Origin of the sequence: Marivita sp. GX14005 (genome assembly GCF_023370775.1) — a bacterium.
Taxonomy (GTDB): domain Bacteria; phylum Pseudomonadota; class Alphaproteobacteria; order Rhodobacterales; family Rhodobacteraceae; genus Marivita.
The window spans coordinates 561,451-674,185 of sequence record NZ_JAMCCQ010000002.1; the positions used below are offsets into that span (position 1 = coordinate 561,451).

General features: G+C 65.2%; 113 protein-coding genes, 2 tRNA genes, 1 other RNA gene and 2 pseudogenes (2 of these 118 running past the window's edge). 90 read left to right on the forward strand and 28 right to left on the reverse strand.

Annotated features, from left to right (window positions below):
• Positions 1-41, reverse strand: partial view of a J domain-containing protein gene (locus tag M3465_RS08995; RefSeq protein ID WP_249501394.1) — the 5' end (the start) only. Its footprint begins 592 nt before the window's first position; 41 of the gene's 633 nt are visible here — the first part of the coding sequence; the start codon lies at positions 39-41; the stop codon falls past the left edge of the window.
• Between the two features lie 76 nt (positions 42-117).
• Here M3465_RS08995 and M3465_RS09000 point away from each other — a divergent pair, with 76 nt between their 5' ends.
• Entirely contained in the window at positions 118-375 is a 258-nt protein-coding gene (locus M3465_RS09000; protein WP_249501395.1) for a BolA family protein, read from the forward strand.
• A gap of 9 nt (positions 376-384) precedes the next feature.
• Here the strand turns inward: M3465_RS09000 and M3465_RS09005 are convergent, their stop codons facing one another.
• From M3465_RS09005 to M3465_RS09015, 3 genes are all read right to left on the reverse strand, one after another.
• The gene (locus tag M3465_RS09005; RefSeq protein WP_283254975.1) at positions 385-705 is read right to left on the reverse strand and encodes a DUF4177 domain-containing protein; all 321 of its coding nucleotides are present in this window, start codon (positions 703-705) and stop codon (positions 385-387) included.
• Positions 706-710: 5 nt separating this feature from the next.
• Positions 711-2,225 carry an Asp-tRNA(Asn)/Glu-tRNA(Gln) amidotransferase subunit GatB gene (gene gatB / locus M3465_RS09010; protein WP_249501396.1) on the reverse strand — a complete coding sequence of 505 codons (1,515 nt, stop codon included), beginning with the start codon at positions 2,223-2,225 and terminating at the stop codon, positions 711-713.
• Between the two features lie 73 nt (positions 2,226-2,298).
• Positions 2,299-3,492 (reverse strand): hypothetical protein, encoded by a 1,194-nt coding sequence (locus tag M3465_RS09015; protein ID WP_249501397.1) that lies wholly within the window; start codon positions 3,490-3,492, stop codon positions 2,299-2,301.
• 243 nt (positions 3,493-3,735) lie between these two features.
• Here M3465_RS09015 and M3465_RS09020 point away from each other — a divergent pair, with 243 nt between their 5' ends.
• Positions 3,736-4,455, forward strand: a complete 720-nt coding sequence (locus M3465_RS09020; protein WP_249501398.1) for a lytic transglycosylase domain-containing protein — start codon at positions 3,736-3,738, stop codon at positions 4,453-4,455.
• 7 nt (positions 4,456-4,462) lie between these two features.
• Here the strand turns inward: M3465_RS09020 and M3465_RS09025 are convergent, their stop codons facing one another.
• The gene (locus M3465_RS09025) at positions 4,463-5,326 is read right to left on the reverse strand and encodes a lysophospholipid acyltransferase family protein (protein ID WP_249501399.1); all 864 of its coding nucleotides are present in this window, start codon (positions 5,324-5,326) and stop codon (positions 4,463-4,465) included.
• Between the two features lie 176 nt (positions 5,327-5,502).
• Positions 5,503-8,097, reverse strand: a pseudogene (pepN, locus tag M3465_RS09030) (aminopeptidase N).
• Positions 8,098-8,196: 99 nt separating this feature from the next.
• Between pepN and M3465_RS09035 the strand changes: the two are divergent.
• The 3 genes from M3465_RS09035 to M3465_RS09045 all read left to right on the forward strand — a co-directional run bounded on the left by M3465_RS09035 (position 8,197) and on the right by M3465_RS09045 (position 10,783).
• Positions 8,197-8,376, forward strand: a complete 180-nt coding sequence (locus M3465_RS09035; protein ID WP_249501400.1) for a DUF2256 domain-containing protein — start codon at positions 8,197-8,199, stop codon at positions 8,374-8,376.
• Between the two features lie 79 nt (positions 8,377-8,455).
• Positions 8,456-10,603, forward strand: a complete 2,148-nt coding sequence (locus tag M3465_RS09040) for a malate synthase G (RefSeq protein WP_249501401.1) — start codon at positions 8,456-8,458, stop codon at positions 10,601-10,603.
• Between the two features lie 103 nt (positions 10,604-10,706).
• Positions 10,707-10,783, forward strand: a tRNA-Arg gene (locus M3465_RS09045).
• A gap of 16 nt (positions 10,784-10,799) precedes the next feature.
• Here M3465_RS09045 and M3465_RS09050 read toward each other — a convergent pair.
• Complete coding sequence (locus M3465_RS09050; RefSeq protein ID WP_249501402.1) at positions 10,800-12,125, reverse strand: aspartate aminotransferase family protein; 1,326 nt, start codon at positions 12,123-12,125, stop codon at positions 10,800-10,802.
• A gap of 138 nt (positions 12,126-12,263) precedes the next feature.
• Here M3465_RS09050 and glnH point away from each other — a divergent pair, with 138 nt between their 5' ends.
• The 5 genes from glnH (at position 12,264) to M3465_RS09075 (ending at position 16,368) form a co-directional block, all read left to right on the forward strand.
• Positions 12,264-13,001 carry a glutamine ABC transporter substrate-binding protein GlnH gene (gene glnH / locus M3465_RS09055; protein WP_249501403.1) on the forward strand — a complete coding sequence of 246 codons (738 nt, stop codon included), beginning with the start codon at positions 12,264-12,266 and terminating at the stop codon, positions 12,999-13,001.
• A 69-nt stretch (positions 13,002-13,070) separates the two neighbouring features.
• Positions 13,071-13,727, forward strand: coding sequence for a glutamine ABC transporter permease GlnP (gene glnP / locus M3465_RS09060; RefSeq protein WP_249501404.1), 657 nt, complete (start codon positions 13,071-13,073; stop codon positions 13,725-13,727).
• Positions 13,724-14,449 (forward strand): glutamine ABC transporter ATP-binding protein GlnQ, encoded by a 726-nt coding sequence (gene glnQ, locus M3465_RS09065; protein ID WP_349305033.1) that lies wholly within the window; start codon positions 13,724-13,726, stop codon positions 14,447-14,449. The genes glnP and glnQ overlap by 4 nt, the downstream gene beginning before the upstream one ends.
• Entirely contained in the window at positions 14,442-15,470 is a 1,029-nt protein-coding gene (locus tag M3465_RS09070; RefSeq protein WP_249501405.1) for a C45 family autoproteolytic acyltransferase/hydrolase, read from the forward strand. The genes glnQ and M3465_RS09070 overlap by 8 nt, the downstream gene beginning before the upstream one ends.
• On the forward strand, positions 15,418-16,368 hold the full coding sequence (locus M3465_RS09075) for a MurR/RpiR family transcriptional regulator (protein WP_249501406.1): 951 nt from the start codon (positions 15,418-15,420) through the stop codon (positions 16,366-16,368). The genes M3465_RS09070 and M3465_RS09075 overlap by 53 nt, the downstream gene beginning before the upstream one ends.
• Before the next feature lie 13 nt (positions 16,369-16,381).
• On the opposite strand, the gene M3465_RS09080 is transcribed toward M3465_RS09075, so the two are convergent.
• Positions 16,382-16,720: a hypothetical protein gene (locus tag M3465_RS09080; RefSeq protein WP_249501407.1), complete on the reverse strand. Its 339-nt coding sequence runs from the start codon at positions 16,718-16,720 to the stop codon at positions 16,382-16,384.
• Positions 16,717-17,664 (reverse strand): DnaJ C-terminal domain-containing protein, encoded by a 948-nt coding sequence (locus M3465_RS09085; protein WP_249501408.1) that lies wholly within the window; start codon positions 17,662-17,664, stop codon positions 16,717-16,719. Before M3465_RS09085 ends, M3465_RS09080 begins: the two co-directional genes overlap by 4 nt.
• A gap of 169 nt (positions 17,665-17,833) precedes the next feature.
• Between M3465_RS09085 and M3465_RS09090 the strand changes: the two genes are divergently transcribed.
• On the forward strand, positions 17,834-19,789 hold the full coding sequence (locus M3465_RS09090; protein WP_249501409.1) for an autotransporter domain-containing protein: 1,956 nt from the start codon (positions 17,834-17,836) through the stop codon (positions 19,787-19,789).
• Positions 19,790-19,866: 77 nt separating this feature from the next.
• On the opposite strand, the gene mepK is transcribed toward M3465_RS09090, so the two are convergent.
• Positions 19,867-20,436, reverse strand: coding sequence for a peptidoglycan L,D-endopeptidase MepK (gene mepK, locus M3465_RS09095; protein ID WP_249501410.1), 570 nt, complete (start codon positions 20,434-20,436; stop codon positions 19,867-19,869).
• A 362-nt stretch (positions 20,437-20,798) separates the two neighbouring features.
• On the opposite strand from mepK, the gene M3465_RS09100 reads away from it, so the two are divergent.
• The 7 genes from M3465_RS09100 to M3465_RS09130 all read left to right on the forward strand — a co-directional run bounded on the left by M3465_RS09100 (position 20,799) and on the right by M3465_RS09130 (position 28,664).
• The gene (locus tag M3465_RS09100; RefSeq protein ID WP_249501411.1) at positions 20,799-22,409 is read left to right on the forward strand and encodes a L,D-transpeptidase family protein; all 1,611 of its coding nucleotides are present in this window, start codon (positions 20,799-20,801) and stop codon (positions 22,407-22,409) included.
• 31 nt (positions 22,410-22,440) lie between these two features.
• Positions 22,441-23,532 (forward strand): UDP-3-O-(3-hydroxymyristoyl)glucosamine N-acyltransferase, encoded by a 1,092-nt coding sequence (gene lpxD / locus M3465_RS09105; protein WP_249501412.1) that lies wholly within the window; start codon positions 22,441-22,443, stop codon positions 23,530-23,532.
• A gap of 39 nt (positions 23,533-23,571) precedes the next feature.
• The gene (locus M3465_RS09110) at positions 23,572-23,832 is read left to right on the forward strand and encodes an acyl carrier protein (protein ID WP_249501413.1); all 261 of its coding nucleotides are present in this window, start codon (positions 23,572-23,574) and stop codon (positions 23,830-23,832) included.
• A 5-nt stretch (positions 23,833-23,837) separates the two neighbouring features.
• On the forward strand, positions 23,838-25,046 hold the full coding sequence (locus M3465_RS09115; protein WP_249501414.1) for a beta-ketoacyl-[acyl-carrier-protein] synthase family protein: 1,209 nt from the start codon (positions 23,838-23,840) through the stop codon (positions 25,044-25,046).
• Positions 25,047-25,145: 99 nt separating this feature from the next.
• Entirely contained in the window at positions 25,146-27,944 is a 2,799-nt protein-coding gene (gene glnE, locus M3465_RS09120; protein ID WP_249501415.1) for a bifunctional [glutamate--ammonia ligase]-adenylyl-L-tyrosine phosphorylase/[glutamate--ammonia-ligase] adenylyltransferase, read from the forward strand.
• Complete coding sequence (locus M3465_RS09125) at positions 27,941-28,204, forward strand: hypothetical protein (protein WP_249501416.1); 264 nt, start codon at positions 27,941-27,943, stop codon at positions 28,202-28,204. Before glnE ends, M3465_RS09125 begins: the two co-directional genes overlap by 4 nt.
• Before the next feature lie 46 nt (positions 28,205-28,250).
• A complete protein-coding gene (locus M3465_RS09130; protein ID WP_249501417.1) occupies positions 28,251-28,664 on the forward strand; it encodes an ASCH domain-containing protein in 414 nt (137 codons plus the stop codon).
• Between the two features lie 62 nt (positions 28,665-28,726).
• On the opposite strand, the gene M3465_RS09135 is transcribed toward M3465_RS09130, so the two are convergent.
• The 3 genes from M3465_RS09135 to M3465_RS09145 all read right to left on the reverse strand — a co-directional run bounded on the left by M3465_RS09135 (position 28,727) and on the right by M3465_RS09145 (position 31,310).
• Positions 28,727-29,236 (reverse strand): bactofilin family protein, encoded by a 510-nt coding sequence (locus M3465_RS09135; RefSeq protein ID WP_249501418.1) that lies wholly within the window; start codon positions 29,234-29,236, stop codon positions 28,727-28,729.
• Entirely contained in the window at positions 29,226-30,539 is a 1,314-nt protein-coding gene (locus M3465_RS09140; RefSeq protein WP_249501419.1) for a DUF5930 domain-containing protein, read from the reverse strand. The genes M3465_RS09135 and M3465_RS09140 overlap by 11 nt, the downstream gene beginning before the upstream one ends.
• A gap of 303 nt (positions 30,540-30,842) precedes the next feature.
• Positions 30,843-31,310 (reverse strand): peroxiredoxin, encoded by a 468-nt coding sequence (locus tag M3465_RS09145; protein ID WP_249501420.1) that lies wholly within the window; start codon positions 31,308-31,310, stop codon positions 30,843-30,845.
• 77 nt (positions 31,311-31,387) lie between these two features.
• On the opposite strand from M3465_RS09145, the gene M3465_RS09150 reads away from it, so the two are divergent.
• The 4 genes from M3465_RS09150 to M3465_RS09165 all read left to right on the forward strand — a co-directional run bounded on the left by M3465_RS09150 (position 31,388) and on the right by M3465_RS09165 (position 37,910).
• Positions 31,388-34,684 (forward strand): YhdP family protein, encoded by a 3,297-nt coding sequence (locus M3465_RS09150; RefSeq protein WP_249501421.1) that lies wholly within the window; start codon positions 31,388-31,390, stop codon positions 34,682-34,684.
• 74 nt (positions 34,685-34,758) lie between these two features.
• Positions 34,759-35,811, forward strand: coding sequence for a tRNA preQ1(34) S-adenosylmethionine ribosyltransferase-isomerase QueA (queA, locus tag M3465_RS09155; protein ID WP_249501422.1), 1,053 nt, complete (start codon positions 34,759-34,761; stop codon positions 35,809-35,811).
• A gap of 141 nt (positions 35,812-35,952) precedes the next feature.
• Positions 35,953-37,203 carry an MFS transporter gene (locus M3465_RS09160; protein ID WP_283255011.1) on the forward strand — a complete coding sequence of 417 codons (1,251 nt, stop codon included), beginning with the start codon at positions 35,953-35,955 and terminating at the stop codon, positions 37,201-37,203.
• A gap of 113 nt (positions 37,204-37,316) precedes the next feature.
• Positions 37,317-37,910, forward strand: coding sequence for a DUF924 family protein (locus M3465_RS09165; RefSeq protein WP_249501424.1), 594 nt, complete (start codon positions 37,317-37,319; stop codon positions 37,908-37,910).
• Positions 37,911-37,941: 31 nt separating this feature from the next.
• Here M3465_RS09165 and M3465_RS09170 read toward each other — a convergent pair whose 3' ends face one another.
• The 3 genes from M3465_RS09170 to M3465_RS09180 all read right to left on the reverse strand — a co-directional run bounded on the left by M3465_RS09170 (position 37,942) and on the right by M3465_RS09180 (position 41,560).
• The gene (locus tag M3465_RS09170; RefSeq protein ID WP_249501629.1) at positions 37,942-38,829 is read right to left on the reverse strand and encodes a fructose bisphosphate aldolase; all 888 of its coding nucleotides are present in this window, start codon (positions 38,827-38,829) and stop codon (positions 37,942-37,944) included.
• Between the two features lie 107 nt (positions 38,830-38,936).
• On the reverse strand, positions 38,937-40,301 hold the full coding sequence (locus M3465_RS09175; protein WP_249501425.1) for a cytochrome P450: 1,365 nt from the start codon (positions 40,299-40,301) through the stop codon (positions 38,937-38,939).
• Positions 40,298-41,560: a hypothetical protein gene (locus M3465_RS09180; protein WP_249501426.1), complete on the reverse strand. Its 1,263-nt coding sequence runs from the start codon at positions 41,558-41,560 to the stop codon at positions 40,298-40,300. Before M3465_RS09180 ends, M3465_RS09175 begins: the two co-directional genes overlap by 4 nt.
• 119 nt (positions 41,561-41,679) lie before the next feature.
• On the opposite strand from M3465_RS09180, the gene M3465_RS09185 reads away from it, so the two are divergent.
• Positions 41,680-42,039 (forward strand): DUF4345 family protein, encoded by a 360-nt coding sequence (locus M3465_RS09185; protein ID WP_249501427.1) that lies wholly within the window; start codon positions 41,680-41,682, stop codon positions 42,037-42,039.
• On the opposite strand, the gene M3465_RS09190 is transcribed toward M3465_RS09185, so the two are convergent.
• Entirely contained in the window at positions 42,036-43,280 is a 1,245-nt protein-coding gene (locus M3465_RS09190; RefSeq protein ID WP_249501428.1) for a cytochrome P450, read from the reverse strand. The genes M3465_RS09185 and M3465_RS09190 overlap by 4 nt on opposite strands.
• Positions 43,281-43,424: 144 nt before the next feature.
• Between M3465_RS09190 and M3465_RS09195 the strand changes: the two genes are divergently transcribed.
• The 3 genes from M3465_RS09195 to ssrA all read left to right on the forward strand — a co-directional run bounded on the left by M3465_RS09195 (position 43,425) and on the right by ssrA (position 45,087).
• A complete protein-coding gene (locus tag M3465_RS09195; protein WP_249501429.1) occupies positions 43,425-44,324 on the forward strand; it encodes an MBL fold metallo-hydrolase in 900 nt (299 codons plus the stop codon).
• Between the two features lie 14 nt (positions 44,325-44,338).
• Entirely contained in the window at positions 44,339-44,722 is a 384-nt protein-coding gene (locus M3465_RS09200; RefSeq protein WP_249501430.1) for a rhodanese-like domain-containing protein, read from the forward strand.
• Between the two features lie 10 nt (positions 44,723-44,732).
• Positions 44,733-45,087, forward strand: a transfer-messenger RNA (tmRNA) gene (ssrA, locus tag M3465_RS09205).
• 38 nt (positions 45,088-45,125) lie between these two features.
• Here ssrA and M3465_RS09210 read toward each other — a convergent pair.
• Positions 45,126-46,391: a SulP family inorganic anion transporter gene (locus M3465_RS09210; protein ID WP_249501431.1), complete on the reverse strand. Its 1,266-nt coding sequence runs from the start codon at positions 46,389-46,391 to the stop codon at positions 45,126-45,128.
• Positions 46,392-46,526: 135 nt separating this feature from the next.
• On the opposite strand from M3465_RS09210, the gene M3465_RS09215 reads away from it, so the two are divergent.
• From M3465_RS09215 to M3465_RS09240, 6 genes are all read left to right on the forward strand, one after another.
• Positions 46,527-47,174: a DUF1194 domain-containing protein gene (locus M3465_RS09215; protein ID WP_249501432.1), complete on the forward strand. Its 648-nt coding sequence runs from the start codon at positions 46,527-46,529 to the stop codon at positions 47,172-47,174.
• Positions 47,175-47,269: 95 nt separating this feature from the next.
• Positions 47,270-47,758, forward strand: a complete 489-nt coding sequence (locus M3465_RS09220) for an SspB family protein (RefSeq protein ID WP_249501433.1) — start codon at positions 47,270-47,272, stop codon at positions 47,756-47,758.
• A 78-nt stretch (positions 47,759-47,836) separates the two neighbouring features.
• Entirely contained in the window at positions 47,837-49,231 is a 1,395-nt protein-coding gene (fumC, locus tag M3465_RS09225; protein ID WP_249501630.1) for a class II fumarate hydratase, read from the forward strand.
• Between the two features lie 84 nt (positions 49,232-49,315).
• Complete coding sequence (locus tag M3465_RS09230) at positions 49,316-50,152, forward strand: DUF8453 domain-containing protein (RefSeq protein WP_249501434.1); 837 nt, start codon at positions 49,316-49,318, stop codon at positions 50,150-50,152.
• Positions 50,149-50,322 carry a DUF4169 family protein gene (locus M3465_RS09235; protein ID WP_249501435.1) on the forward strand — a complete coding sequence of 58 codons (174 nt, stop codon included), beginning with the start codon at positions 50,149-50,151 and terminating at the stop codon, positions 50,320-50,322. The genes M3465_RS09230 and M3465_RS09235 overlap by 4 nt, the downstream gene beginning before the upstream one ends.
• Positions 50,319-50,561: a ribbon-helix-helix domain-containing protein gene (locus tag M3465_RS09240; protein WP_249501436.1), complete on the forward strand. Its 243-nt coding sequence runs from the start codon at positions 50,319-50,321 to the stop codon at positions 50,559-50,561. Before M3465_RS09235 ends, M3465_RS09240 begins: the two co-directional genes overlap by 4 nt.
• Here the strand turns inward: M3465_RS09240 and M3465_RS09245 are convergent.
• On the reverse strand, positions 50,545-50,994 hold the full coding sequence (locus tag M3465_RS09245; RefSeq protein ID WP_249501437.1) for an RDD family protein: 450 nt from the start codon (positions 50,992-50,994) through the stop codon (positions 50,545-50,547). The two genes, M3465_RS09240 and M3465_RS09245, sit on opposite strands and share 17 nt — an antisense overlap.
• 69 nt (positions 50,995-51,063) lie before the next feature.
• Entirely contained in the window at positions 51,064-51,486 is a 423-nt protein-coding gene (locus M3465_RS09250) for a DUF2852 domain-containing protein (protein ID WP_249501438.1), read from the reverse strand.
• Between the two features lie 552 nt (positions 51,487-52,038).
• Between M3465_RS09250 and M3465_RS09255 the strand changes: the two genes are divergently transcribed.
• On the forward strand, positions 52,039-54,813 hold the full coding sequence (locus tag M3465_RS09255) for an Rne/Rng family ribonuclease (RefSeq protein ID WP_249501439.1): 2,775 nt from the start codon (positions 52,039-52,041) through the stop codon (positions 54,811-54,813).
• 67 nt (positions 54,814-54,880) lie between these two features.
• On the opposite strand, the gene M3465_RS09260 is transcribed toward M3465_RS09255, so the two are convergent.
• On the reverse strand, positions 54,881-55,102 hold the full coding sequence (locus M3465_RS09260; RefSeq protein ID WP_249501440.1) for a sulfurtransferase TusA family protein: 222 nt from the start codon (positions 55,100-55,102) through the stop codon (positions 54,881-54,883).
• Between the two features lie 92 nt (positions 55,103-55,194).
• Here M3465_RS09260 and M3465_RS09265 point away from each other — a divergent pair, with 92 nt between their 5' ends.
• The 14 genes from M3465_RS09265 to M3465_RS09330 all read left to right on the forward strand — a co-directional run bounded on the left by M3465_RS09265 (position 55,195) and on the right by M3465_RS09330 (position 70,908).
• Positions 55,195-55,947: a cytochrome c biogenesis CcdA family protein gene (locus M3465_RS09265; protein ID WP_249501441.1), complete on the forward strand. Its 753-nt coding sequence runs from the start codon at positions 55,195-55,197 to the stop codon at positions 55,945-55,947.
• Between the two features lie 107 nt (positions 55,948-56,054).
• Complete coding sequence (gene acuI, locus M3465_RS09270; protein WP_249501442.1) at positions 56,055-57,041, forward strand: acryloyl-CoA reductase; 987 nt, start codon at positions 56,055-56,057, stop codon at positions 57,039-57,041.
• 333 nt (positions 57,042-57,374) lie between these two features.
• Complete coding sequence (locus M3465_RS09275; protein WP_249501443.1) at positions 57,375-57,788, forward strand: universal stress protein; 414 nt, start codon at positions 57,375-57,377, stop codon at positions 57,786-57,788.
• Positions 57,789-57,869: 81 nt separating this feature from the next.
• Complete coding sequence (locus M3465_RS09280; RefSeq protein ID WP_249501444.1) at positions 57,870-59,513, forward strand: BCCT family transporter; 1,644 nt, start codon at positions 57,870-57,872, stop codon at positions 59,511-59,513.
• 116 nt (positions 59,514-59,629) lie between these two features.
• Positions 59,630-60,829 carry an aminotransferase class V-fold PLP-dependent enzyme gene (locus tag M3465_RS09285; RefSeq protein ID WP_249501445.1) on the forward strand — a complete coding sequence of 400 codons (1,200 nt, stop codon included), beginning with the start codon at positions 59,630-59,632 and terminating at the stop codon, positions 60,827-60,829.
• Positions 60,830-60,964: 135 nt separating this feature from the next.
• Positions 60,965-62,380, forward strand: coding sequence for a cryptochrome/photolyase family protein (locus tag M3465_RS09290; RefSeq protein ID WP_249501446.1), 1,416 nt, complete (start codon positions 60,965-60,967; stop codon positions 62,378-62,380).
• Positions 62,381-62,484: 104 nt separating this feature from the next.
• Positions 62,485-63,693, forward strand: coding sequence for an SAM-dependent methyltransferase (locus M3465_RS09295; RefSeq protein WP_249501447.1), 1,209 nt, complete (start codon positions 62,485-62,487; stop codon positions 63,691-63,693).
• 1 nt (position 63,694) lies between these two features.
• Complete coding sequence (locus tag M3465_RS09300) at positions 63,695-64,135, forward strand: TrgA family protein (RefSeq protein ID WP_249501448.1); 441 nt, start codon at positions 63,695-63,697, stop codon at positions 64,133-64,135.
• Between the two features lie 6 nt (positions 64,136-64,141).
• Positions 64,142-65,281 carry an NUDIX domain-containing protein gene (locus M3465_RS17145; RefSeq protein WP_249501449.1) on the forward strand — a complete coding sequence of 380 codons (1,140 nt, stop codon included), beginning with the start codon at positions 64,142-64,144 and terminating at the stop codon, positions 65,279-65,281.
• 54 nt (positions 65,282-65,335) lie between these two features.
• Entirely contained in the window at positions 65,336-66,370 is a 1,035-nt protein-coding gene (locus tag M3465_RS09310; RefSeq protein WP_249501450.1) for a cysteine synthase A, read from the forward strand.
• A complete protein-coding gene (locus tag M3465_RS09315; RefSeq protein WP_249501451.1) occupies positions 66,367-68,724 on the forward strand; it encodes a DUF3772 domain-containing protein in 2,358 nt (785 codons plus the stop codon). The genes M3465_RS09310 and M3465_RS09315 overlap by 4 nt, the downstream gene beginning before the upstream one ends.
• Positions 68,721-69,458 carry an alanyl-tRNA editing protein gene (locus tag M3465_RS09320; RefSeq protein ID WP_249501452.1) on the forward strand — a complete coding sequence of 246 codons (738 nt, stop codon included), beginning with the start codon at positions 68,721-68,723 and terminating at the stop codon, positions 69,456-69,458. Before M3465_RS09315 ends, M3465_RS09320 begins: the two co-directional genes overlap by 4 nt.
• 133 nt (positions 69,459-69,591) lie before the next feature.
• A tRNA-Ser gene (locus M3465_RS09325) sits at positions 69,592-69,681 on the forward strand.
• 390 nt (positions 69,682-70,071) lie between these two features.
• Positions 70,072-70,908 (forward strand): protein NO VEIN domain-containing protein, encoded by an 837-nt coding sequence (locus M3465_RS09330; RefSeq protein WP_249501453.1) that lies wholly within the window; start codon positions 70,072-70,074, stop codon positions 70,906-70,908.
• A 3-nt stretch (positions 70,909-70,911) separates the two neighbouring features.
• Here M3465_RS09330 and M3465_RS09335 read toward each other — a convergent pair whose 3' ends face one another.
• From M3465_RS09335 to M3465_RS09345, 3 genes are read right to left on the reverse strand one after another with little or no spacing between them, the layout of a single operon-like run.
• A complete protein-coding gene (locus M3465_RS09335; RefSeq protein WP_249501454.1) occupies positions 70,912-71,295 on the reverse strand; it encodes a ParB/RepB/Spo0J family partition protein in 384 nt (127 codons plus the stop codon).
• Positions 71,292-72,617 (reverse strand): recombinase family protein, encoded by a 1,326-nt coding sequence (locus M3465_RS09340; protein ID WP_249501455.1) that lies wholly within the window; start codon positions 72,615-72,617, stop codon positions 71,292-71,294. Before M3465_RS09340 ends, M3465_RS09335 begins: the two co-directional genes overlap by 4 nt.
• Positions 72,617-73,072 carry a DUF2924 domain-containing protein gene (locus M3465_RS09345; RefSeq protein WP_249501456.1) on the reverse strand — a complete coding sequence of 152 codons (456 nt, stop codon included), beginning with the start codon at positions 73,070-73,072 and terminating at the stop codon, positions 72,617-72,619. The genes M3465_RS09340 and M3465_RS09345 overlap by 1 nt, the downstream gene beginning before the upstream one ends.
• A 593-nt stretch (positions 73,073-73,665) precedes the next feature.
• Between M3465_RS09345 and M3465_RS09350 the strand changes: the two genes are divergently transcribed.
• The 21 genes and pseudogenes from M3465_RS09350 (at position 73,666) to M3465_RS09450 (ending at position 89,494) form a co-directional block, all read left to right on the forward strand.
• Positions 73,666-75,873 (forward strand): hypothetical protein, encoded by a 2,208-nt coding sequence (locus M3465_RS09350; protein WP_249501457.1) that lies wholly within the window; start codon positions 73,666-73,668, stop codon positions 75,871-75,873.
• 93 nt (positions 75,874-75,966) lie between these two features.
• Complete coding sequence (locus M3465_RS09355) at positions 75,967-76,212, forward strand: hypothetical protein (protein WP_249501458.1); 246 nt, start codon at positions 75,967-75,969, stop codon at positions 76,210-76,212.
• 99 nt (positions 76,213-76,311) lie between these two features.
• A complete protein-coding gene (locus tag M3465_RS09360; RefSeq protein ID WP_249501459.1) occupies positions 76,312-77,022 on the forward strand; it encodes an RNA polymerase sigma factor in 711 nt (236 codons plus the stop codon).
• 96 nt (positions 77,023-77,118) lie between these two features.
• Positions 77,119-77,313: a hypothetical protein gene (locus M3465_RS09365; RefSeq protein ID WP_163464882.1), complete on the forward strand. Its 195-nt coding sequence runs from the start codon at positions 77,119-77,121 to the stop codon at positions 77,311-77,313.
• 38 nt (positions 77,314-77,351) lie between these two features.
• The gene (locus tag M3465_RS09370; protein ID WP_249501460.1) at positions 77,352-77,648 is read left to right on the forward strand and encodes a hypothetical protein; all 297 of its coding nucleotides are present in this window, start codon (positions 77,352-77,354) and stop codon (positions 77,646-77,648) included.
• Positions 77,648-78,523, forward strand: coding sequence for an ATP-binding protein (locus M3465_RS09375; RefSeq protein WP_249501461.1), 876 nt, complete (start codon positions 77,648-77,650; stop codon positions 78,521-78,523). Before M3465_RS09370 ends, M3465_RS09375 begins: the two co-directional genes overlap by 1 nt.
• 101 nt (positions 78,524-78,624) lie before the next feature.
• Entirely contained in the window at positions 78,625-79,248 is a 624-nt protein-coding gene (locus M3465_RS09380; protein ID WP_249501462.1) for a hypothetical protein, read from the forward strand.
• A 14-nt stretch (positions 79,249-79,262) separates the two neighbouring features.
• Complete coding sequence (locus M3465_RS09385) at positions 79,263-80,951, forward strand: DEAD/DEAH box helicase (RefSeq protein WP_249501463.1); 1,689 nt, start codon at positions 79,263-79,265, stop codon at positions 80,949-80,951.
• Positions 80,948-81,166: a hypothetical protein gene (locus M3465_RS09390; RefSeq protein WP_249501464.1), complete on the forward strand. Its 219-nt coding sequence runs from the start codon at positions 80,948-80,950 to the stop codon at positions 81,164-81,166. The genes M3465_RS09385 and M3465_RS09390 overlap by 4 nt, the downstream gene beginning before the upstream one ends.
• The gene (locus tag M3465_RS09395) at positions 81,159-81,365 is read left to right on the forward strand and encodes a DUF6511 domain-containing protein (protein ID WP_249501465.1); all 207 of its coding nucleotides are present in this window, start codon (positions 81,159-81,161) and stop codon (positions 81,363-81,365) included. Before M3465_RS09390 ends, M3465_RS09395 begins: the two co-directional genes overlap by 8 nt.
• Complete coding sequence (locus tag M3465_RS09400; RefSeq protein ID WP_249501466.1) at positions 81,365-81,763, forward strand: hypothetical protein; 399 nt, start codon at positions 81,365-81,367, stop codon at positions 81,761-81,763. Before M3465_RS09395 ends, M3465_RS09400 begins: the two co-directional genes overlap by 1 nt.
• On the forward strand, positions 81,750-82,244 hold the full coding sequence (locus M3465_RS09405) for a hypothetical protein (protein WP_249501467.1): 495 nt from the start codon (positions 81,750-81,752) through the stop codon (positions 82,242-82,244). Before M3465_RS09400 ends, M3465_RS09405 begins: the two co-directional genes overlap by 14 nt.
• 21 nt (positions 82,245-82,265) lie before the next feature.
• A complete protein-coding gene (locus M3465_RS09410; protein ID WP_249501468.1) occupies positions 82,266-82,517 on the forward strand; it encodes a hypothetical protein in 252 nt (83 codons plus the stop codon).
• The gene (locus M3465_RS09415; RefSeq protein WP_249501469.1) at positions 82,514-84,835 is read left to right on the forward strand and encodes an AAA family ATPase; all 2,322 of its coding nucleotides are present in this window, start codon (positions 82,514-82,516) and stop codon (positions 84,833-84,835) included. The genes M3465_RS09410 and M3465_RS09415 overlap by 4 nt, the downstream gene beginning before the upstream one ends.
• 339 nt (positions 84,836-85,174) lie before the next feature.
• Positions 85,175-85,714: a hypothetical protein gene (locus tag M3465_RS09420; protein ID WP_249501470.1), complete on the forward strand. Its 540-nt coding sequence runs from the start codon at positions 85,175-85,177 to the stop codon at positions 85,712-85,714.
• Positions 85,711-85,911, forward strand: a complete 201-nt coding sequence (locus M3465_RS09425; protein ID WP_100929098.1) for a hypothetical protein — start codon at positions 85,711-85,713, stop codon at positions 85,909-85,911. Before M3465_RS09420 ends, M3465_RS09425 begins: the two co-directional genes overlap by 4 nt.
• On the forward strand, positions 85,904-86,284 hold the full coding sequence (locus M3465_RS09430; protein WP_249501471.1) for a DUF6362 family protein: 381 nt from the start codon (positions 85,904-85,906) through the stop codon (positions 86,282-86,284). Before M3465_RS09425 ends, M3465_RS09430 begins: the two co-directional genes overlap by 8 nt.
• A gap of 416 nt (positions 86,285-86,700) precedes the next feature.
• The gene (locus tag M3465_RS09435; RefSeq protein ID WP_249501472.1) at positions 86,701-88,077 is read left to right on the forward strand and encodes a site-specific DNA-methyltransferase; all 1,377 of its coding nucleotides are present in this window, start codon (positions 86,701-86,703) and stop codon (positions 88,075-88,077) included.
• Position 88,078: 1 nt separating this feature from the next.
• Positions 88,079-88,585 (forward strand): annotated as a pseudogene (locus M3465_RS09440) (DNA cytosine methyltransferase); the annotation flags it as partial.
• Between the two features lie 205 nt (positions 88,586-88,790).
• Positions 88,791-89,273 carry a hypothetical protein gene (locus M3465_RS09445; RefSeq protein WP_249501633.1) on the forward strand — a complete coding sequence of 161 codons (483 nt, stop codon included), beginning with the start codon at positions 88,791-88,793 and terminating at the stop codon, positions 89,271-89,273.
• Complete coding sequence (locus tag M3465_RS09450) at positions 89,270-89,494, forward strand: DUF7220 family protein (RefSeq protein ID WP_249501473.1); 225 nt, start codon at positions 89,270-89,272, stop codon at positions 89,492-89,494. The genes M3465_RS09445 and M3465_RS09450 overlap by 4 nt, the downstream gene beginning before the upstream one ends.
• A 53-nt stretch (positions 89,495-89,547) precedes the next feature.
• Here M3465_RS09450 and M3465_RS09455 read toward each other — a convergent pair whose 3' ends face one another.
• Positions 89,548-90,120 carry a DUF3489 domain-containing protein gene (locus M3465_RS09455; RefSeq protein ID WP_249501474.1) on the reverse strand — a complete coding sequence of 191 codons (573 nt, stop codon included), beginning with the start codon at positions 90,118-90,120 and terminating at the stop codon, positions 89,548-89,550.
• Between the two features lie 95 nt (positions 90,121-90,215).
• Complete coding sequence (locus tag M3465_RS09460) at positions 90,216-90,488, reverse strand: hypothetical protein (RefSeq protein ID WP_036751164.1); 273 nt, start codon at positions 90,486-90,488, stop codon at positions 90,216-90,218.
• 111 nt (positions 90,489-90,599) lie between these two features.
• Here M3465_RS09460 and M3465_RS09465 point away from each other — a divergent pair, with 111 nt between their 5' ends.
• The 8 genes from M3465_RS09465 to M3465_RS09500 all read left to right on the forward strand — a co-directional run bounded on the left by M3465_RS09465 (position 90,600) and on the right by M3465_RS09500 (position 98,344).
• On the forward strand, positions 90,600-91,196 hold the full coding sequence (locus M3465_RS09465) for a hypothetical protein (protein WP_249501475.1): 597 nt from the start codon (positions 90,600-90,602) through the stop codon (positions 91,194-91,196).
• On the forward strand, positions 91,144-93,159 hold the full coding sequence (locus M3465_RS09470; protein ID WP_249501476.1) for a phage terminase large subunit family protein: 2,016 nt from the start codon (positions 91,144-91,146) through the stop codon (positions 93,157-93,159). Before M3465_RS09465 ends, M3465_RS09470 begins: the two co-directional genes overlap by 53 nt.
• A 1-nt stretch (position 93,160) precedes the next feature.
• The gene (locus M3465_RS09475; RefSeq protein WP_028030714.1) at positions 93,161-93,370 is read left to right on the forward strand and encodes a phage head-tail joining protein; all 210 of its coding nucleotides are present in this window, start codon (positions 93,161-93,163) and stop codon (positions 93,368-93,370) included.
• Positions 93,370-94,926, forward strand: coding sequence for a phage portal protein (locus tag M3465_RS09480; RefSeq protein ID WP_249501477.1), 1,557 nt, complete (start codon positions 93,370-93,372; stop codon positions 94,924-94,926). Before M3465_RS09475 ends, M3465_RS09480 begins: the two co-directional genes overlap by 1 nt.
• 4 nt (positions 94,927-94,930) lie before the next feature.
• Positions 94,931-96,994 carry a prohead protease/major capsid protein fusion protein gene (locus M3465_RS09485; protein WP_249501478.1) on the forward strand — a complete coding sequence of 688 codons (2,064 nt, stop codon included), beginning with the start codon at positions 94,931-94,933 and terminating at the stop codon, positions 96,992-96,994.
• Positions 96,995-97,068: 74 nt separating this feature from the next.
• Positions 97,069-97,404, forward strand: a complete 336-nt coding sequence (locus tag M3465_RS09490; protein WP_062563543.1) for a DUF2190 family protein — start codon at positions 97,069-97,071, stop codon at positions 97,402-97,404.
• Complete coding sequence (locus M3465_RS09495; protein ID WP_249501479.1) at positions 97,404-97,715, forward strand: head-tail joining protein; 312 nt, start codon at positions 97,404-97,406, stop codon at positions 97,713-97,715. The genes M3465_RS09490 and M3465_RS09495 overlap by 1 nt, the downstream gene beginning before the upstream one ends.
• Positions 97,712-98,344 carry a DUF6441 family protein gene (locus M3465_RS09500; protein WP_249501480.1) on the forward strand — a complete coding sequence of 211 codons (633 nt, stop codon included), beginning with the start codon at positions 97,712-97,714 and terminating at the stop codon, positions 98,342-98,344. Before M3465_RS09495 ends, M3465_RS09500 begins: the two co-directional genes overlap by 4 nt.
• A gap of 66 nt (positions 98,345-98,410) precedes the next feature.
• Here M3465_RS09500 and M3465_RS09505 read toward each other — a convergent pair whose 3' ends face one another.
• Positions 98,411-98,821, reverse strand: coding sequence for a RidA family protein (locus tag M3465_RS09505; RefSeq protein ID WP_249501481.1), 411 nt, complete (start codon positions 98,819-98,821; stop codon positions 98,411-98,413).
• 72 nt (positions 98,822-98,893) lie between these two features.
• Here M3465_RS09505 and M3465_RS09510 point away from each other — a divergent pair, with 72 nt between their 5' ends.
• From M3465_RS09510 to M3465_RS09580, 14 genes are all read left to right on the forward strand, one after another.
• Positions 98,894-99,613 carry a helix-turn-helix transcriptional regulator gene (locus M3465_RS09510; RefSeq protein ID WP_249501482.1) on the forward strand — a complete coding sequence of 240 codons (720 nt, stop codon included), beginning with the start codon at positions 98,894-98,896 and terminating at the stop codon, positions 99,611-99,613.
• 80 nt (positions 99,614-99,693) lie between these two features.
• A complete protein-coding gene (locus M3465_RS09515) occupies positions 99,694-100,113 on the forward strand; it encodes an acyl-CoA transferase (RefSeq protein ID WP_249501483.1) in 420 nt (139 codons plus the stop codon).
• A 24-nt stretch (positions 100,114-100,137) separates the two neighbouring features.
• Positions 100,138-101,079: a phage tail tube protein gene (locus M3465_RS09520; protein ID WP_249501484.1), complete on the forward strand. Its 942-nt coding sequence runs from the start codon at positions 100,138-100,140 to the stop codon at positions 101,077-101,079.
• Positions 101,079-101,516: a phage-derived protein YdaY family protein gene (locus tag M3465_RS09525; RefSeq protein WP_249501485.1), complete on the forward strand. Its 438-nt coding sequence runs from the start codon at positions 101,079-101,081 to the stop codon at positions 101,514-101,516. The genes M3465_RS09520 and M3465_RS09525 overlap by 1 nt, the downstream gene beginning before the upstream one ends.
• Before the next feature lie 98 nt (positions 101,517-101,614).
• Positions 101,615-101,755, forward strand: coding sequence for a DUF7697 family protein (locus M3465_RS09530; protein ID WP_249501486.1), 141 nt, complete (start codon positions 101,615-101,617; stop codon positions 101,753-101,755).
• The gene (locus tag M3465_RS09535; RefSeq protein WP_249501487.1) at positions 101,736-104,195 is read left to right on the forward strand and encodes a phage tail tape measure C-terminal domain-containing protein; all 2,460 of its coding nucleotides are present in this window, start codon (positions 101,736-101,738) and stop codon (positions 104,193-104,195) included. Before M3465_RS09530 ends, M3465_RS09535 begins: the two co-directional genes overlap by 20 nt.
• On the forward strand, positions 104,195-104,821 hold the full coding sequence (locus M3465_RS09540) for a DUF2460 domain-containing protein (RefSeq protein ID WP_249501488.1): 627 nt from the start codon (positions 104,195-104,197) through the stop codon (positions 104,819-104,821). Before M3465_RS09535 ends, M3465_RS09540 begins: the two co-directional genes overlap by 1 nt.
• On the forward strand, positions 104,818-105,702 hold the full coding sequence (locus M3465_RS09545; RefSeq protein ID WP_249501489.1) for a phage/gene transfer agent baseplate hub protein: 885 nt from the start codon (positions 104,818-104,820) through the stop codon (positions 105,700-105,702). Before M3465_RS09540 ends, M3465_RS09545 begins: the two co-directional genes overlap by 4 nt.
• A complete protein-coding gene (locus M3465_RS09550; protein ID WP_249501490.1) occupies positions 105,699-106,145 on the forward strand; it encodes an NlpC/P60 family protein in 447 nt (148 codons plus the stop codon). Before M3465_RS09545 ends, M3465_RS09550 begins: the two co-directional genes overlap by 4 nt.
• 9 nt (positions 106,146-106,154) lie before the next feature.
• Entirely contained in the window at positions 106,155-110,120 is a 3,966-nt protein-coding gene (locus M3465_RS09555; RefSeq protein ID WP_249501491.1) for a baseplate multidomain protein megatron, read from the forward strand.
• Positions 110,121-110,130: 10 nt separating this feature from the next.
• Positions 110,131-111,207 (forward strand): DUF2793 domain-containing protein, encoded by a 1,077-nt coding sequence (locus tag M3465_RS09560; RefSeq protein WP_249501492.1) that lies wholly within the window; start codon positions 110,131-110,133, stop codon positions 111,205-111,207.
• A 19-nt stretch (positions 111,208-111,226) separates the two neighbouring features.
• Entirely contained in the window at positions 111,227-111,514 is a 288-nt protein-coding gene (locus M3465_RS09565) for a DUF6127 family protein (RefSeq protein ID WP_249501493.1), read from the forward strand.
• A 73-nt stretch (positions 111,515-111,587) separates the two neighbouring features.
• Positions 111,588-112,262 carry a YcbK family protein gene (locus M3465_RS09570; RefSeq protein WP_249501494.1) on the forward strand — a complete coding sequence of 225 codons (675 nt, stop codon included), beginning with the start codon at positions 111,588-111,590 and terminating at the stop codon, positions 112,260-112,262.
• A gap of 162 nt (positions 112,263-112,424) precedes the next feature.
• Positions 112,425-112,676, forward strand: coding sequence for a hypothetical protein (locus tag M3465_RS09580; RefSeq protein ID WP_249501496.1), 252 nt, complete (start codon positions 112,425-112,427; stop codon positions 112,674-112,676).
• Between the two features lie 15 nt (positions 112,677-112,691).
• Here M3465_RS09580 and M3465_RS09585 read toward each other — a convergent pair whose 3' ends face one another.
• A protein-coding gene (locus M3465_RS09585) for a very short patch repair endonuclease (protein ID WP_249501497.1) crosses the window boundary here: on the reverse strand, positions 112,692-112,735 show its final stretch. It continues 421 nt past the right edge of the window; only the last 44 of its 465 coding nucleotides appear in the window; the start codon falls outside the window, past its right edge — the gene reads right to left on this strand; the stop codon is at positions 112,692-112,694.

Genomic DNA, 112,735 nt, shown 5'->3' on the forward strand with positions numbered 1-112,735 from the left:
TTGACCGACATGTCAAAACCGAAGGGATCTGATTTGCTCATAACACTGCCTTTTCGACTCGAAGAACGCACTTTAAACGATGGCCCGTCGGAGTTGGAAGGGCAGGGGAGAAAATAAATGTCGCGGACGAATGAAATCGAAACCCGGCTGCGCGAGGCCTTCGCCCCGCGCGAATTGATGGTACGGGACGACAGCGAGAGCCATCGTGGTCATGCCGGCTACCAGGAGGGCGGGGAGAGCCATTTCACGATCAGGATCCGCTCTGCGGACTTTGCGGGCAAGACCCGTATCGCACGGCACCGGATGGTTCATTCCGCGCTCGGCTCCGAGCTTGTCGGGGCCATTCACGCGCTCTCGCTCGATCTGGGGGAATAGGCGCGCCGGTCAGGCGGGCGCTGCGTCTTCCGTGTCCGTGGCCGGCGCCGTCATGGCCGGCTCGCGCCGCGCGGGATCGGTCGTGGCGGCGGGAGCCTCGGCAGGGCGCCTGAAGACCAGCAGCGTGCGCCAATGCGTGACCGTGCCGGTCAGCCCCTGCCGCTCTTCGGAGGGCAGGACGTCCGAGCGCTGATAGCACCAGCCTTCCACCGCGAGATCGTTGATGGTCTGCTCGATGCAAAGCGCGAACCGCGCCTCGGGTGTTTTCGCGGTCTTGGCTTTTACACCTCTGGTCGGTGCGGGAACGACCTTGTATTCGTACCGCTCCACCGCACTCACAGCCCCAGCCGCGCGGAGACAATCTCGTTCACCGCCTTGGGGTTGGCCTTGCCGCCGGTGGCCTTCATCACCTGGCCGACGAACCAGCCGGCGAGTTTCGGGTTCTGCTTGGCTTTTTCCACCTGCGCGGGGTTGGCGGCGATGATCTCGTCGACCGCCGTTTCGATCGCGCCGGTATCGGTGACCTGCTTCATGCCGCGCTCTTCGACAATCTGCGCCGGATCGCCGCCGTCGGTATAGACGATCTCGAAGAGGTCCTTGGCGATCTTTCCGGAAATGTCGCCCTTTTTGATCAGCGTGATGATGCCGGCGAGTTGCTCTGGCGCAACCGGGCTTTCCGCGATGGTCCTGTCGTCCTTTTTCAAACGCCCGAAAAGCTCGTTGATGACCCAGTTCGCGGCCAGCTTTCCGTCGCCGCAGGCTGCGACGACCTCTTCGAAATAGGCCGCATTGCGGGTTTCTGCGGTCAGCACGCCCGCATCGTATTCGGACAGGCCAAAATCGGTGACGAACCGCGCCTTCTTTTCGTCCGGCAATTCCGGCAGGGTCGCTGCGATCTGATCGACCCAAGCCTGCTCGATCTCCAGCGGCAGCAGGTCCGGGCAGGGGAAGTAGCGGTAATCATGCGCTTCTTCCTTGCTCCGCATGGAGCGGGTTTCGTTCCTGTCGGGATCGTAAAGCCGCGTTTCCTGATCCACCGAACCGCCGTTTTCGAGAATCGCGATCTGGCGCCGCGCCTCGACATCGATGGCCATCTGGATGAAGCGCATGGAGTTCATGTTCTTGATCTCGCACCGCGTGCCGAGATGCGAGAAATCCTGGCTTTCCTGGTATTTTTCGTACTGACCGGGCCGGCAGACCGACACGTTCACATCGGCGCGCAGGTTGCCGTTCTGCATGTTGCCGTCGCAGGTGCCGAGATAGCGCAGGATCTGGCGCAGCTTGCCGACATAGGCCGCTGCCTCCTCGGGCCCGCGAATGTCGGGGCGGGAGACGATCTCCATCAGCGCAACGCCTGTGCGGTTGAGATCGACGAAGCTCATCGCCGGGTCCATGTCGTGAATGGATTTGCCGGCATCCTGTTCGATATGGATGCGCTCGATCCGCACGCGGCGGGCGATGCCGGGCGCCATGTCGACGATCACTTCGCCCTCGCCGACAATTGGGTGGTAAAGCTGGCTGATCTGGTAGCCCTGCGGCAGGTCGGGATAAAAGTAGTTCTTGCGATCGAAGGCGCTGACCAGATTGATTTGCGCCTTCAGGCCCAGCCCCGTGCGCACAGCCTGCTCGACGCAAAATTCGTTGATGACCGGCAACATTCCCGGCATGGCCGCATCGACGAAGGCGACATTGCTGTTCGGCTCCGCGCCGAATTGCGTCGAGGCGCCGGAGAACAGCTTGGATTTGGAGGCGACCTGCGCGTGGACCTCCATCCCGATGACCAGTTCCCAGTCATGTTTGGCCCCGGCGATCACCTTGGGTTTCGGGGTCTCGAAGCTCAGGTCCAGCATGGCACATCCTCTTGGCGCGAACGGGGCGTGGAATACGCCAGAGGCGGGCAGGGGGCAAGAGGCTGAAACCCCGTCAGCCCGGCATCGTAACCGGCGGAAGACCGCGCGCGTGGCGGTCGAGCGCTGCGTAGGCGCGATGCCGGCCCTTGGCCAGCTTGTCGGCCTCTCCCAGCTGCGCGGCCCAGACGCTTTTGGCGGCATACCAGACGCGCGGATGGATCTCGCGCAGGTGATCGCGCACGATCCAGTCGAAGCATCCGGCGACGCGCGCGTGCGCCTCGCGGTTGACGCCGGCCGCCGGCAGGGCGCATCCGGTATAGGCGGCAAGCATGTTGGCCGTGTGCTGATCGCCCTGGCGGGCAAGTATGTCGCGCAGACCTTCGCAAAACAGCTCCGCATCGAGCAAAGCGAAGGCTTCGTCGTCCACGCCGAGCGCGTCGAGATAGGTCCAGCTATAGCCCCCGGCGCCCCAGATATCGGCTGTCCGGTCCATCGTTCGGCGGGCTTCGTGGTCAAGCCGCGCATAGCTGCCGAACCAGCGCGGCAGCATGTGATTGCCCAGCGCGCGCATGTATTTTCCGGCGCTCGGGGCGAGATCGATCAGGTCCTCGTAATCGTCGCTCGCCCGTGCGCGGGGCCGGGTTTCCGCGGCAAGGCGTGCGCAGCGAACCGAGGCGAGCATCGGCGAGTCGAGTTCGAACGGATCGAAGCCGTCGATCAGATCGCCGGCCCGTTTGAAGTGACGAAAGAACGCGGCGCGGTGGGATGCGGGGATGTCGCGCCGCCAGCCTTCGCCGCGCCAGACCCAGCCGATATCGATGTGCGCCATCGCCACGACATAGGCGATCCCATGATCGCCGGGCACTTCCTGCAACACCAGTTGCATCTCTTCGAGGATGGCCGCCGCGGCCAGTTCGTCCTGCGCGCCCGCCGCGCGGCTGGCGGCGGTGACGGCATCCGCGCGCGCGCCTTCGGCGAGGATCTCCGCCTCCGGCACGCCGCCCGGTGTCATGGCGCGTTCGGTATCGGCCTTGCGGATCGCATCGCCCAGCGTCGCCCAGGCATCCTGCCGGGCAAGAAAAAGACCCGATTCGAAAAGCGCGCTGCGGATGTCCTCCTCCTCGCTGACGGCGCGCACCGGAAGGTCGGGCTTCGGCCGTTTCATCGTCTTGCCGGGGAGAGACCCTCGCGCCCTGCGCGGCATCTGGAGTTCGGTCTTGCCGCGCGTTTTCTGGATCAGACTTGTCAGGTTTTGCATGACTGGCATCGGCACCGCTTTCGATTGGCCGGGCTTTGCGCCGGCATTGATCTTCGTTGCCTTCGGTATGCGCGCCAAACATGACGCAATTCGGGCGCATAAACGGATAGTTGGGGAAGTTCCGAAGGCGCGGGCGGAACCCCGCCGAGAACCTGCGCGTGGCGCGCGGGTTTTGGCCGATAGCAGCGGCCGCGACGCCGGAAACCACGCTTTTTGTTGATTTTCGGCAGGGTTTGCGCGTAACAGGCGCGCATGTTGCGCTGGGTAAAGATGGCTGCACTGGCGGCGCTGGTGGCGTTCGGGCAGCAGGCGGGTGCGACCCCTGCCACAGTGGTTGACGGAAAATCAACCATTTCGCTATCGGAATCGCTGCGCCCCATCGCCCGCACATACACCCCGCTTCCCGACATGCGCTGGTCGCACCGGCGCGATTCCGGGGCGTGGTCGCGCGCGGCGCTGATCGCATTGCGCAGCCATGCCAGCCGTCTGCCGCGCACCGTTCCGCAGGATATCGGCGATTGGTGCCCGGCTTATGCAACCAACGACATGGCGGGACGCGAAGCGTTCTGGATCGGCCTGCTTTCGGCGCTGGCCAAGCATGAGAGCACGTTCAGACCGGCCGCCGTGGGCGGGGGCGGCAAATGGTATGGGTTGTTGCAGATCCTACCCGCGACGGCACGCGGATACCGGTGCCGCGCGACCTCGCGCAACGATCTCAAGAACGGGGGCGCGAACCTGCAATGCGCGCTGCGCATCATGGCGACCACGGTGCCGCGCGACGGTGTGATCGCGCGCGGAATGCGCGGTGTCGCTGCCGATTGGGGCCCGTTCCACAGCCGTGCCAAGCGCGAGGACATGAAAGCCTGGATACGCAAGCAGCCCTATTGCGCGGGACTTGCGCGGTCTTTGCGTCCGGTGGCGCGGCCGGTGCCGGAGATCGCCAATCCGGTGGTCTCCACGAGGGGCCGTTGAGCGCCGATCAGATCCTTCGGCCGACGAAGTTCTTCGACCGTTTGATCAGCGAAACGCCTTCATTCTGCGGCTCGCCCAGAGCCAGCGTGGCCCGCCGGAGCAGCGTGATGCCGTCTTCCGAGTTTTCGGGCAGCGCCTTCGGCGAAATCGGCTCGCCGATCCGTATCTCGTAGGTCTGCCGATCCTTGTTGAGCGTTTCGTGAAAGAGTGTGATGTCGCGCAGCGTCGGATGGATCGCGTCGAAGAGATAGAAAAGTGCCGAATTGCGCGCGCGAATGTGGATCGGTATCACCGGCAGATCGAACTTGCGCGCCAGCATCGCGGCCGATGGCATCCACGCGCGCTCATGCAAGCGCGTTCCGCGCCGCTTGGCCAACCGGCCCGCCGGAAAGATCACGCCGAGCCGTCCATCGCGCAGCGCGCGCCTGGCATAGACCATCGTCTCGCGGGTCTTGGCGTGACTGCGGCGGTCCTTGCGCCATTCGACGGGGGCGATCATCGTCTCGAACTGGGGCAGGATTCGAAGAATGTCGTGGTTGGCGAAGTAATAGGCATCGCTGCGTGTGCCGCGCAGCACGGCATGCAGGATGATGCCATCAGCGATCCCGGTCGGGTGGTTCGCCACGATGAGCGCAGCGCCGTGCTTGGGCAGATGGTCGAGACCCGAAACCCGCACCTTGCGGGCGAGCCGCGCGGCGAGATCGTCCATGATCTGCGCAGCAGGTATATCGCTGTACGTTTCGGCCAGCGCGACTGTACGCCGATAGCCCAGCAGCGTGTCGAGCGCCGGACGTGCAAGCCCGGCGGCGAGTGTCGGTCGGAAGAGCCAGGGTGCGCGTTCCTCGATCAGCGGGTCGATGCGGTCTTTCACGTGGCCTCTCCCATCAGGGCGAAAAGCTGGCGGCACGGCGAGCGCACGCGAATGCCGGGCTTGAGGCAAGTCCGCAAGACAGCCCGGCGCGCGTTGCGCGAAGCCGCGCCGCTAAGGCGGTAACGCGGGCAGGTTCCCGCTGGTTCCCGGTCATTCCGCCGCGCCGCAGCCATCGCCTATCCCAAGATGCGCGTCACCATTTCCTCGGTGTCGCGGCTCAGGTTCGGCTTGCGCTTGATCCGCTCGAGCGCCTTGCGCATGAGCGCCTGCCGCGTCTTGTCATAGCGGCGCCACGTCTGGAACGCGGTGCACATGCGCGCGGTTGTCTGCGGGTTCTTGTCGTCGAGCCTGATGAGCCAATCGGCCAGCAGATCGTATCCCGCGCCATCCTTGCGGTGGAAGCCGGCGTGATGCCCCGCGAGCGCCCCCATCACTGCACGGAAGCGGTTGGGGTTGGTCCAGTCGAAAGCGGGGTGTTCGGTCAGGCGGGCAGCCACATCGGCGGTCTCCTTCGGGTTCGAGGCCATAACCTGAAGCCCGAACCACTTGTCCATCACCAGTCTGTCGCCCTTCCACTGCTCGTGGAACGCGTGAATAGCCGGCGCTCCTGTGCCGGACCGGATCAGCTGGGTCAGCGCCGAAAGCTGCAGGGTCATGTTGTCCGCCCTGTCGAACTGCACCTGCGCGGCAACGCCGTGATCGAGCCGGGTCTTCAAAGCCAGAAGCGCCGCGGCGAGCGCGCGTTTGCCCGACTGATCGGCACTCGGTTCGTAAGGCGCATGCACCCGCATGTCCTGCATGAGATCGGTCAGCCAGAGCTTCCACTTGTCGGCCATATGATCGCGCAGCCGTTCGTTGGCGGCGTAGATTGCATCGGGATCGGGGGTGGTGCCCTGCTCGGACAAAAGCTGCGCGATTTCCGACTGCGTCGGCCCGGCGAGCATCAGCGCGCGGAACGCCGGATCGAGCGTGTCGTCGCGCACAACCTGTTCCAGCCCGTCGAGCCAGAGATCGTCCGGGTTCGCCGCATCGCGGACCATGCCGACGAGGCAGTCCCGCGCCAGATCGCGGCCTGCCTCCCAGCGGTTGAATTCGTCGGTGTCATGCGCGAGCAGAAACGCGCGTTCCTCGCGGCTCGCCTCGCGCTCCAGCACCACGGGGGCCGAAAAGCCGCGCAGGATCGATGGGGTGGGGCGGCTCGCCAGCCCCTCGAAGCTGAAGCTCTGCTCGCCCTCCGTCATCTCCAGAACGGTCGTCGGCATGACCTCGTCACCATTGGGATTGAGCAGCCCGACCGCGATCGGGATCACCTGCGGCTGCTTGTCCTCCTGTCCCGGGGTGGGGGGCGTGTGCTGGCGGAAGGTCAGCGTATATTGCCCATCGCTTTCGTCCCAAGCTTCGCTGACCTGCACGCGCGGCGTGCCGGATTGCGAATACCAGCATTTGAACTGGCTCAGATCGCGGCCTGTCACATCCTCGAACACCTTGAGCCAATCCTCGATGGTGCAGGCTTGCCCGTCATGGCGTTCGAAATAGAGATCGAGCGCCTTGTAATACGCTTCGTCCCCGACAAGACGCTTGAGCATCCCGATCACCTCGGCGCCTTTTTCATAGACGGTGGCGGTATAGAAATTATTGATTTCCCGGAAGCTCTCGGGCCGGACGGGATGGCTCAGCGGCCCCTGATCTTCCGGAAACTGTCGCGCGCGCAGGCCGATCACGTCGCTGATCCGCTTTACCGGTGCAGAGCGCATGTCGGAAGTGAACTGGCTGTCCCGGTAAACGGTCAGCCCTTCCTTGAGACACAGCTGGAACCAGTCGCGGCAGGTGATGCGGTTGCCGGTCCAGTTGTGGAAATACTCATGCGCGATGATGGCCTCGATCCGTTCGAAATTGGCATCGGTGCTGGTTTCAGGGCTGGCCAGCACGGCGGAGGAGTTGAAGATGTTCAGCCCTTTGTTCTCCATCGCGCCCATGTTGAAATCGTCGACGGCCACGATGTTGAACACATCGAGATCGTATTCGCGCCCTTAAACCTCCTCGTCCCATTTCATCGATTTCTTGAGCGCCTCCATCCCGAAGGCGCATTTATGCTCGTCGCCGGGGCGCACCCAGAGATTCAGATCGACTTCCTTGCCCGACATGGTGGTGAACGTGTCGGTGTAGTTCCACAGATCGCCCGCCACCAAAGCGAAAAGATAGGCCGGCTTCGGCCAGGGATCGTGCCATTCGGCCCAGGTTTCGCCATGTCCGACAGGATTGCCGTTGGACAGCTTGACGGGCTCATCGCCCTCGATGCGGACGGTGAAGACGCTCATCACGTCGGGGCGGTCGGGATAATATGTGATCTTGCGAAACCCCTCGGCTTCGCATTGCGTGCAATAGATCGCGCCGGATTTGTCTTCGCTCTTTGCCCCCTCGAGATCGAGCGGCGACATGTAAAGCCCTTCCAGCGCGCTGTTGGTGGCCGGGCTGATCTCGACCTCGGCCTCCCAGATGAATGGCCCCTCCGGCACGTCGCAGGTCAGGCCGCGCTCGGTGATCTGCGGCGAGACGTCCTCGCCGTCGATCCGCGCCCAGATCAGCGTCATGTCTTCGCCATGCAGGAAAAACGTCCGGTCAGTCGCCGCCGGGTTCGGGCTGAACCGGATCCGACTGACGACGCGTGTGGCCTTCGGCGCAAGGCGGAAGGTCAGGTGCACATCCTCGACCGTAAAGCCGAACGGGGTGTAGTCGCGCAGGTAGATCGTCTGGGGGGCGGCGTCTTTCATGTCGGGCTCCGGGGATGTTGAAGGGGGCAATCGCTGGCCTAGAGTTATGCTGGCGCGCGCGAGCCTTCAACCAAGCTTGCCGCGCAGAAGGAAAAGCACATGCCACGACAACGCCGCAAAGCCGATCTGCCGGTCAAGATATGCGCGACCTGCGCGCGGCCCTTCGCGTGGCGCCGCAAATGGTCGAAGGTCTGGGACGAGGTTCGGTATTGCTCGGACAGATGCCGTCGCGAACGCAAGCAGGGATTTTCAAACGAAACCGAACAGCCTTTAGAATAATTCGGAAAGATCGCGCTTATTGCGTTTCTGGGGCGAATTTCCTAATGGAACACCATCGTATACAGTGAGGACTGCGCAGATGGCCACCCGCATCGACCGCCACGGATTGCAAATCGACAAGACCCTGTTCGACTTCGTGGAGTCGCAGGCATTGCCCGGCACCGATGTCGATCCGGATGCCTTCTGGGCCGCGCTGTCCGAACTGGCCCATGATTTCGGCCCGAAGAACGCCGAACTGCTGGCAATCCGCGAGGACATGCAGCGCAAGATCGACGATTGGCATATTCAACACCGTGACAGGCCGCACGACCACGAAGCCTACAAGGCGTTCCTGTCGGAGATCGGCTACCTGCTGCCCGAGGGTGATGATTTCGAGATTGAGACGGCGAATACCGATCCCGAGATCGCAACCGTGCCCGGCCCGCAGCTTGTCGTGCCGATCACCAATGCCCGCTACGCGCTCAACGCCGCCAATGCCCGCTGGGGCAGCCTTTACGATGGGTTCTACGGCACCGATGCGATGGGCTCTCCCGCGCCCAAGGGTGGCTATGAGAAGGGCCGGGGTGCGCGTGTCGTGGCGCGTGCGCGTGTGTTCCTCGACGAGGCGTTCCCGATCGACGGTGGCAGCCATGCCGATGCACGGCGCTACCACGTCAAGGACGGGGCGCTCCTGATCGACGACATGCCGCTTGCGGAGCCGGCAAAATTCGTCGGCTACAAGGGCCATCCGAAAGCGCCGGACGCGGTGCTGCTGCGCAATCACGGCCTGCATGTCGAGCTTGTCTTCGATCGCACCCATTTCATCGGTGCGCGCGATCAGGCGGGCCTTGCCGATGTGCGGCTTGAAAGCGCGATGTCGGCGATCATGGATTGCGAGGATTCGGTCGCCTGCGTCGATGCGGAGGACAAGACGCTCGCCTATGGCAACTGGCTCGGCCTGATGAAGGGCGATCTGAGCGACAGCTTCGAGAAGGGCGGCAAGACCGTCACGCGCGCGCTGAACCCCGACCGTGCCTATACCGGCCCGGATGGCAAGGATGTGAGCGTCAAGGGCCGCGCCCTGATGCTGGTGCGCAATGTCGGCCATCTGATGACGAACCCGGCGATCCTGCTGAAGGACGGCTCCGAGATTTACGAGGGGTTGATGGATGCGATGATCACCACGCTCATCGCCAAGCACGATCTGACAAAAACCGAAGGCCCGCGCAATTCCACGCGAGGTTCGGTCTATGTCGTCAAACCCAAGATGCACGGGCCGGACGAGGTGGCCTTTGCCGATGACACCTTCACCTTCGTCGAAAAGGCATTGGGCCTGCCGCAATACACGGTCAAACTCGGCATCATGGACGAAGAGCGCCGCACGTCGGTGAACCTCAAGCAATGCATCCGCGCCGCGAAGAACCGCGTCGCCTTCATCAACACGGGCTTTCTCGACCGCACGGGCGACGAGATCCACACCTCGATGGAAGCGGGCGCGTTCAGCCGCAAGGATTTCATCAAGCGTAAGGCATGGATTCGCGGCTACGAGGATCGCAACGTCGATATCGGTCTCGAATGTGGCCTCAGCGGCAAGGCGCAGATCGGCAAGGGCATGTGGGCGATGCCCGACCAAATGGCCGCGATGCTGGAGCAGAAGATCGAACATCCCAAGGCCGGCGCGAACTGCGCATGGGTTCCGTCGCCCACGGCGGCCACGCTGCACGCGCTGCATTACCACAAGATCGACGTCTTCGCCGTGCAGGACAAGCTGCGCAAGGGCGGCCGCCGCGCCCATGTCGACACGATCCTAGATATCCCGCTGGCGGCCTTTCAGAAATGGACCTCCGAGCAGATCACCCGCGAGGTCGAGAACAATGCGCAGGGCATCCTCGGCTATGTCGTGCGGTGGATTCAGCAGGGGGTCGGCTGTTCCAAGGTGCCCGATATCAACAATGTCGGCCTGATGGAGGACCGCGCGACCTGCCGGATTTCCGCCCAGCACATCGCCAACTGGCTGCATCACGGTATCGTCTCGAAAGACGACACGATGGAGATCATGAAGCGCATGGCCGAGGTGGTGGACGAGCAGAACGCCGGCGATCCGGCCTACAAACCGATGGCGCCGGGCTTCGACAACATCGCTTTCAAAGCGGCGTGCGATCTGGTCTTCGAGGGGCGGGAGCAGCCCTCGGGCTATACCGAACCGGTCCTGCACAAGCGCCGTCTGGAGCTGAAGGCCGCCGGCTAGGGCGTGTTTCCGTTGACGGAAACAGGACGATGCGTCAACGCATCGTCCCCCGCGCCAAAATTGCGTTTGCGCCCCCCATGCGGCTTGTGTAGAGAAGCGTCAGGCACCTGTAGCTCAGCTGGATAGAGCGCTGCCCTCCGAAGGCAGAGGCCAGAGGTTCGAATCCTCTCAGGTGCGCCACATCTCTCGTCCCGTTCTACTCCGATAGCGCTCCGTCGATCGCGTGGCCGAGTTTGTCGACAAGCTCGTCGAGCTGCGGCTCCTTGATGATGAAGGGCGGGGCGAGAAGGACGTGATCGCCGGTCTTGCCGTCGATGGTGCCGCCCATCGGGTAGCACATCAGCCCGGCCTCCATCGCGCGGCGCTTGATCGCCTTGTTGAGTTTGCGCGCCGGATCGAACGGCGCCTTGGTCTCGCGATCCTTCACAAGTTCGATGCCCCGGAACAAGCCGCGGCCGCGAATGTCCCCTATGTTGGGATGCTGGCCAAACCGCGCTTCCAGCCGGTCCTGCAGCGCAGCGCCCCGGTCCTGAACGGTCTGCATCATGCCGTCTTCCGTCAGCCGGTCGAGCACGGCATTCGCCGCCGCCATCGCCATCGGGTGGCCGATATAGGTATGCCCATGCTGGAAAAACCCTGATCCCGCGGCGATCGTGTCATGAATTTCGGCGGTGCAGAGCATGGCGCCGACCGGCTGATAGCCCGCGCCAAGCCCCTTTGCGACGGTCAGGATATCGGGCGCGATCCCGTCCGCCTCGCAGGCGAAAAGATGTCCGGTCCGGCCCATGCCGCACATCACCTCGTCGAGGATGAGCAGGATGCCATGCGCGTCGCAAATCTCGCGGATGCGCTTGAAATAGCCCTCCACAGCCGGAACCGCGCCGAGCGTGGCGCCCACGACGGGTTCGGCGATGAAGGCCATGACGGTTTCCGGCCCGACGCGCTGCAATTCGACCTCCAGCTCATTCGCGACGCGCTGGCCGTAATCGAACGCGGACTCGCCATCGCTTCGCCCGCGATATTCGTAGCAGGGCGCGATATGGCTCGTTTCGACCATCAGGGGCGCGAACGGCGTGCGGCGCCACATGTTGCCGCCCGCCGCAAGGGCGCCGAGCGTGTTGCCGTGATAGCTTTGCTTGCGGGCGATCACGCGGCTGCGCTGCGGCTCGCCGCGTTCGAGGAAATACTGGCGCGCCAGCTTGATCGCCGCCTCGACCGCTTCGGAGCCGCCCGAAACGGGGTAGACCCGTGCCAGATCGCCGGGCGCGTAGCGCACGAGCCGTTCGGCCAGCGATTCGGCGGCGTCCGTTGTGAAGAAGGACGTATGCGCATAGGCCAGATCATCCAGCTGCGCGCGCACCGCGTCCTTCACATGCGCGTCGGAATGGCCGAGGCAGGACACCGCCGCGCCGCCGCTTGCGTCGAGATAGCGTTTGCCTGTCGTATCAAGGATGTAGCACCCGTCGCCCGTGGCCGCGAGAGGCAGGGACGTGTTGCAGGTTCGGTGGAATAATGCGGACATCGGGTTCGCCTCGATTGAAAAAGCCCAGGGTCGATGAACGGAAAGTTTGCATTTGGATTTTTCATTTGCAATAAAATTTGCATCGAGCCTTGCAAATGTGAAGATATTTTGCAGGCCGGAAACAAACAGGGAGCTGACATGAAAACCATTCTGAACATCGCCGCCGCAGCGGCTTTCGCCCTCGGTGCCACCGCAGCGCAGGCCGACGATCTTGTCGTCGCCACCGACACCGCCTTCGTTCCGTTCGAATTCAAGAAGGACGGTGAATATACCGGCTTCGATATCGATCTGTGGAACGCGATCGCCGAAGAGATCGGGCAGGAGTACGAGCTGCGTCCGATGGATTTTTCGGGCATCATCCCGGCCTTGCAGACCGGGCAGGTCGACGTGGCGCTCGCCGGGATCACCATCAAGCCCGAGCGCGAGGAGGTGATCGACTTCTCGAACGGATATTACGATAGCGGCTTCCGCCTGATGGTCGGCTCGGACAGCGATATCGAGGATTGGGACGATCTGGCAGGCAAGACGCTGGCGGTCAAGACCGGCACATCCGCCTCCGATTGGGCCGAGGAGAACCTGCCCGATACCGAGCTGCGCAAGTTCCCGAATATCGACAACGCCTATCTTGAGCTGCGCACCGGCCGCGTCGATGCCGCGATGCACGATACGCCGAACGTGCTTTACTACATCCAGACCGCCGGCAACGGACAGGTCAAGGCGGTCGGCTCGCAGCAGATGGCGCATCAATATGGCATCGCCTTTCCCAAGGGCAGCGAACTGGTCGGCCCGGTGAACGACGCGCTGGCCAAGCTGCAGGAAAGCGGGCGCTACGACGAGATTTATGCCAAGTGGTTCGGTGAGAAATCCTCCGACTGATCCTGTGCGCCGGCCGGTCCTCCGGTCGGCGCTGCCGCGTGACATTTCAAACCACATCGGAGGCGTTTCATGGAGACGGACTGGTCCGTTATCTTCACCTTCCTGCCCCAGTTGATCGAGGGCGCGAAGACCACCGTTTACATCACGATCACCGGGATCGTCGGCGGGCTTCTCCTGGGCACACTGGCCGGGATGATGCGCGCCTATGGCGGTCCGATCCTCAATTCCATCGCCTTCATCTATATCGAGATCATCCGAGGCACGCCGATCGTCGTGCAGGTGATGTTTCTCTATTTCGCGCTGCCGGTTCTGGCCGATCTGCGCATCGATCCGATGAGCGCCGCGATCCTTGCCATTGTCATCAATGCCGGCGCCTATATCGCGGAGATCGTGCGCGGCGCCTTCCTGTCCATCGGAAAAGGGCTGAGCGAGGCCGGGCTGGCGCTCGGTCTGCCGCATTGGAAGGTGCTGGCCTATATCGTCGGCCCGCTGGCGTTCCGTCGCCTGATCCCGCCGCTCGGCAACCAGTTCATCGTCAGTCTCAAGGATACGTCGCTCTTCATCGTGATCGGGGTGGGAGAGCTGACCCGCACAGGGCAGGAGATCATGGCGTCGAACTTCCGCGCGGTGGAAATCTGGACCGCGGTGGCGATCATCTATCTCGTCATGACCGGAACGCTGAGCCTCATCCTTCGGACCATCGAGAAACGCATGAGGATCCTGTGAGCATTATCGAATTCAAGAAAACGTCCAAGCATTTCGGCGATCTGAAGGTGCTCGAAGAGGTCGATCTGTCGATCGACGCGGGTGAGGTCGTGGTGCTGGTCGGCCCGTCCGGTTCGGGCAAATCCACGCTCTTACGCTGCATCAACGGGCTGGAGACCATCACTTCGGGCGATCTGATCGTCGACGGGCTGAGCGTGACGGGATCGAAGAAACAGCTGCGCGAGATCCGGCAGGAAGCCGGAATGGTGTTCCAGCAGTTCAACCTATTCCCGCAGCTGACCGCGCTGGAAAATGTCGCCTTCGGACCGCGCAAGGTCCGGGGCATGGGGCGCGAGGCCGCCCGCGAGACCGCGCGCGAGCTTCTGGCGAAGGTGGGGCTTGCAGAGAAGGAAAACCACTACCCGGCAGAGCTTTCGGGCGGACAGCAACAGCGCGTCGCTATCGCGCGCGCGCTTGCGGTCAAGCCGAAGGTCATGCTGTTCGACGAGCCGACCTCCGCGCTTGACCCCGAGCTCAAGCAGGAAGTGCTGAACGTGATGCAGGCGCTGGCCGAGGAAGGCATGACGATGGTGGTCGTCACCCACGAAATGAATTTCGCCAAGCAGGTCGGCAGTCGGCTGATCTTCATGGAACACGGCAAGATCGCCGTCGACGGAAACCCGCGCGACGTGATCGAAAGGCCGCCGAACGAACGGATGAAGGATTTTCTGCAGCATGTATGACGACGCGAAACCGGAACTGGGATGGCACCGCGCCGCCGGGGATCCGCATCGGATCGGTCTGATACTCGGCCGTGCAGGGCGGGACGCGGTGCGCGAGGTCTTGCTGGGCTCGGATTACTGGGCCGACGTGATGGCCCATGCGCAAAGCGCCGTGATCACGGAAATGGCGCAGAACGTGCAATCGCTCTTTCCGGCGATCTGGCAGGAATTGACCGGGCTGGCCGAAGGGCTCGAGCTGCCGCTGGTGCAGGTGCTCACATGGAATTGCCGGGGCGACCTGATGACCAATGTGCCGGATGGATGCACCACGGTTCAGATCCCCGGCGACGCGCCGGTGATCGCGCATAACGAGGATGGCCTGCCCGGTTTTCACGGTCACGCCTTTCTGGCCGAGGTGGCACCGCAGGGCGCTCCGGGCTTCACCTCCTTCTGCTATCCCGGATCGCTGCCCGGACACACCTTCGCCGTGACCGGGGCCGGGATCGTGCAGGCGGTCAACAACCTGCGCCTGCGCGGCGTCGTGCCAAAGGTGCCGCGCATGGTTCTGGGCCGCGCCTTGCTGGATTGCGCGACGCTGGATGCGGCGATTTCGCTGCTGGAAACGCATAACGAAAGCGGCGGCTTTCACATGACGCTCGCACAGGCGGGCGATCCGCGCGTGATGAGCGTGGAATACGGCGGCGGGCATTGCGCTGCGGTTCCGATCGAAACGCCCTCGATGCACACCAACCATGCGCTTCGGATGAAGACCGGGCCGGAGGGGCAGTTGGTGACGCGCTCATCGGCGGACCGGCAGGCGCATGGCACCACGCTGGTGGAAGCCGGCACCGCGCCCCTCGATATCCTGCGCGATACCTCGGGCGAGGGTCTGCCCATTCACCGAACCGAAGGCGACGATCCGGACAACGAAAACACGCTCGCGACGGCGGTTTTCCATCTGGAGGGAACGGGTGTCGACTGGGCGGTCCATGACCAGAGCTCGCGCGATCCCGTCTATTCCGGCCGTGTCGAACGAGCCTGACTCAGCCATCGCGCCGCCCCGGACGCTGGACGCGCTGCGTGCGCTCAGCCTTCGGTTGGGGCGGGAGGATGCACCGGTCCGGCTCGGCCCGAAGGCGCGCCACGCGCTGGCCGGGATGATCGAGCTGCAGGGCGATCCGGCGCTCCTGTCAATCACCGCGCTGGCAGACAAGCTGGCCGTGAACCCGTCCACGCTCTCGCGGCTTGCGCGCAATCTGGGCTATGCCAATTTCGGTGCGCTGCAAACGGTGCTGCTCAGCGCGTCACTGGCGGGGCCGGGGCAGTTCTACACCAATCAGGCGCGCGCTGCGCTGGAAGGCGAGGATGTGTCGGGGCTTGGCGGCATCGCGCGGCTTTGCCGCGAAAGCCAGGCGAATATCGACCGTTTCCTGAACCGCAGCGACGCCGAAACGTTCCGGGGCGTTGCCGCCAAACTCTCGGCAGCGCGGCGCGTCAGGGTGCATGGAATCCGCCAGTTTCACGCGGTCGCCAGCTTTCTCGTCTACGGGCTGGGGATGATCCGCTCGGATGTCGCGCTGCTCGATGCGCAGGCGGGCGGAACGGCGGAAGGCCTTGCGGCGATGGGCGAGAGGGACGTGCTTGTCTCGACCAGTTGCAACCCCTATTCGGCAGAGGTCGTGGAGACCGCCAAGGCGGCAGCGGAGCAGGGGATCGAGGTGATCGCCCTGACAGATCACGCGAATTCGCCCCTCTTGGCCAGCGCGCGGCTGGCCATTCTGGCACCGCACGAGACAAGCTTCCTGTCCAATTCGCTCAGCACGTTCATCGTGGCGGCCGAATGCATCATCAACGGCTGCGCCGCCATCGATCCCGAACGTTCCAAGCGGGCGCTGCAGGAACGCGACCGCATGATCAAGCGCCTGCTGATCGAGCTTTGAGCGCCCGGCGGCGTCAGACGTCCTCCGCCTCGGCCAGCCTTCGCGACAGGCGCAGCTTGATCTCGGCCGGCTCCGCGCCGATGGCCTGAACCAGCCGTTCGATCCGCCCATGCGCGCCGTGCAACTGATCGAGCAGCGACATGATGATGACCAGCGCATCCTCGTTGACCTCGAAATCGTCGGTCAACTCGCACAGAAGCGTGATCCGCCGCAGATCGAGCCGCCGGTAGCGCGGGCCGTCAGGTGTCATCACCGGGCGCACGATGCGCAGACGTTCGAACTGCAGCAGCCGATCCTCGGTCAGTGGAGCGATGCGGGCGATTACCTCTTCGGGGGCGTAAATCTCGGTCATGCCGTTTCCTTTCCGCCGCGCGGATCATAGGCGTGATCCTTGCGCCAGTCTTCCATGAAGCGTTTGAGATCGGCATCCACCTTCGGCGGTGCGACGATGCTCAGCGTGACGCGATGATCGCCGGCGCCCTTGCGCGTCTTGACCCCGCGCCCCTTGAGCCGCAGCGTCTGGCCGGAACTCGCGCCCGGCGGCACCGTCACGCTTACCGCGCCATGCACAGTTTGAAGCCGCACCTTCCCGCCGAGGATCGCCTCGTCGATGGAGATGGGCAGGGTCGAGAGGATATCATTGCCCTCGCGTTCGAAATCCGGGTGCGGCGCGACGTCGAGCGTGATGTAGGCGTCGCCCGGCAGCCCGGCGCCGAAGCCTGGCTCGCCCTTGCCGCGCAGGCGCAGCGTCTGACCGTCGCGCGCGCCTTCGGGGATCGTCACTTCGAGCGCCGAGCCGTCCGGCAGGGTGATCCGCGTTTTTGCCCCGCGCACCGCATCGAGAAACGGCACGGCGAGCCGATACTGCACATCCTGCCCCGGCAAATCGCCGAACGCGCTGCTATAGCCGCCGCCCGCGCCGCCGCCGCGTCCGCGTGCGAACTGGGCAAAGAAATCATCCGCATCGAAGCCTTCGCCGAACGGGTTGCCACCGGGCGCCGTGCCCTGCCGCGCATAGGGGTTTTCGGGTCGCCGGGCCTCTTCGCGGTAATATCCGCGCGGCGCGGTCTCTGCGCCGGTGGCGTCGATTTCGCCCGCGTCGAAACGGCGGCGCTGTTCGGGATCCTTGAGCAGATCATAGGCGCGCCCGGCGGCCTTGAACCGCGCCTCGGCGGCGGGATCGTCAGGGTTGAGATCCGGATGATCGGTGCGTGCGATCTTGCGATAGGCCTTCTTGATCTCCTCGGCCGTCGCGTTCTTTGACAGGCCGAGGGCGGCATATGGGTCTTGTGTCATGGCTCACTCCACGTTCCTGCATCAATTTATGGGCAAGCGGCGCGATTGCAACGCATTGGCCCGGCGCGGCTTTTCCCGCGCCACCGGCGACGTTTCGCGTTGACTCCGCGTGGCGGGCGCAGCTTTCCTGAAAATTGGGCCGGACACGCGGCCCGAGGGAGGACAACGCATGACATTCAAGAGACTTGCCTTGGCGAGCACGATTCTCGGCGGGATGGCGACCATCGCGGCGGCCGAGGACTTACGGTTCGACAAGCTTTACATCCTCGGAGATTCGCTGAGCGACGCGGGCACCTATTCGCAATCGGTCATCGCGGGCGGCATGGGCGCGTTGCCGGCGATCGACTACAAGTTCCTGACCAATGCGCCGGACGGCTCCGCGCTGACCTATGGTGAGGTGTTGGGCCGCGAGCTTGGCCTCAGCCTGGGGCCGAACATCTATTCGGCGGTGCCGGTTGCGGGACTGCCGCAGCAAGAGCTTGGCGGGACGATCTATGCCGAGGGCGGCGCGCGCGTCAGCGATCCCGATGGCAATGCCTTCGATCCCGCGCTCGGGATCACGACGCGGCCGCTGACCGAGCAGGTTGACCGGCTGCTGGAGGATCGGGCGCGGTTCGATGAAAACGACCTACTGATCCTCTGGGGCGGCGCGAATGATGTGTTCGCGCAGGCGCGCGCCGTTGGCGGGGGTGCGCTCACGCCCGGTCAGGCGGCGGCGAATATGGGGCAGGCGGCCGGTGACCTGCTCGGGCTGGTCGACCGCGTCAGGGCTGCAGGGGCCGAAACCGTTATCGTCGTCACAGTTCCCGATACCGGCACGACGCCGCTCGGCCAGAGCCTTGGCCCCCAGGGCGCTGCGCTGCAAACCGCGCTTGCAGGCGCGTTCAATGACACGCTTCTGGCTGGAATCGGCGGGCGGGCCGTGGTCGTGGATTCGGCCAAGCTGCTGAGCACGGTGCAAGCCGATCCGGTCCGATACGGGTTCACCGCGCCGAACGCTGCCAGCGTGCCTGCGTGCCCGGGCAACGCGCTTATCTGCGTCCAGGGGCTGAACGCCAGCGCCGATAGCGAAGAGCGCATCTTCGCAGATGGCGTCCACCCCACCGCTGCCGCCCACAAGCTGTTCGGTCAGGCAGCGTTCGCCGGGCTGCAAGCGGCGACCCGGACAGGGATCATCCCGGTCGCCACGATGACCGCCCTGCGCCAGCACGGGCTGTCCATCGAGAACCGGATGAACCCGACCGTCCTGCGGGTGACGGGCGCGGATGGAGCCCCGCGCAGGCGCGAAGTTGGTGAGGTCGATGTCTTCGCGAGTCTCGATATCGGTTCGTTCGAGGCCGACGCGCAGCAGATTACGCCGGGGCTGGAGGGGGATACTCGTGTGCTCAAGGCGGGCGCGGATATTGCCGTGGCACCCAACGCGACCCTTGGTGCGGGTATTAGCCTCGACTACGGCGAGGTCGATTTCGACAACGATACCGGAGGGTTCGAAAGCGATGTTCTGGTCGGCGTCGTGTTCGGCCAAGTCGCCTTGTCGCCGAACTACTACGTCAGTGCGGCCTTCGGCGGCGGCCATATCGAGGTTGACGAGATCACCCGCAGCTTCCGCCTTGGCGCCGCGACGGAACGCTACACGGCGGACACGGATGGCAGCTATCGCTTTGCGCGTATCGGCGGCGGCGGGCTGTATAGCCTGAACCCGAGCGTGCGGCTCAATCCGTTCGCCCATTACACATGGGAAAAGGTGTCCATCGACGGCTTCACGGAATCGGACGGCGCGGCCAGCCTGTCTTTCGGCGATGCCGAATACGAATCGAAACGCGTGACCGCAGGTCTTTCGGCGATCTTCACGCCGCAGGATATGGATGGCTGGGTGTTTGGTCTGCGCGGATCGGTGGAGCACGATCTGAACGACGATCCGCTGAAGGTCTCGCTTGGGCCCAGCGAGGATGTGCTCGGCACCGTCTCCGCGCCGCGCCCGGATCGGACATGGGGCTATCTGTCCGGCTCGGTTGTCAAGGATTTCGGCTCTGGTCGATATCTGAGTCTGACCGGTGCAAGCTCCGTCGGGCTGGACGGGGCGCGCGGGTTTACAGGCGCGGTGAGCTACAAGATGACGTTCTGATCCGCCCTGATGCCGAACCCCGGACACTGAAAAGGGCCGCCCGCGGGCGACCCTTTTTCATTGGCAGGGATAGTCGTTTACCGACCCCAGGACCGGACCGGACCGCAATCCATGTGAACGAAATTCGAACTGGAATAACGTCCGACGCCGCCGGCCTTGCACGCGGAAGCCGCGCGGGCCATCTGATTGACAGAGCGTGCACTGAGCCGCAGATCGGCCGCCTGGCCCTTCAGGTGCAAGGAGTTCTTCGCCACACCCGACCCGCGCCGCCGAAGCATCGCATTGGTTTTCGGGCTGCGATAGCCGCTGAGCAGCATGTAAGGCTCGCTCACATCCATCAGGTTGTGCGCCGCCGCCATGATATCGATGGTGCGCAGGTCGATCGCCTTGACGTCATGCGTGCGCCAATCGCGCATGAAATGGTGAATTTCGTTGACCGCGTCCGAGATGTAATCGCCTTCGATCCAGTAGATCATGTCAATCCGTTCGCCGGTGCGGCCCGAGTACATCTTGATCCGCCGGATATCGCCCCCGCCGCGCAAGAAGCCCGCAGCCTTGGAATATGTCGGTGCCGCGGTGAGGGCCGTGGCCGCAAATGCGCCAAGCAGTCCGCGGCGCGTCATTACGCCCGATGCTGTATCAGTCATTGAGAAGTGCCTGTCCCGTAGTTCACTTTGCTGGATTTCGACCCACGACGTTGCGCGGGCGCTGCCGATTGCCTTGTGATGTGAAGACTATGACACACGCAGAATCTCAAAAAAACCTAAACTTTGGGAACATTTTTTTATTCAAGGCGTTTCGGCGAATTTCTGCTTAAATCGGCACGCTGTGTTACACTTGCGCTACCCTGCGAAAGCTTTTGCCGCAAAGCCGCAAAGCGCTGGCAAAAGGTGCTGAAAACCTCTTTGTGATTGGACAGTGTTCCGGCGCGCGCGGAGCATGATGAACAATCGTCAGCCTATCGCGTTGGAATGGCAACCATAATCGAAGCCCGAGGAGAGCCGTGCAGATGATCCCCCCGATGTTCCAGCGTGGAGCCACCGTTCTTGCGTTTTTCGCGCTGGGGTTTTCATCGCCATCCGAAGCGGGCGCGGTCCAGATCACCGCTTTCCAGCAAGCGGTGGCGGAATCGGTGTCGCGCGACGGCGAGATCGCTGAATTTTACAGAGATCGCGGGTTTGCGCCGATCTGGACGGGAGAATCGCCCGCGGATTTGCAACGGCGCACAGTGTTGATCGAGGCGCTTTCGCTGGCGCGGCATCATGGCCTCCCGGTCGAGAAATACCGGATCGAGCCGCTTCTCGCGCGCATGGCCTCGGTGCGGTCGGGCTACGCACGGGGCCGGATGGAGGTCGCGCTGACAGAGCTCTACCTCGATTTCGCACGCGATATGAACACCGGGGTGATTGACACGCCGCGCAACGTGCGCCGCGAGATCGTGCGTGACATCCCGAAACGTGGCGCTGGCTACTATCTCGAAGGACTGCTTTCGGATACCCCCGGCACATTCATTGCCACGCTTGCCCCCCGTTCACAGGAATACGCGCGATTGATGAAAGCCCGGATGCGGCTGGAGCGGACGGTTGCGCGTGGTGGATGGGGCGCAACCGTGCCGGAGGGCAAGTTCGAACCGGGCGATGCCGGGTCCGGCGTCATCATTCTACGGGAGAGATTGATTGCCATGGGCTATCTGGAGCGCAGCGTCTCCGCGCGCTACGATGCGGAGATGACCGATGCGGTCAAAGCGTTCCAGGAAAGTCATGGCCTTGCCGTCGACGGTGTTGTCGGGCCGAGCACGCGTTCCGCACTTAACGTCTCCGCGCTCGACCGGCTCAAATCCGTAATGGTCGCGATGGAGCGGGAGCGCTGGCTCAACAAGCCAGACGGTCTTGGCGAAAGGCACGTTCTGGTCAACATCACGGATTTCAGCGCGCGACTATACGACGAGGGCAAGCTGACCTTCGAGACACGTTCGGTTGTCGGGCATCAGGATCAGGACCGCCAGACACCGGAGTTTTCGGACGAAATGACTCACATGGTCATCAACCCGAGCTGGTATGTGCCGCGCTCCATCGTGGTGGGTGAATACCTGCCGAAATTGCGTCGCAACCCCCGCGCCGTCGGCCATATCGAAATCACCGACCGGCGAGGCCGCGTCGTCAGCCGAAATCGCAGCTTTGCCGGCTATACTGCCAAGACGTTCCCGTTTTCGATGCGGCAGAAACCCGGCCCGCGCAACGCGCTGGGCACGGTGAAGTTCATGTTCCCGAACAAGTATAACATCTATCTACATGACACGCCGTCCAAAAGCCTCTTCGACCGGACCGTCCGCGCCTTCAGTCACGGCTGCGTCCGGCTGAGCGATCCGCATGACTTCGCCTACACGCTACTGGCGCGGCAAACCGCCGATCCGGCTGGAGAATTCAACCGCATCCTGCGCACCGGCAGGGAAACCCGCGTCAATCTCGATACGCCCGTTCCGGTGCATCTGATTTACCGCACCGCCTTTACCACGCCCAAGGGCGAGGTCCGCTTTCGCCCCGATATCTACGGGCGGGATGCCGCGATCTGGAACGCGCTCGAAGGTGAAGGGGTGGAGATCGGCGGTATTCGCAGCTAAACCTGCCGCCGAACCGGCCGAAGGAGCAGGGATGCCGCACACCATCGCAGAGATCGCAGCCGCGCTCGGCATACGCGCCGAAGGCGATACCGCGCTGGCCGTGAGTGCCGTGGCCGAACCGGCGCGGGCCAGACCCGGAGATCTCGCTCTGGCGATGAAACCCGCGTTCGCCGAGCAGATTGCGCAAGGGCGCGCGCAGGCGGCGATGCTCTGGGACGGAGCGGATTGGCAATCCTACGGTCTCAGGGCCGCGCTCCTCGCACCGCGGCCGCGCTACGCGATGGCCGGGCTGTCCGCCCTCATGGATGAAGGGCCGGGCTACCGTCCCGGCGTCCATCAGACCGCCATCATCGACCCCGAAGCAAAGATCGAGGGTGATGTTTCGATTGGGCCTTACAGCGTGGTCGGAGCAGGGGCCGTGGTCGGTGCGGGTTCCGTACTCGGGGCGCAGGTTTTCGTCGGTAATGGCTCGCAAATCGGGCCGAGCGCACTCATTCATTCGGGTGTGCGCATCGGCCACGGCGTGCGCATCGGCCGCCGGTTTATCGCGCATTTCGGGGCTTCCATCGGCGCGGACGGGTTCTCCTTTGTCACGCCCGAGCCGTCGAGCGCCGAAAAGGCGCGCGAGACCTTGGGCGATCAAACCGGCGCCAAGGCACAGAGCTATGCACGGATCCACTCTCTCGGGAGCGTTGCCATCGGTGACGATGTGGAGATCGGCGCCAATGCCTGCATTGATCGCGGCACCGTGCGGGACACGGTAATCGGGGCCGGCTGCAAGCTCGATAACCTCGCGCAGATCGGCCATAACGTGACCATCGGCTCCGATTGCCTGATCTGCGCGCTTGTCGGCATCGGCGGCTCGACGCGCATCGGGAGCAATGTCGTGCTGGGCGGGCAAACCGGCGTGAGCGACAATATCTTCATCGGCGACAATGTCGTGACGGGCGGCGCGACCAAGGTGCTTTCGAACGTGCCTGCGGGACGTGTCATGCTGGGCTATCCGGCGATGAAGATGGAGGCGCAGCTCGATCTCTACAAGCAACTCCGCCGCCTGCCGCGCCTGATCGCGGATGTCGCGATGCTCAAGAAATCGGTTTCAAACCGGGATGCGAATGACTAGATCACGCGCAATATCGGGGCCAATCGCGGGATCACAGCCATGAATGTCGAACAGAAAGTCGTCCGTATCATTGCCGAACAGGCGATGATCGCGCCGCCCGATGTCGCGCTGACCGATACCATGGACGATCTGGGGATCGACAGCATGGGCCTTGTCGAATGTATCTTCGCACTGGAGGAAGAGTTCGACATCGACGTGCCGTTCAACGCCAACGAGCCCGAAAAAAGCGATTTCGACATCTCGACGGTGGCCGGCGTCGTGACGGGTGTCGAACGCCTGATCGCGCAGCAAAAGGGCTGAGGCCCATGCCGCGCGTTGTCATCACCGGGGCGGGCACGATCAACGCGCTGGGCGGCAACGTGCCCGGCACGCTCGCCGCGATGCGCGATGGACACTGCGGCATCGGCCCGCTGGAGTTCCGCGACGTGGAGCGCCTGTCGATCCGGATCGGCGCGCAGGTTCGCGGTTTCGAGCCTTCGGCGCATTTCACGCCGCAGCAGCTCGCCCTTTACGATCGCTTCACACAGTTCGCCCTGATCGCCGCGCGTGAGGCGATGGCGCAATCCGGGCTGGAACTGACCGACGATCTGTCTCGCCGCGCCGGCGTCGTTCTAGGCAGTTCCGGCGGCGGTATGACGACGACGGATGACAATTACCGCGCCGTCTACCAGGAAGGCAAAAACCGGGTGCATCCCTTCGTCGTGCCCAAGTTGATGAACAACGCGGCCGCCTCTCACATCTCGATGACATTCAACCTTCAGGGGCCGAGCTTTACCGTTTCGACCGCCTGCGCCTCATCGAACCACGCCATGAGCCAGGCCTTCCAGATGGTGCATGGCGGGCTGTCGCCGGTCATGCTGACGGGCGGCTCCGAAGCCATGCTGTGTTTCGGCGGGGTGAAGGCCTGGGAAGGGCTGCGCGTCATGTCGCGCGATGGCTGCCGCCCTTTCAGCGCGGACCGCAACGGCATGGTGCAGGGCGAGGGCGCGGGGGTGTTCGTCTTCGAGGAGTATGAACACGCGCGCGCCCGCGGGGCCGAGATGCTGGCGGAGGTGATCGGCTTCGCGATGACCTCCGATGCGTCCGACATCGTCACGCCGTCGCAGGACGGTGCCGCGCGCGCGATGGCCGGAGCGCTGGCCGATGCCCGTCTGGCACCCGAGGATGTGGGCTATATCAACGCGCATGGCACCGGCACGGCCGTCAACGACCGGACCGAATGCGCCGCCATCGCGAATGTGTTCGGTGCGCATGCCGACCGGCTTATGGTCTCCTCCACGAAATCCATGCACGGCCATTGCATCGGCGCGACCGGTGCGGTCGAGTTGCTGGCGTGTATCATGGCGCTGCGCGACGGGATCATCGCGCCGACGGTGGGCTATACCGAACCCGATCCCGATTGCCCGCTCGACGTGGTGCCCAACGTGGCGCGCGAGCGGCCCGTCGAGGTCGCGCTTTCCAACTCCTTTGCCTTCGGCGGGCTGAACGCGGTTCTCGCGCTGCGCAGGATCTGAAGCGGCAAGAGCCTTCGAAGGCTCTTTCAAGGCTTTTCGAAAAGCCTTGCTCCCGCGCGCCCCATTGCACTTCGCGTCCGGGCATGGCCATCTACCCGGATGGAATTCGCCAAACGCATCACCCGCCTGCCGCGCCCGTTCGATCCCGAGCAGGGGCGCGACGCGCGCGCTGCCGCGCCTTGGGCCAGCGGCGATCTGGCCGCACTGATCGAAGGTGCGGCGGGTTGCAGCCCCTATCTCAAGACGTTGATCGACAAGGAAACCCGCTGGCTGGAAGGCGCCATGGATGCCCCGGACAGCGCCATACCTGAGGCGATGGACGGCTTGCGCGGCACCGCGCCCGGCGATCTCGCAACCGCGTTGCGACAGGCGAAACGCCGGATCGCGCTGCTGACGGGGCTTGCCGATCTGGGCGGCGTCTGGCCGCTGGAAAGCGTCACGCGAACGCTCAGCGATTTCGCCGATCTTTCAGTGCATCTTGCGCTGAAGGCAACCGTGGGCGCCGAAATCCGGCGCGGCAAGCTGCCGGGCCAGACCGAGGACGATATCGAGACCGCCGGTGGCATGGTTGTGCTGGCGATGGGCAAGATGGGTGCCGGAGAGTTGAATTACAGCTCGGATATCGACCTCATTTGCCTCTTCGACGAGACTCGCTTCGATCCGGTTGATTTTCACGACGCGCGCGCCAGCTTCGTGCGCGCGACGCGCAAGATGTGCGCAATGCTGAGCGACATGACCTGCGAGGGCTATGTCTTTCGCACCGATCTGCGCCTGCGCCCCGATCCGTCTGCCACGCCGGTCTGCATCGCGATGGAGGCCGCAGAGCGTTATTACGAGAGCCTTGGCCGCACATGGGAGCGCGCCGCCTATATCAAGGCGCGGGCCTGCGCGGGCGATATTGCTGCCGGCGAGGACTTTCTCAAGACATTGACGCCCTTTGTTTGGCGCAGGCATCTGGATTTCGCGGCCATCGAGGATGCGCATGACATGGTGCGGCGTATCCGCGACCATAAGGGCCTTGGCGGTCCGATCACGCTGCCGGGGCATGACATGAAGCTCGGTCGCGGCGGCATTCGCGAAATCGAGTTCTTCACCCAAACCCGCCAGATCATCGCCGGCGGCCGCGATCCCGAGTTGCGACTGCGCGACACGGTGCCGGCGCTCCGGGCGCTGGTGGAAAAGGGATGGGTGCCGGGCGATATCGCCGAGCGGCTGGGAGAGCATTACCGCGCGCATCGCGAGGTGGAGCACCGTCTGCAAATGCTGCGCGATGCGCAGACCCATGATCTGCCGCAATCGCCCGAAGGTTTCGAGCGGCTCGCGGCTTTCATGGGAACGGACCGCGAAAGCCTGCAGACCGACCTGACCGAGCGGCTCGAGGAAGTGCATGCCCTCACCGAGAGCTTTTTTGGCGGAGAGGACCAGGGCGCCGCTGCCGGGGACATTCCACAAGAGCTTGCCGATTCCGAGATCGTGGCGCGCTGGCGCACCTATCCGGCGCTGCGCTCGGCGCGGGGCAGCGGAATTTTCAAGCGGTTGCAGCCCGAGATCCTGAGCCGCCTGGCCCAAACCTCCGATCCGCAGGAGGCGCTTGCCGCGTTTGACGGGTTCCTGCAGGGGCTGCCCGCCGGGGTGCAGGTTTTTTCGCTCTTCGAGGCCAATCCGCAGCTGATCGACATGCTTGTCGATATCGTCGGCGTGTCGGGCGATCTGGGGCGATATCTGTCGCGCAACGCGGCGGTGTTCGACGCGGTGATCGGCGGGGATTTCTTTGCGCTCTGGCCGGGCGCCGACGCGCTGCAGAGGAAGCTGGAAGGCACGCTCGCGCGCGAGGCCGATTACGAAAGCAAGCTCGACACCGCCCGGCGCTGGGGCAAGGAATGGCATTTCCGCATCGGCGTTCATCTGCTGCGCGGGTTGATCGGCGCAGAGGATGCGGGGCGGCACTATGCCGATCTGGCCGACGCCACGCTGCGCGCTCTGACGCCCGTGGTGATCGGGGAATTCGCGCGCAAACACGGCGCGCCTCCGGGGCAGGGCGCGGTTGTCCTCGGGATGGGAAGCCTCGGCGCGCGGCAGATCCATGCGCGCTCCGATCTCGATCTGATCGTGATCTACGATCCAGCTGGGGCGGAAAGCTCGGAAGGCCGAAAGCCCTTGGCGACGCGGCCCTATTACGCGCGGCTGACGCAAGCGCTGATTACCGCGATTTCCGCGCCGATGGCCGAGGGGCGGTTATACGAGATCGACATGCGGCTGCGCCCGTCCGGCCATCAGGGTCCGGTCGCCACCAGCCTTGCTGCGTTTCGCCAATATCACACGGAGGAGGCCTGGCTCTGGGAGCATCTGGCGCTGACCCGATCGCGGGTCATTGCCGGATCGGACGATGTGGCGGATGCCGTGCGCACGATCCGCGCGGAGGTTCTGTCTGCTCCGCGCGGGCGGGCGCAAGTATTGCACCGGGTTTCGCAGATGCGCGAACGGATCGCCGAGGCAAAGGGCAGCGGCGATCCTTGGGATCCCAAGCTTGGCCGGGGCCGTCTGCAGGATATCGAGTTGATCGCGCAGGCTGCCGCAGTGCTGAATGGCCGCCCGGCCCGGTCCGTTTCGGAGGCTTTGCAATGCGAGGCGGCGCTGGAATGGCTCGGCAGGGAGCGGGCTGCCGGGCTTTGGGAAGCATATCGCCTCTGCTGGTCGCTGCAGATCGGCGCCCGGTTGATCTCCGACAAGACCGTGAGACCCAACCGCGACAGTTCGGCCGCATCGCAATTCCTGTGCCGCGTTACCGAAACGGAAAGCATCGATGCGCTCAAGGAGGCGCTGACCGCCGCGACGGCCCGTGCCGCAGACATCATCGAAGCGGCAGTGCCCGCGCTGGCGGAAGGAGAGGCACCGTGAAAAAGGGCGATGCGATCGATCCCAAAGGCCTTATTTCCGAGGCGTTCAGGATCGAAGGGATCGGCTACGAGGAATGCCGCTCGATCTATCTCGACTGGGCGCTGTCGCTGCCGCTCGATGCGGATGCGCGGGAGCATTCGGAAACGCTGTTGAACCGCCATTCCATCCCGGACCACCCCATGACGCAGGTTTTGAAGGAAGGGCTTGGAGCGGCGCGGCGCGCCCGGCGGCGGGGCGGCTGGAAGGGGCGGCGATGTTAAGGTTCTCGGCAATTTGGAGCCAGCTTGATACGGGGTGGGGCACGGGATGACACCGACTTTGAACGCACTTCGCGCGAAATATCCGAACGCAGAGACCTTCACCTTCGGGGATAGCGCCGAACTCTGCGCGGAACTGATAGAATTGGTGCGCAGCGGTGTGAAAACTGCAACGACCGGAGCTTGTCGCGACTTTGTCGCAGGCGAGCCGATGCCGAAAGTCGGTCGCCGGGATATCTGCCTCGATTGGAGCGGCGCACCGGCTCTGGTCATAGAGACCATCGAAGTCCGGCACTGTGCATTTGACGAGGTGACCGAGGAAATGGCGCTGGCCGAAGGAGAGAACGCGAGTTTGCTGGGCTGGCGCAACGACCATCGAGAGTTTTTCGAACGCAACGGGGGCTTCAGCCCTGATATGCCGGTTGTCTGGGAACGGTTTGCGCTTGTCGAAGACCTTGGGTGACGACGGGGCAAACAACAAGGCCGCCCCTTCGGGCGGCCCTGTTCCGAAACACTATGGCGCGTTCAGCCGTTGGACGCTGCCGGCGCGGGAGCGCCTTGTGCCGCAGGCTTGGCCTTGCCGCCGTTGAGCGGATCGTCCTGCCGCTGCACCGAACCTTCGAAATGCGCGCCGCTTTCGATGGCAATGGTCTTGTGGATGATATCGCCCTCGACGCGTGCTGTCGCGGTGAGGCGCACTTTGAGGCCGCGCACCCGGCCCACGACGCGGCCGTTCACCACGACGTCATCCGCGACCACTTCGCCCTTGATCGTCGCGCTTTCGCCGACGGTCAGAAGATGCGCGCGGATATCGCCCTCGACAGTGCCTTCGACATTGATATCGCCGGTCGTCTTGATGTTGCCGGTGATGTGCAGATCGCTCGACAGGGTCGAGGCAGCCGGCTTTGCCTTGGGGGCAGAGGACATGAAATCGGATTTGCCCGCCGGGCGGGACGACTCGGACGCGGCCGGTTTGTGCGCGCCGCCCTCTTCGGCCTTGGGGCCGGGCTCGTTGATTTTGCTTTTAGAAAACATCGTTTGCAGCCTTGATGTAGATCATGGGGTTGACGGGCTTGCCGCCGACACGAACCTCGTAATGTAGATGGGTGCCGGTCGAGCGTCCAGTGTTGCCCATAGCAGAGATCTTGTCCCCGCGCGAGACCCTTTGACCCTTCTTGACATAGAGTTGCGAATTATGTGCGTAGCGTGTTTCGATCCCGAATTCATGCTGGATCTTAATGAGCTTGCCGTAACCCGACTGCCAACCGGCATGCGTGACGATGCCGTCCGCCGTCGCATAGATCGGCGTGCCATGCGCGCCGGCGAAATCGGTGCCCGCGTGCAAACGGCCCCATCGGCGCCCGAACCCCGAGGTAAAGCGGAACGAATCCTTGATCGGCATTGCGAAGGGCGCTTTCTGCGCGGCGATGCGATAGAGGTTCAGCGTGTCCATCTGGTTGAGCAGGCGGTTGGCCCGAAGCACGTCCTCCGACGGATCCTCGCCGCGCGTGGAGAAAACGAGCGGCGTCAGCGGCCCGCCCCGGCCGGAATAGCCGCTGCGCACCTTGTTCAGAATCGTATCGGGGTCCATCCCCGCCGCTTCGAACATCTTGTCGAGCGGTTTGACCGAAACCGTCATCGCTTCTTCGAGCTGGCGGAAGATGGTGTCGTTCTTCTCTTCCATGAGCTTGATCTCGGTGGCCATTTCATCGGCCCGGATCAACGCGTCCTGCGCATCGGCGACGACCTGATCGCGCTCCTCGGCGGTGCGCGCCAGCGCGGCGGACAGAAAGTCCAGCGTCGCGGCATCGGCTTGGCCGCCGGAGGCGAGAGCGGTATCGCCATTCTCGATCTGCTCGCGCAGGCTCGCCAGTTCGGTGCGCACATCCTCGCGGGTGCGGATCGCGTCGCGCAGCTTGAGCTGAATCGCCTCAAGCCCGGTTTCAAGCTCGACACGCCGCGTTTCGGCATCGAGCAGCTTGGACTGCATGACCGAAACCTGCTCGAGCGCGCTGTTGAACCGCTCCTGCGCGGCAATGGCTTCCGCGGCGCGCGTGTTACGTTCCTGCGACAGGATGTTGAGCCGCAATTGGTAGGTTTCGAGATCGCGCCGCGCCTGTTCGCGGAAATTGCCCGAGCCGATGGAATCCATAAGCAGGATCGCGGTGGCAACGATGCTCCAGGCCAGCACGAGCGACGCACCACCGAAGGCGAGAGCCTGGGTGCCGGATTTCAGGCGGATGAATCTGGTGTCGGAGTCGGAGCGCAAGAACAGGCGTCGTTCCGGGAAAAAGCGTTCAAGCATGCCATGCAGTTCGATCGCAAGTCGTGTGCGCACCTGAAAGTTCCTCTGTCCCGTCCCCTCGAACCGCCTCTCGAAAGGCCTGAGCCTCGGGGCGATCCCGAAACGGCTTTAGCGAGACATTCATAAATTGGCAATAAATTTGGACCGCCGTCCTCCCTCGGCACGCGGTCTGTTGCCGATACGGCAGTATTTCGCCGAGAAATCAAGGCCTAGCCTGCGACAATATGACGAGGCAGTGTCCTCCCTGAGGCCATAGCCCACAATCAGCCAACTTTGCGCCATTTTCTGTCAACGGAAAATGTCCGATGCGGGGGCGCACCGGACGCCCTCGCCGGATCACAGCGCCTTGGCGGCCTCCAGCACTTCCTCGGCGTGGCCGGGCACCTTGACCTTGCGCCAGGCTCGCGCGATCCGGCCTTCGGCATCGATCAGAAAGGTGGAGCGTTCGATCCCCATGAAAGTCTTGCCGTACATCTTCTTTTCCTTCCAGACACCGTAATCCTCGCTCGTGGTGCCATGTTCGTCCGACAGGAGCGGGACGGTCAGCCCCTTCTTGGCCATGAATTTCTCGTGGCTCGCGAGGCTGTCCTTCGAGATGCCGAAGACCTGCACCCCGATCTGGTGGAAGGCGTCCTCAAGCGCCGTGAAGGCTTCGTTCTCCTTGGTACAGCCGGACGTATCGTCGCGCGGATAGAAGAACAGCACGACCGGCTTGCCGCGCAGTTTCGACAGGGTGACATCGCCGTCTTGGCCGCCCTGCGCGGGCAGGGTGAAATCGGGGGCGAATTCCTGTGTGTCGCTCATCGCTTTATCCTTTAGAAGAGGTCAGGCAGGTCAATTTACGCCCCCCGGCCCAAAGATCAAACCGCAAGGAGACGCGCTTGCGCGACGCCGATACAACAGAGCCGCAGACGCCACCACGCCGCAGGCGCCGCTGGCGCTGGGCGCTCGGCGTGCTGCTCGCGCTCTCGCTCGCCCTGACGGCGGCGGGCTGGTCGGTTCTGGGGCGCAGCCTGTCGGCGCCGGACTGGCTGCGCGACCGCATCGAAACGCGCCTTGCGGGTGCACTGCCGGGCGTCAAGGTTCTGTTCGGCGACCTGCAGTTGCGGATCGATGCCGATGGCCGCACGCAGATCACGCTGCTCGATGTCGATGTCCAGACAGCCACGGGCGGGCCGGTCGCCGAATTGTCGGATATCGAGATCGGGCTGGCGGCCCGCGATCTTCTCCAGCGCCGGTTGGTGCTGCGCGATTTGAGCGTGAACGGCGCGCTCCTGACGCTCAAGCGCGACCGCTCGGGCGCGTTCGGGCTGGCCTTCGGCGATGCGTTCGCCGCGGATGGCCCAGCGCCCGATCTGCCGAGCATCGTGGCCGGGATCGATGCGCTGCTGCAGGATGGCCGGCTCGCCGGGCTGACCCATGTCGAGGCGAATGCGCTGACGCTGCGCTATGAGGATGCGCGGGCGCGGCGCGGCTGGACGGTCGATGGCGGGCGGCTGCGGCTCGACCGGATCGATGACGTTTTGCGCCTGTCGGGGGATTTCGCCTTGCTCGGTGGCGGCGCGACGGCGACGCGCTTGCAACTGAACGCCTCCTCGCCCATCGGGCAGACCCAGGTGGCCTTCGGCTTCTCCCTCGACGGGATGCCGTCGCAGGATATTGCCACGCAAGGCCCTGCGCTGGCCTGGCTCGGGGCGCTGCGGGCGCCGATCTCCGGCGCGCTGAGGGCGCGGATGCGCGCCGATGGCACGCTTGGCCCCCTCAACGCGAGCCTGTCGATCGGCTCCGGCGTGCTTCAGCCGGGCCGAGACACGCCGCCGATCCCCTTCGACTCCGCGCGCAGCTATTTCACCTACCGGCCGGATCGTGGACAGATCGAATTCACCGAACTTTCGGTCGACAGCGAGATGGGCCGCGCCGTCGCCGAAGGCCGCGCGACGCTGGGCGCGCTGGAAAACGGGATCCCGTCCGAGATGCTCGGTCAGGTGCGCCTTACCACGCTGGAGACCGCGCCGGAGACGCTTTTCGTAGCGCCCATGTCGCTCGACCGGGCCGAGCTCGATTTCCGGCTGCGGCTCAGGCCGTTCGAATTCGAGCTTGGGCGCCTCTGGATCGACGATCCGCAGGCGCCCCTGCGCGTGAGCGGCCGGGTCTCGGCCACGGACGACGCGTGGACATATGCGCTCGACGGAACGGTCGGCGTGCTCACGCCCGAAGCGCTGCTGCGTGTCTGGCCAGTGTCGCTCGCGGCGCGCACGCGCAAATGGGTGGTCGAGAATATCGAGGGTGGGCGAATAACAACCGGCCAATTCGCCCTGCGGTCGGCGGACGGGCCGCGCCCCGCCATCTATCTGAACGCTGCTTTCGAGGATGCAAGGGTGCGCTATGCGCGCACGCTTCCGGTCGTACAACGCGGAGAAGGCACGCTGACGCTGAACGCGGACCGGTTCGCCGTGCGCGTGACGGGGGGCCAGATCGTGCCGCCTCAAGGCGGGGCGATAGACATCACCGGAAGCACGTTCGTTATTCCGGACACGAAGCAGCGCCCGGCACAAGGCCAGATCGCGCTGTCCGGCACCAGCGAGATCGAAGCGCTCCTGTCCTTTCTCGACAGCCCGAAGCTGGAACTGATGCGCAAGGCGGGTCGTCCCGTCGATCTTCTGTCGGGGCAGGTGCGTTTCGACGGAACGCTCGATCTACCGCTCAAACGCGGCAACAAGCTGCCCGATATCGCGCTTGATTTCGACGGGCGCGCAATGGGCGTGACAAGCGCTCTGATCGTGCCGGGGCGCGAATTGACGGCGCAGTCGCTCGATGTGTCGGTGACCAATGAACAGCTGCGCGTCTCGGGACGGGCCGAACTTTCGGGCGTGCCGTTCGACGGGGCCTGGACCCTGCCGATCCCCGAGCCGGGGGCTCCTGCGCCCGGCAGCACGCTGGAGGGGATCGCTACGCTATCAGACAGCGCGGCGCAGGCGTTCGGGATCGCCCTGCCCGAGCGCATGGTTTCGGGGCGCGGCCCTGCGCGGCTAAAAGTCGATCTCGCACGCGGCGCACCGCCTGAATTCGAGCTGACCTCCTCGCTCGATGGCCTCGGTCTTTCGTTGCCGCAGATCGGCTGGTCGCTTCCGGCCGCGGCCACGGGGCGGCTGACGGTCGCGGGCCGGCTTACCGATCCGGCGCAGGTGCCGACGCTTGAACTGGACGCACCCGGCCTTTCGGCCAGCGGCGCGGTGCGGCTTGCCGCAGGCGGCGGGCTGGATGCAATCGAGTTGTCCCGCGTGCAGGCGGGCGGATGGCTCGATGCGCCCGTCACGTTGCGCGGGCGCGGCGCCGGTGTGCCGCCGGCCGTGTCCATCGGCAGTGGACGGATCGATCTGCGAAACGCGCCTTTCGGGCGCGGTGGGGGCCGGGCAGGCGGCGGGCGCGGCGCATCAGTGCCGCTTTCGCTCGCGCTCGATGAATTGCAGATCACCGACAAGATCCTGCTCACCGGCTTTCGCGGCGATCTGCGTGCCGGTGCCGGGCTGATCGGGGATTTCACCGCGAATGTCGGCGGTTCGGCCCAGATCGTCGGGGAAGCCGTGCCGCAGGGGGGCGGAACGGCGTTCCGCATCCGGTCGATCGACGCGGGCAAGGTGCTTCGTGCGGCGGGGCTCTTCAAGACAGTCGCTGGCGGAGAGATGACGCTTGCGCTGGTGCCGGTTTCCGGGCGGCCGGGCAGCTATGACGGCGCGCTCGACATATCGAATGCGCGGCTGCGCAATGCGCCCGCAATCGCTTCGCTGCTCGACGCGATCAGCATCGTCGGCCTGATCGATCAACTCGACGGGCCGGGTATTCTCTTCACCGAGGTCGAGGCCAGGTTCCGTCTCACGCCAGACCGGCTCATCCTCACCCGGTCGAGCGCGACCGGCCCTTCGATGGGCATCTCGATGGACGGCGTCTACAACCTCGCCAGCGCGACGCTCGATCTGCAGGGCGTGCTGTCGCCGATCTTCTTTCTCAACGGTATCGGCAGTTTCCTGACGCGCAAAGGCGAAGGGCTGATCGGGTTCAACTTCACCCTCCGCGGCCCCGCACAAGCCCCCCAAGTCGGCGTCAATCCCCTCTCGGCACTGACACCGGGCCTTTTCCGCGAGATCTTCCGAAAGCCGCCGCCCGTTCCGGGGGAGTGACGGCGCGTGAAACGCTTTTGCCTGCCCATCAAACTCTGTATGCGCAGGGCGAATGGCCAAAGCGGATGGACAGGATGCAGCTGAGCGATTTCGATTTCGACCTTCCCGAGCGGCTGATTGCGACGCGCCCGGCGGTGCCGCGCTCTTCGGCGCGGCTTTTGCATGTCGAGGGCGGCGCGATGACCGACCGGATCGTGCGCGATCTGCCCGGCATCCTGCGCCCCGGCGACCGGCTGATCCTGAACGATACAAAGGTGATCCCGGCGCGGCTTTTCGGGGTTCGGCGGCGCATCGGTGCGGCGGGGCCATCCGAGGCGCGGATCGAGGCGACGCTGCTGGAGCCGAGGGCGGACGGAACCTGGAGCGCGCTCGTCAAGCCGCTAAAAAAGCTGCGCGAGGGGGAGACGGTGATCTTCTCCGCCGATCTGTCGGCGACGCTTGAGGCGCGCGAGGACGGGCAGGGCAGGTTGCGGTTCAATCTGTCGGGGGAGGATTTCGACGCCGCCCTCGCCGAAGCCGGCGCGATGCCGCTGCCGCCCTATATCGCCGCCAAACGGCCCGCCGATGCGCGCGACAAGCACGATTACCAGACCGTCTGGGCCCGCCGATCCGGCGCGGTCGCCGCGCCGACCGCCTCGCTTCACTTTGATGCGCCGCTTCTGGAGGCGCTGGCCGCAAAGGGCATCGCCATGACCCATGTGACGCTGCATGTTGGCGCGGGCACCTTCCTGCCCGTCAAGGTCGAGGATGTGACCACGCACAAGATGCATGCTGAGTGGGGGCAGGTTTCCAAGCGCGCAGCGCGGGAGATCGCGGCGACGAAGGAGGCAGGAGGGCGGATCATCCCGGTCGGCACTACGGCGCTGCGCCTGATCGAAAGCGCCGCGCGCGGCGGCGCGATTGCGCCTTGGGAGGGCGAGACGGATATCTTCATCTATCCCGGCTTCGAATTTCAGGTGACGGACGCGCTGATGACGAATTTTCACCTGCCGAAATCGACGCTGATGATGCTCGTTTCCGCGCTGATGGGACAGCGAAGGGTCCAGGAAATCTACGCCCATGCCATCGCGCGGGAGTATCGTTTCTTCTCCTATGGAGACAGCTCGCTTCTCGTCCCTGAAACGTGAAATAAAGTCGCGAAATGGATTGCGGCGGTCGCATGGCTGTTCTAGCGGGGGGCAAATCTGCGCCGAAGGCGCGTGCGTGTCGTCCAAGGAGGCTGGCCTGTGGGATATGTGATCAAGACGTCGTGGCCCCTGCTGCTGGGCATGCTGCTGCTCATGCTGGGCAATGGTCTGCAAGGCTCGCTTTTGGGTGTGCGCGGCACGACACAGGGGTTTTCCTCGGTCGAGATGTCAGTCGTCATGTCGGCCTATTTCGCCGGCTTTCTCGTTGCCTCCCGCGTGACGCCCGAGATGATCCGGCGCGTGGGCCATGTGCGGGTTTTCGCGGCGCTCGGCTCGCTCGTCTCGGCGGCGCTGCTGCTGTTTCCGACGTTTCAAAACCCCATCGTCTGGATTGCGGGGCGCGCGCTGATCGGCTTTTGCTTTTGCGGTGTCTATGTCACGGCGGAAAGCTGGCTCAACAATTCCTCCACGAACGAAACGCGGGGACAGGCCTTGTCCGCCTACATGATCGTTCAGATGCTCGGCATCATCATCGCGCAGGGTTTGCTCGTCGTGCCCGATCCGTCCGGCTATCTGCTTTTCGTGATCCCGTCGGTGCTGGTCTCGATCTCCTTCGCGCCGATCCTGCTGTCGATCTCACCGACGCCGGCCTTCGACAGCACCAAGCGGATGACGCTGGTCGAGCTTTACAAGGTCTCTCCTCTGGGCTGTATCGGCATGTTCTTTATGGGCAACGTCATCGCTGCGCAATTCGGCATGGCTGCGGTTTACGCGACCGAGGCGGGCTTACGGCTGTCGCAAATTCCGCTCTTTACCGCCGCGTTCTATGTCGGCGCGCTTCTCTTTCAGTACCCGCTGGGCTGGATGTCGGATCGTTCCGACAGGCGCATGTTGATTGCCATTGCCGCCGCGATCGCGGCCCTGGCCTCCATCGCGGCGATGCTGTTTAGCGAGAGTTTCATCACGTTGCTTGGGGCGGCCTTCGTGATCGGAGGACTGTCCAACCCGCTTTATTCTCTGCTTATCGCCTATACCAACGACTTTCTCGAATACGAGGATATGGCCTCTGCATCCGCCGGTCTGCTTTTCGTAAACGGCGTGGGCGCGATCTTCGGACCGCTCGTTATAGGTGTCGCGATCTCGGTGTTCGGCCCGCCGGGGTATTTCCTGCAACTGGCAATCTTCTTGCTGCTGATGTCGGGCTATGCCGTCTACCGGATGACCCAGCGTGCCGCACCTTCCGTCGATGAGACGAACCCCTATCACGCGGTCCTTCCAACGGCCTCGCCGGTTTCGGTCGAGGTTGCGTCCGAATGGGCCATCGAAACCGCCGAAGCCGAAGCCGAAGCGCAGGAGGCCCAAGAGGATCCGGCGCTGGAAAAAACGCGGTAGCCTTGCGGTCGCTGAATATGTCGTGATGACATGAATTGTGACTGTCTGAACGGTCCAGTCTTGGTTAACCTTGTCCTGTCCGGGGGAGGAGACGCGCAGGATCGGAGGACACAATGGTCACGCCTGAGAAAATTATCGAATTCTGGTTGGACGACGTCGGACCGAAGGGATGGTACGAACAATCTGCCAAGCTGGACCGCACCATCAAGGACAGGTTCGAGGAGGATTGGAACGACGCGGTGAAGGGGCGGCACGATTGCTGGCTCGCCGACTACACCGGATCGCTTGCCTATATCATCCTGCTCGACCAATTTCCCCGCAACATGTTTCGAGGTAGCGCAAAGGCGTTCTCATCCGATCGGCTGGCGCTTGCAGCGGCGAAGGCGGCGATTTCCAAGGATTGGGATCTCAAAGTCGAGGAACCGGGGCGGCAGTTTTTCTACATGCCGCTCATGCATTCGGAAAACCTTTGCGATCAGGACCGATGCGTGCGCCTCATGTTGCAGCGCATGCCAAAGGCCGGCGCGAACAACCTGCTGCATGCCCGTGCGCATCGCGAGATCATCCGCCGGTTCGGGCGGTTTCCCTATCGAAACGAGGCGCTGTCGCGGAACTTCACATCAGCCGAGCGGCGCTATGTCGACGAAGAAGGCTATGGTGAAACGGTCCGGCAAATGCAGGGTGAGCCGCTGAGAAAAGCCGGGTAGCACCCGCCACCCGGCCGCTCGGGATCGCGCGTTATGCTTTCGACGCGTCGAAGATCTTGTCGATATTGCTCTTCAGCGCGGCGTTGAACTCTTCGTCGCTCATCTGCGCGGTGAGGCCTTCGGTCAGCGCGCGCGAGAAGCTGGCGATCATCAGGTCGTTCCGGCTGAGCCGCATGCAAGCATCGTCAGTGGTATACCCTCCCGACAGCGCCACCACGCGCAGCACGTTGGGATGCTCCGCAAGCTCGACATAGAGACAATCGTTGCTCGGGATGGTCAGCTTGAGCATCACATAGTCTTCGGGTTTCAGCGAATTCAATTCCTTGAGGATTTCCTCCTTCAAAATGTCCTCCGCCTCGGCTTTCGTCGCGCTGTTGATATCGACCTCCGGCTCGATGATCGGAACCAGCCCGGCGGCGCAGACGGTGCGGGCCACTTCGAATTGCTGCGCCACCACATTGCGGATGCCGGTCGCATCGGCCTCATGAATGACGGAGCGTTCCTTGGTTCCGAAAACCCCAAGCCCCTTGGCTTCCTGAAGCAGCGCATCCAGACCCGGCATCGGTTTCATCACCTGAACGCCGTCGGCCTTGTCTTCAAGCCCCTTGTCGATCTTGAGGAACGGCACGATTCCGCGCTTCTGCCAGAGATAGCTTGGCACAGACTCGCCTTCGACGGTATCGCGCATTGTGCGCTCGAAAAGGATCGCGCCGAGGATTTTTTCCGACGTGAAATCGGGTGCCGTCATGATGCGGCAGCGCATTTCGTGGATGCGCGCGAACATCTCGTCCTCGCTCGAATAGGCGCTCTCGTCTATGCCATAGAGCCGCAATGCCTTCGGTGTCGAGCCGCCGCTTTGATCGAGCGCTGCGATAAAACCGTCGCCATTTGCGACGCGGTCTGCCTTTGCGGTGTCCATCATGTCAAATCCCCGTGCTGAAATGAAGCATCTGGCCGGTGGTAGAACAGGCACCTGAAAAAAGATAGAGGTGCCGCAAGCGGTTAGCGCTAACCATCTTCGCATTTTTACGAAATGTGCGGCGTCCGGGGACGTGCGATCAGGTGGATGCCGTCGCGCGCCCTGACGGTCAGATGCGCAACGGGCAGCGGCGTTCGACCCGGCGCGGGGCGCAGGTGAACGGCGCGCAGCAGCATCGCCAGCAAGAGCGGCCCCTCGGCCATTGCAAACCCCGCGCCGGGGCAGACGCGCGGCCCTGCGCTGAACGGAATATAGGCCTCCCGCGCGGACTTCCGCGCCGAATCGGTCTGCCAGCGCGCGGGGTCGAAGCGGTCGGGGTCGTCCCAAAGCCGGCTGTGGCGGTGCAGATGCCATGGGCTCAGCACCAGCTGCGCGCCCTTTGGGATGTTTCGATTACGGAAAGTTTCGGGTTGCGACGCCTGACGCACCATCATCGGGACGGGGGGATAGAGCCGCAACGCCTCCCGGAACACATCGCGGCTCAGCGTCAGGCGCTTTACGCCATCGGAGTTGGACAGATCGGCAGCCTCGGCCGCGATACGATCCTGCCATTCAGGCGCGGCTGCGCAAAGGTAAAGCGCCCAGGCCAAGGCGCTTGCACTGGTTTCGTGCCCGGCCAAAAAGAAGATGGCAACCTGATCGACCATCTCCGGCAAGCCGAATGTCTCGCCGGTCTGCGGATCGGGCGTTGTCATGATCCGCGTGGCAAGATCGTCAGGCGCGGTGCCGGCGCGGATCTCGTCCAGCCTGTGCTGAACCAGATCGGTGATGAGCGCGCGGATGCGCCGGGCCGCCCGCCGCGTTCCGCGCCGGTGAAAGCGCGGGGCCCAGCCGGGCAGGGGTAGGAAGGCTGCGAGGTTCAGGATCGGTTGGTCGCGCTGGTAGGCGCGGAACTCGGCAAAGACCTCTGCGGCGGTCGCATCTTCGATGGGAATGGAAAAGAGCGTGCGGAAAATTACGTCGGCTGCCGCATGGCTCGCGATTTCCTCGACCTCGATCTCGCCGCCTGCACCGATTCGGCGCAGAACCCGCGCGACCATCGCTTCCCCGGCCTCCCACATCGCCGGCAGCGCATGCGCCAGTCGCCCGCGTTCGAAGGCCGGATCGATGATGCGGCGCTGACGCTGCCATTCCGCGCCGTTGGTCAGGAAAACCGAACGGCCCAGAAGCGGGCGCAGCCCTTCGCCGATGCGGTCCGATTTGGGGAAATCGCTTGGGCGCTCCCGCAGGATGCAGCGCAGGAGGGCCGGATCGTTCGTCAGATACGAGCGAAAGAACGGCGTGCGGAACTCGGCCATCCAGGCTGAATAGAGCCGCGCGGGCTGTGCAGACAGGATATCGCGGCGAAAGAGCCTCAGATAGTGCCAGAGCGGCACGCGATCAGGCCGCGCCTCGGGTTTGGGCGGGATCACGGCGCGACAGAGGTGTATTTCGACACCGCGACATCGATCCGGCTGCGCGATGGCGGCCGGTTCGCGTAGCGCTGGCCGAGCGTCATCGGGCCGGCGGTGATCTGGAAATAATCGTAGTCAAGTGGCCGGTCGAAGGCGCAAAGGTATTGAAAATGTAGCCGGAAAAACTTGCGGCGCAGCGCGCTCCAGCGCTCCGGCGACAGGCTGCGCGAGAATTGTGCGGAAAAGACGAGCGGCCATTGTTTGTCACGCGTGGCCACGCCCGATACGCCGACCGGATCGCAAAGCGCAAAAGCGCAGCCATCGCCCGGCGCGGTGACATCGATCCAGACGATCTCGTCGCGTTCAGACAGAAATCGAAGATCGGCGCGCAGCTGATGCGCCTCGGGCAGGAAAGAGACCATCGGAATCACTTGTCCGAGGCTGAGGAACGAGAGCGCCGGGCGCGCCGGGAGGTCGGGCTGCGCGCGCAGAAGATCGGCGAGGATCGACACGGCCAGATGCGCGCCGGAGGAATGGCCGACGATCAAAACCTCATCGACATCCTCCTGCAGCGCGGCGGCGATGCTGGCGCGAAAGTCGTCCATGCGATCCTGCAATTCGGACGGCGTCGCGCCGTTACGGCTGGCCGAGAAGGCATAATCATGCATCAGGTAATAGGCGTAGATCCGGTTGTCCTGCCTCTTGAACCAGCGCAACACAAGCAGCGCGACAACGAAGAATGGTCCCCAGTATAGCAGCGCCGCACCGCCATTCAGGATCGCGCCTTTCCCGAACGCCCAGAGCACCGCTGCGCGCCATGCCGTGGAAAGAGCCCAGCCAAGCAAGTGCGCGGCCAGAAGCGCAAGGCACAGTTGCAGGATCAGCACCCCGATCGGATAAAGCGCCGCGATCAATGGCCCCTTGGGCAGCACCGCGAGTCGCCGGAGCGCGCCCGAGCCGATATAGCGCCAAGCGGTGCGCAAGAGCTGAGCATAGGTGGCCGGGATGCTGCTCGACATGCTGCCCCTGACGATATCGGACCAGATAAGCACCTCGAACTCGGCCTCGATGCGCATATCCTCGATCAGCGCGGAGGCATGCCAGCCGAACCGCCCGCCGCCTTCGCCTGCCGTCACGTTGAGCGCATAGCCCGAGATTTCCGCCTGCTGCGCGCCCTCGCGGCGATAGAGTTCCCTGTAGCGCCGGGGCGGGAAGGGATCGTAGCCGGGAATATAGAACACCTTGCGGCGGCGCACTGTGGCGGGTCGGGCGGGCATGGGCGGTCTGCTTTGCTGTTGCGGCCTGGGTAAGCTTGCCATGAAATTGCGCCATTTGTTTGATGGCTTTTCTTATGGGTGCACTAGATCCCAATGAACCAAAACACGGGAGGCGATACATGATCGACACGATCAACATCATCGCGGCGCTGGTCACGCTGGCGCTGGGCGGTTTCGGGTTCCTTGCGCCGCGCTACACTGCAGGCGTGCTTGACCTGACAACGGACGGCTCGAATATGGGTCTGTCCGAGCTGCGCGCATCCGCCGGCGGGCTTTTTGTCGGACTATCCGTGGCCTGCCTTGTGCTCGGGGCGCCACTTGCCTACGCAATGCTCGGTTTCGCCTACCTCGGAGCCGCTGCCGGGCGGACCATCTCCTTGGCGATGGACAGCCCGCCAATGCGCAAGGCCGCGCTTTACCTGCTGTTCGAGATCGTGTTCGCCGGCTGGCTCATCTTCGCCAACATGCCGCTTGTCTAGAACCGATGCACGAGGTCCGTCAGGCGCAGGGGTTTTTCCGGGCGGGCAGGCAGGGCGGAATAGTCCAGCGCGCTGTTCGGATCGGAAAGCCGCCAGCCCAAATCGCGCGTCAGGAAGGCCGCGAAGCGCTCCATCAGAAGAATGGTCAGCCATTCGCCGGGGCAGCGATGCGTCTTCGCATGCGCGCCGCCGCCCTGGGGAATAAGGCTGTAGCGGCCGGGCTCTCCTGAAAGGAACCGCTCCGGCTCGAACCTGTCGGGGTCGTCCCAAACCTCGGCCTCGCGATTGGTGCCGTAGATATCGAGAACGACGCGCGTTCCCGCCTCGATCGTCGTGCCATGCCAATCGATATCGTTGCGCGCGATGGCGGCAGTAGCCGGAAAGAAGGGGTAGGTGCGGCGGATTTCCTGCACGAAAGCGTGGCGCCACTCCGCATCGTCCGGCAGGCGGCGCGCAGAAGCGGGATGGCGCGAGATGGCGTGTGCAACGAAGGTCAGATAGACCGCGATCGCCACGGTCGGGCGCAGCACGTTCAAAAGCTCGACCGCCGCGATCTCGCCGGGCAAAAGATCGTCGCTGCCGTCGCGCCATCCGGCGATGATGGCGAGCGCGCCGGAGGGCTTTGCATCAAGGTCGCCGCTCCGATGCCGCTCGATCATTTTCTGCATATCACGTTCGAGCGAATGGCGCGACTTGCGGCCTTCGATCTGCCCGATGGGGTGGGGGCCGGCATGGAGGAAGAGGTCCGACAGATCGTCGGCATAGGCTTTCAGATCGGCCTCATGGAACGGCACATCCGCCCAGCGAAACGCAACCCGCGTTAAAATCAGCTTCGCCTCATCGAAAAGGTCTACATCGTCGCCCCATTTGCGCGCGGCATTGCGGCATTCCTCCTCGAACAGATCGGCCACCGCATCGAGATCGGCGTCCGGCCCCATGATCTTGAGAAACATCGCCTTGCGGCGATGATGTCGCGCCCCGTCAAGCCCCTGCACGCCGCCCTTGCCGAAAAGAACGTCCCGCGCAATGGCGGGCACAGCGCCCTCCCGGGTGAATTTTGATTGGTCATAGATAAGTTCGGCCGCCTCCGCGCCGGTGAGAAAGACAGCCTTTTGCGCGATGAACCGGCTGCAAAAGCCCTTGGTGCCGAGCGCTCGCGTGCGCGTCAGGATATATCGATACGGATCGGCCAGAAGCGCGGCAGTCGCGTCGGGCAGGGTGTCGTTCGGCAGGGCGGTCATGGCGGTGTTCCTTCGGTCCGGCGTGTTGCGTCATCGTCCGAAGGAAAACCAGCGGCACGACACGCGGGTTCCGACACATACGCGCATAACCGGATTGCGGAACCATTCGGAATTTGGAATGTTTCTGGCGAAAGGAGAGTTTGTATGACCTTGACGAAAACCAGCCCCTCGACGGGCGCAGGATCGCCCGACGTGACGGGTTTTTATGACGAAGACACAGGAAGCATACAGTATCTCGTGGCCGATCCCGAAACGCGCAAGGCGGCGGTGATCGACGTCGTGATGGGCTTCGACCCCCGAAGCGCCGCGACCGACAGCAGCGGTGCGGACGAGATCCTCGAATACGCGGCGGGGCATGATCTGGAGATCGACTGGATTCTCGACACGCATCCTCATGCCGATCACCTGATGGCGTCATCCTATCTCAAGGAGAAACTCGGCAAGGCCAATGCGATCGGCGAGAAGGTCGCCGAGATCGCGACGCTCTGGCGCGAGTTCTACAATATGCCGGACGCGTTCGATACGGCGCGCGATTTCGACCGGCTCTTCGCCGATGGCGACAGGTTCGAGATCGGCAATCTGCCGGTGCGGGTGATGCTTTCGCCGGGTCATACGCTGGGCTCGATCTCCTATATCGTCGGTGAGGATGCCGCTTTCGTGCATGACACGTTCATGCAGCCCGATGTCGGCACCTCGCGCGCTGATTTTCCAGGCGGCACCACTTCGGAGCTCTACGATTCGCTCCAGGAGATCCTGCGCCTGCCGGATGACACGCGGCTTTTCATCGGCCATGATTACGGCACCGATGAACGCGAGGCGCCAGAATGGGAATCCACCGTGGCCGAGCAGCGGCGCGACAACAAGCATATCGGCGGCGGGGTCGCCAAGGAGGAGTACGTCAAGCTGCGCGACGCCCGCGACAAGACGCTCCCCTTGCCCGACCGGATGCTGCACGTCCTGCAGATGAACCTTCAGGCCGGACGTCTGCCGGAACCTGAGGGGGATGGGCACCGTTATCTGAAGATTCCCCTGAACCGATTCTGAACCGGGAGAGATACATGGAGACCGAAAAGACCGATAACGGCGTGCTGGAGCATTGGACGCCGCAGGAAGTGGCCGACGCTTTCGAGAAAGACGAGATCATCGTGATCGATGTGCGCACGCCGCAGGAATTCAGTTTCGAACGGATCGGCGGCGCGCTTCTTGCGCCTATGCAGGCCTTCGATCCCGGCCATATGCCGGGACAGTCCGACAAGCGCATCGTGTTCCACTGCGGCTCCGGCGTGCGTTCGGCCAAGGTAGCGCACAAGTGCCTCGAGCACGGCATGGACCGGATCGCCCATATGAAGGGCGGTTTCGGTGCATGGAAAGAGGCGGGCCTGACCTATACCGGCACAGATATGGCCTCCGGTGCGCCCAAGGAGATGAAAAAGGGAGGCTAGGCCGTTGCGCCCCCTTGAAATCGCGGGGGCATGGGCCGATATTCAACGTGTTCCCGCAAGGGGACTATGGACATAAACGCGCTCGTAATAAGCGGATCGGACCCGGGGGCGGTACCCGGCGGCTCCACCAACACACCGTTCATTTGGCGGTCATGGGGCCGAAACAGGATCGACGAACGTCTAAAGGGGTTTGCTTTGTCCCGGTGAGATACCACCGTTATCGGTTCACACAGTATAGTTGCAAATGACAACCATGCTCCGGTCGCAATGGCTGCGTAAGCAGTCGGAGTAACCGAAAACTTAAGCCCTTACGCCTAGCCGCGTAAGGCGGGGTTCGCAGGCACCTGGCAACAGAAGCCTGCACTTTCCCTCTCCAACGGTATGACAGTCGCACCCCACAGGATCAGCGATCCCGGGGTTCCCACCCCTTTTCCATTTCCGCATCGCGGCGTCGCAGACGCAGGGCAAGCCCCACGGTCACGCCGACACCGATCGCGACGGTCAGGTCGGTGAACACCGTCAGAACCAGCGTCAGCACGAGCAGAACCCTGTCGGAGTTGCGCGCCTGCGTGTAGCTGCGCCATTTATGCGGCTCGGTCATGTTCCAGGCGGTCAGCAGGAGCAGCCCCGCCAGCGCCGGCATCGCCAGATAGCCGGCAAGCGGCGCGGCCAGGAGCATGACAAGAAGAATCGTCAACGCGTGCACGAGCCCGGCCACGGGCGTCTTGCCGCCTGCGCGCACATTCGTTGCCGTGCGTGCGATGGCTCCGGTTGCAGGCAAGCCGCCGAAAAGCGCCGATCCGATATTGGCCCAACCCTGCGCGAGCACCTCGGCGTTGGGCCTGTGAGCCCCGCCGATCATCTTGTCCGCAACCATGGCCGACAAGAGCGATTCGATGCTCGCAAGGAACGCGATGACAAGCGCGGAAGGCAGCAGTTCGATCATCCGCGCCAGCCCCAGCTCGGGCAGGGCGGGCATCGGCAGGCTACCGGGAAGGTTGCCGAAGCGCGAGAAGATCGTATCGACCGGCAGCGGGATCAGCGCGACCAGCGCCGAGGTCGCGCCCACCGCGACGATCAATCCCGGCATCTTCGGCGCGAGCCGGCGCAGCGCGAAGATCGCGGCGATCGTGACGATTCCGATCCCCAGCGCGTAGACATTCACGCTGTCCCGCGCGGACCAGAGCGCGGCGATCTTGGGAATGAACTCTGCCGGCACATCTGCGAGCGCGAGACCGAACAAATCCTTGATCTGGCTCGCCCCGATGATGATCCCGATCCCGATCGTGAAGCCGTTGATTACCGGCTCCGGCACGAAGGCCACCAGGTTGCCTGCACGCAGCGCGCCTGCCGCCAGCATGATCAGCCCGGCCATGAAGGTCGCAAGCACCAGCCCGTCATAGCCATGCTCCGCAATCACGCCGTAGACCACTACGATGAACGCGCCCGTCGGCCCGCCGATCTGCACCCGGCTGCCGCCCAGAAGCGAAATCAGGAAACCGGCGACGATGGCCGTCACCAGCCCTTTCTCCGGCCCGGCGCCCGAGGCGATGGCAATCGCAAGGCTCAGCGGAAGCGCCACCATCGCAACGGTCACGCCAGCGATCAGATCGCTGGTGAATTGCGCCCGGTCATATGTGCGCAGGGTGGTCAGGATTTTCGGTGTCATGCGATGAGTTACGCCCTCCGTTGCGCATGTTGCAACGGACGGACGGCACAAACCCGCCATGCGCCCGATGCGGAGCGGCGCATCGCGCCTGCACGGTTAACTTGACGCAGCGCGCTTGGCTTGCGTCAATGGAGCATGCTGTGCCGCGCCGTTTTCGCCTTTGCCCTTCTCACGCAGCCCGCCGAAGCGTGCCGTACGGCGCTTTTGCTTGCGATGGATGTCTCGAATTCCGTCGATCCCAGCGAATATCGCCTGCAGGTGGATGGCCTGGCCAGCGCGCTGCGCGATCCCGAGATCGCGGAAATTCTCGTGCGGGACCGGATCGCGCTCAGTGTCATGCAGTGGTCCGGGACAGAGGCGCAGCAGATAAGCCTCGGCTGGACGCAGATGGCCGGCTCGCGCCATGTGCAGCTCTTTGCAAGCGCGGTCGAGCGGATGCCGCGCGCCTTCGTGATGTCCAACACCGCCCCCGGCGCGGCGCTGCACGTGGCATTGGATCATCTCGAAGCAAGCCCCGATTGCGCAAGGCGCGTGATCGACATGTCCGGCGACGGCACGCTCAACGCCGGGCCGAACGTGGCAGAGATGCGCCTGCGCGCGGAAAGGATGGGCGTAACCGTGAACGGGCTCGCGATTGAAAGCCTTGGCCGCGCGATCAGCAATTTCTACGCACGACACGTCATTACCCGGGGCGGGTTCGTCGAGACGGCGCGCGGCTATAGCGACTATGCCCGCGCCATCCGCCGCAAGATCCTGCGCGAGATCAGCGCGGTTTTCGGATAAACCCGGCAGCGATTCTTTTGGAGCCGCAAGGTCTGCCCGGTCTTTTTGTTTCGGATTTAATCGAATATGCTGATGAGGGACGCGAGGAGTTTCGAATGACGACAGGCATCAATTACGGCAGCCTGATGCATCAGGCGATGCGCGGTTTGATCCGCACGGTGCTCGAAGGCGTCGTCGAGAATGGGTTGCCCGGCGATCATCACTTCTTCATCACGTTCGATACCGGGAATCCCGATGTGGAGATCGCCGATTGGCTTTCGGATCGGTATCCGGGCGAAATGACGGTGGTCATGCAACACTGGTATGACGATCTCGAGGTGAGCGAGGACGGCTTCGCGGTGACGCTCAATTTCGGTGACGCGCCGGAGCGACTTTACATCCCGTTCGATGCAATTCTCACCTTCGTCGACCCGTCCGTCGAATTCGGCCTCCGCTTCGAAACGACGGAAGTGGACGAGAGCGACGATGCCGAGCTTTTGCCGGCGCCGCGCCCCGTGGAGCCGGAGCCCGATAGCGCCGAGGAAAAGGCGGAGACGCCACGCAAGGAAGCCGAGGTGGTCAGCCTCGATACCTTTCGCAAATAGCGCCTGCGCCAGATTGCCATTTGCCCCGCCCGCCGCTTGGCGCTAAACGGCATGCAACCGCATACCGAGGAGGCGATCATGGTGCAGACCCGCACAGAATCCGACAGTTTTGGCCCGCTTGAGGTTCCCGCAGACAAATACTGGGGCGCTCAAACGCAGCGATCGATCATGAATTTCCCCATCGGCTGGGAAAAGCAGCCTGTCGCCATCGTGCGCGCGCTCGGCGTGATCAAGAAGGCTTGCGCGCAGGCAAACCGCGACAGTGGCGCACTGGATACCAAGCTGGCCGATGCGATCATAGAAGCCGCCGGCGAGGTGATCGAGGGCAAGTTCGACGACAATTTCCCGCTGGTCGTCTGGCAAACTGGGTCGGGCACGCAATCGAACATGAACGCCAACGAGGTCATCGCCAATCGCGCCATCGAGATCCTCGGCGGCGAGATCGGCAGCAAGGATCCGGTGCATCCGAACGATCACTGCAATATGGGGCAAAGCTCGAACGACACGTTCCCGACGGCGATGCATATCGCCACCGCGATGAGCGTGCGCGACGTGCTGATGCCGGGGCTCGAAAAGCTGGCCGCGGAACTTGAGCGCAAATCGGAGGCGTTCAAGGATATTATCAAGATCGGCCGCACCCACACGCAGGACGCAACCCCGCTCACGCTGGGGCAGGAGTTTTCAGGTTACGCGCATCAGATCCGTCAGGGCATCGGCCGCGTCGAGGCCGCGATGCCCGGTATCTATGAGTTGGCGCAAGGTGGCACAGCGGTCGGCACCGGGCTCAACACGCGCAAGGGTTGGGGTGAAACCGTCGCCGCCAACATGGCCGAGATCACCGGCCTTCCGTTCGTGACCGCCCCCAACAAGTTCGAGGCGCTGGCCGCCCATGACGCGATGGTGTTCCTGTCGGGCGCGCTCGCGACCGTGGCGGGCTCCTGCTACAAGATCGCAAACGACATCCGCTTCCTCGGCTCCGGTCCCCGCTCGGGACTGGGCGAGTTGATCCTGCCGGAAAACGAGCCGGGAAGCTCGATCATGCCGGGCAAGGTCAACCCGACGCAGGCCGAGGCGCTGACACAGGTGGCCGCGCATGTCATGGGCAACGACGCCGCGATCAAGTTCGCCGGCAGCCAGGGGCATTTCGAGCTGAACGTCTACAACCCGATGATGAGCTATAACCTGCTGCAATCCATCCAGCTTTTGGGCGATGCCTCGGACAGCTTCACCGAACGGATGCTGTCGGGGATCGAGGCCAACGCGCCGCGCATCGACAAGCTGATGAAGGAATCGCTCATGCTGGTTACGGCGCTGGCGCCGACCATCGGGTATGACAACGCCACCAAGGTCGCCAAGACCGCGCACAAGAACGGCACCACGTTGAAAGAGGAAGCGATTGCTTTGGGATTCGTCGATGAGGAAACCTTCGACAAGGTGGTGCGCCCCGAAAAGATGATCGGCCCGAAAAGCTGATGCTTTTTGAGAAGGCTTTTAGCGGGAAGCGGGTTCATTTGTGTCCAATTCTGCAATGATCGAGTTATAGTAAAAAAAGCGAGTATGTCCGGGAATAGTTGGCGCAATGGTGTAGCAGTTGGTCTCACCTTCGGTATTTCAACAACCATAGTTGTGTTGTTGTTCGGAGATCGCTTATTCAATGTTGCTGCTTGCGTAATGGGCGGTGATCAGTGCACGGATCAACGTGATGATGCAGCGTTTTCTCCGAACACATGGCTTTATTGGACAAAAAGGCTGATCGCGGCAGAGGATTCACTTGCTCAGTGGGTCATCGCGTTTCTAAGTTTTTTGGCAGTGATGTTGCTTTGGCTGACTCTTCGTCAGGCAATCAGAACGAATGACGCAGCAGTTGCTGCTGCAAACGCTGCTAACGTCGCAAACGAGCTTATGCGTTCGGAGCAAAGACCCTGGCTTACTTTAAGATGGCAAGTTTCATGTGAATATCTTCAAAGAAGCTCAACCAAATACAGCCTCAAGTGGTTCTATAACGTTGAAAATCTCGGCAAGTCACCGGCTTTTAACGTAAGAGTATCTTACAACGTGTATCGTTATGATTGGAGTTTCATCGGGGCTGGGCGACAAGCTGCGCCCATAGAAATGGATCGCGCCAAAAGATCCACTAATTTTACAAGCAAAGTTCTGTTTCCGAATCAAAGCACCGAGTTCATCCATCACCCGGAATGGAGTATTCTTGGAACAATTGACGGTCACGATGAAGGAACCTTGTTCTTATGCGTATCTATCGCCTATGATCTTGATCATTTGGGCACTAAGGTTGGTCACGAGACACGTGTGCTCGTTTTGGAAAGACAAGAAGAACAATTTGGACCAATGGCACATAGGATTTTAAATGTGTCTGGATATCAGGTAGTCGAATGAGCACTGTCACGAACTTCAAATTTTTCCGGAAAGCTAAGGCGCGGGCCGAGAAGCGCGCGAAGGCGGATGAGAACGCCGCGAAGTTCGGGCGGACGAAGGCGCAGCGTGCGCTCGATCTGGCGCGTTCCGAAAAGGCGCGGCGCGATCTCGACGGCAAGGCGCGGGAATGACCGGCCGTCCGGTCAAGCGATCGCTGACCTTGCGCGGGCACCGCACCAGCGTATCGCTCGAAGACAGTTTCTGGCAGGCTTTCCGGGAGATCGCCGCCGAAAGCGGTCAACCGATCAACGCGCTTGCGGCCCGCATTGATGCGGGCCGATCGCTTGACGTGGGGTTGGCTTCCGCGATCCGGGTGTTCGTGCTCGAGCACTATCGAAGCCGGTGCGCGGCGGTCACGCCCGCCGATTGATCATCGCCGTCCCGAGAAGCATGTCGGTCAGACCCTGCCGGCGCTCGGTCAGGAGCATCATCGCAATGGAGACGAGCTGCAGCGGAAACACCGAGATCGACAGCAGATAGCCCGAGACGTGCAGCAGCGCCTGCACCGTATCGAGACGTTGACCCTGCGCATCGCGCAGCTCGATCGCCATCAGCCGCATTCCCCAGGTCGCCGATCCGTTCGCCAGCGTCGCGGTGCGGTAGAGGAACCCGACCACCAGGTAGAGGAAGGGCAGGAAAAACAGCCCGATGAAGGCGGTAAGCACCACGACCGGAACGAGCAGTATCACGATCACCGCCACGTCCACCACCCAGGCAAGCGCGCGTTTGAACAGGACGCTGTCATAAAATTCCGGCTGCAGGACCGGGTCGGGCAAAAAGCCGGGGCTTTGGGCGGCATACATGCGGATCACCATCTTCTTGGTTTGCGGGCGCGGCCCCGATATGGGGCCGCATTGGGTGTTTGGAAAGGCTCAGGCGTCTTCGCTTTCGGGAGCGTTTTTCGCGGCCCGGGCGCGTTCGTCCATGAACTGGTCGAATTCCGCCTTGTCCTTGGCTTCGCGCAGCCGCTTTAGGAACGCTTCGAAATTCTGCTGTTCCTCTTCGAGGCGGCGCAGCGTTTCTTCCTTATAGGCGTCGAACGCCATATTGCCCGAGGAACGCATTGTCGTGAAGGCGGGCGAAATATGGCGGCTGCGTCGGCAGGACTTGTTGAACATGCGCTTGCTCCAGATCATGTAGGCGAGAAGGGCGAGGCCGATCGGCCAGAAGAAGACAAAGCCGAGGATCGTCAACGCGATCCATGCGCCTTTGCCCTTGTCATCGAGCCACGCCTCAGCGCGGCGGAGCCAGCCGGCGCGGGCTGGGTATGTAGCGGGAGAGGCTGTGCTGTGCATGAGGAACTCCGTTTCTGCGTGATGTGAATGTCTTTCACATTGAATAGATCGGAGGGATCGGTCTCGATTGCAAGGGGAGATGTGAAGGTTGTTTACATTTTTTGATAATTATTAAACTTATCAGTTGCTTGACTGCTCGTTTAATTTTCCCCTTTAGCCTTCGTGCATGCAAAAGATGACTTTTCCATTGTGCTGCGCCCGGTTCTGCACTTATGTTGGCAAATAGCCTGCGACGCTTCGCGTCCTGCGGGTACAAGAGTTTCGCTGTTTCGAACGCCGGCGATCGGTCCGGGTTCAAAACAGGCTGATATGGCCGCAAGGCCTTCTACAAATGCCTGGTGTTACCATAATGTCAGGCGCGCAACGGATACGGCCGGACAATCCGCCGTGTCGGAGAACAAACGCGATGATACGCGCGCAGGATACAAGGCAAGGGTATCGGGGCAAATCGTCCCGGCCAGCCGCTGCGCCCGCTCTCGCCATCAAACGACATACCCGATCTCGCCCGTTCCCGTCAGATCACGGGCGCTTTCGCGTATGCATACGGAATTTATGCCAAAGAAAATGCTTATCGATGCCACCCACGCGGAAGAAACCCGCGTCGTGGTGGTTGACGGAAACAAGGTCGAGGAGTTCGACTTCGAGTCCGAAAACAAACGCCAGCTTGCCGGCAATATCTATCTTGCCAAGGTAACGCGGGTCGAGCCGTCGCTTCAGGCGGCCTTCGTGGATTATGGCGGCAACCGCCACGGGTTTCTCGCCTTCTCGGAAATCCACCCCGACTATTACCAGATCCCCGTCGCTGACCGCGAAGCGCTGATGGAAGAGGAACGGCTGCTGGCCGAATCCCAGGCCAAGCGCGAGGAGGAGGACGAGAAGCCCAAATCGCGCCGGAGCCGCGGGCGGAGCAAGACTAAGGCTGCGAAGGCCGATAGCGACGACGCCGTCGCCACGAAGGATGTATCGGGCGAGATTTCCGGCATGGAAACCATCGATCTGACGGAAAACGCCGGTGAGGAGGAAGGCCTGTCGCCGATGGAAACCGTGGCCGACACGCCGGTCGAGACGCCTGGCGCGTCTGACGATAACGATACGGATCAGGACGGCCCGGAAGAAGACGATGAAGACGGTGCGGGCGCCGGTGAGCCGGCGGATCGCGATTCCAGCATCGAAGCCGTGGCCGATGACGACACGCAGGAGGATATCCGCCCGCGTCGCAAGGCGCGCCCGAAGCGCTACAAGATTCAGGAAGTCATCAAGGTGCGCCAGATCCTTCTGGTGCAGGTCGTCAAGGAAGAGCGCGGCAACAAGGGTGCGGCTCTGACCACCTATCTGAGCCTTGCGGGCCGCTATTGCGTGCTCATGCCGAACACCGCGCGCGGCGGCGGGATCAGCCGCAAGATCACCAATGCGCCGGATCGCAAGAAGCTCAAGGAGATCGCCAATTCCATCGACGTGCCGCAGGGCGCGGGGCTCATCATCCGCACCGCCGGAGCGAAGCGCACCAAGACCGAGATCAAACGCGATTACGAGTATCTCCAGCGCCTTTGGGAGCAGATCCGCGAACTGACACTGAAATCTATCGCCCCGACGAAGATCTACGAGGAAGGCAACCTCATCAAGCGTTCGATCCGCGATTTGTATAACCGTGAGATCGACGAGGTTCTGGTGGAGGGCGAGCGCGGCTATCGCATCGCCAAGGACTTCATGAAGATGATCATGCCGTCCCACGCCAAGAACGTGAAGCATTACGTCGACCCGATGCCGCTTTTCGCCCGGCATCAGGTGGAAAGCTACCTTTCGGGCATGTTCAATCCGACAGTGCAGCTGAAATCCGGCGGCTATATCGTGATCGGCGTGACCGAGGCGCTGGTCGCCATCGATGTCAACTCCGGCCGCGCCACGAAAGAAGGTTCGATCGAGGAAACCGCGCTCAAGACGAATCTCGAAGCTGCCGAGGAAGTGGCACGCCAGTTGCGCCTGCGTGACCTTGCGGGCCTGATCGTGATCGATTTCATCGACATGGACGAGCGCAAGAACAACGCCGCCGTCGAAAAGCGCATCAAGGACAAGCTCAAGAACGACCGCGCGCGCATCCAGGTGGGCAAGATCAGCGGCTTCGGCCTGATGGAAATGTCGCGCCAGCGCTTGCGCCCCGGCATGATCGAAGCGACGACGCAGCCTTGCCCGTCCTGCCACGGCACCGGACTCATCCGCTCCGACGACAATATGGCTTTGCAGGTCTTGCGCCAGATCGAGGAGGAGGGCGTGCGCCGCCGCTCGCGCGAGGTGCTGGTGCGCTGCCCTGTGTCCATCGCGAATTTCCTGATGAACCAGAAACGCGAGCATATCGCGCAGATCGAAGCGCGCTACGGTCTTTCCGTGCGGATCGAAGGGGATGTCCATATGGTCAGCCCCGATTTCACCCTCGAGAAGTTCAAGACCGCCAGCCGCACGGTCCCCGACGCCGCCTCCGACGTGGTTTCGGTCGATACATCGATCATGGATCAGGTCGATGAGGACGCCGCGCAGCAAAGTGACACATCCGAGGATCAGGCGGGCACAAACGGCGAAGGATCGGATGACGACGATCAAAAGCCCAAGAAACGCCGCCGCCGGTCGCGCCGCGGCGGCCGGGGGCGCAGCCGGAACAAGGGCGATCGGTCCGACAACGGCGATAGCTCCGACGATTCCGGCGACGATACCAGCGAAAGGTCCGATAGCGGCGAAGGAGCCGATAGCGGCGATGGCAAGGCGGAGGAACCCCAGCAGTCCCAGGCTCCCGTCGCGGCCGAAGCGGCCGGTGAAGCGAGTGTAACCGAGCCGCCCGCGGATCCCGCAGAAGAGCCGGTCAAGCCCAAACGCACGCGTCAACGCACCCGAAAGCCCAAGGCGGAGGCGGACGAAAAGGCCGAAGGCACAGAGCCGCAAGAGGATGCGCCGAAAAAGAAGCCGTCACCGCGCAAGACCGCTGCGAAGAAGAAATCCGAGGAGGGCGACGCCGAAACGGCAGGTGCCTCTGCGCCGTCCGAAAGCGACAAGGTGGCGGATGCGGCGGGCGAGTTACAGACCGAGCCCGCCAAGAAGAAACCCGCGACGCGAAGCCGCGCCAAGCCGAAACCCAAGACGGTCGCGGATCCCGTTTCCGCAGAAGCAGCGCAATCCGCCGATGCCCCGCCGGAAACGGTTGCACCGGCTCCCGAACCCGAACCTGCCGCCGCTTCGAACGCGCCGACGGAAACCCCGCCGACACCGGAGCCGGCAAATTCGGATGACGCGGATGATGATAAGCCCAAGCGCCGTGGCTGGTGGTCTCTGGGCCGCTAGGCCATCGTGATACCGATCTCACGCGCCCCCGTCTCCGCATGGGGGCGCTTGCCGTTCAAACCCTGTGTCAGGCCTTGCGGATCACCCAGAGCATCGCATCGCCCTCCTGCACGCTTTCGACGAGCACATGACCGGCCTCGTTGCAGAAATGCGGCATGTCCACGACAGCCGCCGGATCGTCGGTGCGCACACGCAACTCGGCACCGGAGGAAACGGATTTCAGTCGCTTGCGCGTCTTGAGAACGGGCAGGGGGCAAAGCAGCCCGGTGGCGTCGATTTCTTCACTCATGAGAGAGATTTAGGCGAGCGCCGAAAGCCTGTCCACAAGGATGTGACTGCCTGTCGCGTGACAGCGGCGCGGGCTTGGCATATGTCGGGCGCATGTTGGATATCCAGATCATCGACGCGGCGCTCCTGCCCGCCATGAGCATCGCGCTGCTGGCCGGTGCACTGTCCTTCCTGAGCCCCTGCGTGCTGCCCATCGTGCCGCCATACCTGGCTTATATGTCCGGCGTCAGCGTGTCGGACATGGAACATGGCGGTGCAGGCCGCCGCCGGGCTGTTCTGGCCGCGCTCTTCTTCGTGCTGGGCCTGTCGACGATCTTCATCCTGCTCGGCTTCACCGCCTCCGCCTTCGGTGCGTTCTTTCTGCAATACCAGACGCAGCTGGCGCAGGTCTCCGGCGTGGTGGTGATCGTCTTCGGGCTTCATTTCCTCGGGCTCTTCCGAATTCCCTTTCTGGATCACGAGGCGCGTGTCGATGCGGGCAACCAGGGCGGATCGGCCTTCGGTGCCTATGTTCTGGGCCTCGCCTTCGCCTTCGGCTGGACCCCCTGCATCGGACCGCAACTCGGCGCGATCCTTTCCATGGCGGCCTCGGAGGCATCGGTCACGAGAGGCACCGTGCTGCTTGCCGTCTATGCCGCCGGGCTCGGTATCCCGTTCCTGCTGGCCGCGATGTTCATGACCCGCGCGATTGGGCTGATGAACCGGATCAAGAAACATATGCGCAAGATCGAACTGGCGATGGGCGCGCTGCTCGTCATCGTCGGCACCGCGCTCGTGACAGGCGCGTTCACCTCCTTCGCCTTCTGGCTGCTCGAGACGTTTCCGGGGCTGGCCCTGCTGGGATAGCGCGGGCCGGTTTTCGGTTTGTCAGCATCGCGCCGCTCTGTCACCCTTGCCTCAGCCGGGGAACCGAAACCGCCCGCGCGGCTTTTTCCAGCAAGGAGGCACGAGATATGTTCAACGCTTTGGTGGTCGAAAAGGATGAGAGCAGCGGCAAAACGCATGCCGAGGTCAAGGAACTGTCTTCCGAGGATCTCCCTCCGGGCGAGGTCACCGTCGCCGTTGAATACTCGACTTTGAACTACAAGGACGGGCTCTGCATCGGGCCCGGCGGCGGCCTTGTGCGGTCCTATCCGCATGTTCCGGGGATCGATTTCGCCGGAACCGTCGAAACCTCCGAAGATGACCGCTATGCCCCCGGCGACAAGGTCGTGCTGACCGGCTGGCGCGTCGGAGAGACGCATTGGGGCGGATATGCGCAAAAGGCGCGGGTGAAGGCCGATTGGCTGGTGCCGCTCCCGAACGGGCTGGACACGCGTCAAGCCATGGCCGTCGGCACCGCCGGCCTGACGGCGATGCTCGCGGTGATGGCGCTCGAGGATCAGGGCATAAAGGACGGCCCGCTGCTGGTCACCGGCGCCTCGGGCGGCGTCGGCTCGGTCGCCACCGCCATCCTGGCCAAACTCGGCTATTCGGTCGCGGCCGTCACCGGGCGACCCGACAATGCCGAATACCTCGCCGGACTGGGCGCCACAACCATCGTTCCGCGTGAAGATTTGGCCGAAACCATCAAGAAACCGCTGGAGCCGGAAACCTGGGGCGCCTGCGTCGATGCGGTCGGCGGCCCGATGCTCGCGCGTGTCCTGGGACAGATGGCCTACGGTGCATCGGTCGCTGCGGTTGGCCTCGCAGGGGGCGCGCAATTGCCCGCAACCGTGGTTCCCTTCCTTTTGCGGGGCGTGAACCTGCTGGGCATAGACAGCGTGATGCAACCCTATGACAACCGTCTTCGTGCGTGGAACCGGATCGCAACGGATCTGCCGATGGACAAGCTGGAGGCGATGGTCGAACCGGCCGCGCTGCAGGACTTGCCGCGCCTCGGAGCGGATATTCTGAACGGCCGCGTCACGGGTCGGGTGGTGGTCGACGTCAACGCTTGATGGCTTCTTTGGGCCTCAAATACCTCGGGGTCCGGGGCAGCGCCCCGGCGTTTCCGTCGACGGAAACGGCTTGATGCGTCGACGCATCAATCGCCCCCGCCGGCCCGGGGCATGCAAGACGAAATTAAGCGCCGGTCTTCGGCAGTCCCGCGCAATATACGAGTAAGAAAGCTGCCTCTATAAGAAATGATATGTCGCGATCGCCATGCAATGGGTCTTTGTCGTTTGCAGGCTGCGCTCGGATGCTGTTAGGCTCGCACCTGCCCGCGCGGCCTGCACCATGTGAGCGAGGATGTCCGCACATGGCGGGGGCGGAACCAAAGGAGGAACGCTGTGTTCAAACGGATCATGGTGCCGGTCGATCTGGCACATTCGGACAAACTGGATCGGGCGCTGACCTGCGCGGCCGATCTGGCGCTGCGCTACGATGCGACGGTGGTCTACACGGCCGTCACCGCCGCAACGCCCGGCAAGGTCGCGCACAGCCCTAAGGAGTTTGCCGCGAAGCTTGATGCCTTCGCCGCGGAGCAGGCAGGCCGGTTCGGCATTCAGGCCGAAAGCAAGATGCTCGTCAGCCATGATCCGAGCGTCGATCTGGATCCGACGCTTCTGGAGGCGATCGAGGACGAAGGGGCGGATCTCGTCGTCATGGCGAGCCATGTTCCGAACGTGACCGATTACATCTGGGCGTCGAACGGTGCGACCATAGCCAGGAAGGCCAAGATCACGGTGATGCTGGTGCGCTGAGGCCGCAGACCGCAAATTGAAACAGAACCGGAGCGGCCACATGCGCCTTTGATCCGGCAGATTGCAACAAGGGGGGCCATCATGGCCGATTCAACGACCAATCAGGGGATACCCGAACCCGAAGGGGTATCCCAGGTGATCGAGACCGATTACGAGATCGGTCAGGACAATATCGAAACCCAGATCGGCCCGTTCGGGCTCGACATTCACAACCCGGTATTCCTTATTTCCGGCATCGGGATCGTTGCCTTCGTGTTCTACACGCTGGCGCTGCCGGAACAGGCCGGCGCGATGTTCTCCTGGAGCTTCGACGTCGTCACCAAGACATTCGACTGGTTCTTCATCGCATCGGCCAATATCTTCGTTCTCTTCTGCCTGCTGCTGATCGTGCTGCCCGTCGGCAATGTCCGCATCGGCGGGGCGGATGCGACGCCCGATTACACCTATCTCGGTTGGTTCGCGATGCTCTTCGCCGCCGGCATGGGGATCGGGCTGATGTTCTACGGCGTCTCCGAGCCGATGAGCCATTTCTCCTCGGCCCTCGGCGGGACCGCGAGCGAAGGCGGCGTACGCACCGATTGGGCGCCGCTCGGCGCGGCGGGAGGCAACGAGGCCGAAGCGATCCGTCTCGGTTTCGCGGCCACGATCTTTCACTGGGGTCTGCACCCCTGGGCGATCTATGCCGTCGTCGCGCTCGCGCTGGCGCTCTTCTCCTATAACAAGGGGCTGCCGCTGACGATCCGGTCGGCCTTCTATCCGCTTCTGGGCGATCGCGTCTGGGGATGGCCGGGCCATATCATCGACACGCTGGCGGTTCTGGCCACGCTCTTCGGGCTGGCGACCTCGCTGGGTTTCGGCGCGACGCAGGCCAATGCCGGCCTCAACGAACTCTTCGGCATTCCCGTGGGTCCGACGACCGAGGTGATCCTGATCTCCGCGATCACCGCCGTGGCGCTGGTCTCGGTGCTGCGCGGTCTCGATGGCGGGGTGAAACTCCTGTCGGAAATCAACATGGGGCTGGCTGCGCTGCTTTTGCTCTTTGTGCTTTTCGTTGGTCCGACGCTCGCGATCCTCACCGGCTTCGTCGATTATCTCGTGGCCTATCTGCAGTATCTGCCGGCACTGTCCAATCCGATCGGGCGGGAAGACGTAAACTACAGCCAGGGCTGGACCGCGTTCTATTGGGCCTGGTGGATCAGTTGGTCGCCCTTTGTCGGCATGTTCATCGCGCGGGTCAGCCGGGGGCGGTCGGTGCGCGAATTCGTGATCTGCGTGCTGCTTATCCCGTCGCTCGTATGCGTGCTCTGGATGTCGGTCTTCGGCGGCGTCGCGGTGCAGCAGGTCGTTCAGGACGGCTACACCGCCGCGCAGGACGCGCCGCTTGAGCTCAAGCTCTTCAAGATGCTCGACCAGCTTCCGCTCGCCGGTATCACCAGCTTCATCGGGATCGTCCTCGTGATCGTTTTCTTCATCACTTCGTCGGATTCCGGCAGCCTCGTGATCGACACGATCACGGCGGGCGGAAAGGTCGATGCGCCGGTGCCGCAGCGCGTGTTCTGGTGCATCTTCGAAGGCGCTGTGGCCATCGTGCTATTGCTGTCGGCGGGCGGGCTGGCATCGCTGCAATCGATGGTGATCTCGACCGGGCTACCGTTCACGGTCGTGCTGCTCGTCATGTGCTTCGCGATCTGGAAAGGGCTCCTTGCCGAACGCCGCGCGCGCTGAGCGCGGGCGGAGCCGACACGCCCCGTTCCGGCTCCGGTCCGGGGCGGGGTTTTTCTTTGCCGGTGGCTTGCATCCCGAACGCCCGCGCGGTCAGGTGCGCGCAAAGGAGAGACGACATGCTAGACACCGAATATATCCGCGCGCAGTTCCCCGCCTTTTCCGAGCCGTCCTTGCAGGGGCAGGCATTTTTCGAAAATGCGGGCGGGTCTTTCACCTGCGCGCCGGTGATCGAACGGCTGACGCGGTTCTACCGGGAGCGCAAGGTTCAGCCCTACGGGCCTTACGAGGCCTCGCGCCTGGCTGGCGAGGAGATGGACGAGGCGCGCGCCGGTCTGGCCCGGCTTCTGGGTGTGGAGGTGGACGAGGTCAGTTTCGGGCCGTCCACGACGCAAAACACCTATGTGCTCGCGCAGGCTTTTCGGCAGTTTATGTCGCCCGGCGAGGCGATCATCGTGACCGATCAGGACCATGAAGCCAATTCCGGTCCGTGGCGCCGTCTGGCTGACGAGGGGATCGAGATCCGCGAATGGCGGATCGATCCTGAGAGCGGCCATCTCGATGTCGCGGCGCTGGAAGAGCTGCTCGACGAGAAGGTGCGGCTGGTCTGTTTTCCGCATTGCTCCAACGTGGTCGGCGAAATCAACCCGGTGGCCGAGATCACCGCGCTGTGCCACGCAGCGGGGGCCTTCGTTTGCGTGGATGGGGTCAGCTACGCGCCGCACGGGTTCGCCGATATCGGACAGATGGGGCCGGATATCTACCTGTTCTCCAGCTACAAGACCTACGGGCCGCATCAGGGAATCATGGTCCTTCGCCGCGCCTTGGGTGAGATGCTGCCGAACCAGGCGCATTTCTTCAATGCGGATGTGCTCTACAAGCGGTTCACGCCGGCGGGCCCCGATCACGCGCAGGTCGCGGCCTGTGCCGGGATGGTCGATTACATGGATGCCCTGGCGGCGCATCACGGCGTCGATGCCACAAGGCTGCACGATCGGATGAGACAGCATGAAGAGACATTGCTCCAGCCGCTTCTCGATGCGGTCAAATCGCGCAATTCCGTGCGTTTGATCGGTCCGCCGGACGCGACCCGTCGCGCGCCGACCGTGGCATTGGCCCTGGATCGTCCTGCTCGCCAAGTCGCAGAGCACCTGGCGGCTCACGGCATCCTGTGCGGCGGCGGCGATTTCTATGCCCGGCGCGCGCTGGAGGCGATGGGGGTCGATCCGGGCAAGGGCGTTCTGAGGCTGAGTTTCGTGCATTACACGACCGAGGCCGAGGTCGCGCATGCCATCGACGCGCTGGACGCCGTGCTCTAGCGGGGCAGGGGGCTTTGCCCCCGCGCGCCAGGGCGCGCTCCCCCAAGGTATTTGGAGCCCAAAGAAGCGCGGGACGGTTTGACCTTTGCCGGCGACCGGTTAGGTCGCCCGGCAGGATCGAAAAGGAGAGATGCGATGACCGAGCCTGTGCTCGTTTGGATCAGGCGGGATTTGCGTCTGAGCGATCACGCCGCCTTGGCCGCGGGGGCAAAACGCGGCGGGGCGGTAATCCCGATCTTTTTGCGCGACGACACCGTGACCGGGATCGGCGCTGCGCCGAAATGGCGGCTTGGGCTGGGAATCGAGGCGTTTGCGGCGGCACTGAGGGACAAGGGCAGCCGTTTGATCCTGCGCTCGGGTGATGCGCGCGAGGTGATCCCGGCGCTGGTGCGCGAGACCGGGGCGGGGGCCGTCTATTGGCAGCGCGCCTATAACCCGGATGCAGTCGCGCGTGATACCGACGTGAAATCCGCGCTCAAGGAAATGGGTTGCGACGCGGAGAGTTTCGCCGGTCATGTGATGTTCGAGCCTTGGACTGTGGAGACGAAACAGGGCGATTATTACAAGGTCTATACCCCGTTCTGGAAATCGGTTCGGGACCGGCATGTCGCCGCGCCGGCGCGCGCTCCTTCCGATTTGCAAGCGCCGGAGGCATGGCCGGAGAGCGAACAGTTGCAGGACTGGAAGCTCGGCACGGCAATGGACCGGGGCGCGCGCATCGTGCGGCCTTTCGTGCAGCTCGGCGAGCAGGCGGCACAATCGCGTCTGGGCGCGTTCATGGCGTCGAAGGTGCAGGACTATGAGCGCACGCGCGATATTCCCGGTATCGACGGCACGTCGAACCTGTCCGAAAACCTCAGCCTTGGCGAGATCAGCCCGGCGCAATGCTGGCATGCCGGCTTGCGCGCGCGGGAAGAGGGCAAGGCAGGCGCGGAGACCTTTCTCAAGGAGCTGGTCTGGCGCGAGTTCGCTTATCACCTGATGTGGCACACGCCGCGCATTTTGGACCGCAACTGGCGCGAGGATTGGGACGCGTTTCCCTGGAACGAGGACGAGCGCCGCGCCGAGGTCAAGGCCTGGAAGCAGGGGCGCACCGGGGTGCGCTTCGTCGATGCGGCGATGCGCGAGATGTATGTCACCGGGCGGATGCATAATCGTGGGCGGATGATCGTGGCGAGCTATCTGACCAAGCATCTGATGTGCCATTGGCGCATCGGGCAAAAATGGTTCGACGATTGTCTGATCGACTGGGATCCGGCCTCGAACGCGATGGGCTGGCAGTGGTCGGCCGGATCGGGGCCGGACGCGACGCCCTATTTTCGGGTGTTCAATCCCGAAACGCAGCTCGATCGGTTCGACAAGGACCGCGCCTATGTCTCGCACTGGATCGCGGAGGAGTTCGAACGCCCCCACGAGGATGCCCTGGCTTATTTCGACGCGATCCCGCGGTCCTGGAACATGAGCCCGTCGGACGATTATCCCGATCCCATCGTCGGGCCCGGCGAGGGGCGCAAACGTGCGCTCGCGGCCTATGAGGATCGCGATTTCTGAGAAGTCACTTGCCTTTGTGAGAAATAGCCTATGTCGCGTAAGGACTTGCGCGGCGCGCCGCGCTGTCCGACACTATCTGACATATTGCCCCGGAACCCTTGCCGATGATCCTGACGACGACCCAAGACCAATCCGGCCTGCCGCGCTATTTTCCGCAGGTCTTCGCGATGGCCGACAAGCTGCGCAAGGGGCGGATCGATTTTGTTCTGCCCGACGGGCGGCGCTTCCGCGCCGAGGGGGCCGAACCCGGCCCCGTTGCGGAAGTGCAGGTGCACAACACGGACCTTTTTGCGCGGCTGATCCGCGATGGAGATCTGGGTTTCAGCGACGCCTATATCGAAGGCTGGTGGAGCACGCCCGATTTGCAGGCCTTCATGGATTTCGCGCATGGCGACAATAACGAGGTCTATGACGGCTTTCCGGGCATGAAATTCGTGCGATGGTATGAGCAGATGCGCTTCTGGCTGCAGTCCAACTCGAAGCGACAGGCGAAGAAGAATATCCGTCATCACTACGATCTCGGCAACGAGTTCTACGCGCTCTGGCTCGATGAGACGATGACCTATTCCTCGGCGCTGTTCGATACCGGGCAGGAGAGTCTGGAAGCGGCGCAGATCGCGAAATACGCCAGCATGGTCGATCAGATGGGGGCAAAGCCGGGCGATCACGTTCTGGAAATCGGCTGCGGCTGGGGCGGTTTCGCCGAATATGCGGCGCGCGAACGGGGTCTGAAAGTGACCGGCCTGACGATCAGCGACGCGCAGTATCGCTATGCGACGGAGCGGATCGAGCGCGTGGGTTTGTCCGATCGTGTGACCTTCAAGCTGCAGGATTACCGCGACGAACGCGGCCAATATGACGGCATCGCCTCCATCGAAATGTTCGAGGCGGTGGGCGAAAGATACTGGCCGGTTTATTTCGACACCGTCAGGGGCTGCCTCAAACCCGGACGGAACGCGACGCTCCAGATCATCACGGTTTCGGAATCCCGCTGGGAAATTTACAAGCGGGGCGTTGATTTCATTCAAAAATATATCTTTCCCGGCGGCATGTTGCCCAGCCCCGGCGTGCTGCGCGCGCAGATCGAGGCGGCCGGGCTGGACGTTTCGCGCTCCATTGAGTTCGGCGAAAGCTACAGCCAGACGCTGCGCCGCTGGCACGAGACCTTCAACGAAAAGTGGGATCAGGTGGCGCGGATGGGATTCGATGACCGATTCCGCCGGATGTGGAATTTTTATCTGACATCTTGCGCGGCGACTTTTCATAGCGGAAACTGTGATGTAGCGCAGATAACCATCACGAGACCGACCTGACATGCCCACAGCCGCCAAGACGATCGCAGCATTGTGTATGGCGGCACTGGCGTTCCTGGCTTCCGAGCTGGTCAAGACGCTTCTTCCCGAAATTCAGAACTTCGGCAATTTCTCGCTTTTCAATGCGGCGGTGGGAGCCGTTGTCGGCTGGTTCGTGGTGGGGCACCGGGCAGGGCGGGGCACGAAGGACGCAATCGGCAACGGTTTGACGGGCGTGGCCGCGCTGATCTTCTGGGCGCTGTTTCTCCATGCGGCTTACGAGATGATTCAGCTTTCGCTGAAACGCCGCTTCGATGGCCCTGTCGAGGCCTTCGCCGCGATTTTCGAGATCGGTATCGAATACGGGCAGATCCTGATGAACCCGATGATGATCGCCGTGCTGCTCTTCGGGGCCTTGGTCACCGGCTACCTGTCGGAATATGCCGCGCGGCACTGGAGATAGGCGGGCGTGACCGCGATCTTCTTCTATGGAACGCTGTGTCATTTGCCATTGCTCGAAGCGGTGCTCGGCGTCAGGGCAGGCGATCTGGCCGGGCGCATCGATGCGGCCGTTCTGCATGATCATCGCGTCTCCTGGGTCGATGGCGAAGCCTATCCGATGATCGAGGCCGCGCCGGGATGGTCGGCCGACGGGGTCGTGCTCTCGGCTGTCAGCGAAGGTGAAGAGGCGCGCATAAGCTATTATGAAGGCGCGTTTTCCTATCACTTGAGCGAGGTTCTTGTCCGCACGGGAAAGGGCGAGACACCGGCGCTGTGCTACTATCCCATGGCGCAGGGTCAACGCCGCGGCGAGCCGTGGTGCCTTAGCGATTGGGTCAGCGTCTGGGCAGAAATGTCGGTGAACGCCGCGCGGGACGTGATGGCGCGGCGCTGCCGCTATGATGCCGAAACCGCCGCGCGGTTGCGCCCGTCCCTGATGGCGCGGCACTGGTCGCGCATGCTGGCAAGATCCGCGCCGCATCCGGCCACGCGCCGGCGCGATCCCGGCCCCGGTGACGTGCGATTGCAAAACCGTCTGCCCGGGTTTCGCGGCTTTTTCGAAATGGCGGAGTTCAGCTTCGATCACCTCAAGTTCGATGGCACCCGCAGCGCGCCGGTGACGCGCGAGGCGTTTCTGGCCTTCGATGCCGCGCTCGTTCTGCCCTACGATCCCGCGAGCGATCACCTTGTCTTGATCGAGCAGTTGCGCCTCGGCCCATATTGGCGGGACGATCCACGCCCCTGGGTGTTCGAGCCGATCGCCGGTCTGGTCGATCCGGGCGAGGACCCAGCCGACACGGCGCGGCGCGAGGCGATGGAGGAAAGCGGCCTGTCGCTCGACGCTTTGGAGCCGATGACGCGGGTCTACGCATCGCCGGGATATTCGACAGAGTTCTTTCATTGCTTTCTGGCAGTTACAAATCTTTCTTCATACGAAGAACGATCCGGGAACGGGCTTGCGTCCGAGCATGAGGATATCCGCACGCATCGGTTGAGCTTCGATGAGGCGATAGAGATGGTTGCGAGCGGCGAGATTAATGCCGGGCCGCTGGTGATGATGCTCTATTGGCTTGCGGCCAACCGCGATCGGCTGCGCGCCTCCGCTTGAGTTTCGCGCGCCGCGCCCCTACACCGAACGCAGGGCAAACCGAATGGAGGCACCATGCGTTTCGCGGGCGAATTGGCCGAAGCTGTCGGCAACACTCCTCTGATCAAGCTGCGCCGGGCCAGCGAGGAAACGGGCTGCACCATTCTGGGCAAGGCGGAATTTCTTAATCCGGGCCAGTCGGTCAAGGATCGGGCCGCGCTTTTCATCATTCAGGATGCTGTGAAAAAAGGTCTTCTGAAACCTGGCGGCACGATCGTCGAAGGCACGGCGGGCAATACCGGCATCGGTCTGGCGCTCGTCGGGGCGTCGATGGGGTTCAAGACGATCATCGTGATCCCTGAAACGCAAAGCCAGGAAAAGAAGGACATGCTGCGCCTCGCCGGTGCGGAGCTTGTCGAGGTGCCGGCGGCGCCCTACCGCAATCCGAACAATTACGTGCGCTATTCCGGCCGGTTGGCCGAGGAAATCGCGAAAACCGCGCCTAATGGGGCGATCTGGGCCAATCAGTTCGACAATGTGGCGAACCGGCAGGCGCATATCGAAACCACCGGCCCCGAGCTTTGGGCGCAGACCGACGGCAAGCTCGACGGTTTCATCTGCGCCGTCGGCTCCGGTGGCACGCTCGCCGGCGTGGCTGAAGCGTTGCAACCCAAGGGCGTGAAGATGGGGCTTGCCGACCCGATGGGCGCGGCGCTCTTTTCGTATTACACCACGGGTGAATTCAAATCCGAGGGAGACTCGATCACCGAAGGGATCGGGCAAGGGCGCATCACCGCCAATCTCGAAGGGTTCAGCCCCGATTTCTGCTACCAGATCCCCGATAGCGAAGCCTTGCCCTACGTCTTCGATCTGCTGTCCGAAGAAGGACTCTGTCTGGGCGGCTCCTCTGGCATCAACGTCGCGGGTGCGGTGCGCATGGCAAGGGACATGGGGCCGGGGCATACCATCGTGACGATCCTGTGCGATTACGGCACGCGCTATCAGTCCAAGCTCTTCAATCCCGCCTTTCTGCGTGAGAAAGGCTTGCCGGTCCCCGAATGGCTTGCCACTGCGCCGAAGGACATTCCGGCGGTGTTCGAGGACGCATGACGCGTCTTTTTCACGCGATCCGCTACGCGGCGTTGATCCTTGCGCTCGCCGCGTCGTCCGTTTTCGCGCAGATCGAACCGATCGACTACGGCGCGTGGGAAGCCGTGGCCGAACGCGCGGAAGCCGCCGTTGCGGAGGCGGATGCTTCTGATGAGGCGCTCGAAGCGCTGCGCGCCGAGGTGTCGGGCTATCGCGACCGGCTGCTGAAACAGGTCAATACGAGCGACCCGCGTCTTGCGACCCTGCAATCGCAGCTCGACGCGCTCGGGTCAGTGCCGGAAGAGGGCAGCGAACCTGACGAGATCGCGGATCGCCGGGCGGAACTGGAACGCCAGATCGCTGAGATAAGGGCGCCGGTCAAACGTGCAGAGGAAGCCTATAGCCGCGCAAACGGGCTTATCGCCGAAATAGACGAGATCATCCGCACCCGGCAGGCCGATGCGCTGCTCACGCGCGGCCCGTCGCCCTTCGATCTGCGGCTCTGGCCGGCGGCGCTGGCGGAACTGGCCAAGCCTCTGATCGAAGGACGGGACCGGGTTGTCGAAAACTGGCAGAACCCGGCACGGCGGCAGGAGCTTACCGACAACCTGCCGCTCATCCTGGGGCTCGTTCTGGGCGGGCTCTGGCTGATGCTGCGCGCGCCGCATCACATCCGCAAGCTGATCGTATGGGCGAGGGCAAAGACGACGCGGGGAACCGGGTTCTGGTCAACCCTTCTGTCGCTCGTTGCGCTTGTCGTGCGGGTGGCAGGGCTCGGCCTGCTTGCACATGCGCTGGTATTGACGGATCTGCCCGGTATGCTGGGCCGGCAACTGGCCTATCTTCTGCCGGTGATCCTTTTCGTCGTGCTGATCGCGCGCTGGCTGGCTGCCGAGACATTCTCCGAGGATTTCGAGGAAAGCACGCTATACCTGACCGCCGATCGCCGCCGCGAGGCGCGGTATTACGTGAACCTCCTGGCCTGGTTTCTGGCGCTGGATCTGTTTCTCGTCATCATGGACGATATTGCGGGCTGGTCGGAGCAGACGCATCCGATCCTGAGCTTTCCCGTCCACGTTCTCTGCGGGTTGGTGCTCTTCCGCCTCGGCCAGATCCTGCGTCGCTCGGGCATCGACGATCAGGACGAGACCGAGGACGAGGCCCTGCATCTGACCTTCCCGACCCGCCTCGCGCGTCTGGCGGGGCAGGGTGCAATGCTGGTCGGGGTGGCCGGTCCGATCCTGTCGGCCATCGGCTATGTGAATTTCGCCGATGCGATCATCTTCCCGACCATCCAGACGCTGGGGCTCTTCGGCGTCATGCTGATCCTGCAGCGCATGGTGCGCAGCCTCTATCACATCCTCACCGGCCACGAACTCGACGACGCGAGCAGCCTTCTTCCGGTGATCTCCGGCGCCGTGCTGACGGCAATTTCCCTGCCGTTCCTCGCGCTGATCTGGGGCGCGCGGGTGTCCGACCTGACGGAACTCTGGGCGCGCTTTCAGGCGGGTTTTTCCTTCGGCGACACGCGTGTTTCCCCGGGCGATTTCCTGACCTTCATCATCGTCTTCATGGTCGGCTACATCATCACCCGTCTGCTGCAGGGCGGGCTTCGCGGCTCGGTCCTGCCGAAGACCAAGATCGACCGGGGCGGTCAGGTCGCGCTCGTGGCCGGAACGGGGTATCTCGGGATCTTCCTGTCGGCAATCATCGCAATCACCTCGGCGGGGATCGATCTGACCGCGCTGGCCGTGGTGGCAGGTGCGCTTTCGGTCGGTATCGGTTTCGGGCTGCAGAACATCGTGTCGAACTTCGTCTCCGGCATCATCCTGCTGATCGAACGCCCGATCTCCGAAGGAGACTGGATCGAGGTGAACGGCCAGCACGGCACCGTGCGCGACATCTCGGTCCGCTCAACCCGGATCGAAACCTTCGACCGCACCGACGTGATCGTGCCCAATGCCGATCTGGTGTCCAACTCCGTCACCAACTACACGCGCGGAAATGTCGTCGGCCGGCTCATCGTCGAGGTCGGCGTCGCCTACGGATCGGACAGCCGCAAGGTCGAGGATATCCTGCTCAAGATCGCGCGCACGCATGACATGGTCCTGATGAACCCCGCGCCGTACGTGCATTTCAAGGGCTTCGGACATGACGCGCTGGAATTCGACCTACGCATGATCCTTTACGATGTGAACGCCATCATGTCGGTCAAGACCGAGATCAACCACCGCATCTACGAAGCGTTCAGAGAGGCCGGTATCGAACTGCCGTTCCCGCAGCGCGACATTTGGCTGCGCAACCCCGAAGCGCTGGCCGCCGCGCGCGCAGACCGCGCCGATACGCCGGAGAACGAAGAGGAGCAGGGCTCATGACGGACACCGCCGCTGATTTCGATCCCGTCTATCTCAGCGATCCCTATGCGCGCGATCTGACCGCCCGCGTGCGCGCTCACACGCCCGAGGGCGGCGTGGTGCTCGACCGCTCGATCTTCTATCCGACGGGCGGCGGTCAACCGGGCGACAGCGGATGGCTCGAATGGGACGGCCAGTCGCTGCCCATCGCCACCACGGTCAAGGGAGAGCGCGGCGCAAGCGTTCTCGTTCCCGCCGAGCCGTCCCGCCTGCCGCCACTGGGCGCGCATGTCGTGCAGGCGCTCGATTGGGAGCGCCGGCACAAGCATATGCGCATCCACACCGCGCTGCATCTTCTGTCGGTCGTGATCCCGCTACCGGTGACCGGCGGCGCCATCGCGGCGGGGCGCGGCCGGCTCGATTTTCTCATGCCGGACCCCCCGGAGAACCGCGATGCGCTGGAGGCCGAGCTCAACCGCCTCATCGATCACGACCATATCGTCAGCGACGGGTGGATCACCCAGGCCGAACTCGATGCCAATCCCGCGCTGGTCAAGACCATGTCCGTGCGCCCCCCGCGCGGCGCCGGTCGAATCCGCCTCGTGCGGATTGGGGCGCCCGAGGCACAGGTCGATCTGCAACCCTGCGGCGGCACCCATGTCGCCCGAACCGGAGAAATCGGACGGATCGTGTTCGGCAAGATCGAAAGCAAGGGCAAACAGAACCGCCGCGTGACGATCGTGCTGGAGCAATAAGGAGCCAACTCGGACCCGTCGTCCACTTGCAGGGCAAGACCATTCCGAAAATCTGCCCAACCGACGAAAAATCGCTCCTTCGCCCCGACAATCGCTCTTGCATCCCCGCCGCGACTTCCCCTAAACAGCCCTCGGACAGGTGGCCGAGTGGTCGAAGGCGCGCGCCTGGAAAGTGCGTAGGCGGGAAACCGTCTCGAGGGTTCGAATCCCTTCCTGTCCGCCACATTCAGATACTGAATCCGACCAAGGGCCCCGATTGGGGCCTTTTTTCTTTTTGTTTCAAAGGGCGTTGGCAGGGCCATCCGCCCTTCGGAGACTGGGCGCTTGACGCGGAATGGGTCTCCGAATGGCCTGCGTCTCTCTTCGAGCGCCCCTCTACGACCATGGGACGGCGCAAAACATCCTTGAAATTCCATTGGGTTGCCGGGTTCATGGGTTCGCTCCGTTCGCGAAATATTCCGGTGACGGAGACCGAAACGAAAGCGCAGGGCGGCCAGAAGGACGGCTCCGCGGCGGCCGATCCCCAAGTCCGGCGGAAGCGTTCGAAGCGAGCCAGAACCCTGCCAGAAGTCTCTGATGACAAACAGACTTCACGCCCATAGCTTGGGCCGCAATGTCGAACGGGCCATGGACGGATGAAGAGAACGATCTGATCGTCGCGGATTACTTCGCGATGCTGGCCGACGACATCTCCGGGCGCCGCTACAGCAAGGCCGAGCATCGCCGAGCGCTGCTGCCGCTGCTGAACGACCGGTCGGAGGGGTCCGTCGAGTTCAAGCACCAGAATATCAGCGCGGTGCTGAAGGGGCTCGGCGAGGACTGGATCCCCGGTTACAAGCCCGCGTTCAACTTCCAGATGACCTTGGTGGATGCCGTGGCGCGGTGGCTGGCGCTGAACCCGGCTTGGCTCGGGCGCCAACCGAGGCTGCAAACCGCCGCTGGCCTACGCGAGGCAGCGCAGATCTGGATCGGACCGCCGCCGACGCTGTCGAACCAGCCGCCGCCGCAGGAACTGGACCAGATGCTGCACATCGCCCGCAAGTTCGACGTGGCGGGCCGGGACGAGCGCAACCGGGCCCTCGGTCGCGCGGGAGAGGAACGTGTGCTGGCGCATGAACGGGGGTCTCTGCGTTCGGCAGGACGGGACGATCTGGCGCGCAAGGTACGCTGGGTGTCGGAGGAGGATGGCGATGGCGCGGGCTACGACATCGCGAGTTTCGCCCCGGACGGGCTCGCCCGGCTTATCGAGGTCAAGACGACGAACGGATGGGAGCGCACGCCCTTCCACATCACCCGCAACGAACTGGCCGTGGCCGAGGAGCGCAGGTCGGAATGGCGTCTGTTCCGGCTCTGGAACTTCTCACGCGAGCCGAAGGCGTTCGAGTTGCATCCGCCGCTGGACGCGCATGTCTCCCTGACCGCGACGACGTTTCAGGCGAGCTTTCACTGAGCCTCAGTCGAACACCCGCTCCGGCTGTTCGTGCCATGGCAGGGCCGCGACATCGGTCAGTTTCAACAGGGTCACGGCGGGCACCTCACGCTTGTAGACGAGGCGCTTGAGGACTCCCGGCGCGAGGTAGGCGAGCCGCAGCTGTCGGCTGACATGGCGTTCGGCCAGCCCCACGGCTTTCGCCAGATCGGTGACCGTATTGAACTCGCCAGCCTCCATGCGCCGCCGCCAGCCCCACGCCCGGCCGATGGCGCGCAGGATATGCGGATCCTGCGACCGGTCTTCACTGGGCAGATAGGTTGCGGGCGGCATGATCTTCGGCCGCCCGTTCTGCTTGCGGACCTTGAGCGGTACGAAGATCTGGATGGACTCGTCGGGTTTCATCATTCCGCCGCCACCTTCTTTCGTGGGGCCATCATGTCGCGCATGACGCCCGAGACGCCGTCGGTCCGGACATCGATGACCAGCCCCTCGGACGTCACGGTGACCCGGCGCACCAGCAACTGCACGATCCGGGTCTGCTCCGCAGGGAACAGCTGGCCCCAGACGTCCTCGAACGTCTGCAGCGCGGAGATCACATCGGCCTCGGCGAAGGCGTGACCCTCGCGGGCCAAGTGGGCGATGACCTGTGCCGTGATCGACGGGGCGCGCATCACCCGCCGCAGCTCGGTCACCACGGCCGCTTCCACGAGGTCGGCAGGAAGACGGCGCGGGATGCCCTCGTCGCTGGGTTCGCGATTCTTGATGACGTCCATCGAGACGTAATACCGGTATCGCCGCGCGCCCTTCTTCGTGCTGCTCGGGGTCATGGCGGCGCCCGTGGCCGTGAAGATCAGCCCCTTGAGCAAGGCAGGCGCCTGCGCGCGGGTGTTGTTGGCGCGCTTGCGCGGGTTCTGCCGCAAGATGGCATGGACCTGATCCCACAGCTGCTCGTCGATGATGGCCTGATGCTCGCCGGGATAGGCCTTGCCCTTGTGGACGGCGTCGCCGCGATAGACGCGGTTCACCAGCACTCTGTAGAGATATCCCTTGTCGACCAACGTGCCCTGCTTGTTGCGCAACCCTTTGCGGCGCAGTTCGCGCGCCAGCACGGTCGCTGAGCCGACCTCGACAAACCGTTCGAAGATGCCGCGCACGGTGGCGGCCTCTTCCTCGTTCACCACGAGCTTGCGGTCCTTCACATCGTACCCGAGCGGGACGTAGCCGCCCATCCACATGCCCTTCATGCGGGAGGCGCGGACCTTGTCCCGGATGCGCTCGGCTGTGACCTCGCGCTCGAACTGCGCGAATGACAGCAGGATGTTCAGCGTCAGCCGCCCCATGGAGGTGGTGGTGTTGAAGGACTGCGTCACCGAGACGAAGGTCACGCCGTTGCGGTCGAAGACCTCGACCAGCTTCGAGAAGTCCATCAGCGAGCGCGACAGGCGGTCGATCTTGTAGACGACCACCACATCGATCAGGCCGTCCTCGATGTCGGCCAGAAGCTGCTTGAGGCCGGGCCGTTCCAGCGTCCCGCCCGAGATTCCGCCGTCGTCATACTGATCGCGGACCAGCACCCAGCCCTCGGAACGCTGGCTGGCGATATACGCCTCGCAGGCCTCTCGCTGGGCGTGCAGGCTGTTGAACTCCTGCTCCAGCCCTTCCTCCGACGACTTGCGCGTGTAGATGGCGCAGCGCTGGCGGCGGACGGGATTTGCACGCTGCTCCATCAGTCATTCCCCCGCTTTCGTTCGCGCAACCCGAAGAAGCGGTAGCCATTCCAGCGCGTCCCGGTGATCGCCCGCGCAATTGCGGACAAGGATTTGTACGGTCGCCCCTGCCACTCGAACCCGTCCCGCAAGACCGTGATCGTGTGCTCGACCCCGTTCCATTCGCGGATCAGCCTCGTACCGACCACGGGATTGCGAGGATCGGCGATCTGGCTCTTGCGTGTCAGGGTGCCGCTGACCTCGTCGGCCAGCAGGTCCAGCATGCGCCGGGTTTCCCGATCAGGACCGCCATACGTCAGTTCCTGGATGCGGTAGGCCAACCGGCTCTCGAGGAACGCTCGGCTGTTGTTCGGCGCCGCTGTCGCAAAGATCGTCTGCCACTCCGACTTCAACTGGGGGACGGACATGGACTTCAGCGCGGCTAGGCGCGCGGGGATGGGATCGGACTTCATCATGCGTTTCTCCGGTGAGTTGGAGTTGCATGACGGCATTGGTCGTTGGGATAGTGTAGGCAACGTTCTCCAGTATTGTCAGATACTTCGCGCCCATCCTGCCCGAGCAACCGAACCAGCCCGAGTGCCAGCAGGCCGCAGAGCTCGGCGCGGCGCTCGGCGGCGGTCATCTGGTCGGGAGGCAGGGGATTGGGGCGTTTCATATTCAGTGGCCGTGTTCGGTGGTGGATACCGAACAAAAGCCACCCGGCCGCCAAGGATGGGACATCTCATGAAAGCGGGATCCGAAAATGCGAACAGGAAGAGAACATCAGGGCTTGCCGATCACGGATTTGTCCATGATTATCGCAGGTTGAATCAAGCAAGAGCAGTAGTTCGTTGAGGTAAGATCATGGCGCGTAAAGCAACTCCGATCAGTCCCCTTGTCCTGGCGCTGATCGAGGATGCGCGCGTGGCTCTTGCCCCAGCGATTCTCTCGGCCCGGGAGGAAGGTGATAGTCACCGCAGTCCCCAGAGGCGACATCGCGGTGTCAAGCGCCGGGCACGGCCCCGCAATCGCGGTCTATAGTCAAAATCAGCATTTTCCGGAGAGTTATATGGTACGCGCCCCGGCCAGAACTTGCCCCAATCTTTCTCGGCTATTCGACGAGGCCGAGCCGGAACTGCTGTCCGGATTCCTCAAGAGCAAGGCTTTCGAGAGGCTGAGCTGGCTCGCGCCCTACAGGTTCGACCCCGAGAATCCGGACGGTCCGTCGGTTGCCAGAAACATGCTGCCGCAGGAAAAGAAGGATCGGCTGGGGCCCCTCGAAGCTGAAGCTGCCCGGATCGTCACAATCGCAAGCGACCGTGGCGAGTATGCCCTCGAAGGTCTCGCCAAGACCACGCTCGAACCCGAGCGCGCCAAGGAACTTCTGAACCGGCGGGACAAGCTCGCGCGAAGCCTTTGGGCTTACGCAAACGAACACGGCTTGTTTGAAGCGGCGGAGAACAGCCTGCACCTTCGTCTCTACCGGCGCTATGACAAGCACTACCAGACTTTCATGGCCGAGCCTTCGGTCGACGGGGGTCCGGACGCCGGCAGCGCATTGCTCGAAGAGCTTCTGGTCGATCTCAACAAGCGTCTCGATCGCGGCGACGGCTACAGCATCGACAAGTTCGACATCCCCGAGGACGGCGATGAACCGGCGGCGGAGATGTACCTGCTGTTCCATCCCGATCCCCCCACAAGCGTTCGGGAGATCGATGACGACGGCAATCGGTCGAGCATCTATTTTCGGCCGCCTGGAGAGGCGATGATCGTCTACACGCCATCGACCGGGCGGGTCCATGTGCGCGCTGGCAACCGAAAGCTCAGGCACACAGTTGCCGAACGCTTCATCGAGACTGCACTCGAGCAGACCTACTCCAACCAGCCCGTCGACTTTCAGGCCTACGACATTTCGCAGTTCCTGCAAGGACTCGATCTTGAACCGCCGGAACTCGACGACGTCGTGATCGACCGCGCACAGGTGATCCGCGCTGACATCAGCATCGGCAATCTGGCCAACCGTCTCTCGCTTTCCACCACGATCGACCAGGACATCTCCGAAATCATCGACAGCCAGCCGGGCCTTCCGAGGATTTTCGAGCGGGCGCTCGCAATCCGCTTCGTCGAGATTGCGGTCCGGTATTTCCGCGCGGGACGGGATGAGGCGCAAACCCTCAACTTCACCCTCACCGACCGCAACACGAGCAGCCTTCTCAGCATCGACGACCCTTTCGAGCGCGTTCTGGGGCATCGCTTGCTCAGACACTGGAACATCCTCCGTGATGGTCGCGCGCCAGGCGAAGGGGAGAGCATGGCGGTCATGCCCGCCTTGCTGGCCATCTGGGATATCGGAGCTGACAGGGTCACCGGCGCATGGCTCCAAACTCGCGGTGTCGATCCTGGCCTCCTGACTGATCTGGGCTTCCTCGTGCCGGCCGGCTGGGAAGGCGACGACCTGATCGACGATGAAGACGAGGTCGGCCCGGTGGCAGCCGAAGTGGTCGTTCGTATCGAGAAGGGAGATGCGGAGGAAGAAGACCGTAAGGTGGCCGACCTCAAGGTCACCGAGGGACAGGCGACGTCTGCGGGCAACCCGGATCGCTACAGGATCTTTCGGGTGCGTGACGGCTGGGTCGCGCAACACCTGAAGGAACGTCTCGAAAAGGCGCTCGATGCGCCCGCCATCGAGAAGCTGACCGATCATCTCCTCTACCTTGGAACGCTCAGTGTCGATGGCGGCGATGTTCCGATCTACCTTGCGCGTGGTCTCGACCGGGAGAGGGTCCGGTCTGCCGTCGATACGGAACTTCGGGCGCGCCACAACCTCGGTATTGGACTGGTTCTGCAGGCCGGCACTGCTCCCGGACCGTGCCTGGCGGCCAATGTTCTGACGCCGCTTGTTGATCAGATCGACACCAAGCAAGCCGAAATCGCGTTGGTCGCAGACAAGCTCCGGTCCGTGTTCCGGCGACATCGGATATTGGCCCGTGGAGGCATGACGGTCGGACTCACCCGTAGCGGCGATGATATCGTGACCCTCTTCGTGCCAGGGAAAGGCACCATCGACATCAAGGGCGAAAACCGCATCCAGATCATCCAGCGGCTGGTCGATGCCCACAACAACGGCCCAACGCCGATGTCGACCAAGGACCTTGTCAAGGGAATCGCTGAAGACCAGTCCCTGTCGAACATCTTCAAGCAGCCGCTGTGGGACAAGCTGAAGGCCAACTTTCTGAGAAGTCTTGGCGCCAAGGGGCCGTGGGAGATCGCAATCTGACAGCTGGCTCCGATCCGGCTCCGATTGGGGGGTCTGACGGGCTCCGATTCCTCAGGCCAATGGGGGTGCTCACTCAGTCAGAGGAGCACCCCGATGCCGACTCCCTTCCCCTCGCGCGAGGCAGCCCCGACGAGCTGGTCCGGCGCCGCGAAGACCAAACCCACCGCCTCGAACTCGGAATGGCGCTGCACGCGCTGTGACAAGCTGCTCGGCGTCTGCCGGGACGGCCGCATGCACCTGCGCTTCGCGCGGGGGCACGAGTATCTCGTGGGCTTCCCGGTTCAGGCCACCTGCCGCGGCTGCGGCACGCTGAACAACGCGACCGCGCCCGCGCGCTGACACGCGCTTTCACCCAACCCCCTGAAATCGCAGAGACGCGCGACGTCCTGACCTGGCCACGAGAAGGCGCCGGACGCCTGGCCGCAAGGCAGGCGTCCGATGTCCTTCGCGTGGCACGAGATCCGTGATCACCTCATGCATTCATCCTCCAACCTTCACTTCCAGCGCAGTTTCGACGTCGTCCGGCGTGCGCAGGCTGCCCTCACACCGTTCCGGGATCCGGCGGCCCTGCTGGACGGGCTGCACCGCACGACCGGCGATCCGGCCCGGAAGAACGTGATCCTCTCCGCGCTGGTCGGGGCGGCGCAGGGCGACGGGCCCGCGTCCGACTGCGCCCTGACGCTGCTGTTGCTGGCACTCTGGCCCGGCCTCGACGCCATCCGCCGCCGGTCGATCTGGCGCAGGATCGGCACCGCCGACGAGATCGCGTCCGACGTACTGGCGCGCACCACCGAGGCAGTCCGCAGCCTCGATCTCGGGCGCGTCAACTGGATCGCGGCGACGGTGCTGCGCAACGTCGAGCGCGACATGATCCGCGTGCGCCAGCGCGACCAGGCAAGAGAACATCTCGCCAGCGGCGCCGACCCTGAAGAGGTGGCGGACAGCGGCGACAGCGGGATCGGCGCAACCGGGTACGCACGGCTGAACGGCGCCGTGTGGAAGCTGCTCGGCGATGACGCCCTGCTGGTGATCCGCGTGGCGATCGAGGGTTTTTCGCAGGCCGAGGTCGCCGTCGAGCTGGGCCTTACCGAAGCCGCCGCCCGCAAGCGGTACCAGCGCGCGATGCGCCGGCTGCACGACGCCCTCTAGGAAATCCCCTGAACCGATGTCCCGATCCGGTCCCGCCGGTGGCTTTTCCCATTCGAGCGCCCCGAGCGCCTTCCCTCCAACCGAAAGCAGACACGCATGAACCGCACTGCCGATCTGTCGCTCGAGGATTTCAGGCGTCTTCCGGGGCTCTATCGCCGCTGGGAGCTGACCGAGGTCTGCGAGCCCAACCGCAACTATCAGATCGAGGACGCCGGCATGCACGCCGACGGGACGCCGCTGCTGGCGATCTACGTCGCCGAGCCCGCGCCCGACGTCCGCGAGGCCGCGTGATGCGCCTCCTCGATCACCTTATCTCACGGAGAAAAGCCATGCCGGACCAGCCGGACGACATCACCCGTCTTCGCAAGGCGAGCTACGCGCTCGAAGACCTCCCCGAAACCATCGCCTTCCCGCAGCGCAACGGTGACGAGCCGCGCGCGCCGTTGCCGGTCGTCGAGGCGACCGTGGACGAGATCGCCTTCGCGATCGTGGAGGCGGAGCGCGAGAGCACGGCCGCCTACCGCCGCGCCGACGCGCTGAAGCGGCTCTACAAGCTCGCCCGCGAGGCGGGGTGCATCGGGGCAGATCGCGCCGCCACGGCGGTGATGAAGAAGGATGGCCAGTGATGGCCCTGCCCATCATCGGCGCCGACGAACGGCTCGCGCAGCGCAAGGGCATCAAGGGCGTCATCTTCGGCCGGTCCGGCATCGGCAAGACCAGCCTGCTCTGGACGCTGAACGCCTCGACCACGCTCTTCATCGACCTCGAGGCCGGCGATCTGGCGGTCGAGGGGCTGGAGATCGACACGCTCCGGCCGCGCACCTGGAAGGAATGCCGCGATTTCGCGGTGTTCATCGGCGGTCCGAACCCGGCGCTGCGCGAGGACCAGCCCTACAGCCAGGCGCATTTCGACGAGGTCTGCGGGCGGTACGGCGATCCCACGGTGATCGGGAAGTACGAGACCGTCTTCATCGACTCGATCACCGTGGCCGGGCGGCTCTGCTTCCAGTGGTGTCGCGGCCAGCCCGAGGCGTTCTCCGAGAAGACCGGCAAACCCGACATCCGCGGCGCCTACGGGCTGCATGGACGCGAGATGATCGGCTGGCTGACCCATCTGCAGCACACGCGCGGCAAGCATGTCTGGTTCGTGGGCATCCTCGACGAGCGGCTTGACGACTTCAACCGCAAGGTCTTCCAGCCGCAGATCGACGGTAGCAAGACCGGGCTCGAACTACCGGGCATCGTCGATCAGGTCATCACCATGGCCGACATCGCCGATGCCAACGGCCAGCCGCAGCGCGCCTTCGTCTGCCAGACGCTGAACCCCTGGGGCTATCCGGCCAAGGACCGCTCCGGCCGCCTCGACAGGGTCGAAGCCCCGCATCTCGGCCGGTTGATGGAGAAGATCCAGCGTCCCGCGGCGCCTGCCTCCGAGCGCCTGACCTGGCCGCCGGTGACCCCGGCCGATCCCGCTCCCGCGCAGGAGCCCGACCATGGCTGAGCGCACCGCGCCACGCCCGATGTCCCGATTCGGTCGCCGGGGTGGCTTTTCCCAACTGACGCCGCTGCGCGTCCCATCCTCCAACTGAAAGGAGCCGCGCAATGTCCGGACCCTGGAACGACTTCAACTCCGCGCAATCCAACACCAACGTGATCCCGAAGGGCACCCTCGCCAAGGTGCGCCTGACGCTCCGCCCCGGTGGCTTCGACGACCCCTCGCAGGGCTGGACCGGCGGCTGGGCGCGCCGCGCCGCCACCGGCGCCGTCTATCTCGACGCCGAATACACGGTGCTCGAGGGGCCCTATGCCCGGCGCAAGGTCTGGTCGCTGATCGGCCTCTACAGCCCGAAGGGCCCGGACTGGGCCAACATGGGGCGCGGCCTGATCCGCGGCATCCTCAACTCGGCGCGCGGCGTGTCGGACAAGGACAACTCGCCCGAGGCGCAGGCCCGCCGCCGCATCAACGGCTTCGGGGATCTCGACGGGGTCGAGTTCATCGCCCGCATCGACATCGGCACCGACACCAACGGCGAGGACAAGAACGAGATCCGCAATGCCGTCACGCCCGACCATCGCGACTACGCCGCGCTGATGGGCACCGTCGCGCCGCAGGTCTCCGCCGCCCCAGCGCAGGGCCATGCCCCGCAGCAGCCCACGACGACCACCCAGCCCAGCCACCCCGCGTCCACCCCCGGCGCCGCCGGTCGGCCGAGCTGGGCGCAGTAAGAGGGAGACCGGCCATGCGCCTTCGCCCCCGCCAGAAGACCTTCGTCGAGCGCAGCGTGGCTGCGCTCGCCTCCCGCGGCAACACGCTGGGCGTGGCGCCCACCGGTGCGGGCAAGACCATCATGCTCTCGGCGGTCACCGGCGAGATGATCGGCGACGGGGCCAAGGCCTGCGTGCTGGCGCATCGCGACGAGCTGACGGCGCAGAACCGCGCCAAGTTCCAGCGCGTGGTGCCGGGCGTCGCCACCTCGGTCATCGACGCCACCGAGAAGTCTTGGGGCGGCCAGGTCGCCTTCGCCATGGTGCCGACGCTGGCGCGCGCCTCGAACCTCGCGGACATGCCGCGCCTCGACCTGCTGGTCGTGGATGAGGCGCATCACGCCGTCGCCGACAGCTACCGCCGCATCATCGACAGGGTGCGCGAGGCCAATCCCGACGCCCGGATCTTCGGGGTCACGGCCACCCCGAACCGGGGCGACAGGAAGGGCCTGCGCGAGGTCTTCGACAACGTGGCCGACCAGGTGCGGCTGGGCGAGCTGATCGCCTCGGGCCATCTCGTGCCGCCCCGCACCTTCGTCATCGACGTGGGCGTGCAGGACGAACTGCGCTCGGTCCGCAAGACCATGTCGGATTTCGACATGACCGAGGTGGCGGGCATCATGGACCGCGCCCCCGTCACCGACGAGGTGATCCGCCACTGGAAGGAGAAGGCGGGCGACCGGCAGACCGTGGTGTTCTGCTCCACCGTCGCGCATGCCGAACACGTCACCGACGCGTTCAAAGTCGCGGGCGTGTCCGCCGCGCTGATCCACGGCGATCTGGCGGCCGAGACCCGCAAGGCGATCCTCGCCGACTACGCGGCGGGTGATATCCGCGTCATCGTCAACGTGGCGGTGCTGACCGAGGGCTGGGACCATCCGCCCACCTCCTGCGTCGTGCTGCTGCGGCCCAGTTCCTACAAGTCCACCATGATCCAGATGGTCGGGCGCGGGCTGCGCACCGTCGATCCCGAGGAACACCCCGGCATCGTCAAGACCGACTGCGTCGTGCTGGATTTCGGGACGTCGAGCCTGATCCACGGCACGCTGGAACAGGATGTCGATCTCGACGGCAAGACCGAAACCGGCGAGGCGCCGACGAAGACCTGTCCTGCCTGCGAGGCGGAGATCCCCCTGGCCGCCACCGAATGCTCGCTCTGCGGTGAGGCGTTCCCGCGCGAGGATCTCGATGCGGGCGAAGGCGGGGCCGCCGCGCCGCTCTCGGGCTTCATGATGACGGAGATCGACCTGCTGAAGCGATCCAGCTTTGCCTGGGTAGACCTCTACGGCACGGACGATGCGCTGATGGCCACGGGCTTCGCAGCCTGGGGCGGCATCTTCTGGCTGGACGGGGTCTGGTACGCGATCGGCGGGGCCAAAGGCGAGCGCCCGCATCTGCTGGGCGTCGGCGAGCGCACGGTCTGCCTCGCGCAGGCCGACGACTGGCTGAACACCCACGAGACCGATGAGAGCGCCTTCAAGACCCGCTCCTGGCTGCGCCAGCCGCCGACCGAGAAGCAGCTGCAGTACCTTCCGCCCGAATGCCGCCATGACTTCGGCCTGACGCGCTATCGCGCCTCGGCGCTGATGACCTTCGGCTTCAACAAGCGCGCCATCCGCCAGCTGATCGACGCGGCGGCTACGCCCGAACGGAGGGCGGCATGACCCATGACCGCCTCCACCCCGATCACGGTCGCCGACCGGCGGCGGCTCTGGCATCCGCGTGGAACACTCTGTGCTGTCTGCCGGCAACCCACCCGTGGTTTTGGCTGGTTCGATCCGCACCGGTCGAAGCGACCCCGGCCCTCGGTCTGGTTCTGCTCGATGCCCTGCCAGTCCTTCTGGACGCGCTTGGCCAGGGAGCGTTTCGCCATGGTTGACCTGACCGAGGAAGAGCGCGCCGCGATCACCGCCACCATGAAGCGCGTGGCGCTGCTGATGGACGAGATCGGCTGGGCCACCCCGCTCGGCGAACTGACCGAGGCGCAGGTGCGCGCGCTGATCGAGGAAGCCGTCGAGGGCTTCCGCGAGGCCATGTCCGACATCGCCCGGACGCAGACGCCGGAGGTACCGTTCTGATGAAAACGTGCAGCAAATGCAGCAAAAAGAAGCCGGCGGTGGAGTTTGGCGTGCGGCGCCGGAGCCCCGATGGCCTACAGGCTTGGTGCCGGGATTGCCGCCGGGAATACCAGCGCGCCTATGCGCAGAACTTCCGCGATCCCGAAAAACATCGGGAGGCGCAGCGCCGCTATCGGCTGCGTCACGCTGAAAAGAACAAGGCGCACAGCATCGTCAGGAGCGCCGTCAAGGCCTGCCGGATCATCGTGCCGGTCTGGTGTCAGCGATGTGGCTGCGTGACCGACCTCGAAGCGCATCACCACGACTATGACGCGCCGCTCTCGGTCGAATGGCTCTGCTCGACCTGCCACGGGCTCGCCCACCGCAGGTACGAGGGAGGCCAGCATGCTGGACTATAACCGCCGCCCCAGTTTCGCCGACCGGGTCAACGCCGCCGTCGATCGGGCCCTCACCGCCGATCAGGCGACGCGGCCGCCCCGCGACTACCTCGGCGGCTCGCGTCTCGGCCATGCCTGCGAGCGCGCCCTGCAGTTCGAGTTCACGGCGACGCCGAAGGACGAGGGCCAGGACTTCAGCGGCCAGTCGCTGCGGATCTTCGGCATCGGCCACGCCCTCGAGGATCTGGCCGTCGCCTGGCTGCGCGGCGCTGGGTTCGACCTCTACACCCGCAAGGGCAACCGGCCCGATGGCGGCCAGTTCGGCTTCTCGGTCGCTGGCGGGCGCATCCGCGGTCATGTCGACGGCATCATTGCCGCCGGGCCCGAGGGCTTCGAGCTGGCCGTTCCCGCTCTCTGGGAATGCAAGACGATGAACGCGAAGAACTGGCGCGCCTGCGTGAAGGATGGCGTGACGGAATCCAAGCCGGTCTATGCCGCCTAGATCGCGCTCTACCAGGCCTACATGGAAGGAACGGTCCCCGGCATCTCGGCCGCGCCCGCGCTCTTCACCGCGATCAACAAGGACACGGCCGAGATGCACCACGAACTGGTGCCCTTCGACGCCGACCTCGCGCAGCGCATGTCCGACCGAGGCGTGCGGATCCTGCAGGCGACCGACGCGGGCGAGCTTCTGCCGCGCGTCGCCACCACGCCCGACTTCTTCGAATGCCGTTTCTGCCCGTGGTCCGAGCGCTGCTGGGGGCTGCCGGCATGAGCGACGACGGCATCCTGCATTTCAACCCGTGGATGGACTTCAACGACGGGCCACCGTCCGAGAACCCCTTCGGCTGCGACCCCGACCCCGAGCAGATCGCCGTCTTCCTCGACACCGTGTTCAGCTGGTGCGAAGGGCTGATCCCGCTGCGCGGCTTCGTCGACAAGGGTCAGGGCCGGGACGGCAAGCCGCACAACATCTGGATCCCCGCCGATGATACCGCGCCGGGGAAACTCGCGACCTTCGCCGCGTGGGCGAACCGCGAGGGCGCGGCGGTCTATGTCATCCCCGGCACCGTCGCCGAGCAGGGCCAGGCCCGCGCCGCCGACGTGCTGCAGATGCAGGCCATCGTCGTGGATCTCGACGCGGGCGATATCCCGGCCAAGCTGGGCCATGTCACACGCCACCTCGGCGCGCCCACGCTGATCATCGAAAGCGGCGGGCGCACGCCCGAGGGGGCGGCGAAGCTCCATGTCTGGTGGAAACTGACCGAACCTGCCGAGGGTGACGACCTGGTCACCCTCTGCCGCCTGCGCGGCGAGATCGCCGTGAAGGTCGGCGGCGACACGCATTTCCGCTCGGCGCACCAGCCGATCCGGGTGCCCGGCACGGTCTATCACAAGCACGGCCATCAACGCCTCGTGCAGATCCGCGAACATCGCGACGTCGAGGTGGACCTTGCGGATTTCGCCGACAAGGTCGCCGAGATGCCGCCGCTGCCAGGCGTGGGCTTCGCCAGCGACGTTGCCGCGCCGACCGCGAAGCCCGGCATCGACGCGGTGCTCACCACGCCGGTGCGCGAAGGCGCGGTAGACGACTGGTCCCGGTTCCAGGGAGCCAGCGCCGCCATCGGCCACTACGTGCGCCTGGTGCACGAGGGCCGCCTCGATCCCTTCGCGGGCTGGGAGGCGATCTGCGGCTACAACGCCGCCATGCTGCGCCCGTCCTGGCCGCTCGATCGGCTGCAGGCCGAGTCCGAACGGCTCTGGGCGCTGCATGTGAAGCGCAACGGTCCGCCGCTCCTGCGCGCAGCCCATGCCAATGCCCCGGCCAGCCCGCTGCCGACCTTCAGCCTCGGCGCGCTGCTCGACGACACGAGCCCGATGCCCGAGGACATCATCGGCCCCCGAGTGCTGACCCCGGGCGGGCTCCTGGTGCTGGGCGGCGCGCCCAAAGTCGGCAAGAGCGACTTCCTGATCTGCTGGCTCGTGCACATGGCCGCTGGCGTGCCGTTCCTTGGCTTCACGCCGCCCCGGTCGCTGCGCGTGTTCTACCTTCAGGCGGAGATCCAGTATCACTACCTGCGCGAGCGCATGCAGCAGATCGCGCTGCCCGCCGCCGTGATCGCCGCCGCGCGCGACACCTTCATCGCCACGCCGAAGCTGAAGCTGCTGCTCGATGCGGAGGGCGTCGCCCGTGCGGCCGAGGCGATCCGGGCCACATTCCCCGATGCGCCGCCCGACATCATCGTCATCGACCCGATCCGCAATCTCTTCGATGGCGGCCCCGAGGGCGGCGGCGAGAACGACAACACCGCCATGATGTTCTTCCTGAAGGACCGGGTCGAGCTCCTGCGCGAGGCGGTCAATCCGGACGCGGGCGTCATCCTCGCCCACCACACCCGCAAGGCCAGCAAGCATCAGGTCAAGGACGATCCCTTCCTCGCGCTCTCCGGCGCCAGCGCGCTGCGCGGTTTCTACACCTCGGGGCTGCTCATGCACCGGCCCGACGAGGACAGCAGCGTCCGCAGGCTGGAGATAGAGCTGCGCAACGGCCCCGCGTTGCCGGGCAAGCTGATCGACAAGGTGAAGGGCGAGTGGGTCGAGTTGAACCCGCTGAACGAGCGCCTGGTGCGCAAGGAGGTCGGCGCCAAACTCGATGCCGAGCGGCTGCGCAAGCACGATGTAATCCTCGGCATGCTGCTGGATGAGGCGGCGAGCGAGCGCCTCTACACCGCGATGCAGTTCGCCGAGACCTTCGAGAACCGGGGCGGTCTGGGCAGCAAGCACACGATCCGCGAGCGCCTCAGCGTGCTGTCGACCAAGGGCTTCGTGAAGTTCCTGCGCGACCCCTCGGGGTTCGGCTTCCCCGTCACCCGGTCCCGGTTCGGCTACCTCTGCGTGGAAGGCATGCAGTTCGGCGCGCCCGACGAGCATGTCGATCCGGACACCGGCGAGGTCACCACGACCGCCCGTCCGGTCCTGCCCAGCCACTTCAAATGCCCCCAATCTGGGCTCTGCCTGCAGGTCGAAAACCCCGCCGTCTGGGTCTACCCGGAGGGGCTGGAGGACGACCTCACTCATATGAGTGAGGCCTGACTCATATGACAGCGCCAACTGTGCACTCAACGAAATCAACGGGTTACGGGCAAATAAGAGTTAGGTCCCTGACTCACGCCCAAAGACTTCATGAAGTCTTATTCCACAATGATTTCAGCTACTTGCCCTCCTCGGAACAGTTAGGTGTCAAACCACCATACTACGTATGGGAGGGCCACCCCACAGGGTTGGCCACTCCTCCCATACGTCCGGGTCAGCCGCGCGCGCCGCCGTGACGCTCCCTTCTGCTCTCCGATCCGACGACGGCGGCCCCGTACCGCCAAGCACCAGACCGCCGTCGTCTTCCACCACCACAGCCCCCGGCAAAGGAGGCTCATCATGGCTCAGCCGACTCTGATCACGAATTGCGACGGCGCAAGGTTTGAAGCGCTGCCGCTCGACACCCCCCACAACCGCTGCATCCTCGCGCTCGACCTCGGCACCTCGACCGGCTGGGCGATCCGCGGCCATGACGGCCTGATCACCAGTGGCACCGTCTCGCTGCGCCCGGGGCGCTTCGACGGGGGCGGCATGCGCTACCTGCGCTTCACCAACTGGCTGACCGAGATCGACCGGCTGTCGGGGCTCGTCGCCGCGATCTGGTTCGAGGAGGTCCGCCGCCACGCGGGCACCGACGCGAGCCACATCTACGGCGGGCTCATGGCCACGCTGACCGCATGGGCCGAGCTGCGCGGCGTGCCCTACGAGGGCGTCCCGGTCGGCACGATCAAGCGTCACGCCTCGGGCAAGGGCAACGCCGACAAGGCCGCGATGGTCGCCGCCGTTCGCGCCCGCGGCTTCAGCCCGGCTGACGACAACGAGGCCGACGCCATCGCGCTCCTGCTCTGGGCGATCGAGACGAATGGGGGTGTCGCATGAGATGGCATCCCCACGGCTACGGCGGCCGACGCCGGGATCCCGAGCAGGTCAAGCGCGAGGGCTGGCAGGAACAGGGCGTCCTCGCGGTCTCCGCCGATGACGACCGCCTCACCTGGCCCGAGCGTGAACTGGTCCGTCAGCTCGGCGAAAAGCTCTACGGCCCGCGTCCCTCCGACAGGGAGGTGCGCCATGGCTGATCGCGAATGGACCGCCGACTGCGTCGCCGATCATTTCGAGGAGGCGTTCCGCACGCTGCGCAAGCTGCCGCCGGTGAAGGCGAAGGGCTACTTCAACACCTGGCCCGACATCGTGCGGACCAGCCGCGAGATCGCGGCGATGGAGCCGCAGCCGATGCGGGTCTGGCCCTCGGCCGCCGCGATCTCCCGGCTCGAGCAGACCTTCGACTGGGTGCTCTGGATCGAGGAGGCGGAGCGCAAGCTGGTCTGGTCCCGCGCGGCCCGCGTGCCGTGGAAGCAGATCAGCGGGGAACTCGGCTGCGACCGCACGACGGCGTGGCGTCGCTGGCAACTGGCGCTGACGAAGATCGCTGCGCGGCTGAATGCGCAGTGACTCCAATGTGTTGCAACACTTTTTCCTTCGACATCTGCAACATGATCGTGCTATTCCGAAGGCAAGATGGGGAGAGTGCGCTGGAAAGCCCGCTCTCCCCTTTGCGTTGACGGGGGCCTTCTGGACCCCGGTATCCAGCAAGGGTCCGGCCGGGGTCCAGCCCACGGCAGTTTCCGGTTCCTTCCTGGCGATATTCGTATGCTGGCGGGCGAAGCGCGGGACATCGCCAGCGACAGGGCCGGATTTTTGGGAAGCCACCCGTAAGCCGGAGCCACGCGCGCCCCGCGCAAACACCAATGAACGCTGGCCTTCCGACCGGACACCGCTGGTAGCCGCTGGACCCCGTGTGGAGTCCGGCCCGGCATCCGGAGTCCGCAAGCCAACGGCATCCACCCGACCGAGGAACCGTGCCCATCATGACGTTGAGCTTCGCACCGGACGCGATCGAGACGTGGCCGCTGGCCAAGCTCCAGCCCTACGCGAAGAACGCGAAGGCGCATGGCGCGGACCAGGTCGCGAAGATCGCAGCCAGCATAGCCGAGTTCGGCTGGACCGTGCCCTGCCTCGTCGCCGATGACGGGGAGCTGATCGCGGGCCATGGCCGGGTGCTGGCCGCGACGCAGCTCGGGCTGACTGAAGCGCCGGTGATCGTGCTCGGGCACCTGACCGAGGCGCAGCGCCGGGCTTACCGGATCGCGGACAACAAGCTGACCGAGCTGGGCACCTGGGACGAGGCGCTGCTGTCGGCGGAACTGAACGATCTGCTGGCCGAGGATTTCGACCTGTCGCTCGTCGGCTTCTCCGACGGCGAGTTGGACAAGCTGCTGGCCTACGTCGCGGAAGACGACGGTGAAGAAGGTGGCGCCGGGGGCTCCGTGCCGCCGGTGACCATCCCCGAACCGCCGCGCAACCCGGCATCGCGGACGGGTGATCTCTGGATCCTAGGCGACCACCGGTTGCTCTGCGGCGACAGCACCGGCGCGGCCGACGTGCGCCGACTGATGAACGGCGAGCGGGCGATCCTGTTCGCGACCGACCCGCCGTATCTCGTGGACTACGACGGCTCGAACCACCCGACCCGGAACAAGGACTGGTCGGCGTCCTACGGCACGACCTGGGACGACAGTTCGCAGGGGGCCGAGCTTTACGACGGGTTCATCGCGGCGGCCGTGGCGGAAGCCATTGCCGAAAATGCCGCCTGGTACTGCTGGCACGCCTCTCGCCGCCAGGCGATGCTGGAAGCCTGCTGGGAAAAGGCGGGCGCCTTCGTGCACCAGCAGATCATCTGGGTGAAGGACCGCGGGGTTCTGACCCGGTCGCATTACCTGTGGAAGCACGAGCCCTGCTTCATGGGCTGGCGCCGCCCGAACCGCCCGCCGAAGGTGGCCGAGGAAACGCTGCCATCGACATGGGCGCTGCCCAGCTTCGCCAAGGACGACCGGCCCGACCACCCGACGCCGAAACCGCTCGACGCCTTCGGGATCCCGATGCGCCAGCACGTGGCGCGCGGCGGGCTCTGCTACGAGCCATTCTCGGGCTCCGGCTCGCAGATCATGGCGGGCGAGGCCAATGGCCGCCGCGTCTTCGCAATGGAGATCAGCCCCGCCTATGTCGATGTCGCCGTGGAGCGCTGGCAAGCCGAGACCGGCCGCGACGCGATCCTCGACGGCGACGGTCGGACCTTCGCGCAGGTGAGGACCGAGCGGCTGGGCGACGATGCCGAGGCCCGGGCCGATACGCCGGACCCGGATGCCGCCCCAGAACTCGCGCGAAAGCGCAAGACCGCCGCGTGACATGCATGACCTGGCTTTACCTTCCTCCGGAGACGCTTCCGGGGCCGGAGACGCATGCCTCTTCGGCCTCTCCCTTTGCTCCGGCGCGGGCGGTCTCGACCTCGGGCTCGCCATCGCCATCCCCGGATATCGTGCTGTGGGCCATGTCGAACGGGAAACCTACGCCGCAGCCACTCTCGTGGCGCGGATGGAAGACGCGTCCCTGGATCAGGCTGTTGTCTGGGACGATGTTGCCACCTTCGACGGCCGCCCGTGGCGCGGCGCGGTGGACATCGTCACTGCGGGCTATCCGTGCCAGCCGTTCTCCGTCGCGGGCAAACGCCGGGGCGCGGATGACCCGCGCCACCTCTGGCCGCATGTCGCCCGCATCATCGGCGAAGTCGAACCGCCCTTCGTCTTCCTCGAGAATGTCGCACATCATCTCCGCCTCGGCTTCCCCGAAGTCGCCGCAGGACTGGTCGGCATGGGCTACCGCCTTGCGGCAGGCCTCTTCACGGCGGCGGAAGTCGGAGCGCCACACAAGCGCGAGCGGCTGTTCATCCTTGCCATCCGCGAAGGCTGCGAGTTGGCCGACCCCGCGCGCCTGCTCTGGCACCCGGTCGAGTGGCGGGAACCGAACGGAGCTGCTGCGGCTGTGGCCGACGCCAAGGGCCAGCGCCAACGAGAACCGGCAGACCAAGCCGACCCCCTCGCAGGAAGCGGGGCAGCACGGCATGAACCTCGCGACGACAGCCGCGATGTGGCCGACGCCGCAGATCGACAGCTTCCGCAGCCGGGGTGGCGACAGGCGCGACGAGAAGGGTCTGGGCCGGATGGCGCGGGACTGGCCGACGCCGATGGCGAACAACGGCTGCAAGCCGAGCGCGGGCAACCGGCGGACAGCAGACCTGACCCATGCAGCCGGAATGTGGATGACGCCGACGGCGCGCGATCACAAGGACGGGGCGACGAGCCTCGCGAACACCCCGGTGAACGGCCTGCTTGGCCGCCAGGTCCTGGTGACGCCGCTGGCTGGGAGCGATACCTCCGAGCCGCGCCGGACCTTGAACCCGCTGTTCGTCGAGGCGCTGATGGGCTGGCCCACCGGGTGGACCGGCTTCGCCTCTGTGGCAACGGCGTGGTCCCCTTGGTTGCGGCGCATGCGCTGCGAACTCTCGCAGCTGAATTGCTGGCCGATGGATGAGGTGGCGACATGAAGCAGTCGCGCGCCATGTCGCTGGTCGAATCCGTAGCCAACGTGATCGTCGGCTACGGCGTCGCGGTCGTCACGCAGATCCTGATCTTCCCGATCTTCGGGCTGCACACGACGCTGGCCCAGAACCTGAAGATGGGTGCGGTGTTCACCGTGGTGAGCATCGCCCGTTCCTTCGCCTTGCGGCGGGTGTTCGAGGCGATCCGGATGCGGAGCGCCAAATGATCGACCGCCGCCCCGGCGGGACGGCGGCCATCAGCTTGTCGGGGTCCGGCGCGTCAGGCGGCAGGAAGTCTGTACACGCGCCCCCGATCATCGACCTTCTCCGAGGTCACCTCGAGCCCGAGCTTCTTCTTCAGCGCCCCGGCCATCGCGCCGCGCACCGTGTGCGACTGCCATCCCGTCGCGGCCATGATCTCCTCGATGGTCGCGCCGTCTGGCGCGCTCAGCATGGCGATCAGGGTGGCCTGCTTGGTGCCCTCGCGCGGTGTGCGCGTCTTGGGCGCAGCCTTCGGTTCGGTGGGGGTGTCCGGCGCGGACTCCATGGTCGGCGCGTCCGTCGCGCCCGCAAGCGCGGGCCTCGCGTCCTCGGGCTCGATCCCGATGGCGGCGAGGCCTGCGTCGGTGGCAGCCAGCGTGACGCCGTGGCCGTCGCCGCTCTCGCGCCACATGGGCTCGCCCTTGCGCGTGTTGGCGTCGACCTCCTGCAGGAAGCCCTTGGCGAGCATCGCGCCGACCACCTTGGCGGCGGCGCCACCCCGGAGGCTCTCGGGCAGCGGCAAGGCGATGCGGTCCTCGCGCTGTGCGGCAGAGCTGAGGATGATGGCTTGGGTATCGGAAAGCTTGGTCATGGGGTCGTCTCCGTATTCGGGCCCGCGTCATGCGGCGCCTTCTACGACCCCGAGCCGCGCAGGGCGCGCGGCGGGAGTTCCGGCAGCGCCGGAGATCAGCGGGCGTGTTCGCCCTCGCCGAAGGCGCTGTCGGTGATGCGCTTCAGGAGGCTGGCGTAGTGTTCGAGGGTGCCGACCATCGCCCAGCCCGCCTCGTCGGGGGCACAGTTGAAATGGTCGTCGCTGAGCGCCTGCAGGCGGGCGAGCATCTCGTCGATCTCGGCTTTCTTGCCGATGAAGGCGGCGAGTGCCGCCTCCTTGTTCCGGCGCGCCTTCTCGGCGCGGAGTTCGTGACGCGGGGTGGTGATCGGGTTCAGGCGGGTGGTCATCGTGGTGGCTCCGTGGTGAGTTGCATCGCTTCGTTGGAGTGACGTTCGCTCTGTCCGCCGCGCTCATCAACTCGATAAGCACATGATTCTGAATGATAATCGGAGCCGTCGATGCAGGGCATGAGCGAGCGCCAGTACGCCGCCCATGTCGGGCTGTCGCGAGGCGCGATCCAGAAGGCGAAGACGGCCGAGCGGCTGGTTCTCTATCCCGACGGCAGCATCAATGCGGCGGCCAGCGACGCCAGACGGGCCGAGACGACGGACCCGTCGAAGACCCGCAAGCCGCCCGCACCGAAGCTGAAACCTGTTCCCGAGGCTGCAGTGGCCGCCGTCGGCGAGACGCTGCGCGAACAGGGTCTGGCGGTCCCGGCCGTTGGGGGCGGCACGACATTCCTGCAGGCGAAGACGGCCAACGAAGTGCTGAAGGCGCAGGAGCGGCGCATCCGGCTCCAGAAGCTGAAGGGGGAGTTGATCGAACGGGCCCGCGCGCTGGCGCTGGTGTTCCGGCTGGCGCGGGAGGAACGGGACGCGTGGGTGAACTGGCCCGCGCGCGCGGCGGCGTTGATGGCGGCCGAGCTCTCGGTCTCATGCAGCGACGCGACGGGCCAGCAGATCGCCGTGGAGCCAGCCGCGATGCAGAAGGTCCTGGAGAAACATGTACGCGCCCACCTCGACGAACTCGCCGAGGTCCGGCCCGACTTCCGGTGATGACAAGGATGATTTCGGCGGCCTGACGGACTTCGACGGCGCGGGCGAGATCCTGCGCGCCTGGGGCAACGGGCTGCGGCCCGACCCGGACCTGACCGTCTCGGAATGGGCGGACCGGCACCGGATGCTCTCGGGCCGCGCCTCGGCCGAGCCCGGACGATATCGCACGGTGCGCACGCCCTACATGCGCGAGATCATGGACCGGCTGAGCCCCGGCGATCCGACCCAGCGGATCGTGTTCATGAAGGCCGCGCAGGTCGGCGCGACCGAGGCCGGGAACAACTGGATCGGGTTCGCCATCCACCAGGCGCCGGGCCCGATGCTCGCGGTCCAGCCGACGGTGGAACTGGCCAAGCGCAACTCGCGCCAGCGGATCGACCCGCTGATCGACGAGAGCCCCGAGCTGCGGGAGCGGGTGAAACCCGCGCGCTCCCGCGATGCGGGCAACACAATGCTGTCCAAGGAATTCGCGGGCGGCATCCTGATCATGACAGGCGCGAACTCGGCGGTCGGGCTGCGCTCGACGCCCGCGCGTTACATCTTCCTCGACGAGGTCGATGCCTATCCGGCCTCGGCCGATGAGGAAGGAGACCCGGTCACGCTGGCGGAAGCCCGGTCGCTGACCTTCGCCCATCGGCGCAAGGTGCTGCTGGTCTCGACGCCCACGATCCGGGGGCTGTCGCGCATCGAGCGGGAGTTCGAGGCCAGCGACCAGCGGCGGTTCTTCGTGCCGTGCCCGCATTGCGGCCACGCGCAATGGCTGAAGTTCGACCGGCTGCGCTGGCAGAAGGGCCGCCCGGAGACGGCGGAATATCACTGCGAGGGCTGCGACGCGGCAATCGCGGAACACCACAAGACGGCGATGCTGGAGGGCGGCGAATGGCGGGCAACCGCCACGGCCGCCGATCCGACCACGGTCGGGTATCACCTTTCAGCGCTTTATTCGCCGATCGGCTGGTTGAGCTGGGAGCGGATCGTGCGGGCCTGGGACGCGGCACAGGGGTCGGACGAGGCGATCAAGGCGTTCCGCAACACGATCCTCGGCGAGACCTGGGTCGAGACCGGGGAAGCGCCGGACTGGCAGCGGCTCTACGACCGGCGCGAGCGCTGGACATCCGGCACGGTGCCTGCGGGCGGGCTGTTCCTGACCGCCGGGGCCGATGTGCAGAAGGACCGGATCGAGGTCGATGTCTGGGCCTGGGGTCGCGGGCTGGAAAGCTGGCTCGTCGATCACGTCGTGATCGAGGGCGGGCCGGATCGGCATGACGCCTGGTCGGAACTGACCGCGCTGCTCGACCGGTCCTGGCCGCACGAACGCGGCGCGCATCTGCGGATAGCGCGGCTCGCGATCGACACGGGCTACGAGGCCCCGGCGGTCTATTCCTGGTCGCGGGCGCAGGGGTTTGGGCAGGTGTCGCCGGTCAAGGGCGTCGAGGGATTCAACCGCTCGAGCCCGGTGTCGGGGCCGACCTTCGTGGACGCGACCGAGGGCGGCAAGCGCCTCCGGCGCGGGGCGCGGCTCTGGACCGTGGCGGTGTCGACCTTCAAGGCCGAGACCTACCGGTTCCTGCGGCTGGCGCGGCCGACCGAGGAGGACATGGCCGACGGGGCGGCATTCCCGCCCGGCTCGGTGCACCTGCCGCACTGGGTCGAGAACGAATGGCTGAAGCAGTTCGTGGCCGAACAGCTGGTGACGGTGCGCACGAAACGCGGCTTCGCCCGGCTGGAATGGCAGAAGCTGCGCGAGCGCAACGAGGCGCTGGACTGCCGGGTCTATGCCCGCGCCGCCGCCTGGATCGCGGGCGCGGACCGCTGGTCCGACGAGAAATGGCGCGATCTCGAGGATCAGCTCGGGGCCGCCCCCACCGACACCGATCCCGCCGGGCAGGTCAACCGGCCGGGACAGGCCCCGCAGGGCAAGCGCCGCTCCGACTGGCTCGGGCGGCGGGAGGGATGGTTCTGACATGACGGACTGGACGGAAACCGAGCTCTCGGCGCTGCGCCGAGCCTATGCCAGCGGCACGACCCGGGTCAGCTATGACGGCAAGTCGGTGGATTACGGCTCGGCCGAGGATCTGCTCGCCCGCATCCGCACCATCGAGCGCGCCATCGCCGGGACGACCCGACCGCTGCCCGTGGCCGGGCTCGCGGGCTTCTCGCGCGGGGACCGCTGATGTCGGCCAACTGGTTCGACCACGCCATCGCATCGGTGGCGCCGCGCATGGCGGCCCGGCGCGTGCTGGCACGGCAGGCCTTCGAGACCCTGACGCGGGGCTATGACGGCGCCGCGCGAGGACGGCGAACCGAGGGCTGGCGCGCGCCGGGATCCTCGGCCGACACCGAGATCGACGTGGCCGGGGCGCTCTTGCGCGACCGGATGCGCGATCTCGTGCGCAACAACCCGCATGCGGCCAAGGCCGTGGCGGTGCTGGTCAACAACATCATCGGCGGAGGGATCATGCCCCGCGCCGCCAGCGGTGACGACACGCTGGACCGGAAGGTGGATACGCTGTTCGAGCGCTGGACGGCGGACTGCGACGCCGATGGCCAGCTTGACTTCTATGGCCTGCAGACGCTGATCTGCCGGGAGATGGTCGAGGCGGGCGAGGTTCTGGTGCGCCGCCGCCTGCGGCGCGCGAGCGACGGCCTGCCGGTGCCGCTGCAATTGCAGGTGCTGGAAGCCGACTTCCTCGACGCCACCAAGTCCGGAGCCCTCGGCGCAGGGCGCCTCGTGCAGGGGATCGAGTTCGACCCGGTCGGGAAGCGCCGGGCTTACTGGCTGCATGCCGAGCATCCGGGCGACGCCTACGGGGCCTTGCAGAACGGGTTGCAGAGCCGCCCGGTCCCCGCGACCGAGATCGCCCATGTCTACGAGAAGCAGCGCACGCAAGCGCGCGGCGTCCCCTGGGGCGCGCCGGTGATCCGGTCGTTGCGTGATCTCGACGACTATGAAGTGGCCGAACTGGTTCGCAAGAAGACCGAGGCCTGCGTCACCGCCATCGTCTTCGGCGACGACGAGGCGCAACAGGGCATCGCGCCCTCCGTGGTCGATGCCGACGGCAACCGGGTGGAACAGTTCGAGCCGGGGCTGATCGCCTATGCCCGCGGCGGCAAGGACATCCGCTTCAACCAGCCCTCGGCGACGGGCGGCTACGGCGAATACAAGCGCGCGAGCCTGCACACGATCTCGGCAGGCTTCCGCGTGCCCTACGAGCTGCTGACGGGGGACCTGTCCCAAGTGAACTACTCCTCGATCCGGGCGGGTCTCGTGGAGTTCCGCCGCCAGATCGACGCCGTCCAATGGCAGCTGTTCATCCCGATGTTCTGCGCCCCGGTGTGGCGGTGGTTCACGGAAGCCGCATGGGCGGCGGGGCAGATCCCGTCGCCGATCGTGCCTGTGGAATGGTCGCCGCCGAAGTTCGAGGCGGTCGATCCGCAGAAGGACGCGATGGCGAACCTGCTGTCGATCCGCTCGGGCACCATGACGCTAGCCGAGGTGATCGCGAAACAGGGACGCAACCCGGACGCGGTGCTGGCCGAGATCGCCGCGACCAACGCCAAGCTCGATGCGCTGGGGCTGGTGCTCGACAGCGACCCGCGACGGGCCACCAAGACCGGCAGCGCGCAGACCGGCGACACAGCGACCGATCCGGCCGCCGACGAACCGGACACCGACGACCCGGCCGCCAACGCGGACAATGACCCGGCGCAGGCCGACCAACAGGACTGACCTCATGGACACGATGATCGAACTGCCGGCCATGCGCCGGTCGGCGGAGCTTGCGCCGAACACCGCCGATGCCGACACCCGCACCGTCGAGGTGGTCTGGTCGGCCGGGGCCCGCGTCCGGCGCGCGACATTCTTCGGGGAGCCCTACGACGAGGAGCTGAGCCTCGATCCCGCCCATGTCCGGCTCGACCGGCTGAACGCGGGCGCGCCGTTCCTGAAGGTGCACGAGCTCGACACGCTCGACGCGGTGATCGGCTCGGTCGTGCCGGGCTCTGCCCGGATCGAGAACGGCCGCGGCATCGCGCTGGTCCGGATCAGCGAACGCGCCGATGTCGAGCCGATCTGGCGCGACATCCAGGCCGGGCACATCCGCGCGGTCTCCATCGGCTACCAGGTCCACCGCTTCGAGGTCTCGAAGCCCGAGGCCGCCCGCGAGCTTTGGCGGGCGGTGGACTGGACGCCCTTCGAGGTCTCCGCCGTCGCGGTCGGCGCCGACCCCGCCGCGGGCTTCCGCGCCCAGCATCCCCTTCACGACTGCGTCCTTCACCGCCGGGACGCCCCCACAGAGCAAGGAGCATCCCCGATGACGGACAAGACCGAGACCCCGGCGAGCGACGCCGCAACCCCCGCCACCACCCAGCCGACCGAGCCGGTCGCAACCGAGGACACCCCCATGACCGAGCCGAAACCGGCTGCGCCCGACCCGAAGGTCGCCGCAGTGGAAACCCGCACCCAGCCGAAGCTTCAAAATACCGATGCCCCCGCTGCGCCCGACACCGAAGCCGTCGCGACCCGCGCCCGCGAGGCCGAGCGCGACCGCGTCTCGACCATCTACGATCTGGCAGGCCGCCTGAACCTCGAGCGCGGCTTCGCCGAGGATCTGGTCAAGCGCGGCGTCAGCATCGACGAGTCCCGCCGACTGATCCTCGACCAGGTCGCCGCGAAATCCGACGAGACCCGGAACTTCCCCCATGTCTCCGTCCCGCTCGGCGGCCGAGACGAGTGCATCACCCGCCGTGACGCGGTGGCGAACGCACTGCTGCACCGCTACAGCCCAACGCTGTTCCAGCTCGAGGACGCCGCGCGCCAGTATCGCGGCATGACGCTGCTGGAGCTCGCCCGCGAAAGCCTCGGCAATGCCGGGGTCAACACGCGCGGCCTGTCGCGTGACGAGGTGGCGACGCGCGCGCTGCACTCGACCTCGGACTTCCCCGAGATCCTGTCGGCCGTCACCAACAAGACGCTGCGGCAGGCCTACGAGGCCTATCCCCGCACCTTCATGCTGTTCTGTCGCCAGGTGCTGGCGACCGACTTCAAGGCGATGCATCGCGTCCAGCTCGGCGAAGCCCCGCAGCTGCTCGAGGTCGGCGAAAGCGGCGAGTTCAAGCGCGGCACGCTGGGCGAGAGCAAGGAGAGCTACAAGGTCAAGACCTATGGCCGGGTGGTCGCCATCACCCGTCAGACGCTGATCAACGACGATCTCGACGCCTTCACCCGCATCCCGGCGATGTACGGCAACTCCATCGCCCAGCTGGAGTCGGACGTGGTCTGGGGGATCATCACCGCCAACCCAGCGATGGCCGACGGCAACGCGCTGTTCCACACCACCCACAAGAACCTCGCCGGCACCGGCGCGGCGCTCGACGTCGGCAGCGTCGGCGCGGCCCGCGCCGCGATGGCCAAGCAGACCGGCCTCGACAAGAAGACGGTGCTGAACGTCCGCCCCGCCTTCCTGATCGTGCCCGCCTCGCTGGAACTGAAGGCCGAGCAGCTGGTCGCGCAGAACCTGGTGCCCGCCGCGACCTCCAGCGTGGTGCCGCAGTCGATCCGCACCCTCGCGCCGATCAGCGAGCCCCGGCTCGACGCCGCCAGCGAGACCGCCTGGTATCTGGCGGCTAGCCCGAACCAGATCGACACCATCGAATACGCCTATCTCGAGGGCCAGCAGGGCGCCTATATCGAGACGCGCAACGGCTTCGACGTCGACGGGGTCGAGATCAAGTGCCGCCTCGACTTCGGAGCCAAGGCCATCGACTGGCGCGGCCTCTACAAGAACCCGGGCGCGTAAGGCGCGCTTCCTGAACCCTGACACACGGGCAGTCCTGACGGGCCGCCCTTCGTCTTTCCACGAGGATCCCCATCATGAAAACCTACGTCCAGCCCGGCAACACCATCACCCTGACCGCGCCCTATGCCGTCGCCTCCGGCGATGGCCTGCTCGTCGGCTCCATCTTCGGCATCGCCGCGGGTGCCGCCGCCATTGGCGAGCCCGTCGAGACCGCGCTCGTCGGCGTGTTCGACATCACCAAGGTCGGCTCCCAGGCGTGGACGGTTGGCGCCAAGGTCTATTGGGACGACACCAACAAGCGCACCACGACCGTCGCGACCGACAACACCCTCATCGGCGCGGCCGTCGAGGCGGTGGCGAGCGGTGCGGGCGACACCATCGGCCGGGTGCGCCTGAACGCGACGTTCTGATGAGCGCCTTCGCCGCCGCAGTGGGCGCGCTCTTCGCGGATCCCAACATCGGCCGAGACGCGATCTACATCGCCGATGGCGGCGCGCCCGTCCTGGTGCGCGTCGTCGCCCGGCGTGCGGATGTCGTCTCCGACTTCGGCGACGCGCGTCTCTGGTCCGAGACCACCCGGGTCGACCTGCGCGTCGCTGAGGTGACGAACCCGCGCGCGGGCGACCGCATCGAGATCGACGGGGACGCCTTCCTCATCCAGGGCGAGCCCGTTCGTGACCGCGAGCGGCTGGTCTGGACCGTCGATCTGAGGCCCGCGTGAAACTGAAGCTCGACATCGATCCCGACATCGTCGCGATGATGGCGGCCGAGGTCGCGGCGGGCGAACGCGCGGTGACCGCCGCCATGCGCGAGGCCGGGACGGGGCTGAAGACCGCGTGGCGATTGCAGATCACCGGCGCGGGTCTCGGGACCCGGCTCGCCAACTCGATCCGCAGCCAGAACTTCCCGAGGTCGGGCGAAAGCCCTGATGCCGCGGCGCTGGTCTGGTCGAAGGCTCCGGTCATCGTCGGTGCGCATGACACGGGGCCGCTGATCCGCTCCAAAGACGGGTTCTGGCTGGCGATCCCGCTGCCTACTGCGGGCAAGTCCCTGCGCGGCGGCCGGATCACCCCCGGCGAATGGGAGCGCCGCCGCGGCCTGCGCCTGCGTTTCGTCTATCGCCGCACGGGGCCGAGCCTGCTAGTGGCGGAGAGCCGGCTGAACACGAAGGGCCAGGCGGTGGTGTCGCGCTCGAAGACCGGGCGCGGCAAGGTCACCGCGCCAATCTTCCTGCTCGTGCCGCAGGTGAAACTGCCGAAGCGGCTGGATCTGGCGCGGGATGCAGACCGGGCATTGGACAGCGTGCCGGGGCTGATCGTGGCTAACTGGGTGGAGGGGCGGTTGGCTTGATTGGTTGGCAAGCGAGACGGTCAGACGACTTCGATGCCGCCCGACCGCTTCAAACTCAGCCCCGCCTTATGCAGCAGCGGTGGCTTCGATCTCGAACAGCAGGCCCGGAATCGCGAGCCGCGTCACCCCGAGCAAGGTCATCGGAGGTGCGCACTGGATCGGCCCGAAGCGCATGCCGAGCAAGTCGAAATTCTTCAGCGCCTCATCGACGTCGGTGGCATAGACAACCAGCCGAATGACATTGCTGAGGCTCATGTCCGCCTTTGCAAGGACGGCCTCGAGATTGTCGAGCGCAAGGCTGATCTGCGCGCGCATGTCGCCTGCGTGCTGCGGGTTGCCTTCCGCGTCGACAGCAGTCTGCCCCGCACAGATCAGTTGGCGCGAAGTGCCTTCGATGATCTCGGCCTGATTGTAGCCGAGCTTGAGGGACCAATCCCAGGGGTTCACAGCGGTGCGTTGCATTGTCGGTGTCTCCATGCTGACTGTTTCCTGATCCTCCTGAACTGAATTGGTGCCAAATTCTGGCACCAAAGATGCTACAGTGGCGACATGAACATTCGCGCCCGCCATGACGCCATCGTCCGCAGCCTTCGCCGCAACGGGATGACCACCGTCGATGAACTCGCCGAAGAGGTCGGGGCCTCGAGGCGGACGATCCTGCGCGACATCGGTGCGCTGCGCGACGAAGGTTTCGTCATCCATTCCGAGCCGGGGCGCGGCGGAGGCCTTCTCCTCGACCCCGGTTCGGTCCAGACAACGGCGCGGCTTGCCGTGACCGAGGTCTTCGCGCTTCTTCTCGGCGTCGCGGCGATGCGCGCGGCCGGGAACCTGCCATTCTCGGGTCTGGCGGATTCCGGGCTTGCCAAGATCGAGAAGGCCCTTCCGCCCGAGAAGCTGCGCGACCTGCGTCGGTTTCTGGACTGCCTTCATGTGGGCAAGCTCTCACCGCTTCAGGACCTGTCAGATATGGGAAAGATGGATCCTGGATTGCTGTCGGCGTTCGAGACGGCGTTCCTGCAGCGCATCCACTTGAAGTTCCGCTACCGTGACGCGAAGGGGGTCGTGACTGAACGGCAGATCGAGCCGCAAGCCATGCTGATCCTGCCACCGCTCTGGTACCTTGTGGCATGGGATCCGGCACGCGAGGGTTTCCGGCATTTCCGGATGGACAGAATTAGCCACCCGGAACCTGTCGAGAGCCTGAAGTTCCGGCAGCGCCACGTGCCATTCGAGGATGACGTTTGCCCCTATCGTGATCTGCTTCGCTGATCTTGCGCACCGAGCACGTCGGAACAGGCGTCTGAATTCGGCGGTCGTGATCATCGCATCGCTTTTCACTTGGAAAACCAATGCCCACCCATCGCGAAACCATCCTCGCCGCGCTGTACGCGCGGCTCTCGGCGCTGCCCGCCACCGCCCTTCGCGGCGAGGTGCTGCCCGAGCGCGTGCCGGCCAATGGCCTGCTGATCCTCCGTGACGGCGAGCCGGGGGAGCCGGAGGTGACGCTGTCGCCGCTGCGCTACCACTACCAGCACCGTGCCGAAGTCGAGGCGGTCGTGCAGGGCGCGGACCGTGACGCCGTCTTTGATACCCTCTGCGCGAGCATCGGCACGGCGCTCGCCGCGGACCGAACTCTGGGCGGGCTCTGCGACTGGGTCGAGGCGGAAGCGCCGCGCCCGGTCGATCTGCCAGTCGAGGGCGCGGCGAGCCTGAAGGCGGCCGTCATCCCGGTCGTGCTGCACTATTCCACGGCCGACCCGCTGGCCTGACCCAAACGACAACAGGAGAACACCATGGCACGAGCCCAGGGGGCGCGGGCGCAGATGGCGCTTGCGTTCGAGACCGTCTATGGCACGCCGCCCGCAGGCGGCTTCACCCGCATGCCCTTCGCCAGCACCTCGCTTGGCGCGGAGCAGCCGCTGTTGAACTCGGAGCTTCTCGGGTACGGCCGCGATCCGCTGGCGCCGATCAAGGACGCGGTGACGGCGGATGGCGATGTCGTCGTGCCGCTCGACGCCGAAGCCTTCGGTTTCTGGCTGAAGGCGGCCTTCGGCACGCCCACGACCACGGGTGCGGAAGCGCCCTACACCCACGAGTTCCAGTCGGGGTCGTGGACGCTGCCCAGCATGTCGATCGAGACCGGAATGCCAGAGGTTCCGCGCTACGCGATGTACTCGGGCTGCGTGCTCGACCAGATCACCTGGCAGATGCAGCGCTCCGGCCTGCTGACGGCAACTGCGCGGCTGGTCGCACAGGGCGAGACGGTGGGGACGACGACCAGCGCCGGAACGCCCGCCGCGCTGGAGCTGAAGCGCTTCGGCCATTTCAACGGGGCAATCACCCGCAATGGCACCGCCCTCGGCAACGTGGTCTCGGCCGAGATCACCTATGCGAACAACCTCGACCGGATCGAGACGATCCGGAGCGATGGCCGCATCGACGGCGCGGACCCCAGCATCGCGGCGCTCACCGGCCGGATCGAGGTCCGCTTCGCCGACCAGACGCTGGTAAGCCAAGCGATCAACGGCGAGGCCTGCGAGATGGAGTTCGCCTACGTCCTGCCCTCTGGCGAGAGCTTCACCTTCACCGTGCACGCCGTCTACCTGCCGCGCCCGAGGATCGAGATCTCCGGGCCGCAGGGCGTCCAGGCCACCTTCGACTGGCAGGCGGCGCGCGACAGCGTCGTCGGCCGGATGTGCACCGCAACCCTCGTGAACGATGTGGAGACCTATTGATGCTGACGCTCGACCTGACCAACGCCCCGCGGTGGCACGACCTCGCCCCTGGCGTCCGGGCGCAGCTGCGCCCGCTGACCACCGCGCTGATGGTGGCCACGCGCAGCGATCCCGCCGTCGAGGCGGTGCCCGTGGAGGCTTCCGATGAGGAACGCGCCGTCGCTTTCGCCAAAGCGCTCGCGCGGCGTGCCGTGCTCGCCTGGGAGGGCATCGGCGATGCGGACGGCAATGCCATCGACCCGAGCCCGGAGGCCATCGACGCGCTGCTCGACGTCTGGCCGATCTTCGAGGTGTTCCAGCTGACCTACGTCTCCAAGGGCCTGCTGCTGGAACAGGAAAAAAACGCCTCCGCGCTCTCGCCGAATGGTCCTTCGGCGGGGGCGAGCGATACTGCGAAGCCTGCCCGCAAGCCTGCGAAGACTGCCCGGCGCGGCTGAACCGTCCGGAAACACCGGAGGGCTGGCAGGTCTGGGACCTCGTCGGCCGTCTCGGCGGCCAGCTGCGCGTGCTGCCGGGCGCCGTGATCGGCTGGGACATGTCAGCCGCGCTGGCGCTCGGGGATGCGCTCGGGGTTTCACCACTCGCCATGGCCGAACTGCTGCCCGTCATCGAAGCGGTGATGGGCGCCAAACTCAACGAACAGATGGATCATTCCCATGGCGGAAAAACGGGTTAGCGTCCGCCTCGCGGCCGTGGGCGGCCGGCAGGTGCGCGCCGAACTGGAAGGTGTCGGCGAGGCCGGATCGCGTGGCTTCGGACGGCTGAGCCGGGAGATGGAAGCGGCGAACGCCCGGCTGGCGGCGTTTTCGCGCCGTGTCGCTGTGGCAGCCGCTGCTGCCGTGGCAGCCGCTGCCGCCGCTGGCGTGGCAATGATCCGGTCCGGTCTGCAGACGGTTGATGCGCAGGCCAAGCTCGCGCAGTCGCTCGGCACCACGGTCGCCTCGATCCAGACGCTGGAGCGCGCGGGTGAGCTGGCGGGCGTGTCCATGTCCGGCATCGAGCAGGCGACGAAAGATCTGACCCGCCGTCTCAGCCAGGCAGCCGCCGGGACCGGCCCTGCCGCCGATGCGCTGGACCGGCTGGGGCTGTCCGCGAACGAGCTGATCGCCCTGCCGCTGGATCAGCGCGTGGGCGCGATCAACGCCGCCATCGAGAGCTTCGTGCCTGCCGCCGAACGCGCGGCGGTCGCGGGCCAGCTCTTCGGCGAAGAAGGCTCCATCGCGATGAGCCGGATCGACACCGCGACGCTGCGGCAGGCGACGGAGGATGTTCTCGCTTTCGGAGTCGTGGTCTTGGAGCAGGACGCCGACCAGATCGAGCGCACGAACGACGCCATCTCAAGGCTCGGGCTGATCTGGCGCGGGCTGTCGAACCAGTTGGCCGTTGCCGCAGCCCCCGCGCTGGAAGCCGTCGCCAACGCCATGGCGGCGGTCGCCAGCCGCACCGGCCCGCTCGGCATCGCGATCCGCGGGCTCTTCGACAACATCGGCCGCCTGACCACCTATGCTGCGACTTTCGCGGCCTTCCTCGCGGGCCGCTGGGTCGCCGGAATGGCGGTTGCAGCGCTCTCCGTGCGCGGTCTCGCCACGGCGCTGGTCGTCCTGCGCGGGGCGCTGATCCGCACCGGCATCGGGGCGCTGATCGTCGGCGCGGGCGAGCTCGTCTACCAGTTCACCCGCCTCGTCTCCGGTGCGGGCGGCTTCGGCGAGGCGATGTCGCTCCTGAAGGACCTCGCCGTCGAGGTCTGGGAGCGGATCAGGATGGGCGCGGCGGCGGCGGGCGCGGCCGCCACAGCGATGTTCTTCGACCTGAAGGCCGATGCCGCCTCCGGGATGCAGAGCGCAATCGAGAGCGTTGTCGGTTTTGGCAACACGGCCGCGAACACCTTCGAGGGCGCCTATGAGGCGATCAAGGCGATCTGGGGCCTGCTGCCCGCCGCCATCGGCGATCTGGCGTTCCAGGCGGCCAACAGCCTGGTCGACGGCGTCGAGGCGATGCTGAACGGCGTGGTCTCGCGCATCAACGGCTTCATTGGCGGCATCAACCAGGGGCTGGAAGCGCTCGGGTCGGAGCGGCGCATCTCGCTGGTGCCCGACCTCGACCTCGGCGAGATCGAGAACCGCTTCGAAGGGGCGGCCAGTGCCGCCACCACGGCGGCACAGGCGGCCTTCGACCGGGCCTTCGAGGACAACCCGCTCACCGCGCCCGATCTCGGGCTGACCGAGGCGGCCGCCCGCGCGCTCGAGTCCGCGAATGTCTACCGCGGCGCCGCGCGCGATCTGGCGGAAGGGGCCCGTGCGCCCCTCGAAAGCTGGCAGGCGCTGCGCGACGCGGTGCGCGGTGCCGACGAGGCCAGTGCCGATGTGCTGACCGAGGCCACCGGCGCGGCCGAACGGCTGGAGACGGCGCTTGGTGAAGCCGGACGCGCCGCCACGGGTGCTGGTGCGGCGGCCGGAGCCGCCGCCGCTGCCGCTGAGCCCGCGACCGAGGCCGCCGTCACCGGGTGGCAGGCGGTCACGGCAGCGCTGTCGGATTACGCCAGCAAGGCGCGCGAGATTGGTGGCGACATCGGCCAGAGCCTCCTCGGCGCCTTCCAGTCGGCCGAGAACGCGGTGGGCCAGTTCGTGAAGACCGGCAAGCTGAACTTCCGCGACCTCGTCACCTCGCTGCTCGCCGATCTCGCCCAGCTCGCGGCGCGGCGGTTCATCCTCGGGCCGATCGCCAATGCGCTCTCCGGCGTGTTCTCCGGGGCGGGCGTTCGCGGGGCTTACGCGGCCCCACTGGGGCCACGGTCCCCGCTCACCTACGCCAACTTCCTGCATGCGGGCGGGATGGTCGGGTCGGCCGGACCCTCGCGCATGGTTCCGGCCATGGCCTTCGCCGCTGCCCCCCGAATGCATTCTGGCGGCATGGCCGGGCTTCGCCATGACGAGGTGCCCGCGATCCTGCAGCGCGGCGAGCGCGTGCTGTCGCGGCGTGAGGCACAGACCTACGGCGCAACCGGTGGCGTCAACGTCACCATCATGGCCCGTGACGCCGAGAGCTTCCGGCAGTCGCGCACGCAGGTCGCGGCCGACATCGCCCGCGCCGTATCGCTCGGGCGGAGGGGCATGTGATGGCGTTCCACGAGGTCCGGTTTCCGGACGACATCAGCCGCGGCGCGCGCGGCGGGCCGGAACGGCGCACCCAGATCGTCGAGCTCGCCTCGGGCGACGAGGAGCGCAACGCGAGCTGGGCCAATTCGCGCCGCCGCTACGACGTCGCTTACGGCATTCGCCGCGCCGACGATCTGGCGGCCGTGATCGCCTTCTTCGAAGCAAGGAACGGGCGTCTCCACGGTTTCCGCTTCAAGGACTGGGGTGACCACAAGTCCTGCCTGCCCTCGGGCATGCCGTCGCCCACCGACCAGGCGATCGGCACCGGCGATGGCGCGACGACCGCTTTCCATCTGGTGAAGCGCTACGCCTCGGGCGCGCAATCGTGGACGCGCGCCATCGCGAAGCCGGTGGCGGGCAGCGTGCGTATCGCGCTGTCGGGCGTCGAGCAGCCCTCCGGCTGGTCGGTCGACACCGCCACCGGCGTCGTCACCTTCTCCGCCGCCCCAGGTTCCGGCGTCGCGATCACCGCAGGCTTCGAGTTCGACGTGCCGGTCCGCTTCGACACCGACGTGCTCGACGTGACGCTCGACCTCGAGCGGCTCGGCTCGATCACTTCCATTCCGCTTCTGGAACTGCGCCGATGAAGACCCTCGACCCTGACCTGCAGGCCCATCTCGACGAGGGCACGACGACGCTCGCCTGGTGCTGGCGGATCGCCCGCGCCGACGGCGTCACGTTCGGCTTCGCCGACCATGACCGGACGCTGACCTTCGATGGCACTGACTTCGAGCCCGAGAGCGGGCTGACCGCCTCAGAGGTCCGCTCGGGATCGGACCTGTCGGTCGATGCGCAGGACGCGGAAGGCGTGCTGACCTCCGACCGGATCACCGAGACCGACATCCTCGACGGCCGCTGGGACGCGGCGCAAGTCGAGGTCTGGCGGGTGAACTGGGCCGACACGGGTCAGCGGGTTCTGATGCGCCGGGGCGCCATCGGCCAGATCCGGCGCGGGCGGCTTGCCTTCGTCGCCGAGGTGCGCTCGCTGGCGCATGTGCTGGGCCAGACGGTCGGGCGGACGTTCCAGGCGACCTGCGATGCCGCGCTCGGCGACGCGCGCTGCGGCGTCGATCTCGAAAATCCGGCCTTCAAGGGCACGGGCGCTGTGATCGATCTTCTGCGCGACCGCGCCTTTACCGCCTCCGGGCTCGGCGGGTTCATATCCGGCTGGTTCACCTTCGGCACGCTGGACTGGACGAGCGGCGCGAACGCGGGGCGGCGCACCGAGGTTTTGAGCCATGACGTAACGGACGGCATCGCTGTGCTGACCCTGCTCGAAGCGCCTGTGCTCGCGATCGCCGAGGGCGACGCCTTCACCATCCGCGCGGGCTGCGACAAGCGCATGGAGACCTGCGGGGCCAAGTTCGCGAACATCGCCAACTTCCGCGGCTTCCCGCATATCCCCGGGCAGGATGCCGTCCTCCGCTATGCCACCAAGGATGGCGGCCACGAGGGAGGCGTGCTGTGACGCAACCCCTCGCATTGACCGACCCCGCGCGCGTCATTGCCATCGCGCGGGCCTGGCTCGGCACTCCGTATCATGATCAGGCCAGCCTGCGCGGCGTCGGCTGCGACTGCCTCGGGCTCGCGCGGGGCGTCTGGCGCGATGTCGTCGGCCCCGAGCCGTTCCCGATCCCGCCCTACAGCCGCGACTGGGGTGAGACAGGCCCGCGCGAAGTTCTGGCCGACGGCGCGCGGCGCATGATGATCGAAGTGGAACTCGCGGCAGCCGGTCCCGGCGCGCTGGTGCTGTTCCGCATGAAGCCCCGCGCCATCGCCAAGCATGTCGGGATCCTGACCGGGCCCGGCGCCTTCCTCCACGCCTACGAGCGGCTCGGCGTGATCGAGGAACCGCTTAGCCCATCCTGGCGGCGGCGCATCGCCTTCGCCTTCCTGTTCCCGCAACGCTGAGACCCCCACATGGCCACCCTCGTTCTCGGCGCGGCCGGCGCCGCCATTGGCGGTTCGATCGGCGGCGCGATCCTCGGCGTGAGCGCTGCGACCATCGGCGGCTTCATCGGCTCCAGCATCGGCTCGGTCGTCGACAGCTGGATCATCTCGTCGCTGGCGCCCACGCAGCGCATCGAGGGCGCGCGTCTCGACACGCTGCGCATCACCTCCGCCACCGAAGGCGCCGTCATCCCGCGGCTCTACGGACGGATGCGGATGGGCGGCAACATCATCTGGGCGACGGATTTCCGTGAGGAGACGAAGACCACCACGCAGGGCGGCGGCAAGGGCGGCGGAGGCGGCAAGGTCAAGACCACCGAGTATCTCTACTACGCCTCCTTCGCCGTCGCGCTTTGCGAAGGCCCGATCACCGGGATCGGCCGCATCTGGGCCGACGGCAAGCCGATGGACCTCTCCGGCGTCACCTGGCGCTGGTATCCGGGCGACGAGGCGCAGACCGCCGATCCGTTCATCGCCGCGAGGATGGGCGCGGCCAGCACGCCTGCCTATCGCGGCACGGCCTATGTGGTCTTCGAGGAACTCGCCCTCTCGACCTACGGCAACCGCCTGCCGCAGCTCTCGTTCGAGGTATTCCGGCCGCTCGCCGATCCCGACACCGCCGAGGGGCTGACACGCGCCGTCACCATGATCCCGGCCTCGGGCGAGTTTACCTACGCCACGCAGGCGATCCGCAAGACCGATGGCGGCGCGACGGTGCCCGAGAACCTGAACGCGCGGGCCGACTCCACCGACATGGTCGAGGCGCTGAACCGGCTGCAGGCCATGGCGCCTGCGGTCGAGAGCGTCAGCCTCGTCGTCGCGTGGTTCGGCGACGACCTGCGCGCGGGATCCTGCAAGGTGCGGCCGGGCGTCGAGGTGTCGGCGAAGTCGACGACGCCGACCAGCTGGTCGGTCAATGGCGTCAGCCGCGCCAATGCCTTCCTCGTCAGCCGCGACGACCAGGACCGCCCGGTCTATGGCGGCACGCCGTCCGACTTCGCGGTGGTGCAGGCGATCCAGGAGATGAAGACCCGCGGGCTGCGGGTAACCTTCTATCCGTTCATCCTGATGGACGTGCCGCCCGGCAACACGCTGCCGAACCCGTATTCCGACAACGCCGCGGAGACGGGGCAGCCTGCGTTCCCGTGGCGGGGGCGGATCACCTGTTCTCCGGCGGCGGGGTTCGCCGGGACCGTGGACAAGACGGCGACGGCCGCAAGCCAGGTCGCGTCGCTGTTCGGCGCGGCGACGCCAGCGAGCTTCAGCGTCTCCGGCCAGTCAGTTTTGTGGACCGGCGCGCCCGGCGAGTGGGGCCTGCGCCGGATGGTGCTGCACTACGCCCATCTCTGCGCGGCGTCGGGCGGGGTAGATGCCTTCCTCATCGGCACCGAGATGCCGGGGCTGACGACGATCCGGTCGGGCGCGGCCACATATCCGGCCGTGCAGGCGTATCGGGACCTGCTCGCGGATGCGCGCTCGATCCTCGGTGCCAGCACGAAGATCGGCTACGCCGCCGACTGGTCGGAATACTTCGGGCACCAGCCCGGCGACGGCAGCGGCGATGTGTTCTTCCATCTCGATCCGCTCTGGGCTGATCCGGAGATCGATTTCGTCGGCATCGACAACTACATGCCGCTGTCGGACTGGCGCGACGGGTTCGAACACGCGGATGCGGCCGAGGGCTGGCCCGCGATCTACGACCGCGCCTACCTGCAGGCGAACATCGCGGGCGGCGAAGGTTTCGACTGGTTCTATGCCAGCGCGGCGGATCGCACCGCGCAGGTCCGCACCCCGATCACCGATGGCGCCGCGGCCAAGCCGTGGGTGTTCCGCTACAAGGATCTGCAAGCCTGGTGGTCGAACCCGCATTACGACCGCCCGGGCTGGGTGGAGAGCGGGACGCCGACGGCGTGGGCGCCGCAGTCCAAGCCGATCTGGTTCACCGAGCTCGGCTGTCCCGCCATCGACCGGGGCACGAACCAGCCCAACGTCTTCTTCGATCCCAAGTCCTCGGAGAGCTTCACGCCGCATTTCTCGCGAGGCTGGCGCGATGACGCGATCCAACGCGCCTATCTCGAGGCGACGTACCTCTGGTGGGGCGAGGCTGCGAACAATCCGCTGTCCTCGGTCTATGGCGGCCGGATGGTGCACGTCCCCGAATGCGCCGCATGGACCTGGGATGCGCGGCCCTATCCGTTCTTCCCCGCGCTGACCGGCGTCTGGACGGACGGCGCGAACTGGCGGCTCGGCCACTGGCTGACGGGGCGGCTCGGCGCGGTGTCGCTGGCGGCCCTCGTGCGGCACCTCTGCCTGCAGGCGGGCCTGCCCGAGGCGAGGATCGACGTCACCGGCCTCTGGGGCGCGGTGGAGGGCTACGCCATCACGGCGCTCGAAAGTCCGCGTGCCTCGATCACCACGCTGTCGCGCCACTTCGGCTTCGACGCCGTCGAGACCGAGGGCGTGATCCGCTTCGTCATGCGCGGCCGGGCGTTTGTCGCCACCCTCGCGCCCGACGATCTGGTCGCCGCCCGCGAAGGCGACGTGCTGGAACTGACCCGTGGCCAGGAGACCGAACTGCCGCAGGCGCTGAAATGGCAGGTCGCGCGCGCCGACGAGGATTACGACGCGGCCCTCGTCGAGGCGCGGCGCATCACCGTGGACACCACGCGCATCGCGTCCGAGAGCTTTCCGATGGCGGTACCGCCCGAGGAAGCCGAGCGGCGCTGCCGCCGCGCGTTGATGGAGGCGTGGGTGGGGCGCGAGACGGCGGCATTCCGATTGCCGCCCTCGCGCCTGGCGCTCGATCCGGCCGACGCGATCCGGCTAAAGCATGACGGGCGGCTGGTCGATCTGCGGCTCGTCTCCATCGCCGACGCCGAGGCGCGCGGCATCGAGGCGGTGCGCCAGGACCGGGCGACCTACGATCTGCCGCCCGGCGACCCGCGCGCGGCGTCGCTCACCCGGGCCATAGTATTCGGCGCGCCGGATGCGGTGCTGATGGACCTGCCGCAGCTGACCGAGGATCAGCCCGCGCATCGTCCCTTCGCAGCGGCGCATGCCGTGCCGTGGCCCGGCGAGATGGCGGTTTATCGCAGCCCCTCGACCGACGGGTTCGAGCTGCTGACAACGGCTCAGTCCCGCGCCCGGATCGGCGCGCTGGTCTCGGACTTCTTTGCGGGGCCGACCTCGCGCTCCGACCTCGGCAATGCGCTGGTGGTCGATCTTCTGACCGGCACGATGGAGAGCGTCACCGACCTGACCCTGTTCGGCGGCGCCAACGCGCTCGCTATCGAGAGCGCGCCCGGCACTTGGGAGATCGTGCAGGCGGGCGCGGCCGAGCTGCTGGCACCTGGTCGGTATCGGCTCACCCGGCTCCTGCGCGGTCAGCGGGGTACGGAGGATGCCATGGGCAACCCCGCGCCGGCGGGCGCGCGGGTCGTGGTGCTCGACGACAGCCTCGCAACGCTACCAATCGCCGAAGCTGATCTCGGGCTGCCGTGGAACTGGCGCATCGGCCCGGCCAGCCGCCCGGTCAGCGACGAGACCTACGTCGCTCATGCCTTCACGCCCGAGGGCGTCGGACTGCGGCCGTTCTCGGTCGCCCATGTCGAGCAGCCATGGCGCAGGCCTCGCACGCCCGGCGATCTGACGATCCGCTGGACCCGCCGGTCCCGCGCGCTCTCGGCCGACAGCTGGGGCGGGCTGGAAGTGCCGATGGCGGAGGAACTGGAAGCCTACGAGGTCGAAATCCTCGACGGTGCAACGGTAAAGCGGCTGCTGAGCACCGCCACCCCCAGCGCCGTCTACACCGCCGCCCAGCAGACCGCCGACCGGGGCGCGCCGCTCGGGTCCGGCGACACGCTCGACATCCGCATCTTCCAGCTCTCCGCCCTTGTAGGACGGGGCGCGCCCAAGACCGTCACGCTCCTGTTCTGAAGGCGATCCCATGTCCGACGCCACGACCCATCTCCTGCTGCCCTACATCCTCGCGGCGCAGGCCCAGAAGCACGTCACCCACAACGAGGCGCTGCGGATCCTCGACGGGCTCGTCCAGCTTTCCGTGCTCGACCGCGATCTGACAGCGCCGCCCGCCAGCCCCACTGATGGCGACCGTTACATCGTCGGCTCCGGTGCTACCGGCGACTGGACGGGCTGGGACCTGAACGTGGCGCTCTGGACGGACGGCGCCTGGCTGCGCCTGCCGCCCCGGACCGGCTGGCGGGCTTGGGTCGAGGACGAGAGCCTGCTGCTGGTCTACGATGGCGCGGGCTGGGTCGGAACCACACCGGCCGCGCTGCAGAACATCGCGCTGCTCGGCGTCGGCACCACGGCCGACGCCTCGAACCCGTTCTCGGCCAAGCTGAACGCCGCGCTCTGGACGGCGAAGACCGTGGCGGAGGGCGGCACCGGCGATCTGTTCTACACCATGAACAAGGAGGCGGCGGGCGACGATCTCGGGCTGACACTCCAGACCAACTTCGTCACCAAGGCGCTGGTCGGCCTGTTCGGCTCCGACCGGTTCCGCCTCTCGGTTTCGGCCGATGGCAGCACCTTCTTCGACGGGCTGAGCGTCGACAACGGCACCGGCATCGTCGACCAGCCCCGGCTGCCGCGCTTCAAGGCGTACACGAACTACGACAACTATGTCGGCGTCGGTGCCTGGACGAAGATCGGTCTCAACAACACCGACACCAACGATCAGGCAGCCTTCGATGCCGCGAACAACCATTTCGTGGCACCCGTCGACGGCACCTACCTCCTTGGCGCGACGCTGCTCTACAAGATCAACACCAGCGCAACGGCGCGTATGCGCGGACGGCTCGTGCTGAACGGCGCCACGGAAATCCGCGGCTCCTTCGGCGAAATCTCCGCCACCCATGTCTCGCTCGCCACCGCGATCTGGCTGCAGACCATGGTGCCGCTGACCGCGGGCGATACCGTCGAGCTGCAGGGGTATTTCCGGGTCGCGGATGGCTACTTCGCGGCCGATCACACGTCCTTCTGGGGCTGCAAGATCGGCTGAGCGGCGGAAGGAGGATCCGATGACACCACCCCGATCCGAGGGCTTCGTGCGCATGCCCGACGCCGAGTTCGAGGCGATCCTTATCCGGGCGGCGGACGAAGGCGCGAAGCGCGCGCTCGCCGATGTCGGCCTCGACGGCGACGAGGCCGCGCTCGACATCCGCGATCTGCGCTCGCTCGTCGACTGCATCCGCCTGGTGCGCCGCACCGCGATGCAGACCGCCGTCCGCATGATCACCACCGGCGTCATGCTGGCGCTGCTCGCGGGCATCGCCATCAAGCTCAAGATCTTCGGCGGCAGCCCGTAGCCGCGCCCCATCCCCATTCATCAGTCCGCAATCACCCGCCCTCGAGGCGGGTTTCTCGTTTTCGGAGGCCCCCATGACGAAGACCTTCCACAGCCACTGGCGCGACGTTCCGGAGAGCGCATGGCGCTGGCGGAATTTCAGCCCGGCCGAGATCGCCTGCCGGGGCACCGGCAAGCTGCTGGTCAACGAACCCGCGCTCGACAAGCTTCAGTCGCTGCGCGACCGATTGGGCAAGCCGCTCATCGTCCGCTCGGCCTACCGCAGCCCCGAGCACAACCGCGCCGTCGGCGGCGCGACCCGCTCCAAGCACCTCGACGGCGCCGCCTTCGACATCGCCATGGCGAACCACGACCCGGCGGTGTTCGAGGCGGCGGCGCGCGAGGTCGGGTTCCTCGGCTTCGGTTTCTATCCGCGCTCGGGGTTCATGCATGTCGACCTGGGGCCCGCCCGTCAGTGGGGCCAGCGGTTCCCGATCCGGGCGACCGCATTTGCAGCGGAGACTCCGCCCGCGCGCGAAGTGCTGGCCGACAGCCGCACCATGAAGGGTGGTGGCGCGGCCGGCGTTGCGACGCTGGGCGCGGCAGGCGTCGAGGTGGCGCAGAGCGTCCTGGCCGATACCCAGACCGCCATCCTGCCGCTCGTGCCATATCTCGACACGCTCCGTTGGGTGTTCATCGCCGTGGCTCTCGGCGGGATCGCGGTCACGATCTACGCTCGGCTCGACGACTGGAAGCGGGGGCGGCGGTGATCGGCGGGCTCCTCACCGGGATCGCCACGAGCCCATGGATGCGGGCGGCGCTGCGCTACGGAGCCATCGCGCTGGCAGTGCTCCTGTTCCTGCTTTCGCTTCGGCGCTCCGGGGAGCGAGCGGGACGCCTCGCCGAACGCCTTGAAACCACGGAGAAGGCCAATGACGTCCAACGTCGGATGCTGGAAGCGGCGGCTCGCCGTCCTCGCTCTCACCACGAGCTTGCTGAACGGCTGCGGGACGGTTCGTTCTGAGGACGGCAGGCTCGCGACTTGCCCGCCCGTGGTCGAGTATGGCCGGGAGTTCGAGGCGCGGGCGGCCGAGGAACTGGCCCGGCTACCGGAGGGATCAATGATCGCGGAAATGCTGAGCGATTACGCCGTCATGCGCGACCAGGCGCGGGCCTGTGGATAGCGCAGCGCGGTCAGCTCAGGATCGACGTGCGTTGTTGTCGCCAATCTCGATCTGAGGTT

Coding starts and splice junctions, on each gene's coding strand:
- M3465_RS09000 (WP_249501395.1), top strand. CDS start 118: ATGTCGCGGACGAATGAAATCGAAACCCGGCTGCGCGAGGCCTTCGCC.
- gatB (WP_249501396.1), bottom strand. CDS start 2,225: ATGCTGGACCTGAGCTTCGAGACCCCGAAACCCAAGGTGATCGCCGGG.
- M3465_RS09015 (WP_249501397.1), bottom strand. CDS start 3,492: ATGCCAGTCATGCAAAACCTGACAAGTCTGATCCAGAAAACGCGCGGC.
- M3465_RS09020 (WP_249501398.1), top strand. CDS start 3,736: ATGTTGCGCTGGGTAAAGATGGCTGCACTGGCGGCGCTGGTGGCGTTC.
- M3465_RS09035 (WP_249501400.1), top strand. CDS start 8,197: ATGCCACGACAACGCCGCAAAGCCGATCTGCCGGTCAAGATATGCGCG.
- M3465_RS09040 (WP_249501401.1), top strand. CDS start 8,456: ATGGCCACCCGCATCGACCGCCACGGATTGCAAATCGACAAGACCCTG.
- M3465_RS09050 (WP_249501402.1), bottom strand. CDS start 12,125: ATGTCCGCATTATTCCACCGAACCTGCAACACGTCCCTGCCTCTCGCG.
- glnH (WP_249501403.1), top strand. CDS start 12,264: ATGAAAACCATTCTGAACATCGCCGCCGCAGCGGCTTTCGCCCTCGGT.
- glnP (WP_249501404.1), top strand. CDS start 13,071: ATGGAGACGGACTGGTCCGTTATCTTCACCTTCCTGCCCCAGTTGATC.
- M3465_RS09070 (WP_249501405.1), top strand. CDS start 14,442: ATGTATGACGACGCGAAACCGGAACTGGGATGGCACCGCGCCGCCGGG.
- M3465_RS09075 (WP_249501406.1), top strand. CDS start 15,418: ATGACCAGAGCTCGCGCGATCCCGTCTATTCCGGCCGTGTCGAACGAG.
- M3465_RS09080 (WP_249501407.1), bottom strand. CDS start 16,720: ATGACCGAGATTTACGCCCCCGAAGAGGTAATCGCCCGCATCGCTCCA.
- M3465_RS09085 (WP_249501408.1), bottom strand. CDS start 17,664: ATGACACAAGACCCATATGCCGCCCTCGGCCTGTCAAAGAACGCGACG.
- M3465_RS09090 (WP_249501409.1), top strand. CDS start 17,834: ATGACATTCAAGAGACTTGCCTTGGCGAGCACGATTCTCGGCGGGATG.
- mepK (WP_249501410.1), bottom strand. CDS start 20,436: ATGACTGATACAGCATCGGGCGTAATGACGCGCCGCGGACTGCTTGGC.
- M3465_RS09100 (WP_249501411.1), top strand. CDS start 20,799: ATGATCCCCCCGATGTTCCAGCGTGGAGCCACCGTTCTTGCGTTTTTC.
- lpxD (WP_249501412.1), top strand. CDS start 22,441: ATGCCGCACACCATCGCAGAGATCGCAGCCGCGCTCGGCATACGCGCC.
- M3465_RS09110 (WP_249501413.1), top strand. CDS start 23,572: ATGAATGTCGAACAGAAAGTCGTCCGTATCATTGCCGAACAGGCGATG.
- M3465_RS09115 (WP_249501414.1), top strand. CDS start 23,838: ATGCCGCGCGTTGTCATCACCGGGGCGGGCACGATCAACGCGCTGGGC.
- glnE (WP_249501415.1), top strand. CDS start 25,146: ATGGAATTCGCCAAACGCATCACCCGCCTGCCGCGCCCGTTCGATCCC.
- M3465_RS09130 (WP_249501417.1), top strand. CDS start 28,251: ATGACACCGACTTTGAACGCACTTCGCGCGAAATATCCGAACGCAGAG.
- M3465_RS09135 (WP_249501418.1), bottom strand. CDS start 29,236: ATGTTTTCTAAAAGCAAAATCAACGAGCCCGGCCCCAAGGCCGAAGAG.
- M3465_RS09145 (WP_249501420.1), bottom strand. CDS start 31,310: ATGAGCGACACACAGGAATTCGCCCCCGATTTCACCCTGCCCGCGCAG.
- queA (WP_249501422.1), top strand. CDS start 34,759: ATGCAGCTGAGCGATTTCGATTTCGACCTTCCCGAGCGGCTGATTGCG.
- M3465_RS09160 (WP_283255011.1), top strand. CDS start 35,953: ATGCTGCTGCTCATGCTGGGCAATGGTCTGCAAGGCTCGCTTTTGGGT.
- M3465_RS09165 (WP_249501424.1), top strand. CDS start 37,317: ATGGTCACGCCTGAGAAAATTATCGAATTCTGGTTGGACGACGTCGGA.
- M3465_RS09170 (WP_249501629.1), bottom strand. CDS start 38,829: ATGGACACCGCAAAGGCAGACCGCGTCGCAAATGGCGACGGTTTTATC.
- M3465_RS09180 (WP_249501426.1), bottom strand. CDS start 41,560: ATGCCCGCCCGACCCGCCACAGTGCGCCGCCGCAAGGTGTTCTATATT.
- M3465_RS09185 (WP_249501427.1), top strand. CDS start 41,680: ATGATCGACACGATCAACATCATCGCGGCGCTGGTCACGCTGGCGCTG.
- M3465_RS09190 (WP_249501428.1), bottom strand. CDS start 43,280: ATGACCGCCCTGCCGAACGACACCCTGCCCGACGCGACTGCCGCGCTT.
- M3465_RS09195 (WP_249501429.1), top strand. CDS start 43,425: ATGACCTTGACGAAAACCAGCCCCTCGACGGGCGCAGGATCGCCCGAC.
- M3465_RS09200 (WP_249501430.1), top strand. CDS start 44,339: ATGGAGACCGAAAAGACCGATAACGGCGTGCTGGAGCATTGGACGCCG.
- M3465_RS09210 (WP_249501431.1), bottom strand. CDS start 46,391: ATGACACCGAAAATCCTGACCACCCTGCGCACATATGACCGGGCGCAA.
- M3465_RS09215 (WP_249501432.1), top strand. CDS start 46,527: ATGCTGTGCCGCGCCGTTTTCGCCTTTGCCCTTCTCACGCAGCCCGCC.
- M3465_RS09220 (WP_249501433.1), top strand. CDS start 47,270: ATGACGACAGGCATCAATTACGGCAGCCTGATGCATCAGGCGATGCGC.
- fumC (WP_249501630.1), top strand. CDS start 47,837: ATGGTGCAGACCCGCACAGAATCCGACAGTTTTGGCCCGCTTGAGGTT.
- M3465_RS09230 (WP_249501434.1), top strand. CDS start 49,316: ATGTCCGGGAATAGTTGGCGCAATGGTGTAGCAGTTGGTCTCACCTTC.
- M3465_RS09235 (WP_249501435.1), top strand. CDS start 50,149: ATGAGCACTGTCACGAACTTCAAATTTTTCCGGAAAGCTAAGGCGCGG.
- M3465_RS09240 (WP_249501436.1), top strand. CDS start 50,319: ATGACCGGCCGTCCGGTCAAGCGATCGCTGACCTTGCGCGGGCACCGC.
- M3465_RS09245 (WP_249501437.1), bottom strand. CDS start 50,994: ATGTATGCCGCCCAAAGCCCCGGCTTTTTGCCCGACCCGGTCCTGCAG.
- M3465_RS09250 (WP_249501438.1), bottom strand. CDS start 51,486: ATGCACAGCACAGCCTCTCCCGCTACATACCCAGCCCGCGCCGGCTGG.
- M3465_RS09255 (WP_249501439.1), top strand. CDS start 52,039: ATGCCAAAGAAAATGCTTATCGATGCCACCCACGCGGAAGAAACCCGC.
- M3465_RS09260 (WP_249501440.1), bottom strand. CDS start 55,102: ATGAGTGAAGAAATCGACGCCACCGGGCTGCTTTGCCCCCTGCCCGTT.
- M3465_RS09265 (WP_249501441.1), top strand. CDS start 55,195: ATGTTGGATATCCAGATCATCGACGCGGCGCTCCTGCCCGCCATGAGC.
- acuI (WP_249501442.1), top strand. CDS start 56,055: ATGTTCAACGCTTTGGTGGTCGAAAAGGATGAGAGCAGCGGCAAAACG.
- M3465_RS09280 (WP_249501444.1), top strand. CDS start 57,870: ATGGCCGATTCAACGACCAATCAGGGGATACCCGAACCCGAAGGGGTA.
- M3465_RS09285 (WP_249501445.1), top strand. CDS start 59,630: ATGCTAGACACCGAATATATCCGCGCGCAGTTCCCCGCCTTTTCCGAG.
- M3465_RS09290 (WP_249501446.1), top strand. CDS start 60,965: ATGACCGAGCCTGTGCTCGTTTGGATCAGGCGGGATTTGCGTCTGAGC.
- M3465_RS09295 (WP_249501447.1), top strand. CDS start 62,485: ATGATCCTGACGACGACCCAAGACCAATCCGGCCTGCCGCGCTATTTT.
- M3465_RS09300 (WP_249501448.1), top strand. CDS start 63,695: ATGCCCACAGCCGCCAAGACGATCGCAGCATTGTGTATGGCGGCACTG.
- M3465_RS09310 (WP_249501450.1), top strand. CDS start 65,336: ATGCGTTTCGCGGGCGAATTGGCCGAAGCTGTCGGCAACACTCCTCTG.
- M3465_RS09315 (WP_249501451.1), top strand. CDS start 66,367: ATGACGCGTCTTTTTCACGCGATCCGCTACGCGGCGTTGATCCTTGCG.
- M3465_RS09320 (WP_249501452.1), top strand. CDS start 68,721: ATGACGGACACCGCCGCTGATTTCGATCCCGTCTATCTCAGCGATCCC.
- M3465_RS09330 (WP_249501453.1), top strand. CDS start 70,072: ATGTCGAACGGGCCATGGACGGATGAAGAGAACGATCTGATCGTCGCG.
- M3465_RS09335 (WP_249501454.1), bottom strand. CDS start 71,295: ATGATGAAACCCGACGAGTCCATCCAGATCTTCGTACCGCTCAAGGTC.
- M3465_RS09340 (WP_249501455.1), bottom strand. CDS start 72,617: ATGGAGCAGCGTGCAAATCCCGTCCGCCGCCAGCGCTGCGCCATCTAC.
- M3465_RS09345 (WP_249501456.1), bottom strand. CDS start 73,072: ATGATGAAGTCCGATCCCATCCCCGCGCGCCTAGCCGCGCTGAAGTCC.
- M3465_RS09350 (WP_249501457.1), top strand. CDS start 73,666: ATGGTACGCGCCCCGGCCAGAACTTGCCCCAATCTTTCTCGGCTATTC.
- M3465_RS09355 (WP_249501458.1), top strand. CDS start 75,967: ATGCCGACTCCCTTCCCCTCGCGCGAGGCAGCCCCGACGAGCTGGTCC.
- M3465_RS09360 (WP_249501459.1), top strand. CDS start 76,312: ATGTCCTTCGCGTGGCACGAGATCCGTGATCACCTCATGCATTCATCC.
- M3465_RS09365 (WP_163464882.1), top strand. CDS start 77,119: ATGAACCGCACTGCCGATCTGTCGCTCGAGGATTTCAGGCGTCTTCCG.
- M3465_RS09370 (WP_249501460.1), top strand. CDS start 77,352: ATGCCGGACCAGCCGGACGACATCACCCGTCTTCGCAAGGCGAGCTAC.
- M3465_RS09375 (WP_249501461.1), top strand. CDS start 77,648: ATGGCCCTGCCCATCATCGGCGCCGACGAACGGCTCGCGCAGCGCAAG.
- M3465_RS09380 (WP_249501462.1), top strand. CDS start 78,625: ATGTCCGGACCCTGGAACGACTTCAACTCCGCGCAATCCAACACCAAC.
- M3465_RS09385 (WP_249501463.1), top strand. CDS start 79,263: ATGCGCCTTCGCCCCCGCCAGAAGACCTTCGTCGAGCGCAGCGTGGCT.
- M3465_RS09390 (WP_249501464.1), top strand. CDS start 80,948: ATGACCCATGACCGCCTCCACCCCGATCACGGTCGCCGACCGGCGGCG.
- M3465_RS09395 (WP_249501465.1), top strand. CDS start 81,159: ATGGTTGACCTGACCGAGGAAGAGCGCGCCGCGATCACCGCCACCATG.
- M3465_RS09400 (WP_249501466.1), top strand. CDS start 81,365: ATGAAAACGTGCAGCAAATGCAGCAAAAAGAAGCCGGCGGTGGAGTTT.
- M3465_RS09405 (WP_249501467.1), top strand. CDS start 81,750: ATGCTGGACTATAACCGCCGCCCCAGTTTCGCCGACCGGGTCAACGCC.
- M3465_RS09410 (WP_249501468.1), top strand. CDS start 82,266: ATGGAAGGAACGGTCCCCGGCATCTCGGCCGCGCCCGCGCTCTTCACC.
- M3465_RS09415 (WP_249501469.1), top strand. CDS start 82,514: ATGAGCGACGACGGCATCCTGCATTTCAACCCGTGGATGGACTTCAAC.
- M3465_RS09420 (WP_249501470.1), top strand. CDS start 85,175: ATGGCTCAGCCGACTCTGATCACGAATTGCGACGGCGCAAGGTTTGAA.
- M3465_RS09425 (WP_100929098.1), top strand. CDS start 85,711: ATGAGATGGCATCCCCACGGCTACGGCGGCCGACGCCGGGATCCCGAG.
- M3465_RS09430 (WP_249501471.1), top strand. CDS start 85,904: ATGGCTGATCGCGAATGGACCGCCGACTGCGTCGCCGATCATTTCGAG.
- M3465_RS09435 (WP_249501472.1), top strand. CDS start 86,701: ATGACGTTGAGCTTCGCACCGGACGCGATCGAGACGTGGCCGCTGGCC.
- M3465_RS09445 (WP_249501633.1), top strand. CDS start 88,791: ATGAACCTCGCGACGACAGCCGCGATGTGGCCGACGCCGCAGATCGAC.
- M3465_RS09450 (WP_249501473.1), top strand. CDS start 89,270: ATGAAGCAGTCGCGCGCCATGTCGCTGGTCGAATCCGTAGCCAACGTG.
- M3465_RS09455 (WP_249501474.1), bottom strand. CDS start 90,120: ATGACCAAGCTTTCCGATACCCAAGCCATCATCCTCAGCTCTGCCGCA.
- M3465_RS09460 (WP_036751164.1), bottom strand. CDS start 90,488: ATGACCACCCGCCTGAACCCGATCACCACCCCGCGTCACGAACTCCGC.
- M3465_RS09465 (WP_249501475.1), top strand. CDS start 90,600: ATGCAGGGCATGAGCGAGCGCCAGTACGCCGCCCATGTCGGGCTGTCG.
- M3465_RS09470 (WP_249501476.1), top strand. CDS start 91,144: ATGTACGCGCCCACCTCGACGAACTCGCCGAGGTCCGGCCCGACTTCC.
- M3465_RS09475 (WP_028030714.1), top strand. CDS start 93,161: ATGACGGACTGGACGGAAACCGAGCTCTCGGCGCTGCGCCGAGCCTAT.
- M3465_RS09480 (WP_249501477.1), top strand. CDS start 93,370: ATGTCGGCCAACTGGTTCGACCACGCCATCGCATCGGTGGCGCCGCGC.
- M3465_RS09485 (WP_249501478.1), top strand. CDS start 94,931: ATGGACACGATGATCGAACTGCCGGCCATGCGCCGGTCGGCGGAGCTT.
- M3465_RS09490 (WP_062563543.1), top strand. CDS start 97,069: ATGAAAACCTACGTCCAGCCCGGCAACACCATCACCCTGACCGCGCCC.
- M3465_RS09495 (WP_249501479.1), top strand. CDS start 97,404: ATGAGCGCCTTCGCCGCCGCAGTGGGCGCGCTCTTCGCGGATCCCAAC.
- M3465_RS09505 (WP_249501481.1), bottom strand. CDS start 98,821: ATGGAGACACCGACAATGCAACGCACCGCTGTGAACCCCTGGGATTGG.
- M3465_RS09510 (WP_249501482.1), top strand. CDS start 98,894: ATGAACATTCGCGCCCGCCATGACGCCATCGTCCGCAGCCTTCGCCGC.
- M3465_RS09515 (WP_249501483.1), top strand. CDS start 99,694: ATGCCCACCCATCGCGAAACCATCCTCGCCGCGCTGTACGCGCGGCTC.
- M3465_RS09520 (WP_249501484.1), top strand. CDS start 100,138: ATGGCACGAGCCCAGGGGGCGCGGGCGCAGATGGCGCTTGCGTTCGAG.
- M3465_RS09525 (WP_249501485.1), top strand. CDS start 101,079: ATGCTGACGCTCGACCTGACCAACGCCCCGCGGTGGCACGACCTCGCC.
- M3465_RS09530 (WP_249501486.1), top strand. CDS start 101,615: ATGTCAGCCGCGCTGGCGCTCGGGGATGCGCTCGGGGTTTCACCACTC.
- M3465_RS09535 (WP_249501487.1), top strand. CDS start 101,736: ATGGCGGAAAAACGGGTTAGCGTCCGCCTCGCGGCCGTGGGCGGCCGG.
- M3465_RS09540 (WP_249501488.1), top strand. CDS start 104,195: ATGGCGTTCCACGAGGTCCGGTTTCCGGACGACATCAGCCGCGGCGCG.
- M3465_RS09545 (WP_249501489.1), top strand. CDS start 104,818: ATGAAGACCCTCGACCCTGACCTGCAGGCCCATCTCGACGAGGGCACG.
- M3465_RS09555 (WP_249501491.1), top strand. CDS start 106,155: ATGGCCACCCTCGTTCTCGGCGCGGCCGGCGCCGCCATTGGCGGTTCG.
- M3465_RS09560 (WP_249501492.1), top strand. CDS start 110,131: ATGTCCGACGCCACGACCCATCTCCTGCTGCCCTACATCCTCGCGGCG.
- M3465_RS09565 (WP_249501493.1), top strand. CDS start 111,227: ATGACACCACCCCGATCCGAGGGCTTCGTGCGCATGCCCGACGCCGAG.
- M3465_RS09570 (WP_249501494.1), top strand. CDS start 111,588: ATGACGAAGACCTTCCACAGCCACTGGCGCGACGTTCCGGAGAGCGCA.
- M3465_RS09580 (WP_249501496.1), top strand. CDS start 112,425: ATGACGTCCAACGTCGGATGCTGGAAGCGGCGGCTCGCCGTCCTCGCT.